The sequence below is a fragment of the Salinicola sp. CPA57 genome (assembly GCF_003206035.1).
Taxonomy (GTDB): Bacteria; Pseudomonadota; Gammaproteobacteria; order Pseudomonadales; family Halomonadaceae; genus Salinicola; species Salinicola socius.
The window spans coordinates 110,067-210,092 of the sequence record NZ_PZJR01000005.1 but is presented as its reverse complement, the minus strand read 5'-3'; the positions used below and the strand labels follow the sequence as shown (position 1 = coordinate 210,092).

Annotated in this window: 98 protein-coding genes (1 of these 98 cut by a window edge); 43 read left to right on the top strand and 55 right to left on the bottom strand. The window is 61.3% G+C overall.

Going from position 1 to position 100,026, the window contains the following annotated elements; all coding sequences use genetic code 11:
* Nucleotides 1-245: 245 nt before the first annotated feature.
* The gene (locus DOM36_RS07485; protein WP_110642305.1) at nucleotides 246-539 is read left to right on the top strand and encodes an XRE family transcriptional regulator; all 294 of its coding nucleotides are present in this window, start codon (nucleotides 246-248) and stop codon (nucleotides 537-539) included.
* Between the two features lie 233 nt (nucleotides 540-772).
* On the opposite strand, the gene DOM36_RS07480 is transcribed toward DOM36_RS07485, so the two are convergent.
* The 3 genes from DOM36_RS07480 to DOM36_RS07470 form a co-directional block, all read right to left on the bottom strand.
* Nucleotides 773-2,878 (bottom strand): TonB-dependent siderophore receptor, encoded by a 2,106-nt coding sequence (locus DOM36_RS07480; RefSeq protein ID WP_110642303.1) that lies wholly within the window; start codon nucleotides 2,876-2,878, stop codon nucleotides 773-775.
* A 74-nt stretch (nucleotides 2,879-2,952) separates the two neighbouring features.
* The gene (locus DOM36_RS07475; protein WP_157958591.1) at nucleotides 2,953-4,029 is read right to left on the bottom strand and encodes an ABC transporter substrate-binding protein; all 1,077 of its coding nucleotides are present in this window, start codon (nucleotides 4,027-4,029) and stop codon (nucleotides 2,953-2,955) included.
* A gap of 197 nt (nucleotides 4,030-4,226) precedes the next feature.
* Entirely contained in the window at nucleotides 4,227-4,796 is a 570-nt protein-coding gene (locus DOM36_RS07470; RefSeq protein WP_110642299.1) for a histidine phosphatase family protein, read from the bottom strand.
* Nucleotides 4,797-4,968: 172 nt separating this feature from the next.
* Here DOM36_RS07470 and DOM36_RS07465 point away from each other — a divergent pair, with 172 nt between their 5' ends.
* Nucleotides 4,969-5,958 carry a D-2-hydroxyacid dehydrogenase gene (locus DOM36_RS07465; RefSeq protein ID WP_075569437.1) on the top strand — a complete coding sequence of 330 codons (990 nt, stop codon included), beginning with the start codon at nucleotides 4,969-4,971 and terminating at the stop codon, nucleotides 5,956-5,958.
* A gap of 1 nt (nucleotide 5,959) precedes the next feature.
* Here DOM36_RS07465 and DOM36_RS07460 read toward each other — a convergent pair whose 3' ends face one another.
* Nucleotides 5,960-7,357: a PLP-dependent aminotransferase family protein gene (locus DOM36_RS07460; protein WP_110642297.1), complete on the bottom strand. Its 1,398-nt coding sequence runs from the start codon at nucleotides 7,355-7,357 to the stop codon at nucleotides 5,960-5,962.
* 145 nt (nucleotides 7,358-7,502) lie between these two features.
* On the opposite strand from DOM36_RS07460, the gene DOM36_RS07455 reads away from it, so the two are divergent.
* Nucleotides 7,503-8,279 carry an alanyl-tRNA editing protein gene (locus DOM36_RS07455; protein ID WP_110642295.1) on the top strand — a complete coding sequence of 259 codons (777 nt, stop codon included), beginning with the start codon at nucleotides 7,503-7,505 and terminating at the stop codon, nucleotides 8,277-8,279.
* A complete protein-coding gene (locus tag DOM36_RS07450; RefSeq protein ID WP_075569434.1) occupies nucleotides 8,279-8,878 on the top strand; it encodes a LysE family translocator in 600 nt (199 codons plus the stop codon). The genes DOM36_RS07455 and DOM36_RS07450 overlap by 1 nt, the downstream gene beginning before the upstream one ends.
* A 13-nt stretch (nucleotides 8,879-8,891) precedes the next feature.
* Here the strand turns inward: DOM36_RS07450 and DOM36_RS07445 are convergent, their stop codons facing one another.
* From DOM36_RS07445 to DOM36_RS07435, 3 genes are all read right to left on the bottom strand, one after another.
* Complete coding sequence (locus DOM36_RS07445) at nucleotides 8,892-9,185, bottom strand: NAD(P)H nitroreductase (RefSeq protein ID WP_075569433.1); 294 nt, start codon at nucleotides 9,183-9,185, stop codon at nucleotides 8,892-8,894.
* A gap of 80 nt (nucleotides 9,186-9,265) precedes the next feature.
* A complete protein-coding gene (locus DOM36_RS07440; RefSeq protein ID WP_110642327.1) occupies nucleotides 9,266-9,820 on the bottom strand; it encodes a DUF924 family protein in 555 nt (184 codons plus the stop codon).
* Between the two features lie 5 nt (nucleotides 9,821-9,825).
* Nucleotides 9,826-11,055, bottom strand: a complete 1,230-nt coding sequence (locus tag DOM36_RS07435; RefSeq protein ID WP_157958590.1) for an MFS transporter — start codon at nucleotides 11,053-11,055, stop codon at nucleotides 9,826-9,828.
* A gap of 242 nt (nucleotides 11,056-11,297) precedes the next feature.
* Between DOM36_RS07435 and DOM36_RS07430 the strand changes: the two genes are divergently transcribed.
* Nucleotides 11,298-11,681, top strand: coding sequence for an RcnB family protein (locus DOM36_RS07430; protein WP_110642291.1), 384 nt, complete (start codon nucleotides 11,298-11,300; stop codon nucleotides 11,679-11,681).
* Between the two features lie 189 nt (nucleotides 11,682-11,870).
* The gene (locus DOM36_RS07420) at nucleotides 11,871-12,818 is read left to right on the top strand and encodes a LysR family transcriptional regulator (RefSeq protein WP_110642289.1); all 948 of its coding nucleotides are present in this window, start codon (nucleotides 11,871-11,873) and stop codon (nucleotides 12,816-12,818) included.
* A 39-nt stretch (nucleotides 12,819-12,857) separates the two neighbouring features.
* Here the strand turns inward: DOM36_RS07420 and DOM36_RS07415 are convergent, their stop codons facing one another.
* The 9 genes from DOM36_RS07415 to DOM36_RS07375 form a co-directional block, all read right to left on the bottom strand.
* Entirely contained in the window at nucleotides 12,858-14,069 is a 1,212-nt protein-coding gene (locus DOM36_RS07415) for an OprD family porin (protein WP_198651229.1), read from the bottom strand.
* 303 nt (nucleotides 14,070-14,372) lie between these two features.
* Nucleotides 14,373-15,353: a hypothetical protein gene (locus DOM36_RS07410; RefSeq protein ID WP_198651228.1), complete on the bottom strand. Its 981-nt coding sequence runs from the start codon at nucleotides 15,351-15,353 to the stop codon at nucleotides 14,373-14,375.
* Nucleotides 15,344-16,747: a lyase family protein gene (locus tag DOM36_RS07405; protein ID WP_110642283.1), complete on the bottom strand. Its 1,404-nt coding sequence runs from the start codon at nucleotides 16,745-16,747 to the stop codon at nucleotides 15,344-15,346. The genes DOM36_RS07410 and DOM36_RS07405 overlap by 10 nt, the downstream gene beginning before the upstream one ends.
* Before the next feature lie 37 nt (nucleotides 16,748-16,784).
* The gene (gene dcuC, locus DOM36_RS07400; RefSeq protein ID WP_110642281.1) at nucleotides 16,785-18,176 is read right to left on the bottom strand and encodes a C4-dicarboxylate transporter DcuC; all 1,392 of its coding nucleotides are present in this window, start codon (nucleotides 18,174-18,176) and stop codon (nucleotides 16,785-16,787) included.
* Nucleotides 18,177-18,412: 236 nt separating this feature from the next.
* The gene (locus DOM36_RS07395; protein ID WP_110642279.1) at nucleotides 18,413-18,841 is read right to left on the bottom strand and encodes an organic hydroperoxide resistance protein; all 429 of its coding nucleotides are present in this window, start codon (nucleotides 18,839-18,841) and stop codon (nucleotides 18,413-18,415) included.
* Nucleotides 18,842-18,947: 106 nt separating this feature from the next.
* Nucleotides 18,948-19,397, bottom strand: coding sequence for a MarR family transcriptional regulator (locus DOM36_RS07390; RefSeq protein ID WP_110642277.1), 450 nt, complete (start codon nucleotides 19,395-19,397; stop codon nucleotides 18,948-18,950).
* 58 nt (nucleotides 19,398-19,455) lie between these two features.
* Nucleotides 19,456-19,764 carry a transcriptional regulator gene (locus DOM36_RS07385; protein ID WP_110642275.1) on the bottom strand — a complete coding sequence of 103 codons (309 nt, stop codon included), beginning with the start codon at nucleotides 19,762-19,764 and terminating at the stop codon, nucleotides 19,456-19,458.
* Nucleotides 19,761-21,107: a HipA domain-containing protein gene (locus DOM36_RS07380; RefSeq protein WP_110642273.1), complete on the bottom strand. Its 1,347-nt coding sequence runs from the start codon at nucleotides 21,105-21,107 to the stop codon at nucleotides 19,761-19,763. Before DOM36_RS07380 ends, DOM36_RS07385 begins: the two co-directional genes overlap by 4 nt.
* A gap of 122 nt (nucleotides 21,108-21,229) precedes the next feature.
* Nucleotides 21,230-22,153 (bottom strand): LysR family transcriptional regulator, encoded by a 924-nt coding sequence (locus DOM36_RS07375; protein ID WP_110642325.1) that lies wholly within the window; start codon nucleotides 22,151-22,153, stop codon nucleotides 21,230-21,232.
* A gap of 186 nt (nucleotides 22,154-22,339) precedes the next feature.
* Between DOM36_RS07375 and DOM36_RS07370 the strand changes: the two genes are divergently transcribed.
* Nucleotides 22,340-23,413 (top strand): SDR family oxidoreductase, encoded by a 1,074-nt coding sequence (locus DOM36_RS07370; protein WP_110642271.1) that lies wholly within the window; start codon nucleotides 22,340-22,342, stop codon nucleotides 23,411-23,413.
* A 594-nt stretch (nucleotides 23,414-24,007) separates the two neighbouring features.
* Here DOM36_RS07370 and DOM36_RS07360 read toward each other — a convergent pair.
* Nucleotides 24,008-24,619 (bottom strand): glutathione S-transferase N-terminal domain-containing protein, encoded by a 612-nt coding sequence (locus DOM36_RS07360; protein ID WP_110642267.1) that lies wholly within the window; start codon nucleotides 24,617-24,619, stop codon nucleotides 24,008-24,010.
* 125 nt (nucleotides 24,620-24,744) lie between these two features.
* Between DOM36_RS07360 and DOM36_RS07355 the strand changes: the two genes are divergently transcribed.
* Nucleotides 24,745-25,539 carry a helix-turn-helix domain-containing protein gene (locus tag DOM36_RS07355; RefSeq protein ID WP_110642265.1) on the top strand — a complete coding sequence of 265 codons (795 nt, stop codon included), beginning with the start codon at nucleotides 24,745-24,747 and terminating at the stop codon, nucleotides 25,537-25,539.
* Between the two features lie 202 nt (nucleotides 25,540-25,741).
* Here the strand turns inward: DOM36_RS07355 and DOM36_RS07350 are convergent, their stop codons facing one another.
* The 9 genes from DOM36_RS07350 to DOM36_RS07310 all read right to left on the bottom strand — a co-directional run bounded on the left by DOM36_RS07350 (nucleotide 25,742) and on the right by DOM36_RS07310 (nucleotide 32,785).
* Entirely contained in the window at nucleotides 25,742-26,581 is an 840-nt protein-coding gene (locus DOM36_RS07350; RefSeq protein ID WP_110642263.1) for an inositol monophosphatase, read from the bottom strand.
* 112 nt (nucleotides 26,582-26,693) lie between these two features.
* Complete coding sequence (locus DOM36_RS07345) at nucleotides 26,694-27,941, bottom strand: MFS transporter (RefSeq protein ID WP_110642261.1); 1,248 nt, start codon at nucleotides 27,939-27,941, stop codon at nucleotides 26,694-26,696.
* A gap of 467 nt (nucleotides 27,942-28,408) precedes the next feature.
* A complete protein-coding gene (locus DOM36_RS07340) occupies nucleotides 28,409-28,735 on the bottom strand; it encodes a hypothetical protein (protein ID WP_110642259.1) in 327 nt (108 codons plus the stop codon).
* A 15-nt stretch (nucleotides 28,736-28,750) separates the two neighbouring features.
* Nucleotides 28,751-29,089: a hypothetical protein gene (locus DOM36_RS07335; RefSeq protein WP_157958589.1), complete on the bottom strand. Its 339-nt coding sequence runs from the start codon at nucleotides 29,087-29,089 to the stop codon at nucleotides 28,751-28,753.
* Between the two features lie 62 nt (nucleotides 29,090-29,151).
* A complete protein-coding gene (locus tag DOM36_RS07330; RefSeq protein WP_110642255.1) occupies nucleotides 29,152-29,544 on the bottom strand; it encodes a hypothetical protein in 393 nt (130 codons plus the stop codon).
* Nucleotides 29,545-29,547: 3 nt separating this feature from the next.
* Nucleotides 29,548-31,002 carry a PAAR domain-containing protein gene (locus DOM36_RS07325; RefSeq protein WP_110642253.1) on the bottom strand — a complete coding sequence of 485 codons (1,455 nt, stop codon included), beginning with the start codon at nucleotides 31,000-31,002 and terminating at the stop codon, nucleotides 29,548-29,550.
* A gap of 214 nt (nucleotides 31,003-31,216) precedes the next feature.
* Nucleotides 31,217-32,068, bottom strand: coding sequence for a DUF3883 domain-containing protein (locus tag DOM36_RS07320; protein WP_110642251.1), 852 nt, complete (start codon nucleotides 32,066-32,068; stop codon nucleotides 31,217-31,219).
* A gap of 83 nt (nucleotides 32,069-32,151) precedes the next feature.
* Nucleotides 32,152-32,544: a type II toxin-antitoxin system VapC family toxin gene (locus DOM36_RS07315; RefSeq protein WP_110642249.1), complete on the bottom strand. Its 393-nt coding sequence runs from the start codon at nucleotides 32,542-32,544 to the stop codon at nucleotides 32,152-32,154.
* 1 nt (nucleotide 32,545) lies between these two features.
* A complete protein-coding gene (locus DOM36_RS07310; protein WP_110642248.1) occupies nucleotides 32,546-32,785 on the bottom strand; it encodes a type II toxin-antitoxin system prevent-host-death family antitoxin in 240 nt (79 codons plus the stop codon).
* Nucleotides 32,786-33,331: 546 nt separating this feature from the next.
* On the opposite strand from DOM36_RS07310, the gene DOM36_RS07305 reads away from it, so the two are divergent.
* The 5 genes from DOM36_RS07305 (at nucleotide 33,332) to DOM36_RS07285 (ending at nucleotide 44,309) form a co-directional block, all read left to right on the top strand.
* On the top strand, nucleotides 33,332-37,288 hold the full coding sequence (locus tag DOM36_RS07305; protein WP_110642246.1) for an RNA-directed DNA polymerase: 3,957 nt from the start codon (nucleotides 33,332-33,334) through the stop codon (nucleotides 37,286-37,288).
* Nucleotides 37,289-37,385: 97 nt separating this feature from the next.
* A complete protein-coding gene (locus DOM36_RS07300; protein ID WP_157958588.1) occupies nucleotides 37,386-39,740 on the top strand; it encodes a TerB N-terminal domain-containing protein in 2,355 nt (784 codons plus the stop codon).
* Nucleotides 39,737-41,101: an ATP-binding protein gene (locus tag DOM36_RS07295; RefSeq protein ID WP_110642242.1), complete on the top strand. Its 1,365-nt coding sequence runs from the start codon at nucleotides 39,737-39,739 to the stop codon at nucleotides 41,099-41,101. The genes DOM36_RS07300 and DOM36_RS07295 overlap by 4 nt, the downstream gene beginning before the upstream one ends.
* Nucleotides 41,102-41,114: 13 nt before the next feature.
* Nucleotides 41,115-43,364, top strand: a complete 2,250-nt coding sequence (locus DOM36_RS07290) for a DEAD/DEAH box helicase (RefSeq protein WP_110642240.1) — start codon at nucleotides 41,115-41,117, stop codon at nucleotides 43,362-43,364.
* A 282-nt stretch (nucleotides 43,365-43,646) separates the two neighbouring features.
* Nucleotides 43,647-44,309 carry an SOS response-associated peptidase gene (locus tag DOM36_RS07285; RefSeq protein ID WP_110642238.1) on the top strand — a complete coding sequence of 221 codons (663 nt, stop codon included), beginning with the start codon at nucleotides 43,647-43,649 and terminating at the stop codon, nucleotides 44,307-44,309.
* Between the two features lie 19 nt (nucleotides 44,310-44,328).
* Here DOM36_RS07285 and DOM36_RS20030 read toward each other — a convergent pair whose 3' ends face one another.
* The 3 genes from DOM36_RS20030 to umuD form a co-directional block, all read right to left on the bottom strand.
* Nucleotides 44,329-44,634, bottom strand: a complete 306-nt coding sequence (locus tag DOM36_RS20030) for a hypothetical protein (protein ID WP_157958587.1) — start codon at nucleotides 44,632-44,634, stop codon at nucleotides 44,329-44,331.
* A gap of 66 nt (nucleotides 44,635-44,700) precedes the next feature.
* Entirely contained in the window at nucleotides 44,701-45,981 is a 1,281-nt protein-coding gene (locus DOM36_RS07280; protein ID WP_110642236.1) for a Y-family DNA polymerase, read from the bottom strand.
* A complete protein-coding gene (umuD, locus tag DOM36_RS07275; RefSeq protein WP_110642234.1) occupies nucleotides 45,978-46,421 on the bottom strand; it encodes a translesion error-prone DNA polymerase V autoproteolytic subunit in 444 nt (147 codons plus the stop codon). The genes DOM36_RS07280 and umuD overlap by 4 nt, the downstream gene beginning before the upstream one ends.
* A gap of 164 nt (nucleotides 46,422-46,585) precedes the next feature.
* Here umuD and DOM36_RS20025 point away from each other — a divergent pair, with 164 nt between their 5' ends.
* The gene (locus DOM36_RS20025; protein ID WP_157958586.1) at nucleotides 46,586-47,065 is read left to right on the top strand and encodes a hypothetical protein; all 480 of its coding nucleotides are present in this window, start codon (nucleotides 46,586-46,588) and stop codon (nucleotides 47,063-47,065) included.
* Here DOM36_RS20025 and DOM36_RS07270 read toward each other — a convergent pair.
* The gene (locus DOM36_RS07270; protein ID WP_110642232.1) at nucleotides 46,959-47,705 is read right to left on the bottom strand and encodes a GIY-YIG nuclease family protein; all 747 of its coding nucleotides are present in this window, start codon (nucleotides 47,703-47,705) and stop codon (nucleotides 46,959-46,961) included. The two genes, DOM36_RS20025 and DOM36_RS07270, sit on opposite strands and share 107 nt — an antisense overlap.
* Before the next feature lie 88 nt (nucleotides 47,706-47,793).
* Between DOM36_RS07270 and DOM36_RS07265 the strand changes: the two genes are divergently transcribed.
* The 4 genes from DOM36_RS07265 (at nucleotide 47,794) to DOM36_RS07250 (ending at nucleotide 50,873) form a co-directional block, all read left to right on the top strand.
* The gene (locus DOM36_RS07265) at nucleotides 47,794-48,243 is read left to right on the top strand and encodes a very short patch repair endonuclease (protein WP_110642230.1); all 450 of its coding nucleotides are present in this window, start codon (nucleotides 47,794-47,796) and stop codon (nucleotides 48,241-48,243) included.
* Nucleotides 48,227-49,444: a DNA cytosine methyltransferase gene (locus tag DOM36_RS07260; protein ID WP_232823762.1), complete on the top strand. Its 1,218-nt coding sequence runs from the start codon at nucleotides 48,227-48,229 to the stop codon at nucleotides 49,442-49,444. The genes DOM36_RS07265 and DOM36_RS07260 overlap by 17 nt, the downstream gene beginning before the upstream one ends.
* Nucleotides 49,441-50,079 (top strand): Eco29kI family restriction endonuclease, encoded by a 639-nt coding sequence (locus DOM36_RS07255; protein ID WP_110642228.1) that lies wholly within the window; start codon nucleotides 49,441-49,443, stop codon nucleotides 50,077-50,079. The genes DOM36_RS07260 and DOM36_RS07255 overlap by 4 nt, the downstream gene beginning before the upstream one ends.
* Before the next feature lie 89 nt (nucleotides 50,080-50,168).
* Nucleotides 50,169-50,873 (top strand): hypothetical protein, encoded by a 705-nt coding sequence (locus tag DOM36_RS07250; protein WP_110642226.1) that lies wholly within the window; start codon nucleotides 50,169-50,171, stop codon nucleotides 50,871-50,873.
* Between the two features lie 750 nt (nucleotides 50,874-51,623).
* Here DOM36_RS07250 and DOM36_RS07240 read toward each other — a convergent pair.
* Entirely contained in the window at nucleotides 51,624-52,310 is a 687-nt protein-coding gene (locus tag DOM36_RS07240; RefSeq protein WP_110642222.1) for an inovirus-type Gp2 protein, read from the bottom strand.
* An 856-nt stretch (nucleotides 52,311-53,166) separates the two neighbouring features.
* Between DOM36_RS07240 and DOM36_RS07230 the strand changes: the two genes are divergently transcribed.
* Nucleotides 53,167-54,135: a DUF932 domain-containing protein gene (locus tag DOM36_RS07230; protein WP_110642218.1), complete on the top strand. Its 969-nt coding sequence runs from the start codon at nucleotides 53,167-53,169 to the stop codon at nucleotides 54,133-54,135.
* A 453-nt stretch (nucleotides 54,136-54,588) separates the two neighbouring features.
* Here DOM36_RS07230 and DOM36_RS07225 read toward each other — a convergent pair whose 3' ends face one another.
* The gene (locus DOM36_RS07225; protein WP_110642216.1) at nucleotides 54,589-54,954 is read right to left on the bottom strand and encodes a helix-turn-helix transcriptional regulator; all 366 of its coding nucleotides are present in this window, start codon (nucleotides 54,952-54,954) and stop codon (nucleotides 54,589-54,591) included.
* A 145-nt stretch (nucleotides 54,955-55,099) separates the two neighbouring features.
* Here DOM36_RS07225 and DOM36_RS07220 point away from each other — a divergent pair, with 145 nt between their 5' ends.
* The 5 genes from DOM36_RS07220 to DOM36_RS20445 all read left to right on the top strand — a co-directional run bounded on the left by DOM36_RS07220 (nucleotide 55,100) and on the right by DOM36_RS20445 (nucleotide 57,884).
* Nucleotides 55,100-55,576: a hypothetical protein gene (locus DOM36_RS07220; RefSeq protein ID WP_110642214.1), complete on the top strand. Its 477-nt coding sequence runs from the start codon at nucleotides 55,100-55,102 to the stop codon at nucleotides 55,574-55,576.
* Nucleotides 55,577-55,621: 45 nt separating this feature from the next.
* The gene (locus DOM36_RS07215; RefSeq protein ID WP_110642212.1) at nucleotides 55,622-55,816 is read left to right on the top strand and encodes a hypothetical protein; all 195 of its coding nucleotides are present in this window, start codon (nucleotides 55,622-55,624) and stop codon (nucleotides 55,814-55,816) included.
* A 126-nt stretch (nucleotides 55,817-55,942) separates the two neighbouring features.
* The gene (locus DOM36_RS07210) at nucleotides 55,943-56,131 is read left to right on the top strand and encodes a hypothetical protein (protein WP_110642210.1); all 189 of its coding nucleotides are present in this window, start codon (nucleotides 55,943-55,945) and stop codon (nucleotides 56,129-56,131) included.
* Between the two features lie 12 nt (nucleotides 56,132-56,143).
* Complete coding sequence (locus tag DOM36_RS07205; protein ID WP_110642208.1) at nucleotides 56,144-56,875, top strand: ERF family protein; 732 nt, start codon at nucleotides 56,144-56,146, stop codon at nucleotides 56,873-56,875.
* A 55-nt stretch (nucleotides 56,876-56,930) separates the two neighbouring features.
* Nucleotides 56,931-57,884, top strand: a complete 954-nt coding sequence (locus tag DOM36_RS20445) for a hypothetical protein (RefSeq protein ID WP_232823761.1) — start codon at nucleotides 56,931-56,933, stop codon at nucleotides 57,882-57,884.
* Between the two features lie 114 nt (nucleotides 57,885-57,998).
* On the opposite strand, the gene DOM36_RS07195 is transcribed toward DOM36_RS20445, so the two are convergent.
* Together DOM36_RS07195 and DOM36_RS07190 are read right to left on the bottom strand one after the other, a co-directional pair.
* The gene (locus tag DOM36_RS07195; protein ID WP_348626388.1) at nucleotides 57,999-59,255 is read right to left on the bottom strand and encodes an integrase arm-type DNA-binding domain-containing protein; all 1,257 of its coding nucleotides are present in this window, start codon (nucleotides 59,253-59,255) and stop codon (nucleotides 57,999-58,001) included.
* A 253-nt stretch (nucleotides 59,256-59,508) separates the two neighbouring features.
* The gene (locus tag DOM36_RS07190) at nucleotides 59,509-60,372 is read right to left on the bottom strand and encodes a YicC/YloC family endoribonuclease (protein ID WP_110642206.1); all 864 of its coding nucleotides are present in this window, start codon (nucleotides 60,370-60,372) and stop codon (nucleotides 59,509-59,511) included.
* Nucleotides 60,373-60,546: 174 nt separating this feature from the next.
* On the opposite strand from DOM36_RS07190, the gene rph reads away from it, so the two are divergent.
* Complete coding sequence (gene rph, locus DOM36_RS07185) at nucleotides 60,547-61,269, top strand: ribonuclease PH (RefSeq protein WP_075569386.1); 723 nt, start codon at nucleotides 60,547-60,549, stop codon at nucleotides 61,267-61,269.
* 28 nt (nucleotides 61,270-61,297) lie between these two features.
* On the opposite strand, the gene DOM36_RS07180 is transcribed toward rph, so the two are convergent.
* Nucleotides 61,298-61,891: a TetR/AcrR family transcriptional regulator gene (locus tag DOM36_RS07180; RefSeq protein ID WP_075569385.1), complete on the bottom strand. Its 594-nt coding sequence runs from the start codon at nucleotides 61,889-61,891 to the stop codon at nucleotides 61,298-61,300.
* 181 nt (nucleotides 61,892-62,072) lie between these two features.
* Here DOM36_RS07180 and DOM36_RS07175 point away from each other — a divergent pair, with 181 nt between their 5' ends.
* A complete protein-coding gene (locus DOM36_RS07175; protein ID WP_075569384.1) occupies nucleotides 62,073-62,489 on the top strand; it encodes a RidA family protein in 417 nt (138 codons plus the stop codon).
* Nucleotides 62,490-62,597: 108 nt separating this feature from the next.
* Here the strand turns inward: DOM36_RS07175 and DOM36_RS07170 are convergent, their stop codons facing one another.
* The 3 genes from DOM36_RS07170 to DOM36_RS07160 form a co-directional block, all read right to left on the bottom strand.
* Nucleotides 62,598-63,731: an alkene reductase gene (locus DOM36_RS07170; RefSeq protein WP_075569383.1), complete on the bottom strand. Its 1,134-nt coding sequence runs from the start codon at nucleotides 63,729-63,731 to the stop codon at nucleotides 62,598-62,600.
* Between the two features lie 257 nt (nucleotides 63,732-63,988).
* Nucleotides 63,989-64,756 (bottom strand): glucose 1-dehydrogenase, encoded by a 768-nt coding sequence (locus DOM36_RS07165; protein WP_075569382.1) that lies wholly within the window; start codon nucleotides 64,754-64,756, stop codon nucleotides 63,989-63,991.
* Nucleotides 64,757-64,781: 25 nt separating this feature from the next.
* A complete protein-coding gene (locus DOM36_RS07160) occupies nucleotides 64,782-66,161 on the bottom strand; it encodes a GntP family permease (protein ID WP_110642204.1) in 1,380 nt (459 codons plus the stop codon).
* Nucleotides 66,162-66,356: 195 nt separating this feature from the next.
* Between DOM36_RS07160 and DOM36_RS07155 the strand changes: the two genes are divergently transcribed.
* Nucleotides 66,357-68,612 carry a prolyl oligopeptidase family serine peptidase gene (locus tag DOM36_RS07155; protein WP_110642202.1) on the top strand — a complete coding sequence of 752 codons (2,256 nt, stop codon included), beginning with the start codon at nucleotides 66,357-66,359 and terminating at the stop codon, nucleotides 68,610-68,612.
* A gap of 20 nt (nucleotides 68,613-68,632) precedes the next feature.
* Here the strand turns inward: DOM36_RS07155 and DOM36_RS07150 are convergent, their stop codons facing one another.
* The 4 genes from DOM36_RS07150 to DOM36_RS07135 form a co-directional block, all read right to left on the bottom strand.
* Complete coding sequence (locus DOM36_RS07150; RefSeq protein ID WP_110642200.1) at nucleotides 68,633-69,571, bottom strand: amidohydrolase family protein; 939 nt, start codon at nucleotides 69,569-69,571, stop codon at nucleotides 68,633-68,635.
* 10 nt (nucleotides 69,572-69,581) lie between these two features.
* The gene (locus tag DOM36_RS07145) at nucleotides 69,582-70,862 is read right to left on the bottom strand and encodes a TRAP transporter large permease subunit (RefSeq protein WP_075569379.1); all 1,281 of its coding nucleotides are present in this window, start codon (nucleotides 70,860-70,862) and stop codon (nucleotides 69,582-69,584) included.
* A complete protein-coding gene (locus tag DOM36_RS07140; RefSeq protein WP_157958585.1) occupies nucleotides 70,859-71,410 on the bottom strand; it encodes a TRAP transporter small permease in 552 nt (183 codons plus the stop codon). The genes DOM36_RS07145 and DOM36_RS07140 overlap by 4 nt, the downstream gene beginning before the upstream one ends.
* A gap of 197 nt (nucleotides 71,411-71,607) precedes the next feature.
* Nucleotides 71,608-72,615 carry a TRAP transporter substrate-binding protein gene (locus DOM36_RS07135; protein WP_110642196.1) on the bottom strand — a complete coding sequence of 336 codons (1,008 nt, stop codon included), beginning with the start codon at nucleotides 72,613-72,615 and terminating at the stop codon, nucleotides 71,608-71,610.
* 424 nt (nucleotides 72,616-73,039) lie between these two features.
* On the opposite strand from DOM36_RS07135, the gene gshB reads away from it, so the two are divergent.
* The 3 genes from gshB (at nucleotide 73,040) to ruvX (ending at nucleotide 75,188) form a co-directional block, all read left to right on the top strand.
* Nucleotides 73,040-74,035, top strand: a complete 996-nt coding sequence (gshB, locus tag DOM36_RS07130; RefSeq protein WP_110642194.1) for a glutathione synthase — start codon at nucleotides 73,040-73,042, stop codon at nucleotides 74,033-74,035.
* Nucleotides 74,036-74,187: 152 nt separating this feature from the next.
* A complete protein-coding gene (locus DOM36_RS07125; RefSeq protein WP_075569474.1) occupies nucleotides 74,188-74,745 on the top strand; it encodes a YqgE/AlgH family protein in 558 nt (185 codons plus the stop codon).
* Nucleotides 74,745-75,188, top strand: coding sequence for a Holliday junction resolvase RuvX (gene ruvX / locus DOM36_RS07120; RefSeq protein WP_110642192.1), 444 nt, complete (start codon nucleotides 74,745-74,747; stop codon nucleotides 75,186-75,188). The genes DOM36_RS07125 and ruvX overlap by 1 nt, the downstream gene beginning before the upstream one ends.
* 24 nt (nucleotides 75,189-75,212) lie before the next feature.
* Here the strand turns inward: ruvX and DOM36_RS07115 are convergent, their stop codons facing one another.
* Nucleotides 75,213-76,523 (bottom strand): APC family permease, encoded by a 1,311-nt coding sequence (locus DOM36_RS07115; protein WP_232823760.1) that lies wholly within the window; start codon nucleotides 76,521-76,523, stop codon nucleotides 75,213-75,215.
* Between the two features lie 98 nt (nucleotides 76,524-76,621).
* Nucleotides 76,622-77,434, bottom strand: coding sequence for a carbon-nitrogen hydrolase family protein (locus DOM36_RS07110; RefSeq protein ID WP_110642188.1), 813 nt, complete (start codon nucleotides 77,432-77,434; stop codon nucleotides 76,622-76,624).
* A gap of 155 nt (nucleotides 77,435-77,589) precedes the next feature.
* Here DOM36_RS07110 and DOM36_RS07105 point away from each other — a divergent pair, with 155 nt between their 5' ends.
* Nucleotides 77,590-78,411, top strand: a complete 822-nt coding sequence (locus DOM36_RS07105; protein WP_198651227.1) for a helix-turn-helix transcriptional regulator — start codon at nucleotides 77,590-77,592, stop codon at nucleotides 78,409-78,411.
* A gap of 145 nt (nucleotides 78,412-78,556) precedes the next feature.
* Here the strand turns inward: DOM36_RS07105 and DOM36_RS07100 are convergent, their stop codons facing one another.
* Nucleotides 78,557-79,588 carry an aspartate carbamoyltransferase gene (locus DOM36_RS07100; protein ID WP_110642186.1) on the bottom strand — a complete coding sequence of 344 codons (1,032 nt, stop codon included), beginning with the start codon at nucleotides 79,586-79,588 and terminating at the stop codon, nucleotides 78,557-78,559.
* 399 nt (nucleotides 79,589-79,987) lie between these two features.
* Between DOM36_RS07100 and DOM36_RS07095 the strand changes: the two genes are divergently transcribed.
* On the top strand, nucleotides 79,988-80,842 hold the full coding sequence (locus DOM36_RS07095) for an SDR family oxidoreductase (protein ID WP_110642184.1): 855 nt from the start codon (nucleotides 79,988-79,990) through the stop codon (nucleotides 80,840-80,842).
* A gap of 187 nt (nucleotides 80,843-81,029) precedes the next feature.
* On the opposite strand, the gene DOM36_RS07090 is transcribed toward DOM36_RS07095, so the two are convergent.
* Complete coding sequence (locus tag DOM36_RS07090; RefSeq protein WP_110642182.1) at nucleotides 81,030-81,911, bottom strand: IclR family transcriptional regulator; 882 nt, start codon at nucleotides 81,909-81,911, stop codon at nucleotides 81,030-81,032.
* Between the two features lie 69 nt (nucleotides 81,912-81,980).
* Nucleotides 81,981-82,520 (bottom strand): 2-oxo-4-hydroxy-4-carboxy-5-ureidoimidazoline decarboxylase, encoded by a 540-nt coding sequence (gene uraD / locus DOM36_RS07085; protein ID WP_075569370.1) that lies wholly within the window; start codon nucleotides 82,518-82,520, stop codon nucleotides 81,981-81,983.
* Between the two features lie 113 nt (nucleotides 82,521-82,633).
* Here uraD and uraH point away from each other — a divergent pair, with 113 nt between their 5' ends.
* The 3 genes from uraH to DOM36_RS07070 all read left to right on the top strand — a co-directional run bounded on the left by uraH (nucleotide 82,634) and on the right by DOM36_RS07070 (nucleotide 85,235).
* Nucleotides 82,634-83,020 carry a hydroxyisourate hydrolase gene (uraH, locus tag DOM36_RS07080; protein WP_075569472.1) on the top strand — a complete coding sequence of 129 codons (387 nt, stop codon included), beginning with the start codon at nucleotides 82,634-82,636 and terminating at the stop codon, nucleotides 83,018-83,020.
* Nucleotides 83,020-84,387, top strand: coding sequence for an 8-oxoguanine deaminase (locus DOM36_RS07075; RefSeq protein WP_110642180.1), 1,368 nt, complete (start codon nucleotides 83,020-83,022; stop codon nucleotides 84,385-84,387). Before uraH ends, DOM36_RS07075 begins: the two co-directional genes overlap by 1 nt.
* 128 nt (nucleotides 84,388-84,515) lie before the next feature.
* Entirely contained in the window at nucleotides 84,516-85,235 is a 720-nt protein-coding gene (locus DOM36_RS07070) for a GntR family transcriptional regulator (RefSeq protein WP_110642178.1), read from the top strand.
* A gap of 18 nt (nucleotides 85,236-85,253) precedes the next feature.
* On the opposite strand, the gene DOM36_RS07065 is transcribed toward DOM36_RS07070, so the two are convergent.
* Nucleotides 85,254-85,985, bottom strand: a complete 732-nt coding sequence (locus DOM36_RS07065; protein ID WP_075569367.1) for an aspartate/glutamate racemase family protein — start codon at nucleotides 85,983-85,985, stop codon at nucleotides 85,254-85,256.
* Complete coding sequence (locus DOM36_RS20020; RefSeq protein WP_157958584.1) at nucleotides 85,943-86,167, bottom strand: hypothetical protein; 225 nt, start codon at nucleotides 86,165-86,167, stop codon at nucleotides 85,943-85,945. Before DOM36_RS20020 ends, DOM36_RS07065 begins: the two co-directional genes overlap by 43 nt.
* Between DOM36_RS20020 and puuE the strand changes: the two genes are divergently transcribed.
* The 7 genes from puuE to DOM36_RS07030 all read left to right on the top strand — a co-directional run bounded on the left by puuE (nucleotide 86,166) and on the right by DOM36_RS07030 (nucleotide 92,068).
* Nucleotides 86,166-87,089, top strand: coding sequence for an allantoinase PuuE (gene puuE / locus DOM36_RS07060; protein ID WP_075569471.1), 924 nt, complete (start codon nucleotides 86,166-86,168; stop codon nucleotides 87,087-87,089). The genes DOM36_RS20020 and puuE overlap by 2 nt on opposite strands.
* A 303-nt stretch (nucleotides 87,090-87,392) precedes the next feature.
* Nucleotides 87,393-88,208 carry a transporter substrate-binding domain-containing protein gene (locus DOM36_RS07055; RefSeq protein WP_110642176.1) on the top strand — a complete coding sequence of 272 codons (816 nt, stop codon included), beginning with the start codon at nucleotides 87,393-87,395 and terminating at the stop codon, nucleotides 88,206-88,208.
* A 14-nt stretch (nucleotides 88,209-88,222) separates the two neighbouring features.
* Nucleotides 88,223-88,906: an amino acid ABC transporter permease gene (locus DOM36_RS07050; protein WP_075569365.1), complete on the top strand. Its 684-nt coding sequence runs from the start codon at nucleotides 88,223-88,225 to the stop codon at nucleotides 88,904-88,906.
* A complete protein-coding gene (locus DOM36_RS07045; protein ID WP_075569364.1) occupies nucleotides 88,903-89,559 on the top strand; it encodes an amino acid ABC transporter permease in 657 nt (218 codons plus the stop codon). Before DOM36_RS07050 ends, DOM36_RS07045 begins: the two co-directional genes overlap by 4 nt.
* Nucleotides 89,540-90,268 (top strand): amino acid ABC transporter ATP-binding protein, encoded by a 729-nt coding sequence (locus tag DOM36_RS07040; protein WP_075569363.1) that lies wholly within the window; start codon nucleotides 89,540-89,542, stop codon nucleotides 90,266-90,268. Before DOM36_RS07045 ends, DOM36_RS07040 begins: the two co-directional genes overlap by 20 nt.
* A 13-nt stretch (nucleotides 90,269-90,281) precedes the next feature.
* Entirely contained in the window at nucleotides 90,282-91,139 is an 858-nt protein-coding gene (locus tag DOM36_RS07035) for a MurR/RpiR family transcriptional regulator (protein ID WP_232823759.1), read from the top strand.
* A gap of 80 nt (nucleotides 91,140-91,219) precedes the next feature.
* The gene (locus DOM36_RS07030; RefSeq protein ID WP_110642172.1) at nucleotides 91,220-92,068 is read left to right on the top strand and encodes a bifunctional allantoicase/(S)-ureidoglycine aminohydrolase; all 849 of its coding nucleotides are present in this window, start codon (nucleotides 91,220-91,222) and stop codon (nucleotides 92,066-92,068) included.
* Nucleotides 92,069-92,084: 16 nt separating this feature from the next.
* Here the strand turns inward: DOM36_RS07030 and DOM36_RS07025 are convergent, their stop codons facing one another.
* From DOM36_RS07025 to DOM36_RS07005, 5 genes are all read right to left on the bottom strand, one after another.
* Complete coding sequence (locus tag DOM36_RS07025) at nucleotides 92,085-93,398, bottom strand: FAD-dependent oxidoreductase (protein ID WP_110642170.1); 1,314 nt, start codon at nucleotides 93,396-93,398, stop codon at nucleotides 92,085-92,087.
* Between the two features lie 40 nt (nucleotides 93,399-93,438).
* A complete protein-coding gene (locus tag DOM36_RS07020) occupies nucleotides 93,439-94,101 on the bottom strand; it encodes a GntR family transcriptional regulator (protein WP_075569359.1) in 663 nt (220 codons plus the stop codon).
* Between the two features lie 161 nt (nucleotides 94,102-94,262).
* Complete coding sequence (locus DOM36_RS07015; RefSeq protein ID WP_075569358.1) at nucleotides 94,263-95,210, bottom strand: dihydrodipicolinate synthase family protein; 948 nt, start codon at nucleotides 95,208-95,210, stop codon at nucleotides 94,263-94,265.
* Nucleotides 95,211-95,302: 92 nt separating this feature from the next.
* On the bottom strand, nucleotides 95,303-96,259 hold the full coding sequence (locus tag DOM36_RS07010; RefSeq protein WP_110642168.1) for a 4-hydroxyproline epimerase: 957 nt from the start codon (nucleotides 96,257-96,259) through the stop codon (nucleotides 95,303-95,305).
* A gap of 249 nt (nucleotides 96,260-96,508) precedes the next feature.
* Nucleotides 96,509-97,936: an NCS1 family nucleobase:cation symporter-1 gene (locus tag DOM36_RS07005; RefSeq protein WP_075569356.1), complete on the bottom strand. Its 1,428-nt coding sequence runs from the start codon at nucleotides 97,934-97,936 to the stop codon at nucleotides 96,509-96,511.
* A gap of 400 nt (nucleotides 97,937-98,336) precedes the next feature.
* Here DOM36_RS07005 and DOM36_RS07000 point away from each other — a divergent pair, with 400 nt between their 5' ends.
* Nucleotides 98,337-98,822 (top strand): ureidoglycolate lyase, encoded by a 486-nt coding sequence (locus DOM36_RS07000; protein ID WP_110642166.1) that lies wholly within the window; start codon nucleotides 98,337-98,339, stop codon nucleotides 98,820-98,822.
* A 60-nt stretch (nucleotides 98,823-98,882) separates the two neighbouring features.
* Here the strand turns inward: DOM36_RS07000 and DOM36_RS06995 are convergent, their stop codons facing one another.
* Nucleotides 98,883-100,026, bottom strand: the 3' portion of a protein-coding gene (locus DOM36_RS06995) for a sodium:solute symporter family protein (RefSeq protein ID WP_110642164.1). The gene runs 350 nt beyond the window's last position; only the last 1,144 of its 1,494 coding nucleotides appear in the window; the start codon falls outside the window, past its right edge — the gene reads right to left on this strand; the stop codon is at nucleotides 98,883-98,885.

Below are 100,026 nucleotides of genomic sequence, written 5' to 3'. Positions count from 1 at the left end.
ATCTTGAATTCTTCGGTGTATCGTTGACGGCTCATGGAACCTCCTGCTGCCTTCAGTATAAGGCCTGGAGGTGTCTACGAAACTAGGGGCGATTCAAGAAGACGGCTCCCAAGGATCTGGCGCTAGGCAAGCAGCGATTCAAAGAGCTGCCGCCCGAGCCCTCGAAAAGCCGAAAGTAGAGATCACGTCTTCCGATGTGCCTTTCTCCAACCGGCATACAGCAGTATGAAAGTGAGGATAGAGAGATGGCTAACGAGCGTTTCGCAAGCATCTGGGACGCTGTCGAGGATACCCCTGAGGAAGCGGCAAACATGCGTCTGCGGTCCAAGCTGATGATGATTCTTGGCGAGCGGGTAAAAAGCTGGAACGTGAGTCAGGCTGAAGCTGGCCGTCGCCTGGGGCTGACTCAGCCTCGCGTCAATGATTTGCTGAAGGGTCGAGTCAGCAAGTTCAGTCTTGATGCGCTGGTTAACCTTTCCACGCATGCGCATTACCGGATCGATATCAGCGTCTTAGAAGACAAAACCGCACCAGCTTGAGACGAACGACAGGCTCATGGCTGGCGCTGGAATGACTCGAAAGTCCCTGAGTCGAGCATCGGACAGGGATTCCATTGAGCTCCTGGACTCCGTGCAATCAGGCGCGCTTCAAACGCTGCTAGACGATGGGGCAGCACGACGTCGCGGGTCAGCGCGGCAAGTCTAAGGCTCTAGCTTGTTTCAAGGTCGCCCAGCGGATCTCCCCAATCGTGCCGCTGCCGCGACCTCGCCGATTAGAACGACACGCTGGCCTGCAGCGTGACCTCCAACGGTTCGCCGACCACCACCCGGGTATCGCCGCCGCTGGAAGGGTAGTAAGTGGTGTCGAACAGGTTGTGGACGTTGAGCTGGAGATGGGTGTTGTCGCCAAGCCAGCGGTTGTCCCAGGCGACGAAGGCGTCCGCCACGGTGTAGTCGTCGAGGCTGAAGCTGTTGTCGCTGTCGCCCTCGCGGCCGCCGACGTAGCGCACGCCGCCGCCGATTCGCCAACGACCGTAATCGGGGTTTACTGCGAGCGCCTGCGATAGCAGCAACGACGCGGTGTGACGCGCGACGTTGGGCAGCGCGTTGCCTTCGGTGCCGCCGCCTGTATTCTCCGAGCCATCGTCGAGCACTTCGGCATCGGTGTAGGCATAGTTGGCGAGGACCGATAGCCGCTCGGTCAATTCCCCCTGGGCGGAGAGCTCGATCCCTTTCGAACCGCTCTTGCCCACCGCCCGCGACACGCCGTTGTCGCTGACGACGACGTTCTCCTTGGTGATCTCGAAATAGGCCAGTGAAGCCTGCAGCCGATCCCCGAGGAGACGTTGCTTGATCCCGGCTTCCCAGCCATGACCCGTTTCCGGATCGAAGCGCTGACCGGTGTCGGCATCCGGCTGGTTGGGAACGAACGATTCGCTGTAACTGGCGTAGAGCGAGGTCTGCGGCGTCAGCTTGTAGAGCAGGCTGGCGTGGGGCAGGAAGACGTCATCCTGGGTGTCGGTTTCGACCACGAACGGCCGACCCTGACCGCCATACTGCTCGGTATGCTGAAAACGTCCACCCAGGCCGAGAATCCAGCGTTCGCCTAAGTGCAGATTGTCGTCGACATAGGCGCCGGTGGTGTCGATCTCGTCGAGACGATGGCTGGTGCTGTCGAGATAGGTGGCGCCGTCCAGGGTCAGGTCGCCGTCGTCGGGGTCGTAGATCGAGATCGTATCGGTAGCGCCGCGATAGCGGTCGGCCAGATAGTCGCGGCGTCGCTCATGATCGATGCCGACGGTCATTTCGTGGCGAATGCCGGCCAGGGTCACGTCGCCGAGCAGCTCGGCGGCGGTATAGATCACCCGCCGGTCGAAGCCGTGATTGGCATCGGCGCGCCGGGTGGCAGTGCCATCCTCGGCAACGCTGAGCACCCGCGGCTGGCCGTCGTCGTACTGGCGTCGGTTCCAGCCGTAGATCAGGCGACTGGTCCAGTCCGGGTTCAGATCCTGCTCCCAGCGCGCCGTGAACGACTGATCGTGGCCGGTCACCCGCGACCAGTTCTCGTCGAATCGGCGCTTGCGTGGCACGTCGACCGCCTTGCCATCGACGAAGGCGGTGCCCCGATCCAGGGTCAGGTCGTAATCACGATATTCATAGGCGAACCACAGTCGGGTATCGTCGTCTTCCCAGCTCAGCGACGGCGCCACCACGGTCTGACGATGGCTGCCGAAGTCGCGCCAGTACTCCTCGTCCTGCTGCCCGACGATGAAGCGAAACGCCGCACCGCTGTCGCCCAGCGGCCCGGTGACGTCGACGCTGGCATTGCCGCCGCCGAAAGAGGTGCCCTTGCCGCTGATGGTGCGCTGCCACTCGTACTGCGGCTTCTTGCTGACGAGATTGATCACCCCGCCAGGCTCCTGAATGCCGTAGCGAAACGAACTCGGGCCCTTGAGCACTTCGACCCGCTCGGTGGTGAAGGTGGCAAACGTATTGCGCGGCTGGCGGATGCCGTCGCGCAGAATCGAGCCGTCGCTGTTACTGCCGAAGCCGCGTTTGATGAACCCGGCTTCCGTTCCACCCATGGTATTGCCCAGAGTCACGCCGTTGATGTAGGCCATGGCATCGGTCAACGAATCGGCGCCGATATCCTCGAGCATCTGTGAGCTGATCTGGTCGACCGTTCGCGCCTGGCTCAGGAAGTCGGTTGGGCGGCCATTGACCAGGTTCGAGCGCGTCGCTTGATAGCCTTCCGCTTGCGATGGGACGGTGGCGGCGGTCACCACCATCGGTGCAAGAGCGTCATCCGCGTTACTGGCTCGGGCGGCTATCAGCAGTACCGCCAAGGTGGCGGCGCTGGAGAGGCGGCGTGGGGGCATGGCGTGGGTTCCCTGGTTTGAATTGTCGTTTTCTGACTGACGTTTTGGCCGTGGCCCGTGACGAAGGCGAGCGTTCAATGTGGCGATGAATTTGGCGATGAGTGTGGTGATGAAGGAACCGCGCGATAGGTCGTCTCGAACGTGCCGTCGACGGTGATCGGCATGAAGTCTCGATAGAGTTCGCGTCGTGTCGCTGCCGGATCGAGGGCGCCGCACTGCTGCGGATGCAGCCAGCCGGCGATGGCCTGCAGGGCGACCACCGAGAACGGCCCCTGGTGGTAGCCATGCCAGATCGCGTGGAAGCCGCCGTCGTTGACCGCCGATAGCGCCGACCAACCCGGTCGGCGGGCCACGACATCGGCCATGTCGCCCTGGGTATCGCTTTCCGCGACACCGAAGCCGGCCCGAATCGAGCCGCTTTTGGCCCACTGGGCGGCGGTGGCGATGATCACGTCGGGGTCGCGCGCGAGGATGGTCTCGGGGTTGAGCACGTTTTCGGTGCCCGGGCTCATGCCGGCGGCGATGTTGTCGCCCCGGGCATGGTCCACCAGGTCGGCGAGACCCGAATCGAAGTTGCTGCGACAGCAGTCGACCTTGAGCCCCGGGGCGATATCGATCAGCACGCTGGGCCGCCGGGTGACGGCATCGAGACAGTCGTCGACAGCGGCGGTCGCCGATTGCAGTCGCGTGATCAGGGCGGAGGCGCGCGATTCTGCATCCAGCGCCTGGCCCAGCAGCTCGAGCGAGGGCTGCGTGTCGTCGAGAGGATGCTCGCGGAAATCGATGAACAGGATCGGAATCTGCAGCGCCGCCAGTTGATCCAGCAGCGGTGTCTGGCGCAGCTCGGCATGGCGCGAGATATCGGCGACGATCAGATCCGGATCGAGGGTGATCAGCGCTTCGGCGCTGGGCATGGCATTGCCGTTGTTGCCCAGCGTCGGCAAATCGGACAGGGCGGGAAAGGCCGCAGCGAAACGCGCCTGCGCCACGGGGTCGAAGCTCTCCAGCGAACCGCGCCAGCCGCTCATGCGTGATACGGGATCGGGCAACAGTGCCGCGAGGGCAAAGAGGTGGCGCGGATTATCGAGAAAGAGGCGCTCGGGGGCGACGGCAAGGGTCACCTCGCGCCCGGCGAGATCGGTCACTGTCACCGGATACTCTGTCGCCTGCGCCGTGCTTGTCAGCCAGCCGATACCGAGCCCGATTCCGAGCCAGATTCTGAGCCAGATCCTGAGTGTGTCCCTCGCGTTTCGGCGGCCCGGTGATAATCCCATGATCCCTTTTCTTCTAGTTGATTAAAGCGAATCATTATCATTTGTGTCGAGTCAGGGGTCAATGCCAATGGCCGTCAGCGGCAAGCCGATAACCGGTCGGTCGGCTCGAAGGGGCGGATGACCCAGTTTTCTATGCCTTCCGGTGCAATCCACAGCGGGATCGCATTGGCCGAGCGAGGTCCGGCCGGGCTGCCGTGGGTCAGGCCACGCACGGCGCGAACCAGCCCCGAATGGCCGACGATCAGCGGCGTCTCGGCTTCGTCGAGCAGCGCATTGAGCGTGGTGGCGATGCGCTCGACGAATGTCTGCCAGGATTCGCCACCAGGCGGCGTACTCGTATACGGGATCGTCTCGGGAATCGGCTGGCCTTCGAGGTCTCCCCAGTGGCGTTCCATCAGCCCATCGACGATCCGGTCCGGTGCGCGGCCCAGCGCCAGTTCGGCGGTGCGGTAGGCCCGCTGCAGCGGGCTCGACACCGCCAGCGACCAGTCGATGTCCCCCAGCAGCTCGCCTGCGCGCTTCGCTTCGCCTTCGCCCTGCGGCGTCAGCGCCACGTCATGCTGGCCGCCGATGCGGCGTTCGAGGTTGCGGGTGCTCTGGCCGTGACGAAGGAAGACGAAGGGGCGGCGGATCAGGGCAGGCATGGCAGGTCCTTGGCAAGAAGTCGGGCGTGAACGCAGTGATCCGATTCTAATCGATTCGGCGAGTGACGATTTGCCGGCTAGGGGATTTTGCGGTAACCCTTGGTGATGATCCGGCGATCTGCCTGATTGTCATGCCATGCCCGACCCGACGTGAACCGCATAAGGAATGCCCATGTCCACCACGCTCGATATCCATATCTACACCGACCCCGATTTTCGCCAGTCGAAGGACTTCGCCGATCAGCGCGTACTCGACATTCTGGGCGAGTTCGAGGGTCTGGGATCGCGTATCACGCTAAGTTTCAGCCACGACGAGACTGCGCTGAATGCGGCGCTGGCCGATGCCGAGGTGCTGATTCTGGTGGGCAAGCTGGATATCGCCGACGTGGCGGCACGGGCGCCCAGGTTGCGCTGGATCCATATCACCAGTGCCGGGGTCGATCGAATTCCCCTGGACCGCCTGCCCGCCGAGGTACTGGTGACCAACGCCAAGGGCAATCACGAGGTGCGGGCCCGGGAGTTCTCGATGACGGCACTGTTGATGCTCAACAACCGGCTGCCGGATTTCGTGACCCAACAGCGCGAGAAACACTGGGCGCAGACTGCGATCGAGCCCATCGACGGCAAGACGGTGGTGATCCTGGGCATGGGTGCGCTGGGCAGCGCCGCGGCCGAGGCGGCAAAGCGGCTGAACCTGAGAGTGATCGGCATCAGCCGTTCGGGCCGGGATCACGCCCTCGCCGATGTCAGTCTGCCGCAAAGCCGGCTGAAGGAAGCGCTGGCGGGCGCCGATTTTCTGCTGATCACGCTGCCGTTGACCGCCGATACTCGCGATATCGTCGGCGAGGCGGAACTGGCGGCCATGCCGGCGCGCGCGGGGGTGATCAATATCGGCCGCGGCCCGGTGCTGGATGTGGCCGCGCTGGCGAAACGGCTGGAAGCGGGTCAACTGCGCGGTGCGGTGCTCGACGTGTTCCCGGAGGAGCCGCTGGCGGCGGATTCGCCCTACTGGACCACGCGCAACCTGATCGTCACGCCGCACAGCGGACTCTACGACGCCGATTACGTACCGCGCTGCCTGCGCTTCTTCTTCGCCAACGTCGAACGTTATCTCGACGACCGGCCGCTCGAGAACCGAGTCGATACGAGCTTGGGCTATTGATCTACACGGTCTGCCATAGCATCGGATCCGGGTCACCCAACGTCGAGGCGATCGTCTCCAGCGCTCGCATCAGCGCCTCGCGGCTTTCGGCGGCGCTGATACAGACGCGGATTGCCTGCGGCGCGGCAACACTGCCCAGGCAGAAGCTTTCGGCGCTGCTGACGTTGACCTGCTGCGCCTGGAGTTGAGCGACCACATGGCTGGTGCGCAGCTCGCCCGGCAGCGGCAGCCATAGATAGAACCCACCGCGGCGACCGCGCGGGGAGAACTCCCCCAGCCTCTCCATGGCATGATCGAAACGCCACTCGAGCTCGTCGCGCTGCCAGCGCAGCAGCGTCTCGGCATCGCCGCTTTCGATCCAGCGACAGACCAGTGACGCCATCAGCGGTGGCGGCATCCAGCTCTGGGCCCGCAACGCCGCCGTCAGCCGTCCGTGCAGCGCCAGTGGCGCACGCATGGCACCGACGCGCAGCCCCCCGCCAAGCACCTTGGCGACCGAGAACAGTGTCACCGTGCATTCGGGCGCCAGCCGGTAGAGCGGTGTCACCGGCTCGGCATCGAGCTGAGGATGAATGTCGTCCTCGATCAGCCAGAACTGACGCTCCCGCGCCAGCGCCACCAGCGCCCGCCGGCGTGCCTCGCTAAGACGCGCGGTGGTCGGATTGTGGCAGTCGGGCATGACGTAGAGTGCGCGGAACGGCTGCTGCTCGAAGGCGCGGGCCAACGCGTCGATATCGATGCCTTCCTCGTCGTGGGCGACCGCCACGCTCTTGAGCGAGAGTTGCTGCAGGCCGCTGATCAGGCCCGGATAGGTCAGGCGCTCGGCTGCCAGCCGTTCGCCGGGCGACAACAGGGCGCTCAGACTCAGGTAGATACCGTGCATGCCGCCCTGATTGATCAACAGCTCATCCGCCGGGACGGCGCGTCCCAGCGTTGCGAGCCAGCCGGCGATCACCTCTCGCTGCCAGTGCTGGCCCGCTTCGGGTTGATAATCGATGGCTGCCCTCAGCAGCTCGGGGTCGTGCTGAATCGAGCGCATCGCATTGGCCAGCGATGCCTCGCGTTGTGGGTGGGGCGGCGGCAGCGACAGGCTGAGATCGACGATGCCGCTGTCCGGCGCGGCGCGACGGACGTGGTCGAACGCCTGGTGGGGCGCACCGGCGTCGCGCACGTAGGTACCGCTGCCGACGCGTGCACTGACCACGCCGCGCTGTTCGGCGAGCGCGTAGGCACGGGTGATCGTACCGACGGTGACGCCGAGGGCGTCTGCCAGGCGTCGTTGCGGTGGCAGCTTGGCGCCCGCCGGCAGTTCTCCGCTGGCAGCGGCGGCGGCAATGGCGTCGGCCAGCTCGCGATAGCGGGGGCCATGTCCGGGGAGTCGAGGGATCCAGATTGTCATGGTGACAATAATCGAGTTGACCGAATAAATAAGGCGGTTATGCTCGAATTGTTCGGCTTTAAAGCCACAAAGTCAACAAATTGTACCCATACGATTTATGAAAAATGATTCCCGGGTATCGATTGATTCTCTGAAGAGGTGTCCGATGTCTACCGTCTTGACGTTCCGCGAACTGCCCTACGCTCGGGAAAGCCTGGCGACCGTGCTGTCAACGACAGGGTCAACGACAGGGGCAATTGGGGATGACGGTGTCGTGGTAACCGACGCCACGCTGTTCTACCCCCACGGTGGCGGACAGCCGGGGGACCGGGGCGTGTTCATCACCGCCGATGGCCGCACCTTGACGGTTCATGACACGCGCAAGGGCGACAATGGACAGGTCCACCACCTGCTCGACCCGAACCATGGGCTGGAGGCAGGGCAGAGCGTCACCCAGCAGATCGACTGGGCGCATCGCCATGCCCACATGCGCATGCACACCGCGCTGCATCTGCTCTCCGTGATCGTTCCCCATGGCGTCACCGGCGGCAGCATCGGTGCCGATCGTGGCCGGCTCGATTTCGATCTCGGCGAGGCCAGCTTCGACAAGGAGGAGCTGAGCGAGCGGCTCAATGCGCTGATCGCAGCCGACTATCCGGTGACCAGCGAGTGGATCAGCGAAGCCGAGCTCGACGCGCATCCCGAGCTGGTGAAGACGATGTCGGTGGCCCCTCCGCGCGGCGCCGGCGAGATTCGCATGGTGCGTATCGGCGACATCGACTATCAACCCTGCGGCGGCACCCACGTCGCCTCGACCGCCGAGATCGGCCCGATCCAGGTCGCCAGCATCAAGAATCGGGGCGCGCGCAATCGTCGCTTCACGCTCACCTGGGCGGCGTCGGATAGGCTCAAGCCGGGCGGCAATGCCGGAGGTGGCCAGTGATGTCGCTTGGCTGGTGGTTCTCGGTGGCGCTGTTTTCGGTCTCGATGTGCGGTACGCCCGGCCCCAACAATGTGATGCTGACCGCCTCCGGTGCGCTCTACGGCTATCGCCGCACGTTGCCGCACATTTTCGGCATCATGGCGGGTTGCTTCGTGCTGTTCATGGCCGTGGCGCTGGGGCTGGGCGTGCTGTTCGAACGTTTCCCGCTGCTGCAGCAAGGTCTCAAGATCATCGGCGCCGTCTATCTGCTCTATCTGGCGTGGAAGATCGCCATCGCACCGCCGCCGGACCTGACCGCTAAGGAAGGGGCGCGCCCGCTGACCGCCTGGCAGGCGGCGGTGTTCCAGTTCGTCAATCCCAAGGCGTGGGTGATGGGGATCGCGCTGATTGCCGGTTTCATGCCTGCCAGCGGCTCACTGCTCGCCAACGCCCTGGTACTGTCGGCGTTCATGGAGATCGTCGGCTTCTTCTGCATCTCATGCTGGGCCGGGTTTGGCATGGCGATCGGCAAGCTGCTGAAGACGCCCCGAGCGTGGCGCATTTTCAACGGCGTGATGGGGCTGGCGACCGCCGCCTGCGTGGGCTTCATCGTGAGTTGACGTCTGGCCGGGGCTAACGCGTCGCCCAGCCCTGTTGGTGCAGATAGTCGAGAATGAAAGGCCGCGTTTCCTTGATGATCAGGCGCTGGATCATCGCGCTCCAGATCTCGGCTCGCTGATGGCTGCCGCGCTGCTGGTAGTAGCGCGTGATCTGACCATCGTAATCGGCCAGTACGGCGGGATCGACCGGCTGGTAGCGGTTCTCGTGGACCAGCATCGCCTGCGGCATGCGCGGTTTGAGATCGGGCTCGGCATCCGGCCAGCCGACGCAGAAGCCGAACAGCGGCAGCATGAACTTCGGCGTCATGGATTGGCGCCTGATGAATGGCAGGGCCGCATGAGCGCGCGTTTAAAGACCGAAAAGAAAGTTCGCCTGCTCAAGGCCCGTTAAAAGGCCGATCCCGGCTGGCTCAGAAACTCGGTCTCGTCCGGTGTCGACGCTCGACCCAGGATCGCGTTGCGATGCGGGTAGCGCCCGAAGCGCTCGATGATCTCGCGGTGGCGTCGCTCGAAACGAATCTGCTCCTCCATGCCGGGCTGGTCGAACAGCGCGGTCGCCCGGTCGTGAATGATCGATGATTCGCTGTGCATGAATGGCATGTAGACGAAGATTCGCTGCCGTGTGGGCAGCCTGACGTCATCGCCGGCGGCGATCGCTTCCTGCGCCAGAGCGAGCGCCAGCGGGTCCTGGGCGAAAGCTTGCGGGGTATCGCGATGCACGTTGCGCGAAAACTGGTCGAGCACCAGGATCTCCGCCAGTCTGCCGGAAGGCGTCTCGCGCCACGGCCAGCATTCGCAACGCGCGGCGGCCGCTAGCGTGCCGCCGAATCGGGCGGCGATGGCGCGATCCAGATCGCCGTCCTTGCGAAACCAGTCCTTGGGGGTCAATTCCTCGAACCAGAAGTCGAGAACCTGTTGAGGATGAACAAGAGTCGCGGTCACGGCAGTCACCTGATCGTCGGGTCGGCAGAGGCAGCATAGTCGGTCAGCGCGCGGTCACGGCGACGGAGCTGCCGGGCGAAGCCGAAGCCGACCGGCAGCACCGCGACCGCGGCGAGCGCCAGGGTCGGTGTAGTGCCGGACAGCGCAATGATACCGCCGCCGATGGCGGTGCCCAGCGACTGCCCGGTGAAGAAGGCGGTGGCGAATAGCGACACCGCCGCACCACGCCGCTCCGGCGCCATCTGGGTGGCGGTGGTCTGCAGCGTATTGTGCAGCATGTAGAATCCCAGCCCGAACAGATAGCAGCCGACGATAGCGACGTTGGGCGTCGGCCTCAGGCAAATGGCGGCCAGCGCGATCGCGATCAGCACGCAGCCCGATTGGCACAGCCCGCTCTCGCCCAGTTTCGGCACCAGCCGTCGCGCCAGCAGCGCGAAACTCAACCCCCCGAGAGCGAACACCGCCAGGATCAGCCCGGCTTCGGTCAACGGCAATCCACCGGCGACGTGCAGATGGCTGGCCACGAACGCGAACCCGCAAAAGACCGCCGCACCTTCGAAGAACACGGTGATCAATACCACCCGCGGCCATGGCTTCTGCAGCACGTAACGCAGGCTTACGCCGAGCGATTCCCGTTCCCGTTTCCGGGGCCGTTCGTGACGGCCGGCGCGGTACCACAGCAGCCCGCTGGCGGCGGCGAACATCAGCGTGTAGGCCAGGAACGGCCACTGCCACCAATCCTGTTCCGCGGCCAGTCCGCCGAATGTCTGGCCGCAGGCGAGGCCGCCGATCTGCCCGATCAGGAAGCGCGCCAGCACTGCCTGGCGCTGCTCGTAGGGCACGTTGTCGCCGATCCAGGCCATCGCCAGCGGGATCACCGCGGCGCACCCCACGCCGGCCAGCATGCGCGCCGCGATCAAGGTCGCCAGGCTGCCCGACAGTGCACACAGCAGACTGGCCACGGCGGCGAGCAGGGAAAACAGCGAGATTACGCGCAGCTTGCCGTAGCGGTCCCCGCTCGGCCCCAGCACCAGCTGCAGACAGCCGTAGACGATGGCGAAGGCGGTGATCGCCCAGGACGCGGCGCTCAGCGTAGTGGTGTAGACCTCGGCGAGACGCGGCAGGATCGGATCGAGAATTCGTTGCGTGGCGGCGGCGCAGAACGCGGTCATCGCCAGCAGCACGATGGTGGGCCAAGGCGTGGGTGCTGCGGCTCGAGGGGCGGTCACTGACACGTCGGCAAGTCCGGGCGGAGGAGGAGGATTTCGCGATCTTAGCACGCTAAGTGCGAGCCGCTGCGGTCCATGGGCCGACTTTTTCGGCGGACACCGCTCATCGGCGAGGGACAGGCGCGAGTTGCACAATTCGTGAACGCTGTTTTCTTATTGCCGCGTCAAGCTTGGTGCATTCTCTGACTCACTCGCTGTTCGTTTCGTTTCTTTCCGTTTCGTGGGGACGGCGACATAAGGAGGTTTCCATGAAACATCGTGCACTGACGATTGGCGTCATGATTGCCGCCTTGGGCACCGCCGGAATCGCCCAGGCCAATCCGGGCCATGGCAATGGACACGGTCATGGCAATGGTCGTGGCAACGACCACGACCACGGTCATCATGATAGACATCACCATGACCGACATGGCGGCGGTCGCGACCGTGATCGCGACGATCATCGCGGCTGGTACAAGGGCGGCCACCTTGCCGATCACTACTATCGGGACGATCGCTACTGGGTCCGCGACTGGCACGCTCGCCACCTGCGGGAGCCGCCGCGAGGACACCGCTGGCTGAACATCGACGGCGATTACGTGTTGGCGGCTGTTGCCACCGGCGTGATCACGGCGATCATTCTGAATCGTTGATCACGTCGATCGTGCTGGGCGCTGATCGGAGACGATGCTTCGTGCTTCGTGCTTCGTGCTTCGTGCTTCGTGCTTCGTGCTTCGTGCTTCGTGCCTCGGCGTCACGCCGCTTGCCACCAAAGCGGCAGTGTCTCTCTCCCGGCTTCTGGTAGGCTCTTCGCTTCGCTCCATTGGCGCCGTTGACCTCCCATGAATCTCAAGGCTCTCAGACTTTTCCGGTTGACCGTATTGCACGGTTCGCTGTCGGCGGCCTCGCAGGCGGCCAACCTGAGCCAGCCCGCCGCCAGCCGGTTGATCGCCTCGCTGGAGGCGGAGCTCAAGCTGACGCTGTTCGAGCGTACCCATCAGAAACTGCTGCTGACCCTGGAAGGCGAGCGCTTCTATCGAGAAGCCGAGCACATTCTCAACGCCGTCGAGGAGATCCCTACCATCGCCGGCGAGATCCGCCAGCAGACGGTCGAGAGCCTGCGCATCATCACTTCCGCGCCCATCGGCGCCACGCTGCTGCCGGCGGCGATCGCCCGGCTGCGCGAGAGCTGCCGCGAGCTCAACTGCAAGATCGATATCGGCAGTCGCTTCGACGTCGAGCGCCAGGTCGGATCGCGGCGCTACAACGTCGGCCTGCTCTCGTTGCCGGTGGAGAACGCCATCGTCGAGCTGGCAGTGGAGCCTTTGCTGCAGGCGACCACCCAGGTGCTGATGTCGGCGACCCATCCGCTGGCGGCGCTCGAACGCGTGCCGGTCGAGGCACTGGTCGATTCGCCCTTCGTCACGCTCAAGCCGCAGCAGATCTGGCGCCAGCGGCTGGATCGACTGTTCGACGGGATCGGACGCAAGCCCCGAATCGCACTGGAGGTCGGCTCGACGCAACTGGTGCCGCGCTTCGTCGAAGCGGGATTCGGGCTGGGGCTGCTCGATCTGGCCTGCTGCGGTGCCACTGCGGGAGCTGACAACGAGGGCGGCGGCACCGTGATGCGCCCGATCACCCCCGCCACCGAGCTGACCTACGCCTGTATCCTGCCGCCGGCGGGTCAGCGCCCCATCGCGCGGCGCTTCATCGATACACTGCGCGAAACGCTCGAGGCACGCGGCCAGCAGGACCGCGCGTTCCATGACGGTGTGACGCTGCTCCCCTGAGTCGGACAGGGCCGCCTGGCGGTGCCGGGGCCGACCGTATTACAGCTTCAGGGTATAGCCGAGCAGGATGCGGTTCTCGTTGACGTCGCGGGTGAAGTTGGCGCGGCGTGAGGCGTTGCGCCAGCGCAGTGACAACCCTTCGAGCCAGCCGCCCTGAACGATGTACTCGATATCGACATCCCGTTCCCACTCCCGCGCCTCGCCGTCGAAGCCGTTGACGCTGGCCTGGTCGCCCATGGCGTAGCGAACCATGAAGGTCAGTCCCGGCAGCCCGAATCGTGAGAACTCATAGTCGTAGCGGGCGTGCCAGACCCGCTCGTCGGTCTCGGTGAAGTTGCTGATCTGATACTGGGAAAACAGGTAGACGTTGGTACCGCTCAGGTAGGTGAAAGGGGTGTCGCCGAACTGGGACTGATAGCCACCACTGAAGGTGTGTCCGTTCAGCCGATAGCGCAGCCGCGTGGTGACGGCGCGGTTGTCCACCTCGCCGGCCTCGGCAGCGCCCTGTTCGCTGGCGTCGAAATAACGGATATCGGCGCCCAGCCGACCCGAACCGAGATTGATGCCGTCGCTCACTCCAACGTAATGCTGGCGGTAGATATCTTCCAGCTGCGCGTAGTGATAGCCGAGCCGCCCGCGCTTACCGAGATGATACTCCCCACCGACGAACTGGAAGCGGGTACTGGTGGCCTTGCCATAGGCGCCGCTCTTGCGATTCAGCGCCATCGGCTCGTAGTCGGTCTCGTCGCGCTGGCGTGTGCGGTTGAGCTGGCCCGCGGTCAGCTCCAGCCCGTCGATGTCGGTCGAGGTGATCTGGGTGCCGAGAAACGACTGCGTGAACAGCCGGCTGGCATTCGGTCGCAGCGACGGCAGACGCGGTTCGAGGTAGCCGTAGCGCAGTATGCTGTCGCCGGCGCGGATCTTGGCGGTGGCGCCGAACTTGGTGTAATCGTCCTCGGCGCGGTCATCGTCGTCGATCTTGAGCAGGCCGGTGCCGGAACGGGATAGGCTCGAGTCGAGTTTCACCCCCAGCATGCTGATGGTATCGACGCCGAACCCGACCGGGCCTTCGGTAAAGCCGGAGTCCGCCCGGAACAGGAAGCCCTGCGCCCACTCCTCGCGCTTGTTGTCGTCCCTGTCGCCCTCGAGATAGTCGCGGGTGATGAAGTAGTTCTTGAGCTCCAGAGAAGCGGTACTGTCCGCCAGGAAATCGGCCTGGGCTGGCGCGGCGAGCGCCAGAGTCAATGCCAAAGTGCAGGTGCCCGCGACAGGCGTTGCTATCGAGAGCAGGGTTGTTGTCGATAGAAGCGTTGTTGTCGATAGAAGCGTTGTTGTTGAAAGGGCCGGGAGCGCGCGTGCGAGTCGGGATCGCCGGGGTGTAGTGCGGTGGCATGGCGTGTTCATGGTGAACTCCTGTTCGTTTTTCATGTTGTGGGGAGTTGCTGGTGGAGCGCGTCCTCGCGCGGCGATGACCGTCACACGGACGCAGGTTCCCTGCCTCGCCCGCCGAGCGGACGAGGGGCAGTAATAGACAATGCGATGCGAAGGCGAGTGCTAGCGCTGAGGTGTGCTATCCGGCGGTGTCACCGGAGTGACGACATCGAAGGCGCCGTCGCGCTCGAAGGCGGCGAACTGCTCGGCGGCGAAGGGGGCGATGCCGGCGTTGTCGTGGCCGACGTCGGGCACGGTCTGGAACGCCCAATGGAAGTCGAAGCCGTAGCGGTTGGCCTTCTGCTCGGCGGTCTTGTAGTAGATCCAGGCGCGCTCGACCCGGTTGTTGCCCTGGGCCATCGCCTGGTAGCTGCGGCGCAGGTACTTGTGCCAGGGGTCGGTATCCTCGGCGCCGACGGTCACCAGCAGATTGAGGCCGGCGAGCTGGCGCTGGGCGTCACGGTCGACCTCGACCGGCGCACCCTTGAGTCCGTAGGGCCATTCGTTGTCGGTGTCGGGCAGTGTCCACCAGCCCGCCGCCGAGCAGATCGCCGCCTGGACCCGCGACTGCGGCACGAAGGTCAGCATGCGGTGGACGAACTGGCAGCCCGCGCTGTGACCGAACAGGTAGTAGCGTTGGCGTTCGGTCTGACCGGCCTGCTCGAAATCGGTGAAGAGGCCGTCGATGACGCTGTACGACCATGCCTCGGGCGGGTTGGATTGGCCGTCGGCACTGACCAGGTTGCCCAGGTTGTAGCCCGCGACGCCGGGATAGTCCTGCTTGGAAAAGCGTGGCACGACGATGGTAAAGCCGTACTCGTCGGCGGCGTCAATCCAGGCGTCGCGATAATCCTCGGCGTTGCGCTTGAGGCCGGTCAGCACGAACACGATCGGTGTCCGGGCATCGGCGCCCTCGGGCACGTAGCTTGCGACTTCGATCTGGCGCTGGCTGTCCGGCAGCGTGAAGGTCGATTCATGACTGCCCGTGGCCAGGGTCTGAGAAGTATTTGATACCTGAGACGTCTGCGAGTGCGCCAGCGGCGACAGAGCGAGGCCGCCCAGCGCCAGCATGAGGCGAAGAGAGCGTCTTGATGTTATTGGCATGATCCTTCCTCTTCTTTTTCTTCTTCGAAAGCGCGTGCAAGACGCGTGGCGAGATGCCGGGCCGAGGCCGCCATCGCCAGGGCGATCTGGCGGCTCTGTCCGGTGTAGTGCCCGGGGGCGAGGGCCTGGTCGAGCGCGGCCCGGTCGCCGTAGTGGCGGCGCACGGTATCGTTTTCGAACAGCGCCTCGGCAAAGGAGAGATCGCCGTCACGACTGGCGACGATGGCCTCATGGACGAGATCGTGGGCGCGCTGGCGGCCGATCTCGTCGCTCAGTTCGAGCATGATGTGTTCGGACATCAGCGGCGCGGCGTTGGCCATCAGGATCTCGCGCATCCGCTCGGGGCGGGGAGCCAGCCGGGTCAGCAGCGTGTGTTGGGTGGCAGCGACCCGATAGGCGAGCGCGCCAGCCTGATCCAGCAGCTTGTAGAGGCGGAAATTGCACGACGCATCGCCCTCGTGGGAGGGGCGCGCGGTTTCCAGCGCCGGCGCCACCAGGCTGCGCAGCTCGCCGGCCTCGGCCAGCAGGTTGACGGCATACTTGGGGTTGAACTTGTGCGGCATGGTGCTGCTGCCGACCACTTCATCCCCCTGGTTTTCGCTGACTTCCTCGAACTCGTTGGCCATCAGCGTGTAGAGCTCCTGGCCGAGGCGCTCGCAGCCGGCGGCGTAGAGTCCCAGCGTGGTGATGTACTCGACCAGGCCGTCGATGGCGGCGCGGGAATGAACGCGCGACACGCCGAGGCCCAGCCGCGTCGCCAGCGCTTCCGCCAGCGGCTGGCCTTCGTCGGCGTAGCTGTGCATGGCGCCGCTGGCGCCGCCGAAGGTGAGCACGAAGGCGCGGGATTCCACCGCTTCCAGCCGCTCGACGTTGCGCTCCAGCTCCTCCATCCAGCCGGCGACCTTGTAGCCGAAGGTGATCGGCAGGGCGTGGCGACGGTTGGTGCGCGAGACGCACGGCCATTCGGCACCGCGCTCGGCGAGATCCGCCAGACACTTGAGCTGCGCGGCGAGCTGCGCCTTGAGCCAGCGATGCGAACGCTTCAGCTGCAGCATCTTGCCGGTGAGGATGATGTTCTGCGTCGTGGCGCCGAGGTGGACGTAGCCGCCGGCGTCGCCGTCGCAGCGTTCGGCCAGCGCCCGCACCAGCGACATTACCGGCGACATGGTGCGTTCGATGTCCGTGGCCAGCGCCTCGCGATCGAGCTGATCGAGGGTCGCGCAGCGCTCGATTTCCGCCGCGGCGGCAGCGGGAATCATGCCGCGTTCGGCCTGGGTCAGCGCCAGCGCCCGTTCGACCTCCAGCCAAGCCTGCCAGGTGGCATCGCGACAAAAGAGGTGGTCGGTCGAATCAGGCAGCGCATCGGCCGAATCGGAGAGCAGCTCAGCGTTCATAGTGGGTTCTCATGGTCGATTCGCAGGAGATCGAGGATCAATTGACGCCGACGAACAGCGCGGTATAGACGAACAGCACGATCAGGCCGCCGATCAGCGGGACTGCGGTGCGCTTGACGATATCGATGGGCGAGCAGCCGGCGGCTTCGCTGACCGCGATGATCACCCCGGAAACCGGCGACAGTGACCGCGCGATCCCGGCGGTGAACTGCAGTGGCAGCAACAACGCTACCGGGCCGGCGGCCGTGGCGGCGGCGACGTTGGGTGCCAGGCCGGCGAAAGAGAAAAACGCCGCGTTGCCGGAACCGGTGAGGATGGCGGTCACCGCGACCAGCAGACAGGTGACCAGGGTCATCCCGAACAGACCGAATCCCGCGCCCTGCGCCGCGCCGATCATGAAGTCGATGGCCCCGATCGCGGTGAGGCCGGCGGCGAAGAACTCGGCGCAGATGATCAGCGAAATGATCGAGGAGAACATCTGGCCCATGCCCTGGAAGAAGGTCATGAAGCCCTTGAACACCGCCTGTAGCTCACGGCGCTTGCGCACCATCTCGCAGAACAGGCCCAGCACGGCGCCGATGATCATCGCCGTCACCACGCCGATTTCGATCTGATGGATCAGCAGCTTGCTGAAGATCAGGATCAGCGTCAGCGGCAGGATCGGCAGCAGCGCGTACAAACCGGGGACACGCGGAGCCTCCGTCTCGCCATCGGCGATGGCGTGGGCGGTCGGGTCGGGATCGACCACGTGTCCGCTGCGGCGATCGAAATACTTGGCGCTGAAGTAGGTCAGCACGCAGATGATCGGCACGATGAACAGCGACGCCGGAATCTGGTACTGGGCGAAGTAGATCGCCACGTCCATGTTCGCGGTATGCGCGGCCAGGTTGGCGGTGCCGGAGGCCGGCCCCAGGTCGAGGACCGAGGTCATGCCGATCATCGCGGCGGCGGACGCCTTGCTGACGCCCAGGCGTACCAGCGTCGGGTAGAGCGTGACCAGCAGCAGCATGGCGAGCCCCGCTGCGCTGGGGATGAAGATGTTCAACACCTGTCCCACGGCATAGCCGAGCGCCAGAACCAGATAGGGCGCGCGCATCCGCGCCAGCGGGCGGGTGCCTATGTTGACCATCGCCTGGGTGGCGCCGATATGGTCCATGTACTTGGCGAAGCCGCCGGCGGCCATGATGATCAGCCCCAGCCCGGCCAGGCGGTAGGACATGATCTGGTGGATGAACTCGAAGATATCGAAGCCGGCCCAGCCGCTGGTTTCGGTCTCCTTGAACAGCACCGATTGCGCGGGGAAGAACAGCGCGGTGGCGACGAACAGCGCAAGCCCGGCGAGCAGCAGCACGGTCTGCGGTTGGTATTTCTTGATGACCAGCGTGCCGGCGAACGCTGTCACCGCCATGGCTATGAGAAACGCGACCATGATCGAATCCCTTGATTGTTGGAGTCGACACGGTAGTCAGCGCCGGCGGCGCGAGGCTATTGCGTTATCGCTATGCCCGCATCGCGTTTTTGCATGTCACGATAACTTTTTGAAATTAAATCGATAAATATCCGGTGAAAGTCTTATTTCGACCCGTGTTGCGACCAAAGATGTAACGGCCCGAGCCATCTTTCGATGACCCGGGCCGTCAATTTTCAGCCAAAGATGGGCGATGCCTACACTTCGACGTTCAGGGTCACATCGATGTTGCCGCGAGTGGCGTTGGAGTAGGGGCAGACCTGATGGGCCTTCTCGACCAGGGCTTCGGCCTGTTCCCGATCCATGCCCGGCAGCTTCACCGTCAGCGTCGCTTCGATGCCGAAACCCTCGCCCTTGGGTCCGATGCCGACTTCGCCCTGGATCCGGGTATCGTCGGGCAGCTTGGCCTTCTCTTTCGAGGCGACCAGTTTCAGTGCGCCGATGAAGCAGGCGGAATAACCGGCCGCGAACAGCTGCTCCGGGTTGGTGCCGTCACCGCCGGCGCCGCCCAATTCCTTGGGCGTCGACAGTTTGAGATCGATGGCACCGTCGGCGGCGGTGGCCCGGCCGTCGCGGCCGCCAGTGACAGTCGCCTCGGCACGGTAGAGGACTTTATCGAGTGACATGGTGAATCTCCTTGCGGGTTAAAGATCGCTGTCTATTTAATCGCGCGCGATCTATTGGGGTAAAAAAGCTGGTTGAAAATAGTCTTCTATTAAACGCGCCAACGCTTCACTGAGTGTCGAGTCGCTGACGCAGCCCATGCAACGCGTCGCGCAGCTGGGCGGCTTCCTCGGGCGTGCACTGGGCCGCACAGCCGGCGGCATGGGGGATCGCCTTGGCCTGCTCGCGCAGCGAACGGCCCTTCTCGGTCAAGGCGATCTCGACCTGGCGTTCATCCTGGCGCGAGCGCTGCCGGGTGATGAGCGCCGCCGCTTCCAGCCGTTTCAACAGCGGTGTCAGCGTGGCCGAATCCAGGTACAGCTGTTCGCCGATCTCCGATACCGTCTGCCGGTCCCGCTGCCACAGCACCAGCATGGTCAGGTACTGGGGATAGGTCAGATCGAGCTCGCGCAGCAGGCCGCGGTAGAGCTTGTTCATCGCCAGCTGCGTCGAATAGAGCGCGAAGCAGAGCTGCGATTCGAGAGCCAAGGCGTCGTCGGTGTCGTTGCGTGTCGTCATGTAGCCAATCTATATCGCGCACGACTCAATCGCTAATTAGGTTTTGCTATGAAGGTGATCACGTGGAGGATCGCGTCAACAGACGCTGGCGGGTCGATCGATCACGCGGGAGCAACCCCACGCTGAGCCCGAAAGGGCGAAAGGCGCGATTGAGAGAACCCAGTGATTGGGTGCCGCTGTCGTTCTCGATGGCCGAGAGCGTCCGGCGGCTCACCGACGCCAGTGCGGCATAGCGGGTCTGGTTCATCTCCAGAACCTCCCGGCGCAGTCGTTTCAACAGCGCTCCCGTGGTGATTTTTTCCTCGAACAGCTGGTCGAGCAGATCGAACAGCAGCGCTTCGCGTTCCTGGGGAGAAAGACGGCTCATGTCAGCCCCCAGGCATCGAGTTTTTCGTCGAGATAGTCGAACCCTAGCGTGGGCAGATCGAGAATCGAATTCGGCACGCCTCGCTGCCGCAGGCGAGCCTTCAGGCCTTTCAATCGTCTTCCCAGCTGGCGAAGCTCGGCGAGCAGGTCGTCGGCGGGAACCAGCGGATCGAGCCGTTGAGCGATCCCTTGCCAGTCGAAACGGCCGCCTTCTTCGTAGGGCGCGCCCCATTGCGTGGTGCGCATGATGCCTTCGGGGTCCGCCTTCATGGGCGCGAAATCATAGACCGGCGCCAGCCACAGGCCATCGGGACGCTTGATCATCGCGGTATTGCGGCCATGATTGTCCGAGTTGCCGAAAACGACGTTGAGGAGATCCCGCTTGACCCACTCCGCAACGAAACAGGAAACGTCGAAGGGTTCGCCCATTTCTCTGACGCGATATTGCTGCTGACACTTGGCAACCAGCGTGTCGATCGCTTCGAAATGATTGAGGAAAGTGCCCGGAGGCTTCTCCAGCAGCGAATAAAGCGACTCCAGACCGAAGAGTGTGCGTTCTCCTTCGATGAAATCGACATCGAATCGAGGCAGCCAGAGGCTGGGGTAGCGTGCCCCTTCGATGAGTTCCATACCGCGGATATCGATGGTATCGACGCCCAGCGCCTGCAGCTCGTGATAGTAGTAATACTCCGCGCGCAGGATGTCGCAATCGATGTCCGAGCGGCGGCCGCGGGGGAATTTCACCAGGTAATGCGCATCGGTATTGCGGGAGTCGTCCTGCCAGGTATCGATCCAGATCTCATCCTGCGGGCTGCGACGCAGCAGTAGTTTGGGTGCTTCGCCGCCAGCGCCGGTCGCACCACCGCCGGCAGCGCCCACCTGCTGGGCATATTCCAGAAAGTCGGTATGGCGTTCCACGACATCGTCCAGCGTGAATCGATGGTGTTTCAGCTGGCTACCCGCCGGCAGTTGGGACAGCGCCTGCTTGATTCGCAGATTGCCGACGGGCGCTATCGTGCCTTGGGCCAGCAAGGCGTGATCCTGCTCATGCGGGGGAAGTGACTGAAGCCCCAGTTGATTGACCCAGTAACGACGGCTGGCCCCCGACGGCATGATGTCGTCGAGCATGGCGAACCAGTTCGTCCGGCGATACAGGAGCATCAGCTCGACCGGCAAGTTCAGACTGCAGGCGTGCTCGTCATCCCGGCCCATCCAGTCGATGGCGTAATCGGTCGAGTAGCCCAGCGCAATCGTGCCGCGTCGACCCGCCTTCGGATCGTCGATCTGAAGTTCTGCGGCATCGTGCCATTGGCCATGATGGAACAACTGTATCGTCAGTGACATATCGAGTGTGCTGGGTAAATTATTGCTCAAATTTAACATGTCCGACTGTGGGTGAGCTATTTTTTGCTCATCAAATGTTTTTCTCGCCATTGGTGAGAAATAAATTGCTCAAAATAGCGACATCATCGCCACCGATCCCAGGCCGGCTGTGGCTCCAGCGATTCCCGCAGATAGTCTAGAAACGCCCGCACCTTGCGCGTTCGCAGGCGGCGTTCGGTGGTCAATACGTGAATGTCGCGGCGGCCGGGCATGACCTCGCCGCGCCACGCTTCGAGCAGCGGGACCAAATCGCCCCGCGAAAGCGCATCGCCGATCAGCCAAGTTGGAAACAGCACCAGACCCTGGCCCAGCAGCGCGGCGCGTAGCAGGCTCTCGGCATCGTTGCTGTAGAGGTTGCCGGCGACCTCGAACGGGGTCGAACCGCTCTGGTTCGGCGCCTGGAAATACCAGCGCTGGCGGCCCATCTCACCCTGATAGAGCAGGCAGTTGTGATCGCTCAGCGCCTCGGGCGTCCGCGGCTCGCCGTTCGCGGTCAGGTAGCTCGGTGCCGCGGCCACCACGTAATTCATCGGTGCCAGGCGGCGTGCCACCAGCGAGGAGTCGGCCAGATCGCCGACGCGAAAGGTGATGTCGTGACCCTCGCGCACCGGGTCGACGACGTGATCGTTCAGCTGCAGTTCGGCGGTGATACCGGCATGCTGACGCTGGAAAGCATGCAGCAGCGGCACGATCTGGCGCTGGCCGAAGGCGACCGGCGCATTGATCCGTAGCACGCCGCTCGGCTCGGGGTCGGGGTAGGTCAGCGCTTCGGTGGCAAGATCGAGCCGCTCCAGAATCTCGCGCACTTCCTCGTAGTAGCGCTCTCCCGCCTCGGTCAGGGTGACCGCACGGGTATGTCGGTACAGCAGCGGCTGCCCGACCGCCTCTTCCAGCCCGCGAATCTGACGGGACACGGAGGAGACCGCACGGTGGAAGTGATGCGCGGCCGCGGTGAAGCTGCCGGTGGCCGCGACCCGTTCGAACACGCGCAGGGCGTTGAGATCCAGCGAATTGAGATTCACGACGTTGAAACCCATGGCTTTGAAATGTCTGAGGTTGCGTCTGGCGCAATAAAGATTTGCGACGCTTTCGATTGTAGCAACGATCGGAGCCTACCAGACTGCGTCCATCGATCCGGCGAGATACCGGATCTTCCTGACTCGACTCCCTGACTCGAAAGGAGGTCATCGATCATGCGTAAAGGGACTGCACTCGTCGTCGGCGCGACCGGCATTACCGGCGGCAATCTGGCGTCTTACCTGGTGGCCAGCGGCTGGACCGTCTACGGCCTTTCTCGTCGGCCCACTGAGCAGAGCGGCGTGATTCCCGTCGCCGCCGACCTGCTGGACAAGCCCGCCACCGAACAGGCGCTGGCCGGCCTGCCGATCACCCACGTCTTCTACTGCACCTGGATTCGCCGCGACAACGAGAAGGCCAACGTCGAAGCCAACAGCCAGATGATGCGCAATCTGTTCGAAGCGCTCGACAGCGACAAGCTCGATCACGCTTCACTGGTCACCGGCACCAAGCAATATCTGGGCTCGTTCGAGGCTTATGGCAGCGGGCGCATCGAGACGCCGTTCCGCGAATCCGAGCCGCGTGTGCCGGGCGACAACTTCTACTACGCACTGGAAGACGTGCTGTTCGAAGCCGCTGAGCGTCACGGTTTCGCCTGGAACGTGCACCGCCCGCACACCGTGATCGGCTACGCCCGCGGCAATGCCATGAACATGGGCACGACGATCGCCGTCTACGCCTCGATCTGCCAGGCGACCGGCCAGCCGTTCGTCTATCCCGGTTCGCAGACGCAGTGGAACGCGCTCACCGACATGACCGATGCGCTGGTGCTGGCGCGCCAGATGGAGTGGGCCGCCACCACGCCGGGCGCCGCCAATCAGGCCTTCAACACGGTCAATGGCGATGTCTTCCGCTGGCGCCGGATGTGGCGCGAGATCGGCGAGTACTTTGGTCTGGAAAGTCAGGGGCCCGAAGCCTCGGACGACCCGGAGACGATGCAGCCGCTGGAAACGCAGATGGCCGGTGCCGAATCGACCTGGCGCGAGATCGCCGAAAAGCACGACCTGGTCGAGCCGGATGTCAGCAAGCTCGCTTCCTGGTGGCACACCGATGCCGATTTGGGCCGCGATCAGGAGTGCGTCAACGACACCACCAAGTCCCGCGACTTCGGCTTCGACCACTTCCGCGAAACGCGAGCGGCGTTCTTCGACCTGTTCGATCGCCTGCGCGCCGAGAAGATCATCCCCTGATCCGGTCTCGGTGATCGTTTTTTGATCGACGGTAGTTCTTGTCGACGACAGCAAGAAAACCGGCGCCTTCTCGGCGCCGGTTTTCGTCGTCATGAACTCGCGGAAACCTGGATCGCGTTTAGACCAGAAACGCGAACTTCTCGCTGGTCGCTGTCCTTGTCGCCTGTTCCAGAATCTGGATGCGGTTTCATGAGTCCGCATCCTGGTCCTGGTCGCCGCCACGATATGGATGCTTCACTCTTTTATCAGGACCTAAGCTTGCCTTAGGATCTCCTTCGAGATAACCAATCAGGTTTACGAGTTAGGTTGTAGAAACCAGTCAAAGTATTTTGTTATCAACGGTCTCACAATAAATACAATAAGTCCTACCGTGATCGGCGTCAGAACCAGTGTCCGATGCCACAAGGCCCAACTTTCGGCCAGAGAACCCAAAGCATAGAGTGAGAGCGTCACAATGGGATAAACGAAAATAATCATGACGATTGCCACTCTGATTTTGGATGGCCTTATGGGAACAACGGCGGCAACGTTGTGTGTCCTTAGAGTTTCCGAATCGCAGGTCATAGCTCTCGATTTTTTCAAATGACTAACTTCCTAGTATTCGGCACTCGGCCGTTGGCGAAAATTCTTATACCAGAGGTCAAGGCGCGGATGAGCGGAGCCGAAGGGTAGTTCGAACCGCTCTCGGCAGGTTTGAAAAATCGGAAATACTGTGCAGTCTGCTACTGTAGGCCTGTCTCCTGCCAAGAATTCGTTATCCCCGATCGTTGCCTCCAGAACATCCAATATTTCTGTGACGTATACCAAGATTTTGGAAGCGACCTTCAATGAAGGCGACGGCTCCATGGCAGGAAATGATCGGGTGATATTCCAGAGCCAAAGTTGAGACCGGGCCACCAGATCGGTTCCCAGACGTTCAAGCGAACGTATTTTTGCGCGAGAAATAGCGTCTACCCCAATCATCGATTTTTCGGGATGGAGATCCTCGAGATATTCGACAATCGCGGCCGAGTCTGTAATCGACATACCTTCATCCGTGACGAGGGTTGGAGCTCGTCCGCTGGGATTGATCGCGAGGTATTCGGGCGACTTGTGCTCTCCTCCCGCGTAGTCGAGTTCATATCGTGGAACGTCGATTCCTTTTTCGTTCAGGTAGATGATGACGCGCCGCGGATTCGTCCCCTTTTGAAACTGGTAGAGTAGCATTCCATTCATCCTCCCAATGTTTTGCATTTCAGCCACTAGCCATGTCCACGACATCCTACCCACAATTTTTAGTGTTACAATATAGTTTTTATGCTATTACCCGGGTAATGCTTTGAGGGGTGAGAATGGCATCCGATCGTTTAACACGCGTACCGTCCAGAGAAGCACTTGCGGATTTCATTCGTAAATGTCGCGAACGTACATCTCCAGAATCGCTTGGCTTGCCGCAAGCGCGCCGCCGCCGAACCAGTGGCCTTCGTCGCGAGGAAGTCGCCGCTTTGGCTGGTATCGGTTTGACATGGTATACCTGGTTTGAACAGGGGCGAGACATAGCGGTGTCGGATGATTTTCTGCATCGATTGGCACGTGGGCTTCGACTCGATCGAGCCGAAAGAGAGCATCTTTTTGCACTGGCTGGTCGCGATAAATTTGCGGATGGATTTGAAAGTGATGAGCTTCCTCAGTCGTTCATAAGAATGATCGATTCTCTTGATCAACCCGCCTATATCATGAACAGTTCCTGGGATATTCTCGCGCATAATGAGGCGGCCAGTCTTCTGTTCGAAGACTTCAAGTTGCCGCGACCGAACATGCTTCGTATTGTATTTTTTTCCGATCATTACCGGAGGATAATTCAAGACTGGCAGCTTGCGGCAAGACTGGTCCTGCTCAAGGCACGCCACGATTATCTGACGGGCGGAAAGAACCCGATTTTGGGCTCTATCCTCAACGAGGTTCTGCAAGCCGTTCAGCAAGCTAAGGAATGGTGGGATGATTCCGAAATTTATCGGATCGGCGATACGGACATTACGCTTCGCGATGCTCGGGGCAGTTGGCAAAGCTATCGCATCAGTATTCTTGTTTCTGAGGACAGGCCAGGACTACGAGTTGCCTTCTACGATGCAAAAGGCACAGCTTGAGCGGGCAACTCGGACATGTAGATTTTTCCTTCGGTGTGATCACCGGTAAAGAGGCACCCGTGCGCCGAGAAGATCATTCCCTGATCCGGCCGAAGTGATCATTTTTTGATCGACAGCAGTTCTTGTCGACGACAGAAGGAAACCGGCGCCTTCTCGGCGCCGGTTTTCGTCGTCTTGGGTGTTGAAAACGCCCGGATCGTGTTCAGACCAGAAAGCTGAACTTCTCGCGCAGCTGCTCCCAATGCGCCCGTGAGCTGGCCGCCAGTACTGTGCCCTGATGGATCGTCGGCTGGTAGGGCGTGCCGTCGAGTAGCGCCGAGTAGCCGCCGGCCTCGGCGTGAATCATTAGCCCCGCGGCGTGATCCCATGGCATTAGCTTGCCGGTGAGCATGAAGTCGACGAAGCCGAACGCCATGGTGCGATATTCGTGGCAGGCGCAGCCGAAGGCCATCATGCGCTGGAAGTCGGGGAAGGTCGCCGCCAGCTGATACTGCTGCGGCTTGGCGAAAAGCCGGATCGAGGTCGAGCCGACCATCTCGTCGAACTTGTCAGTGTCCGACACCTGCAGCTGGCGCTGGGTGCCGTCGGGGCGGCCGAACCAGGCACCCTCGCCATGGCGCGCGACGATCCAGTCATCCGCCAGCGGATCGTAGAGCAGGCCGAAGATGGTCTCGCCGAAACTGGTCGCCGCCAGAATCACCCCGAACTGATTGAGCCCTCGGGCGAAGTTCCAGGTGCCATCGACCGGGTCGATGATCAGTGCCAGCTCGGCACCGGCGATGTCGTCGAGATTGGCGCTGCCATCGGCGACCGCTTCCTCGCCAATCACCGTCGCCTCCGGCATTAACCCGCGGATCGCCGCCGTCATCATCCGCTCTGCGCCTTGGTCGGCGTCGGTCACCAGATCGTCCGGCGCACTCTTCGAGCGGATGTCGTCTTCGGAGAGATTGCGAAAGCGCGGCAGAATTTCGGTCTTGGCGGCATCGCGCACGATCTCGATCAGGCGCTGCTGTTGCTCGAGGCTGATGGCTCTGGCTGGCATGCGAATCTCCTGGTTCGTTGGGTCTCGTTTCTAGGGTAACCGATTCCGGCGATCCGGTTCGTCGGCTTGAGTATCAGTCTGCGTCTTCAGTCCACGCCATCAATCTGCGCCGTCAGTCCACACCAGAGGTCGACGCCACCTGACGGTCGCGACCGGCGCCGAGCGCCATGACCAGCGCGGCCAGGGCAATCGCGCTCACCAGAAAACCCACCACGTTCCAGCCGCCGCTCCAGTCGTGCAGCACGCCAACCAGCAGCGGCCCCATCGCCGCCAGGGTGTAACCGATGCCCTGGGCCATCGCCGAGAGGCTGGCTGCGGTGGTGGCATCCGGCGCGCGCAGCGCCAGCAGCGTCAACGCCATGCTGAAGGTACCGCCCTGGCCCAGACCCAGCACTACGATCCACAGCCATATGCTCGCGATCGGTGCATAGAGACAGCCCAGCAGCCCGATCAGGGTGAGCGTCATCACCCCGATCAGCACCGCCCGCTGGTCGCGCATGCGGCTGCCGATCCACGGTGCCAGGATCGCCGTGATCACCTGCAGCAGAATCGACACCGACAGCGCCAGCCCCGCGGTGACCGCCGCCAGGCCGCGATCCTGCAGGATCGTCGGTAGCCAGCCGAACACGATGTACGCCAGCGACGACTGCAGCCCCATGAACAGAGATACCTGCCACGCCAGCGGATCGTGACGCAGACGCGCGCCGCGACGGACGGGCACGCGAACGGGCTTGGTGCCCTTGAGCTGCGGCAGCCAGAACAGGGCGGCGATCACCGCCGGCAGCAGCCAGAACGCCAGCGCACCCTGCCAGGGGCCGGTTGAAGCCCCCTGGGAAGCGTTCTGCCACAGCCCGCCTAACTCCTGACGCAGCGGCTCCGTGGTGCCCGCGGCGGCGGAAGCGCCGAGGTTGAGCGCCACGGTGTAGAGCCCCGTCATGATGCTGACGCGCCGGGGGAAGTCCCGCTTGACGATGCCCGGCAGCAACACCCCGATGACTCCGATACAACCACCGGCGACCGCCGTACCCAGAAACAGCCCCGCCGTGCCGACCGTTGTAACAACATAGGGCCGCGCCAGCAGCGCCACCGCCAATACCACAAGCGCGGCGAACACGCTCCGCTCCGGCCCGATACGACGCACCAGCTGCGGCGCCAGCGGCGCCGCCAAACCCAGGAACAGCACCGGCAGCGTGGTCAGAATGCCTTGCCAGCTAGGGGATAGCGCCAGCGCCTCGGCGATGCTGCCGAGCACCGGAGACACGCTAGTCAGCGCCGGGCGTAGGTTGAGCGCCACCAGCAGCAGCGCCACAAGAGTCAGAACGCCCCGGCGGGGCATCGCGGAAGTCGACAAGAGAGCCATCCTTGGAGATCGAAAGATATTGCTTCACGGCGGCAAGCCAAGGACGCAAGGGTAGCCGATCACGGTCAATATCGGGATGGTTCTACGTCGATAGTCTAGGGTGGGTAGTGGTTTTGACTTCAGTAACGGGCTTTGGGCGTCGTGATGTGCTGTTGGTCCCATGGCGATGCGAGCAGGGCGGCGCTGATGCGATGGCGCAAAGTTAAAATTGCGGGCAGCGCTATTTCAACTTCGCTTCAAAGATGAAATAGCGGTCAGGCGCTTTTGTGTCGACCTGTAACGTGATTCACCGCGATTCGCTCATCATATCGGTGAACTTCGCGACGACGATTCCGCTCAAATTTCACGCCGTGGGATGGGTTGGTCTATGAAGTGGACCAGCTATCACTTGTAGTTGATCACTTCCCTGCAAGGCTCATCGCGAAATCGAACAGCACGGCGAAGATCGCAACAACGCCGAAGCCTCCTTAGATCCACATCAGTACCATGCGCAGCCATCGAGGGGAGTGTTCGATCGCCTGGCGTCGATCGGGGCTGTCATTGAAGTTCCGAGCCGCCGCACGGGGAAACGCTCTCGACATCAGCGTCGGACCGTAGCGTCCCATGCGCGCGAACGAGACCGGGTAGCCCTTGAAAAGGATCTCGTTTTTCTGTGTGAAGCAAGAGAAGTGCTCATCGGCTTTATTGATCAGCAGAGGGGCGAGAATGATGCTGGTTAGGCCGAGCAGGAAAGCCTGCCCGCCGAACAAGGCGAAGCCCAGGGCGAAAATGGTTTCCCAGGGATAATTACTCATCTTGGCCTGTTCGCATCATCCAGAGTCGTGAATCCTGATCACGACAAAGGCCAGCAGAAAGGCGATCGGAGCGACGATCACGAAGCTGGCATAGATCCACGTCACCGCGTTGAGGACCCACGGAGGGGCACTTTCGACGGCGTGAATTCGATCGGGGCGCTCGAGATAGATCCGACGCTGGCCCCATTTGGTATTGCGGTATAGCACCTTGAGGCCATAGCTACTCATTCGATGGGCTGACAGTGGCAGCCCCTTGAAAAACTGCTCCTTCTCCGAGGCCAGCGGCCCCAGCGCTCGATCGACTTTCTCGATGATGAATGGTGCGAGGATCATGCCCACGATGACCAGCAGCAAGGCCAGTATCCCAAGCCCTACCGCTGTGAAAAGCAGAGCTCCGAAGGCCACCGAGCCGTTCATTAGCCCAGGTACATCAGAAGCCAGCCGAAGATGAAAAATAGAAAGCCCGTGAACGTTAGAGGGGCGTGAACCCATACGAGCCACAGCCGTAACCCACGAGGCATTGTTTCCACTGCGTTCACGAGATCGGGCCGCCCTTCGAAGATTTTGCGCTGATACCGGCGCGTGTTACGAAACAGAATGACGCGTCCATACGTGCCCAACCGCGTGAACGAGAGGGGGTAGCCCTTGAACAGGATCTCATCCTCGGGATACATGCCTCCCAGTATTCGATCCACTCTATCGATGATAATCGGGGCGGCCAGTATCCCCAGAATCGCTATGACGAAGGTCCAGAGACCGAAGAAAACTCCGGCTAACGTCACCAGGGTTTCAGTCGTTGTCAGGCTCACCTGTTACTCCTCATCATTGCCATAAACGACCTCGTAAATAGTACTGCCTAACCGACGCCCGGGTGCGTCGCCAGCTTTCATGCCTGCGTAGCCTCCGGTTCCACTAAACAAAGCGGCACAAACTAGTTTACCACCCGGGCTCAAGCCAACTCCCAACATACAGATGCGAGCTCCTGTCGTGGTTCCCATGGCGGTACCCATGGCACCACCGCCGGTGCGGCCGACAAATCCTCCATATTCTTCGAACTGAACTTGGCGACATGTCTGAATATCTACCGCATCGTTACAGGCGTTTTCGACGGCCAGATCCGTCGCTGTATAGTCGAGCGCAATGGCGAGGTAGTTCGTCACATCAAGTGTTTTGGCCCATCTCCCCGCCAATCTGATGCCATCACCGACGGTCGGGACGCGGAACTCCGGCATGCCCTCGATGGCCTGGCGCACGCTGTGAAGTGGATGCTCGGCTGCCACGCCGATCTTAACCTTGAGGTCCCGGGCTTCTTCCGCGAGCTGGAACGAGCGATCCATGAAGTGATGGGCCGCGTTATTCATCTGGCTCATCTTGCCGTCGAGGTAGCTCGAAACCTTGGCAGTCCCCGCCTCCCACTGTCGTGCCAATTGATCGAGAGCTTCAGCTGTCGCGCTTTTGAGAGGGTCCAGGGTAGCTGTCGTGACGCCGATTCTGGTCGACGCATCACTGATGTCTTGAGCCAATTCATCATTCGCACCCGCGGCTGAAGCCCGATCTTGCGAGCCGTTGGCGGCATTCTCCAACTCTATCATCGCGCCCCAGTTGTCCATCATGACCCGCGCTTGCTCCGGCTTGAGCTTCTGTACCGTCTGCTGTGCCAGTCGTGCCTGATCCTGCAGCGTTTTCTCTTCTGCCATGCACATCTGGTTCTCGGGGTCGCTGAGCACGATCAGGGAGCCGGGCAGCACGTAGTCCGGCAAGTGGGTATTGAGCCGCTCGAACATGGCATCGACATTAGGCGATGGGGAAGGCAGAAGGTCGCTCTTGATCTGATCGAGGTAGCCGGCCTTGCGAACGACATGGAACCCCGGCGCGACCTTTGGCTGGCTCTCTTTCTCTGCAGTCTCGTCGCTCATCACCCTGCCGGCTGCCGCCGCAGCGGGAGAGAAGACGGGCTTGGGAACCGGAGGACTTTTCGCCTCCTCGGAGCCGATCATGTGGGTTCCGCCCATCGAGGACACCAGCGCGGCCCCGCAGGAGGTGTGGCAGCCCTGAAAGGCGACCTGCTTGCCGTTGATCCGGAGTGTCGGATGGCCTTCCACAATGTTGCAGACACTGCCGTGGCCATCCTTCGGGCAGGTGACCTTGTCACCGACGACTGCCACCGGCTTACCGTGGACGATGTAGTTGCTTTGACCGGTGATCACCTTGCCGCCATGACTGCTGGCGTCCCCCAGGCGGATCATCCCGTCGCCGGGATTGAACATTAGACATCCCTTACTTCTTCTGTAGTTTCGGAGTCTATTGCAGGGGGGATGAAAATCACAAAGCGTATCCTGGTGTTTTGTGGCGTGATATCCGATCTCTTACAGAAGATTCATCGAATTGCGCCAACCTCGAAACGAGCGAACACGAGCTTGGTTGTTCTTTGGCTAGATAAACGACTTTTAGCCATCAAGAAGCTGTGGATCTTTACGAAGGCTAGCGAATATCCGCACGATAGCTATTGGCTTCGAGCCATAACTGATCGTGCAGATCACCTTGTAAACAGAACATGCGTGGTCGCTGCCGGAAGTCGAACAGGCGGAAAAGATGGTAGCGGTCGGCGTAGGAGCGCGAGCAGGCTAGTTCATTGGGCGAGATGAAGAAGGCGCTTTCTATGGCGAATGCCGTCGTTTTGACTTCGATCCATCGTTCCCGGCCATCCGCTTCGAAAGAGAGCACGTCAAAGCCCGCGCCGTCGCCTTGCGTCTCGGCGATGTGTTCGACTTTGTCGGCCAGCTTGGCATGGCCGGCCTGCGTTAAGCGATGTTGTTCGTAGCTGACCACGAAACGCTCACCGGCCAGACCGAGTTCTCGGTTTCGTGCCTCTCGAGCGAGATAGTCTCGTTTGAAAGGGCGCCGCTCGTACGGGGCAGGCTTCTCGTTGATTTCATGTCGCGGCCGCGACGGTTCGGGAGGCATGACAACAATGGCGTCGTTGGATGGCTCGGCTGAATCGACGGCCGGGCGCTCGGCGGCCGAGCGTGCGGCGCGATCGAAGAGTTCGCTACCCAACAATACCCGCTCCACGGCTTCGACGAGCATGCCCTGATAGTTGCTCAAGGGTTTGTAGCCGTTCACGTAGGGGCAGTCTGCATCGCGTAACACGGCGCTGATATTGCGGTGTTTGTATTCGATGGAAGACCTTGAGCGATCTTCGAGGCGCTCCATCAACGCTTGATTGAGTTGGCTCTTGTTGTAGCGCTGTCCGCTCAGTTCGGCGACGAGCATTTGCCGATACGTTGCAACGATGGCTTCAACTTCGATAACGCTCCAAGACGATTGGGGCATGATAATGACTCAGCGACGATTCGTTTGGTGTGTAGTGCGGGATTCCACATTCGATGAAGCAACAAGTGCGCTAGCCCAATCAGTCATTTATGGACCCGCCGAATCGGCCCCGGATAACGCGCGACTAATTCATCCGCCGTCAGCAGCAGAAAGCCCTCGGACTCGGCCTGGGCGACCAAAATTCGATCGAACGGATCCTTGTGAATATCCGGTAAATGGCTGACCGCCAAGGTGTGTTGAGACGTGATGGGTAGCTCGAGATAGCCGTTCTCGATCAGGCCACGGCGTAGGAGGTGCGGATCTACCTGGAAGTCGGGGCGATCAAGGGCGGCTTTGATCACGATCTCCCAAAGACTCGCGGCGCTGAAATAGACCTTGTTGTCCTGATTGTTGATGAGCCCGGCCGTCTCATCGGAGAGCCGGTCGGGCTCCGCCGCTGCCCACAGCAGCACATGGGTATCGAGAAGCAAGTTCATTTCAGGCTCCGAACATGTCGGCGATCTCTTCCTCGCCCATGCGATCGAAATCTTCGGGAACCTTGAACTGGCCTTTCATGAAGCCAAGTCGTTTTTGCTGCCCGGCATCCGGGCTATCGATGGCCATGACCCTGGCGATTGGCTTTCCGGCCTTGGCGATGACGAACCCTTCTCCTTCCGCGGCTTTGGCGAGAAGCTGAGAGAGTCGGGTCTTCGCTTCGTGAATGTTGACGGTTTCCATTGGGCAGGCCGATAACTTAGTTCGTTGGACTTAGTCTATTTGAAGTTGCTGATTCTGTCGCTACCGAGTTTGGCGTCTTCACTCCAGATTCTGAATCTTAATGTAGATTGATAAAAATAATTCAATAAAATCAGGTATTTAATAATTTATTTCTATGTTTTTTTGAAAATACTACCCGCTCTACTACCCAGAGAGCTGGTGTAAGATTTGGCACTGACCGACGGTGGAGGCAAGATGCTTTGGCAGGTCAGGCTGTGCAGCGATCAACGGCCTCGACATCGTGCATACGCTAATGTTCTCGCGATCCGAGCCGCTGGGCAAGGATGGCGCTGTACTGTTCCATTTCATCGTCACACCGATCTCGGCGCCGCCCGAGGAACTCGACGATGTGCCACTCGCCAGTGGTGCTGGAGTGGTTGCCTGCGCAAACGGGCACTGTTATCTAAGGGGTAGCTCACGCTTGAACTGCATGAATGTGCTTTGGCCTGATTCCTTGTGCAAACAGAAGCTCTGGGGCGAGGGCAATAACAACGAAAGGGGAGCTGGGTGTCTATTGTCAAAGAGGAATATCGAGAGCTCCCGCCACGAGGCGAGAAGCTCTGTGATGTAGTTGTACTCTCACAGGCCTGGAAGAAGTCGCACACCTATATCCGCCGGCACAACTGGTATGCGGATGTTCTAGAGCTGGATGCTTCGGCCATCGATCTAGAAAACCAACTGGTGTGTTGGGCGGAAGAGGTCTGCCATGTCGATTTTCTGCCGAGGGACTTGCTGCTCGTCCCCGCGCCCAAGAACTCACGCTGGTGGTTTCGCTCCACCGACGAGTTGTCGGCCCTTGACCTTGATGGCTCAGGCATTGAGCCGACGTTTGAGGACTGGGCACCCAGCGAATTAGATCAGGCAGAAGGAACTGCGAAGCAGGCAGAAGAGGAACAGCCGCGCCAGAAGCTGCGACCATTGGCCCACCTGTCCATTCGTGATCAGACCTTGGCAACGACGGTAATGATGTGTCTGGCGGAGGCTGTGGAGTCGGCTCAAGGCAATACGTCAGGGACTGATGTAGCGGAAATGCGCACAAGTGGCGTAGTGAGCTACGGCAACCGCCTACACTGCACCTGGGTCACAAATGCTGGCGTGCGGCCTCTGGCTCAGTTTTCCTGGGGCAACAGCAGAACTTATCGCCAGTATTTTCAGGACTACCGGACATTCCTCGCGCGACCTCGACGCGTCTGTGCTGAACTGGCACCTCAGCTGCGGCCACGGCGGGAGCTGTTTGTGGTATCTCTGGACATCAAGTCGTTCTTTGACCATGTCGATCGCGACGCGTTGCTCGCGGAGCTGAAGTTCCTAGAAGGCGAGCACCAGACGGAACACGGGCGGCCTGACTCGGCGGCAGCGGACGCGACGTTCTGGGAGCGAGCTGAACGAATCCTATCTTGGCAGTGGCGTTCCGAAGACCAGCGAGAAACAGAGCTGATCCGCGGCGGAGAACGTGGAGAGCTTGAGCTCGGGTTGCCCCAGGGACTAGTCGCCTCAGGATTCTTTGCTAACGCCTATCTTGTTAGATTCGACCGCGACATGCAGAAGTCTGCAGCCGAAGGTGCCGTGATTGGCGACGACGTCAAGCTGCTGGACTACTGTCGGTATGTCGATGACATGCGTCTTGTTGTCGAGGCCAAGAGCGGGACTGGTGGACTCTGCCAAGCCACGGTATTGAAGCATGTCAAATGCCATGTGGAATCGGCCTTGGCAACACATTGCGACCGCATCAGCGCGCAAAGGGTACTTAAGCTGTCGTTGGAAAAATGTGTGGCTACCCCATACTTGGCGATTTCATCGCAGAGCCATGTATCGGCCCTAATGGAGATGCTCAACGCACAGTTGAGCGGCACCTTCGATCTGGAGTCTCTGGCGCAGGCGGCGGGCGGCCTTGACGGGTTGCTGGGAATGTCTGAGCAGATTGAAAGCGGCGCAGCTCCCAAACCTTCTCGATTGTCGTTGGCGACGGTCGCTGTGCCTAACACTGACGTACGAGACGACACCGTGAAGCGGTTCGTCTCGACGCGCATTGCCCAACTGATGCGGCACCGGCTAGCTATGACAGACCTCGAAAGCCCAGCCGGTTCAACTGAGACCATTAGCGACCAAGTGACACAGGGCGTGGTGCTGTCGCATGAGTTCGAGTCAACAGCGCGCAAGCTCATCAAGTGCTGGGCCGAGAACCCCGCGCTAGTCTTGCTGCTGCGGTGTGGTCTGGACCTATTTCCGCACCCCCGTCTGTTGAGTCCAGTGACCGAAGCACTCAACATCAAATTGTTTGACGTGGTTGGGGGCTTGGACACCGCCCAGCGCAGGCAGGTGCGCGTGGCGGAGTACGTTCTGGCCGACCTCTTGCGAGCTGGCGCAGTGGAGACTGGCTTCCGTGACAAAGAAGAGTATCCGGATGGTGTGGATATTCAGGGCTACCGTGAGGATCTCGGCGGAATCGCTCGCCGCGTATTGACCGAACGGCTGTCATCGCCCTGGTACCTACGCCAGCAGGCTCGCCTTTATCTAGCGGCCATTGGTGATGCTTCGCTCGCCGCAGTGATCGAAGTTGCCCCCGAGCTGCAAACGTATGCGGCATTGCAACGCGCGGCGCTGTTCGAACCAGCAAAAGGTGACCAGCTAAAAGATGCTATACCTCTAGCCATCGTGGCTCAGCAATTGCAGCCTAATGTGCGACGCTTCGGTGTGTGGTTGTCGGAAGGGCTCCGGCGGACGGACGACGAAGGGATCCGAGAAGCAGTTGTGCATGCCGTAGCACTGAGCCGTCCGGACTTATTGATGGCCGCGCTGAAGGGGCGACGCGCATCGAACTGGCGCCAGTTTGTTCCAGCCGCACTGATCCAAACTCAAAAGCGTCCCGGCAGTTCGCGAAAACACCCGGCCAAGATGAAGGGCAAACAGTCTCTGTTGAGGTTAATCAACGAGCCAGACAACCTTTTCGGTCAAGAAAACCCTCTGCTCATGCTCGCTGATGCGTTGCTTCGCAACCCCGAAGTGAAGGAGCAGTTGTCCAAAGGGGCAAGCGCCGCTGACATTGAGCTTCAATGCAAGGATTGGTCGAGGCTATCGGAACTCCCCGAGCAGCCTGACTTCCTGGAAGTGGTGTCAATTAAGGTCAGTGATGTTACGAACCCGTTGTACGCTAGCCCTCCTTGGGTGGTACCTGAAAAAGCTTGGCTTTACGGGATGGGTCGCATCCTCCGCTCAGCTCTTACCGGCGAATTTGACTTCACGAGCCGTCGCTACCTTGTCACAGAAGAGATTGGCCGTTACAGGGGGCTGCATAGCACCTGGTTGAAGCGCCGTTTCGGCCTTTTGAATTCTGGGCGCGGGCTGTTGGAAGAGCCAGGGCCAGTATCACCGTGGCTTTCCAGTCTGCTTTCGACGCTCCTGCAATGGCCTGGAGTTGAGTTCCGCGCTAATGCTGCATCGGCAGCGGGCGATGCTCAGACCACTACCGAACTGCTGGCGCTTGTTCAAGAGCGCATGGAAGTGCAGAGGGGGCTGTTTGGCCGCCGAAGCAAGACCCCGATGTACGTGGTGCCTGTCGATGACCATGAGCCCTTGCAAGACCGGCCGCTACGCGTGGCCATCGTTCAGCCGATGCGCCCGCGCCGAGAGGAGTTTAATGACAAGGATCCAACGCACTGGACGCCGGGCGTTATGTCCGAGCATCGCCGCCATCTCGCCGAGGTTTGCAGGCTGACCCATCAGAAGCTCAAGACCTGGGCATCGGCAAGTTCCGCGACAGTATCCAACGATACCGATGATCCCGTAGTCGACGTCATTCTGTTCCCCGAGCTGGCGGTTCATCCGGAGCACGTCTTCCTGCTGAGACGGCTTTCAGACAAGGTGCGAGCCAATATTTTCACCGGCTTGACGTTTCTTCATTCAGACAAAGCGGGCGGTACCGTCAATCAAGGCCTTTGGCTGATTCGAACTGAATCCCCGGGCCACGGCCGGGCGTTCCAGTACGTGTGGCAGGGCAAGCATCATCCGACGAAGGATGAGGTGAAGATGGGGGTGAAAGGTTACAGGCCTCATGTGACGTTGGTTGAGCTACCAGTTGGGGCTAAGTCGCACACGCGCATCGCAGCGGCTATTTGCTATGACTCTACAGACTTGGACCTCGTCGCCGACCTTCGCGACAGGTCAGACATATTCTTGGTCGCAGCGCTAAACCAAGATGTTCAGACGTTCGACAACATGGTGGCGGCGCTGCACTTCCATATGTACCAGCCGGTGGTCCTCGCCAACTCGGGTGAGTTCGGTGGCTCAACCGCACAGGTACCTCTACCCAAGCACGATCGACTCATTGCACATGTACATGGAAATCAACAGGTCGCCGTCAGCGTGTTTGAAGTTGATCCCTCTCTGTTCAAATCCACATCCATAGCTAAGGCTCCAAAAGCTTTAAAGGCGCCGCCGGCAGGGTACAAGGGGCGAATCCGATGATTGGGGACCGAAGGGTTAAATAGAGGAAATCAATGAGAGTAAAGTAATGTTACTCTGGAGGTATGAAGGTTTGTCAAAATTCTAGCTAGGGGGTCACGTGTCTATCTGGCTCTGGATCATGGTAGGAATCGGGCTTCTTTGGGCGTGGAAAGCGAGACAGAGAAAACGTGAGCGTATTCAAGAGAATAGAGTCAATCAGCAGCTCTCAGTTTATCTCCGCGAAACATCAGAAGCCGAAGCGTCGCCAGGCATCCGGGCCGGAGGCCTTGACCGCTATAGCTGGGCTGAGCCAGACATTGATTACAATGTGACACCAGATAAGTGCTGGATTCCCGCTGGGCACTCAACAACTATCGCTGGCGTCCAAATCGAAGGAGGGTGGCTGTACGTTGGGCGTGGACTGGCCGCCAGCAACACGAGGAGCCTGGAACCCGCCCTCATTGATCCAAGCGCCAAGGTCGTAAAAAGTTGGTCGGACAGCCCAGGTGATTCGCTTGGTTATTGGCCCAGCTATCAACGTATTAGTCCTGCAGCAAGAGCAGAATATCTCTCGTTTTTAGCGTCCGGCAAAGACGACCCAGACGTAGCGCTTGGGTACGTTTTCCTTTACTTCTATGGCCTTGAACGTCGCTTGCTGGTGGACTTTTCGGCGGGTTGCGTCTCCGATGAAGAATACGAGGCACTGGTTGTTGAGGTCGAGCGGCTTCTCGTACGTTACGGCCGTCATGGCAGCTTCAGCGGTTACGCGACTCGCTTAATCGACTACGTGTCCGTTCTTCGGGGTACGCTGGACGAACCTAGCGATGAACCTTCTTTCACTGGTATGCGTACAGGCCTACCCAGTCGGCTGGTCGTCGATCTTGGTATTTTTTCTTCCCAAGGAAAGCCGATTCCTGCTCCTTGGGCATACGCCTGGGCGATACAAGACCCGCAGTTCCGTTTGAGAGCGCCAGCAGAGCGTTGCCCCGAGGAGTTCAAAGCATTGTTTTCGGCGCTATACGCAGAGCGGTATGGTTCGGGTATCACTATTAAACCCAACAAAACGCTTTTAACTCCATCTTATCGACCCGCAAGCTCAGGCATCCCCGCGCAAAGTATCACGACTCAGTTGCCCGACGTCACTATCTTGAAGCGGCCGTCAACGGCAATCGCAGCCCTAGTGGATGAGTGTTGTAGCCAATTGGATGCCTACAGCCGATTTGTCGGCAAATATCCTGATCGACGTGATTCTGTGGAGGGGCTGACCAAATTGCCGGCCATGCTCGCGGGCGATCGTAAGAGTGAAGCCGTCATGACTCTGGAAGCGACTCTCAAGGAAGAGCTGGCTACTCTGAAGTACCCGAGAATTGCGCTGGGGGACTTGATTGAAGACCTTTCCATCGAGATGAATACCAAGCCTACCGCTAAGGGAATGATAGCGCTGGCAGGCATACTCGAAACGGCTGGTATCGGGTTAGAGCCAGATTATCGGTATACCCGTGTATTACCCTATCAGGATAGTCGCTGCATCATCTTCGCGATCGATCATCGAGACCACTTGCCTCCTTCAGACAATTTTTCGCAGGCCTCTTTGGTCCTCCGGCTCGCTGGCTTTGTACTGCATGGTCAGGGCAACAGCCTCACCGAGCGTCATCACGCTATCGTCGATGACTATCTGGACCAGCTCCCCGCAGTGAGCGAGCACGAACGTCGACACCTCCTGGCTTATTTCCAATGGGAGATCGAGCGAAAATCGACTCTGGGCGGTATGCGCCGTCATGTTGATGAGATGAACGAACTTCAGCGTGAACAGTTGGAGCATTTGCTCATCCGCTTGGCGAGTGCCGATGGTGTAGTAGACACGGATGAGATCAAGAAGCTACGTCGTGCGTCAACACTGCTCGGACGTGACCCCGATGCGCTCTATGCCAGAATCCATAGCGCCATGGCTGAACCAGTGACTGTCCGCCGAGCGAATAAGGCCACGCGGAGTTTCAGTATTCCGGCCCCTGCAGCAGCCTCGGGTACTGAATCTGCGAGAAATGCTGATATGCGTCAGCCTCTCGACCGTGACGCGATTGATCGAAAACGGGCAGAAAGCGAAGAGCTTTCTGGAGTACTGAGCAACATCTTCAGCGATAAGACAGAGTCGACCGGTAGATATCAGTCCAGACCTAGCACACCCGAAGTCATGCCTGTTGCGCCAGATACGCAGATAGTCTCTGAGCCACAAAATATTATTTCGGGGCTTGATGATGCCCATTTATCTCTTCTAGATACCATCGCAGATTGTGAACAAGGGCTGACAACTATAGAAGCACAGCGTCTCGCAGGAAAGCTGGGCGTCTTGTTGGCGGGCGCTATCGATACGATTAATGAAGTAGCTTATGAAAAGACCGATGCGCCGGTACTTGAGGAAGAAGATGGTGTATTGGTCGTAGACAGCGAGATACTTGAGGAGATGAAAGGATGAGCCGATTACGGGACCGAGAACGCAACGCCATCCTGAACTCCCTGCGTGCGGGGGTTGTGCCGCGTGTCGGCCAGCAGCATATCCAGGTTGGTCGAAGAGACGAAATTACCGCGCTGATTTCCGATATCGACGCATTGGCCGACGGAGGGTCTGCCGTAAGGTTCGTTATCGGAGAGTACGGTTCCGGCAAAACGTTCTTCCTCAATCTGGTTGGTTCAATTGCGAGAGAAAAAAAGCTGGTGACGGTGTCGGCTGATCTCACGCCGGATCGGCGCATTCACGCCACGGGAGGACAAGCTCGCGCGCTTTACGCAGAGTTGATGCGCAATATGGCGACTCGCGCCAAACCTGATGGCGGTGCGCTGGCCAGTGTGACTGAGCGGTTTGTTACACAGGCTCTACAGCAGGCTGAAGCGAACGGCACGACGCCTGAAAACGCCATCCAGGCTGGGCTCAACAGCTTGATGGAGATGCACGGAGGATACGACTTCGCAGCTGTCATCAAGGCCTATTGGCGTGGGCACGACAACGACGATACCGAGCTTCAACAGGCGGCAGTTCGATGGCTTCGCGGTGAATACAGCACGAAAACTGAAGCCCGTGCGCTTTTGGGCGTGAGAATCATCATTGATGACTCGAACGTCTATCAGAGCCTCAAACTAATGGCGCGCTTCGTGCGATTGGCCGGGTTCGATGGCCTGCTGGTGACGCTCGATGAAATGGTCAATCTCTACAAGCTTTCCAACAGCCAAGCCAGGAACGCCAACTACGAGCAAATCCTTGGCATCGTCAACGATGCCCTACAGGGTAGTGCCGATGGTCTGGGTGTGCTTTTTGGTGGCACGCCCGAGTTTTTGATGGACCCCCGTCGTGGGCTCTATAGCTACGAGGCACTTCAATCGCGGTTGGTCGAGAACCGTTTCGCGCGGGAGGGGTTGGTTGACCTGTCGGGACCAGTGATTCGCCTAACAAATCTGAGCCAGGAAGATCTATACCTACTGTTGCAAAAAGTCCGCCGAGTATTTGCTCGAGGAGATTTAGGCGAGGATCTCCTACCCGATGCTGGCATAGAAGCTTTCCTGGATCACTGTCATCGCCAGGTTGGGGATGCCTACTTCAAGACGCCACGGAATTCAGTGAAGGAATTCACGCAATTTTTGTCGCTACTGGAGCAGAACCCGACTCTGCAGTGGGATCGCTTGATTGACCGCGTACAGATCGCTCCCGAGACGGCCGATCAAATCCCCGATATGCCTGATCCCGCTATTGCTGAGACTGGAGAGAGGACTCTGGCATCAGGGGAGAGACCGGGCAGGGCTGATCAGGACGATGATGACTCGTTGACATCTTTCAAGCTCTGAAAGCGAGGCTTGGATGAGCGATAATGCTTCAAGTGCTTTTCATCGCCTCGATCGCCGAATTCAGCGCTGGATATGGCGTCAAGGCTGGACCGAGTTACGCGATGTGCAAGAACAGGCCGTCGCTCCCATGCTGGACGGTGGGCGGGATATCCTTCTAAGTGCCGCCACAGCTTCTGGCAAGACCGAAGCCGCTTTCATGCCGGCGCTTACCGAGTTGCTCACAGCAAGCGATGCAGGTGCTACGCCTGCGCCACTACTGCTATACGTGGCGCCGCTAAAAGCGCTGATCAATGATCAGTTTCAGCGGCTCGAACTGATGACCGAAGCCACCGACGTGAGCCTGACGCCTTGGCATGGAGACATCTCCGCGTCCTACAAGAAACGCTTCCGTAAATCACCGGGAGGCATCCTGCTGATTACTCCCGAGTCTCTTGAAGCGTTGTTCGTTCGCACGGGAACAGAAATTCCGAGGCTTTTTGCAGGGCTGGGTCGCGTAATTATAGATGAATGGCATGCCTTCATCGGTACTGAGCGGGGTATTCAACTTCAATCGCAATTGGCTCGACTCGAAATTACTCTCCAACGGCGTATACCTCGTATAGGCCTGAGCGCCACTCTTGGTGACTTGCCACTAGCGGCAGAAGAGTTACGGCCGGGTGATGGCGCGTCGTGCGTCACGATCGTCTCGCGCAGTGACCACCAGGAATTGCAGGTTCAATTACGAGGCTATGAACGCCAAGCGCCTAAACTGAATCGCAAAGAAGCCGATGCCCAAGCTAGCCGGGGAAGAGAGGTAGCGATCGAGGATATCACCCATGGCGACCAGCTAGAGATACGAGACCACCTGTTTGACAACCTTCGCGGGCAGTCAAACCTCATTTTTGCCAACAGCAAGAGAAACGTGGAGTTATATGCTGAGCTTCTGCGGCGCAAGTGTGAGGATCTGCGGCTACCGGAAGAGTTCTTCGTGCACCATGGCTCACTGTCCAAGGATCTTCGTCATCATGTGGAGTCGAGCCTGAAGGGAGGTAACAAACCTCTGACGGCTGTGTGTACCTCCACGCTGGAGATGGGAGTCGACATTGGCAGCGTGACTAGCATTGCTCAGATCGATGTTCCTCATGAAGTGGCTAGCCTACGTCAGCGCCTGGGGCGTTCTGGTCGACGTGGGGAACCTGCGGTACTGCGGATTTACCAGATCGAAGCCGAGCTTACCCCACAGACGGCTTATCTCGATCGACTGCGTTCTGGTGTGTTCCAAAGTGCGGCAATGGTGCAGTTGCTCGTTGAAGGATGGTGCGAACCACCGAAAACAGGATATTTGCACCTATCGACGCTGGTGCAGCAGATTCTTAGTCTCGTCGCTCAATATGGCGGTGCTACAGCTGCTGACATTTGGCGCGTACTGATCAAAACCGGCACCTTCCGCCACGTCAGCCAAGTACAGTTCACGACTTTGCTCAAAGCGATGGGGCAAGCGGAATTGCTAGTTCAGGCTAAAAGCGGGTTGCTATTGCACGGCCCTATTGGTGAGCGAATAGTTAATCATTACGAATTTTACGCCGCGTTCACTGCTCCAGAAGAATTTACTCTATTTCATGGTAGCAAGATGATTGGGATGTTGCCGATCGATAGCCCCATCGAGACCGGGGGGATGTTGGTATTCGCCGGTCGTCGTTGGGTGATCGTCGATATCGATGATGATCGCAAGGTTATTGCTCTCAAACCGTCCGCTGGTGGGGCTCCGCCCATCTTCGGAGGGTCAGGCGGAATGGTTAGACGTGAGATTCGCCAGCGAATGCGTCAGCTTTATAGCGACGGTAAAGCGCCGGGTTTTCTCAATCGAGGCGGCCAAAGGCTATTTGCTCAAGGGTCCGCGTTCTTCCGTGAGATGGATCTCGATCGGCAGCCGATTCTCCAAGAGGGACCACAGACGCTCATCCTGCCCTGGGAGAGCGACCAGGTCCTCAATACGATTGCCCTGCTACTTAGTCAGCAAGGTCTCAAAGCTGAACGGGAAGGGGTTGGGGTATCAGTGCAGGAGTGTCCTGCTGACGAACTTGTCGGCGTCCTGACAACAATATTGAAGTCGGCCCCCATCCCAGCCGATGAGCTCGCTATGCTCGCGGAGAACAAGCAGTTTGAAAAATACGATGGATTCTTGCCGGATTCGCTTCTTTGCAGTGAGTTTGCTGCGCGGATGCTGGACATGGAGGGTGCACTGGAGACGATTGACGCGCTAGTAACTATTAACGCTCGGTAAGTATGGACACTCAGAACGCGAATCTTGCAATCAATATTGCAGCCCATCAGATCACCATCGGGAGGTTGGTTCACATTCGCCTAAATCATTACCCCCAATCACTTAGCGATCGGGGGCCTTGAAGTCGCCGAGCTCTTCAGGGATGTTCGACTACGGCTAGGATGTCGATGATCTACTTTTCGGTAAACCTCGCGCATTTCGTGGTTCATCCTCTAGTTAGGTCGGACTTTAGTAGACGCTGGAGATAAAATCCCGTGGCAGGCCCCTGGACATCAAAACGTTATGTGCTCCCGCTTCTCTTTCTACAGTACCTACCCGCGCTTCGCTCACCGCATCGGTGAGCTTCGCGTCGACGACCCGCCGGCCCCTCGCTACAACGTGGCGCCGGGGACTTGGATCTCCTCGATTCGTCGGCAGGCGGACGACCCGCAGCTGACGTTCGATAGCGTGTGGTGGGGCTACAAGCCGAAGTGGGCGGGGGAGACAGCGCCGCAGCCGATCAACGCCCGCGTCGAGACGGTAGCCACCTCGAAGTTCTATCAGGCGGCGTTCCAGCGGTACCGGTGCCTGATCCCGGCGGACGGCTGGTTCGAGTGGCTACCCGGGCCAAGCCCCAAGCAGCCGCATTTTTTGTGCCGGGAGGATCGGGAGCCGTTCTTCTTCGCCGCTATCTGGACCGAGCGCGCCGATGGCAAGCCGGGCGTCGCGATTATCACCGAACCTGCCCGCGGCTCCGCGGCAGATGTTCATGACCGCATGCCGTTGATACTCACCGACGGGAGCCTCGAGCCCTGGCTCGATCCGGATCTCACCGACCGCGAGACCATCCGCCGGTTCGTGCGCCACGTGCCGGCCGAGGCGTTCACGCATTGGGCCGTCTCGACCCGCATGAACAAGCCGGGCGAGGGTGAACATTCACTGATTCATATCGCTGATGGCGTATAATAAATTTTTCACCGATTACTCATGCTAGGGCGTCCAGTTCTTTTATTTTCTGCTCTATATCATGCTCTTTACTGTCGAACCTGAAGTTATCATTTTGGTAGGTGGTGATATAGAGATGTCTTTTTGTAGGGGGCGCTAATCCTTCCATCGCACCTTTTTTGAAATGCCCCCACAAAGTCGTTGGGTTTTTTTCCACTTCGAAGTTAGATGCAATTCTTCCAATAAAAGTTTTCGCTTCGTCAGGGACTTCTTCAGAAATTCCGTAATTTTTTATATTTGACACTTTTATTCTTGTTTCGCCAATTTGGAAAAATTTTTCACTCATGACAGATATCTCAGTTTGGTTTGTATTGAGAGTTATCGGCCAGAGTGACGCATACCTTTAGACGTGTTATAGCTCCTTTAGCCTTGGTATCTCCTCCCACCTCGTCGTATACCTCGGGGACCGATTCGCACAACGCAGATGCCAGGCGGCGCCAGCGCTGGGTGTGCCGATCCTGACGGTGCCGCGCCCCATCTTCTGGTTCAGCTCGTCCATCACGCCCATCAGCTTTTCGCTGCGTTCCCGATCGAAATCGCTTTGTGGCGCGTTGAGCAGTGATAGCTGCTCCGTCGCGCGATCGCAGATTTCCATCAGCATCACGCCGCCTTTCATGTAGCGCTTGTTCGGCGCGTGCAGGCATTCGAGTACTTGAATGGCGGCGCCGACGATGGTGCGGCCATCGTCGGTGGGGTTATCCAGTTCGATGATCATGCTGGGGTTGTGCTGGGCGAGATCCTGCCGGTGGGGGTTGGTGCGCAGGAAAACGAGCACGGCGCGGCAGAGCGAGCCTTGTTTGCGCAGCTTTTCGGCGCTGCGCTGGGCGTGCTGCCGGATCGCCTCGCGTATCTCGCCCTTGTCGTTGGTGAGTCGGCCAAAGCTGCGGCTGGTCATGATCCGCTCGCGGGCGAAGTCCATCCCCATCATCTCGATGGCGTCGACTTCCTGCAGCTCGAGCACGGTGCGTTCGAGGGTGACGGAGAAACGCCGACGGATATCTTTGGCGTTCTGGTTGCGCAGATCCCAGGCGGTGATGATGCCCAGGTTGCCGAGCTTTTCGGCGAGACGGCGGCCGACGCCCCAGATGTCGCCCAGTTCGCAGCGCTGCAGCAGGCCTTGGGTCTGGGGGCTATCGGGGTAGAGCACGCAGACACCGCCGAAGCCTGCGATCTTCTTCGAGGCGCGGTTGGCGACTTTCGCCAGCGTGCGGGTGGGGGCGACGCCGATCGACACGGGAATGCCGGTGTATTGCTTCACCTGGCGCCGGAGTTCGCGGGCGTGGTCTTCGAGCTGGCCGGGGGCGAAGCCTGAGAAGTCGACCCAGCACTCGTCGATCGAATACGGGTCGATGCCGGCGCTGAATTCCTCGAGCACCGCTTGTACGCGGCTACTAATATCGCCGTAGAGCTCGTAGTTGCTCGAGAACAGGGTGATCTCACCGCGGGCGACCTGTTCCTTCAGGTAGTGGGCCGGTGTGCCCATCTTGACGCCGAGCGCCTTCAGCTCGTTGCTGAGCGCGATAACACAGCCGTCGTTGTTGCTCATGACGCCGACGGGCTTGCCGTTCAGGTGGGGCTGGAACAGCCGTTCACAGCTGACGTAGAACGAGTTGCAGTCGACGATGGCGATCATACCGGGAACTCGATGTGGTTGGAGCGCACGACGCCCCAGATCTGCGACTCGACGCCGTTCAGGGGGATTGGCGGGTAGCGGTTGCCGCCGGAGCAGAGCAGTTGCCATTGGCCTCGCTCGATCCATTTTTTGACCATGAATTCGCCTTCCACCAACGCCAGCACGATGTGACCGGCGCGGGCGGTCACCGAGCGATCGACGATCAGGTAGTCGCCTTCCTGGATGCGGTATTCCTCCATTGAGTCGCCCACGGCCTGGAACAGGAACGTCGCGGCCTTGTGCTTGATGTAGCGCTCATTGAGATCGAACGACCGGCCGGCGTAGTCCTCCGCCGGGCTGGCGAACCCGGCGATGCCGCAGCGGGCGAGCACGTCGGGGCAGGGAATCTCAAGGCGGGGTGAATCCGGCCGCAGGGTGCCGAGCAGTTTGACGTTGGACATAGCGCATTCGCCTTCCTTTGAAATGCTGTATGGGTATACAGTATTTATTGAAAAGCGAGCGCCGGGCAAATGATTCTTTGGTAGCCCGGTGGACGAAAACGGAACGAGGCCGGCCACGGCGCGGCTCGGGCCGATAATGAAAATTTTGCATACGTGGGGACGTCATGCAGGTGCAATATCTGGGACCGCTGATGATGGGGCTGGGGCATCCGGCGTTGATGGGCTATGACCTGGGGAGCTTCCCGCCGAGCTGTTTCGCGGTTGAGCTGAAAGCGGGCGCCGGCTTCGACGGCCCGCTGATCGAGGGTGATGTGCTGATCGCGGACGAGGACCGGATGATCGGCAACGAGGATCTGACGATCGCGAGAGTGGAGGGGGAGCATCTGCTGGCGCGAGCCTGGCGCATCGGCGGCCGCGTGCGGCTGATACCGCTACACGGCCGTGAGTCGTTATTCGTGCGAGAGGAGATGCTGCTGGGCGTGGTGGTCGGTCAGGCGCGAAGGTATGTGGCTAAGACCAGCAACCAGCTTCAGAAAATTAAATTGGAATGCCATGGGGGTAGTTTTTATTGTTTTTATAAACTATCACATGCCCTGGGAAAGTTGTTATTTGCCATGTTGTGCTTAACGATTGTTTTAGAATAATTAGGCAGTCTTTGATGCTGTAGATGCTAGCGTTCAACTTTGTTTTTGCTTGCTTTAAATCCGGGTGAGGAGTTTTTTTGCCTTTTTCTTTTTCGTATCTAATTAGATACGAGGTGTTGCTGGCCAAGTGCTTTAGAAGATCTTCGGCGCTTGTGATTTTTACGCCGGAGAAGTCTATCCGCTTATTCAGGTCGATGGGGAATTGCATGTCAAAATGGTCATCCTTCAACGCTGTTGTATCCCGCTCTTTGCCGGGATCATTGGACCCAAATCCCTTATTTTGCCATGTCGTTTCACTAGGCTTTTTATAATGGGATATAAGCAGTCTCTCCAAATCTACGGCAGTAAAAACATAAACTCGAATAGCTTTGAATTGAACATCCTTAATGGCTAGATTTTCTCGATCCGTAATTTTTTTAGCATGCCTTTGCAAACGTGACTTTAACCCTTTGCTCGAAGAGGTTTTACCAATGTATACCAGATTGCCTTTGTGAAAAATCTGATAGACGCCCTGCGCTTCTTGGGCCGTGGAGGCATTTTTTAGAGTCAGGGGGCCACTCGGCATTTCGTCGAAGTTAGTGACTAGTTCTTCAAGGAGGTGTTTTGGCAAATCAAACTCTAGCTCTCTTACGCAGTCCATCTCAATGCTCCACAACCGTGAATTGGGCTAGTGTGACATAGCGTGATGCTAATCGAAGCGCGGAGATGGCGGTGGGACGCATGGCTATATGGAGGATCGTTTGGCGGATACATTGACTCGTAGCCAACGGAGCGAGCGCATGTCCCGTGTGCGGGGCAAGGACACCAAGCCGGAGATGCAGCTACGGCGAATGGTGCACGCCATGGGGTTTCGGTATCGGTTGCATGCCAAGCACTTGCCCGGCAAGCCGGATTTGGTCTTCCCCTCGCGACGGGCCGTGGTGTTCATGCATGGTTGTTTCTGGCATCGTCACGAGGGCTGCAAGCTGGCCCGACTACCCAAGAGCCGGGTATCCTTCTGGAGCGAGAAATTAGAGGCGAACCGGCAGCGCGATCGGCGCAACCAGCTTCGCCTCCAGGAGATGGGTTGGCGAGTGTTGATCGTTTGGGAATGCCAGCTATCCACCCCGGAAGACACGGCGCGGCGCGTGCGTGATTTCCTCAACGAAGCGGAAGTAGATCATGATGAAATCGGTTGAGCTCTTCGCGGGCGCCGGAGGCCTGGCAATGGGGGTATCCCTGGCGGGCTTCGAGTCCTTGGCCGTGGTCGAGTGGGACCGTTGGGCTTGCGATACCATTCGCGAGAACAGTAACAATGGCTTTCCCCTCGTCCAGGGTTGGCCTCTTTGGTCGGGCGACGTGCGGGAGTTCGATTGGTCGGGAGTGCCGGAGGATATCGACCTTCTTGCCGGTGGGCCGCCTTGCCAGCCCTTTTCCATGGGCGGACGGCACAAGGCTTTCGGGGATTCCCGCGATATGTTCCCGGCCACGGTCGACGTCGTGCGCCGGTTGAAACCGAAGGCATTCATCATCGAAAACGTGAAGGGGCTGACACGCTCAAGCTTCGCGAACTACTACCAGTACATCTTGCTTCAGCTCGAGTTCCCCGAGGTGGCACGCCGCGAGGGCGAGACGTGGGCCGATCACCTGAAGCGACTTCAGGAAGAGAAGACCTCCGGGGCGCAACATTTCAACGGGCTGACCTACAACGTGGTGCCCACGCTGGTGAACGCCGCCGATTATGGCGTGCCCCAGAAGCGCGAGCGTGTCTTCATCGTTGGTTTTCGCGCCGACCTGGGCGCGGAGTGGTCGTTCCCCACTCCGACGCACTCGCAGGATGCGCTTCTTCACTCCCAATGGGTCACGGGCGAGTACTGGAACCGGCACGGAATCTCGCTGAAAAAACGGCCGGCACGCCCGGCGCGTTCCGAGTCCCGTATTCGCAAGTTGTCGGATAGCCTTATCCCGCTAGATCGCAAGCCATGGCGGACCGTTCGCGATGCACTTCAGGACGTGCCCGATCCGCGCAAGCGCGGAGCCAAGAGTTTTTGGAATCACAAGTTCCAGGATGGGGCCCGTGTCTATCCTGGCCACACGGGCAGCCCGCTCGATCTGCCATCGAAGACGTTGAAAGCCGGAGATCATGGCGTGCCGGGTGGCGAGAACATGATGGTGCGAGACGATGGCAGCGTGCGCTATTTCACCGTGCGTGAGTCGGCCCGGCTGCAGACCTTCCCCGATAGCTATGTGTTTCATGGCGCGTGGGGAGAAACGATGCGCCAGCTAGGCAATGCGGTTCCCGTTGCCCTGGGGCGGGCGGTGGCTTGCTCCGTCGCGGAGCAACTCGCGCTCACTCAACTGCGGCAACTGGCGAACCAGCGTTATAGGAAGCTGGCATGACCGATAACATCGTTCCGTTCAATCCCCTCGATAAAAAGCATCTGGGCGAGAGTGTCGGGCAGGCCATGCTTCGTCAGCCGGTGCGTCCCCTGGGGGAGCTGTCGAAGTTCAGCGGCGCCGGCGTCTACGCGATCTACTACACGGGGGATTTTCCCGCTTACGACGAGATCGCCTCGCGCAATCGGGGCGACACCTTCAGCGCTCCGATCTACGTGGGAAAGGCCGTGCCGGAGGGGGCTCGAAAGGGCAAACTTTCACCGGACTCGACCGAGACGCTCTACCGGCGCTTGAACGATCATAAGAAAAGCATCGCCAAGGTCGACAATCTCGACATGGATGATTTCTTCTATCGGTTTCTGGTGGTCGACGACATCTGGATTCCATTGGGGGAGTCGTTGTTGATCGCCAAGTTTTCTCCGGTCTGGAACCACCTGATCGATGGCTTTGGCAACCATGATCCGGGCAAGGGCCGCCACGCTGGCCTGCGTCCAAAATGGGATGTTCTGCACCCTGGTAGGCCGTGGGCGGATAAGTGCCAGCCTCGAATGGAGAATCAAGACCAGATTATTCGAGAAGCCCAGGATCACCTGCGGAATAATCCGCCGCCCGATGACAACTCCATGATTAGCGCGTGATTTATTCCTGCGCGTCCACATCTTATCCACAATTACTTAACTCAATGTCCCTGGAAACTTGCAAGCAGCTTCTGTCCGAGCTCGATCGGATGGAGATCTACCGTCCGTACAAACATCGCCAACCGTTCGAGCAGTGTGTCTCCACCTTCTCTAATTTCACTCTCGGGCTGGGTCTATTTCTGTTCTCGATCCTGGCGGGGCTGGCCGCCTATCAGGAATGGTTGGGAGAGCTCGATGCTGGCACGGTTGGTTTCGCCTTGTGGGTTGGGCTCGCAAGCATGGCGATCACGACGCTGTCCCTATTGTCGCCCTTGGTATTGTTCATTTGGTACTGTCGGCGATGGAATCACATTGTTTACAGGGACTTGGAAAACGCGTTCGAACACGATTTAGACATCGTGGAGTCCATTGGGCAATTCCCCTCCGAGGTTCTCTCCTACACGAAGCTCTGGCTGCAGACACGGGTATCGAGAATGGAGCGACGCATGAGCTTTCTGTTCGGATCCCAAACCGCCGCGTTCTCGCTTCTGTTTCTCTCTCTGAATCTCGTGGATAGAGTAGGGGGCTTCAATATCTTCTCAAGAACCTTCAGCCATGAAATCACTGCGGCGAACTTCGTTGACTGGTTGGCCGTTTGGGGGCTGTCGTTTGTATTGGGTCTTTCCCTGGCCACTTTGGTCATGAGACGGCTGACGGTGAGGTACAGCTACCAGGTCGAGATCATTGGCCTCGCGCTGGAGACTCAGTTGCCTGAACCCGCAAAATCAGGCTCACGGCCTCATCTCGAACCGTAGCTCGCTGGAGTACCCTCCATCGCCGACATCGTGGCGTACTTCGGTGAGTAGCCACTCGGTTTCCTCGACCTCGCGTTTCCAGCCCACGCATCGCGCCGGCGTCTCCGGGTAGATGCCCGGGCGTCCCTCGGCGAGCGTTAGGCCGAATTCAGCGTTACCACGTTGCAGGCGTTGCCATTCGGCCTTGGCAGCTGCGAGGGCGTCTTCCTCGCTCGCATGGATGGGCCGCAGGCGCTTGGGGTTGTCATCGGATCCGGCGATGACATCGCGGCGCGTGGCGCCGTCGGTGTCGTGCTACGCGGCGACCACGCCCGAATAGCTATCGCGATCGGTCACGTTGTAGCGGTGGTGGTCTACATCTTGCCGGCGGATGATGATCGGCGGGATCTCGAGGCCGCTTGCTGTCGTCGACTGGCCAGCGCGGATGAATAGCAGATTCCCCGCTTTCACCGTTGCGATGGCGTCATAACGCTCCGCCAGGCGGGTCAGGAAGTTGATATCGCTCTCTTCGCTCTCTTCGCTCTCGTCGGTCTGGTCGATATGCGCGATGCCGAGCTCGCGCGAGATGCTGGGATTGAGCCCGTGGCGCGATGCCAGCTCTGCGTCTGCTTGACGGGGAACTGGCCGCCAAAGTCGGCGCTACTGGTACGGATGGAAGCCGATCCGGCGCGCCGGAATGCTCGACCTCGTCGATCATGATGGAACTATCTCGTGGCAGGCTAATATTCCAGGGAATTTGAGACTGCGTGATCAGACACGGCTGGTGCCGAAAAAGTGAATGCCTTGGCCGAAAGGCTTCGTGTGTGCTTTGCATAGATAGCTGACTCGAACAAACGCATCATTTTGGGACATCCAATCATCACGATGCAGGCAGGCCTCGAAGAAGTCGCCACCGAATTCCGACCTACCGGGCTCTACCAATCCCAAAACATCGCAAGACATGTAATTGAGTGCTTTGGCCCATGCTCTGGAAATACGGTGGTACATGTTGTTGCTCTCGTATCCGCCTCCCCGTGTAGGCTGGACACTGCCCATTCTGCTGAACGCGTTGTAATTCAGGTAAATCATGAAGTGGTAATGGGGTTTATCACTACTCCCTTGCTCTCTACACCAGACGTATCTCAAGACCGTACTATATTTGGTATTGGCCGCATTGATTTCTTGGTTAAGATGGCGAAGAAATAAGCTGATTTTCTGGTTGTCGTTACCTAATTCGCTCTCAGGCATCCAGTAGGGAAATCTTAGATCGAAACGTAGCGCCAGCACACGGTCGTAGTCGTTGATAGCGCGCCATTGCGTCAGATAGGCTCGTTCCAGATAATTCAGGATAAGAGGGGTTTTACCGCTGCCGCTTAGATCGAAATTTCGGTAGTAAGCTTCATGAGTGAATCTCAGGTTTTTTTGCTCTTGATGTCGCTTGAACTTTGTGTGAAACATCGTGATTAAATCCTTTTGTCTATCCCGTGCCTTATTGAGAATGTGTTTTCTGAATAGTGTTGTTCTATCGTAAGGTGATTAGCTATATATTACTGTATCCGTAATTTAGTTACCTTTATGAGCAAAGCGATGATTGCGAAGCGTCCCATTTTTTGGGGTGTTTTACATGGCTCTGGAAAATCTGGGTTTCATAAAAACTTATTATTCCTCGGGCTTCTAAAGTTGTGCGCTGTTTTCTCTCATTTCATTTGTCTTTTACCTAAAAAAATACGTATTCAGGCCTTCGGGTCCTCGCAGCTCGACTTTTCGTGAAAATGCATAGGTCAGGTTACGATTTAAACTTTTTTTAGCTCTGTACTATCTCCATGAAGTCGGGAAGCCATCGCTTCCTTATCAGATGAAGTTCAATGTCAGGAGGTACGCATGGCAGTCATTTGCCCGAGTTGCGGCTCGGCCGAAGTTTTGCTTCGCCATCAGGGGCGAAAAGTCTGTAGTAGCGCGGGTATCGCCGCGGGGTCCGCTGGCGGAGCGGCAGGGGCTTGGAGTGGAGCCCAAACTGGTGCGCTGCTGTCGGCTTGGGCCGGCCCCGTAGGAATCACTGTTGGCAGCGTAGCGGGTGCCGTGTTCGGCGCGCTGGCCGGAGGTGCAGCGGGTGGTATGACCGGTGCGCGCATTGGCAGCGAGCTCGACGAGCGGGTACTCGATAACCGCGAGTGCCTCGATTGTGGGCATACCTTCCGCAACGAGGTTGTCCCCCCGAATTTATCGCTGTAACTCACTCAACGCTTTCTCACATAGGGCCCGCCANNTGGCGGGCCCTATGTCGCTTATACCTTCTCAAAACAGGAGTCATCCCATGGCACACGAACTCGAAACCATGGCCTATGTGGGCGACACGCCCTGGCACGGGTTGGGCAATCGCCTTTCACCCGCTCAACCGTTGGAAGTGTGGCGCCGCGAGGCCGGACTCGACTGGCGCATCCAGGAAGCACCGGTTCGCTACGTCGACGGCGAAGAAGAGCGACTCGGCACCATCCACGCTTTCCCCGAGCAGAAAGTGCTCTACCGATCCGATACCCGCGCGCCACTGTCCGTGGTGTCGCAACGTTATCGGGTGGTCCAGCCGGAGGAGATTCTGGAGTTCTATCGTGACCTGACCGAACACGCCGGCTACGAACTTGAGACGGCCGGTGTGCTGAAGGGTGGGCGGAAGTTCTGGGCGCTCGCGCGTAGCGGGCTGACGACCTCACTCAAAGGCGTGGACGCGATCGGCGATTACCTACTGCTGGCGACTTCCTGCGACGGGTCACTGGCCACCGTGGCCACGCCCACTACCGTCCGCGTGGTCTGCAACAACACGCTGAGCATCGCGGTAGATGGCGCCAGCCAAAGCGTGAAGGTGCCGCACAGCACTCGCTTTAATGCCCGCCAGGTTAAACGGCAGCTGGGGATTTCGGTCTCGCGTTGGGACGACTTCATGGTGCGGCTTAAGACGCTGGCCGAGCGACGGGTCACCCAGCGCGAAGCGGAAGGCTGGTTCCAATCGGTGCTGTGTGACATCTCGACGCCGATCAGTGATACCGCAACGCTTTCCAATCGGCGGGCACTGGAGCGAGTGACGGCGCTGTACAACGGCAAGGGCCGGGGTTCCGAGCTATGCACGGCTCGGGATACCGCCTGGGGGTTGGTCAACGCCGTTACCGAGTACGTCGATCACGAGAAGCGCGCGCGGAGCAACGACTATCGCATAGACTCGGCGTGGTTCGGCCATGGCGCACAGCTGAAGCAGAAGGCATTGAGTGCCGCGTTAGAGCTGGTGACATGAGTTTCTGTCAACGTGCGAATACGCCATCACGAAGCAAGAGCGATGGCGTATTCGCCCTGAAGGGCGTCGCCGGTGCCAGCTTTCACCTTGGGGACAACCACCATTCTTGGAGACCCGTTCATGACGACAGTGACAAGGCACTGCTTGCTTTGTGGTTCACGGGTATTGATATCGCGAGAGGAGGCAGGTGGCGTGGTGGTGGTGCTTGGCATCTTCGCTGGTCTGGCTCGGGGCATTCGGCGGGCGGCCAGAAACCAGTCCAAGGAAACATGCTCGGCTAGGAGCGATGCCGGACTTCCCGAGTTGGGGGTGTGTCTGGCCGGCGTGAACGAAGTATCTGCGTCGAAAGAAAGCGTGGCGTCGTTTCGATATGACGTGATCCGACATCACTTCATGGGGCAGCAATACCTCTGCCTGCGTTGCGGCTCGCGACAGAATCGAACGAACTGACCCTCACTTGGCCTCGCGATTCTTCGGGTACTGAAGGCGCGTGCTTAACTGCTCTATGAGACCGGTCACCAACTCGCGGTCTTCCGCGCTGAGCGGCTCCAGCAGGTTGGCCAGATGCTTGGCACGATCCTGGGCGAGCGGGCTAGTTTCGCTCAGCAGGTCGCTGACCTCGCAGTCAAAGACCTCGGCGAACTGGAATAGCCGATCCAGTCCCGGAAGCACGATGCCACGTTCGATGCGGGAGACGGCCTCGTTGCCCAATCTCATCCGTTCGGCGACATCGCTCTGCTTGAGATCGCAGCGCAAGCGCTCTCGGGCAATGGCACGGCCAATTCGCTTGGCCAGTGCTATTGAATCCTCGTCCGTCATGAAGCCCTCCATTCAACCTGAATGGTTGGGTATCATCGCCTTGACATGAACACCCTGTTGGGTTGTCATCCAACTCGTAAGGATGTGTAACGTTGTCAGGGATCAGGCTTTCAAACGAAAAATCTCATTCAGGGAACCATCAACCATGAAAAACCCATGGCTTTGGGTGCCGCTACTTTGTGGCGCCCTGGGCAGCCCCGCATTTGCCGATAACTACGAGTGGAATAGTGGTTTCGGCATGGGGGCCAGCGAATACTGGGTCGACGATGGCAACAACAATGCACTGCTCGTCTCATGTCCGAAGCTTTATGAAGGAGAGCCCTCGACGGAGGGCTACGTGAGCGCTGAAGCCACGATCAATGGTCAGCACTACGGCTCCGATACGCTTTCGGGCGATCCAGGTTTCGACGTCATCGTCGATGGTGAGCGCTGGTCCAACCCCTTCTTCACCGATTGCCGCGCCTGCGGTTCCAACTTCCCGGCGTTTTGGGAGGCGCTGCGTCAAGCCAACAATCTGTACATCAGCGCAGACGGCGTCCGCTCGAAACTGCCCACGGCGGGAATGGAGCGTGCGCTACCGCCGCTCGATAGCCCCGAAAACAACTGCCGTAGCGCCTGGTAACGAACTGGGCGCCTTCACACTAAAAAAGCGCAATAAGGAACTCGTATGAAAACCGTCAAAGTCATGTCCATCATCGGGATGGTGTTCTTCCCGCTATGTCTCCTGATCGTGCTGGCTTGCCTGGAGAGCGATCTTGAGGCCGCCGCCGGGTGGGGCATGTTCGCCACGTTCTACGGTATCGGCTTCGCCATCACGGCGTTCGTTCAGGCCAACAAACGCGTCAAGGCAGGCGTGGAGTAACCTCGAACCACCTGACTGCTGCTGGCGACCACTAGGTATCGAATTTAACGACTGCTTGCTGCGTGCGCCTCTCATCATGACCCGGCTCCTTCTGGCCGGGTTTTTTTATGCCCGGAGGAAGGACCGATGAACCAATCATCGCTGACACTCGATCTCTGCCAATCGCTGACGCGCCTGACGCGACAAATGCTCGAGACCGATCAGTGCAAGACCCAAACCCACGTGTTGGGCCGGGGCCGCATCTACCGCATCACCGTCGAGCTCACCCCGGTTCCGCCGGAGCAGATCGACGACGTGATCAAAGCCTACCAATAGAGGAGTCTCATCATGCCGAGACAGTCATCCACGACGGCTGCCAAACCCGTCGCCGTGAGCAAGAGCGAGGCCCATTCCGCCATTATCCAGGTCATCGAGCGCGCGTCGCTCAACCCGGATGTCGATATCGACAAGATGGAGCGGCTCCTGCAGATGCAGGAGCGGGTGCTCGATCGCCAGGCGCTGATGTCTTATAGCGCCGCCATGGCGGCCATGCAGACCGAGCTACCCAGTATTGAAGAGCGGGGTAGAACCAACAACGGCCAATACGCCACGCTCGAGGATATCGTCGACACGGTGCGGCCCATCCTTCAGCGCCACGGTTTCGCGGTGAGCTTCCGGATCCAGACGCAGGAGCGGGGGATTCAGGTGACGGGGGTGCTGATGCATCGCGAGGGGCATCGTGAAGAGACCAGCATGCTGTTGCCGGCGGACGTGAGCGGCAGCAAGAATGCCGTGCAGGCCTTCGGTTCTTCGACCAGCTACGGCAAGCGCTACGTGCTCTGCGCCTTGCTCAACATTACCACTCGGGGCCAGGACGACAACGGCCTCTCCGCAGCGACGGTGAAACTCGTCACCACCTTCCAGGCCGCTCAGATCAAGAAGCTCATCGCTGACTGCCCGGCCGCCACGCAGGAGTGGTTCGCCGGCAAATATGGCGACGCGGGCCGAGTCCCGCGGAACGACTTCGACAAGCTGCGTGCCTCCCTACAGAAGCGCACGCAGTCCAGTTCACATCACTGATCAGTCGGCGGGCACTGCCTCGCCGAATAGCCTGTATTTCGAGGAGGAAAAGATCATGCAGATACTGACAGTAGAGCAGGGCACGCCGGAGTGGCATGCCGCGCGTCTCGGCATCGTCACCATGTCCGAGCTCAAGACACTCTTGGTCAAGGGTAAGGGCCCTGATGGATTCGGTGCCGGAGCCATCAGCTATATGCATCAGCTGATTGGCGAGCGTATCAAAAGCTACCTCGATAGATTTCCCGTAGACCAAGCAGCTTCAATGATTAAATGGCTTCAAAAAGATCGAGATAGGTCTCTTTTGGAACATGAAGAATTTAACTGGATCGAAAATTCGGATTTGGTTTCTGACCTTGTGTGGATTGTTCTAAATGATCTTAGTGATAAGGAGATTAATGATGAGTGCGGTTTGAAATTGGGCGGCTTCGATGAGCATGCTACGCTCGCTTTTAGCAGAGTGGAGGTGGCATTTCCTGGTTCTAGCTTTGTCAAGTTTGATGATAGGCTTAATGAGATTTTGGCTTTTTTCGACATTTGGAATGTAGACATTTTTTATAAAAGAAAATTGATGGGAAGTTTGAAAGAGGTTTGTTCAGGCCTGTTGGCGAAAAAGCTTAAACTATCGTGGCTAGATAACCGGTATACAAATCAGTGCGATTGGGCATGGGAGCATTTAAAAAAGGCATCATCAAAGCAACGTATTCCTGTGCTTCCATACGAAATAGATCCGCTGGGTAATAAGCAAAAATATCGGTCCATTGTTGCTTTTTTGACTTTCTGGGATGTTGATTCAGACGCTAAAGAATATTTCATTTTGAAATTTAAGAAAGCATGGGACCAAAAGGTATATCGTGAAAAACAAAAAGGTAGGTCGCCGCTAAATACTTATATTGCGGCGGATGTCAAGAAAATGCTGAACCGGTTGGCCAGCGAAAATGATGAAAAGCTCTATAAAACTCTAGAGAGGGCAATTAAAAAAGCCTATCAGGAAGAGTTTGGTCTCATGTGAAGGCGTTTTGGCTTCGCCGCCGTTGAACTGCTCGTGGCTATACGGCTCTGTGAAGCTCCTATGGTGCGGCGGCGAGACAATTTGATGAGTCTCAACTCTTAATAAAAAACGAGACTAACTATCAATGGCTGATTTGATTAGTGACGCAACTCGAGAAGTCGCAACTCTACGCTCTTCGAAATAGTCGTAGCGGTCGTAGATTCCCTCGACACCTTTCATTTTGTGATTGAGGCATCGCTCTGCAACATGCGCGGGAGTGCCCACCGACGCAAGCAGGCTTCGGCACGTGCGGCGTAGGTCATGGACCGTGAATACGGGTATGTCGCCCATTCGGTTCTTCGGCTGCTGCTTGCCCGGTTCTCGACCGAAAAGCTTGGCAATAGCGTGATTCAACGTGTCTTTACCCATGTGAGGAAGCTTGCTGCTGCGCCGGTTCGGAAACACGAACTCAGAGCCGCAGGCGCGAACTTGAAGCTCCTGAAGCCAGTCGACGGCTTGAGGCGGCAAAGGTACGATCATGCCGACGCCCGATTTACTGCGTTCCCCGGGCAACTCCCATCGGCAGCGTACCAAATCGAATTCGTCCCACTTGGCTTCGGTCAGCTCGGTTTTCCTTGTTCCCAACACGATCAGTAGAGCGCAGGCGAGATAGTTCTCCCGAGTGAAGCTCGAGCGATTTTCGCGAAATATCGCAAAGACTTTGCTTATCTCATCCAGCGTCAGCGCACGGTCACGGCTCTTCTCTACGCCTCCAGCATCATTGACGTTGAACGCTGAGGCCGGGTTGTAAGTGATCAGCCCCAGCTTAACGGCATGATTGAAGAGCTGCTTCAGATACATCAGCGTGTCGTTGGCAGTGGTGGGCCGTCCACTGGCTGAGACTTTCCTGATGATGTCTCGAACATCCATCGGAGTGACCGCGTCGATCTCCCGCTCTCCGATGCTGGGCTCCACCTCCTTACGGTACACGCGCTTTGGGATGTGGGGATGCTTGAGACGTTTCTCCAAATCGGGATACCAGTCAGCGAACAGGTCGTTCACGGTTCTGATCGAGACCTGTTGCTCCTGCTTACGTGATTCGATGGGATCGACACCTGCATGAAGAGATCTCTGATGCTCCAGTGCCTTGGACCGAGCTTCTGCCAAGGAGAGGTGCGCCTGCTTGCCTAAAGACATTTCTCGACGCTTACCGAGCAGGGAGTAGCGCAGCATCCAGTAAGGCGCTCCCTTCTTCGGAACCATCAGATACAACCCCCCACCGTCACTATGTCTCCCTGAAGACCCGTCTTTGACGAGTGACTGCACTTTCTTGGCGTTGAGGCTTCCCACGATCGTTATCCCTTCCCGGTGAAGTATTTGAGCTCTACCCATCACCTCTCCGAATACAGTCCGGGGCCAACTGGATCCACGTCCTGCGAGCTTGGCGAGTGTCAGCATGCTAGGAGGGTGGGTAGTACATTCGATATTGACGGAGATGGGCTGAGGAGGCAACGGGTTTACTACCCACATTACCCCCCAGTTGGAGATGGATTTTACGGGACCTTGATAGACGTCTGTGGACGGTGTGGCATAAAGAAAATAGAAAATTCAGCGATTTAAGGATTGCTCCAGATGTCGGTGGATTTTACTCTATATTCTGAATCTGCTCCCGCATCTGTTCGATCAGCACCTTCAGCTCCACCGCGCAGCGGGTGGTGTCGGTGACGATGGCCTTGGAGGAAAGCGTGTTGGCTTCGCGGTTGAGTTCCTGCATCAGGAAGTCGAGGCGCCGGCCGATCGGGCCCTTTTGCTTCAACTGACGCTCCACTTCGGTGACGTGGGTTTCGAGCCGGTCGAGTTCTTCGGCGACGTCGGCCTTGTGCGCCATCATCACCATTTCCGCTTCCAGGCGCTGCGGGTCGAGTTCGGTCTTGGCGGTTTCGAGACGTTCCAGTAGCTGCGCGCGCTGGCGCTCGAGAATCAATGGCAGGTGCTCGCGCACCAGGTTGACCTGTTGGCGAATTCCGCTCAGGCGCTCGCGAATCAGTTCCGCCAGGCGCTCGCCTTCGCGGGCGCGGCCGGTTTCCAGATCCTTCAGCGCGGCGTCGAACAGTTCGAGGCCGGCGGTTTTGACCTGATCGATATCCAGGCGCTGGGTGGCCATCACGCCGGGGTGGGCGAGCAGCTCCAGGGCGTTGGGCATCGGCGCTTCCGGCAGCTGGGCGCGGACCTGCTCCAGCGCCCGGGAAAGCGCGGTGAGCTGATCGGCGTTGATCCCGGGCGCGGCGTTGCCTTCGGCCGGGTCGAAGCGCAGCGAGCACTCCACCTTGCCGCGGGCGAGACGCTGGCGCATCGCTTCGCGGAAATGCGGTTCGAGATCGCGCAGGGCGTCGGGCAGGCGGAAGTGGGGCTCCAGGTAGCGCTGGTTCACCGAGCGCAGTTCGAGCTGCAGGCTGCCCCAGTCGGCATCACGGGTCTGGCGGGAGAACGCGGTCATGCTATGGGGCATGGGGAATTCCTTGAATCGTCGAGCTGATCGGTCGAGTGTAACCCATCCGTGACGGCGTTGGCCGCCGCCCGTTGGCCGTGAATGTACGGCTGACCCGTGTAGAATGGCCGGCCTGCTGTGGAGCGCCGAAAGTGTGGCGCTTCTGTCATTGATGTTTTGGATCGAGAGGCTTTCATGCGCCCGAGTGGACGACAACCCGATCAGCCCCGTGAGGTCACGCTGACCCGCGGTTTTACCCGTCACGCCGAAGGCTCGGTGCTGGTGAGCTTCGGGGATACCCAGGTGCTGTGCAACGCCAGCGTCGAGGCCGGCGTGCCGCGCTGGCTGCGCGGCAAGAACCAGGGTTGGGTGACGGCGGAGTACGGCATGCTGCCGCGCGCGACCCACACCCGCGGCGGCCGTGAAGCGACGCGAGGCAAGCAGGGCGGGCGCACGCTGGAAATCCAGCGTCTGATCGGCCGTAGCCTGCGTGCGGCGGTGGATCTGAAGAAGCTCGGCGAATACACCATCACCGTCGACTGCGACGTGCTGCAGGCCGATGGTGGCACCCGCACGGCGTCGATCACCGGGGCCTGCGTGGCGCTGATCGAGGCGCTGCAGTACATGCAGCGCAAGAAGATGATCAAGACCGATCCGTTCCGTCAGCTGGTCAGCTCGATCTCGGTGGGCGTCTACAAGGGCACCCCGGTGCTCGATCTGGATTACCCGGAAGACAGCGCCGCCGGCACCGACATGAACGTGGTGATGACCGAAGACGGCAAGCTGATCGAGGTGCAGGGCACGGCGGAAACCCAGGCGTTCTCCCGCGCCGAGCTCAACACCATGCTCGATCTGGCCGAGAGCGGCTGTCAGACCCTGTTCGCCAAGCAGCACGAAGCGCTGGGCATTCGTCGCTAGGCGCTGTCAACGATCGCCAAGCCTGCCGTCAGTCGCGCGTCACCAGTAGCCCGGACGCCAGCTGGCGGAAGGCGTCGGTGGCTCTGTCCATCACGTCTGGGTCGTCGCTGGCGGCAACCCAGAGCGCGGCGTTGAGCGCCGCGCCATTGATCAGCCGGGCGGCGGCTTCCACGTCGACCGGTTTGACGATTCCCGCCTTGGTCAACGCCTCCAGCGTCGTCATCGTCGCCAGCAGGCAGCGGTTCTGGCTCGGCCACTGGGAGGGATCTCCCAGTACCGCCGGGCCATCCAGCAGCACGATGCGCTGGATCTCGGGATCGCGCGCCAGCTCGATGTAGGCGCCACCCTCTGCCAGCAACCCCTCCCAGGCGTTCGTATGGCGCTGCCCGATCTCGTGGGCGCGAGCGGCCATCTCGCTGTCGAGTCGATCGACCACGGCGGCGAGCAGGCCGCGCTTGTCACCGAAATGATGATATAGCGCGCCACGGGTCAGGCCGGCGCGGGCAGTGAGCTCGTCCATTGAGGCGCCGGCGTAGCCCTTCTCGGCAAAGGCCGCTCGCGCGGCATCGATCAACTTGGCGCGCGTCTCTTCCAGCATTTCGGCGCGACTGCGTCGGGTCATGATCCCTCCTGTGTTCAAGATAGCTTCCTCCACGCCGCCGGAAGAGTATCGCGAGACGACGGACATTGGCATACGGAGCGTATATTAATTTGACATACACGAGGTATGCGTAATTAATATACGTGTCGTATGTCAATTTCCCGACGCTTTCATGCGTCGCGCCCTCGCGAGGAGTCATTCCATGTTGCAAGCTCAGTCTGCCCAGTCGCCGCAGCCGGTCTTTCCTGCCAGCCGCAGCGCCCTTTACGAGAAGCACGGCTATTCGGCCGCGATTCGCTCCGGTGATCTGCTGTTCGTCTCCGGCCAGGTCGGAAGCCGCGAGGACGGTTCGCCGGAGCCCGATTTCGAACGCCAGGTCGCGCTCGCCTTCGACAATCTCAAGGCGGTGCTGGCCGCCGCCGGCTGCGGGCTGGCGGATCTCGTCGATGTCACCACCTTCCACACCGACCCGGAAACTCAGTTCGAGACGATCCTGGCGGTCAAGTCGCGTCACTTCCCGGCGCCGCCCTATCCCAACTGGACGGCGGTGGGCGTGACCTGGCTGGCCGGGTTCGATTTCGAGATCAAGGTGGTGGCGCGAATTCCGAACGGCGGTTGATGCCGGATCGCCTCTCAACGAAGAAGGCCCCGCGATTGCGGGGCCTTCGTCATCTGACCGACACCAAACGGACAGCGCACTGTCGGCGTGTCTGGCCACATCCGGCGATCAGGACTTCTCTGCGAGCATCTTTTCCCGCGCCAGACGCGCCTGCTCTTCCTCGTAGGTGGGGAAGTCGACGTAGCCGCGGGCATCTCCGCCATAGAAAGTGTCCGGATCGAACTCGGCCAGCGGCCAGTCGTTCTGCAGGCGCTCGACCAGATCCGGGTTGGAGGTGAACGGGCGACCGAACACCGGCAGATCGATGACGCCGTCGTCGACCAGCTTGTGCGCTTCCGCCTTGTCGAGATTGCCGGCGAACAGCAGCGTACCGTGATAGGCATCGCGGAACCGACGCAGGAACTCGCGCGGCAGACCGTCCTGCCCCTGAGCACCCTGATCCATCAGGTGGACGTAGGCCAGATCGCGCTTGCTCAGCTCGGCGGCGAGATAGAGATAGGTGCCTTCGATATCGTCGTAGATCGGCATGTCGAACAGCGTGCCATACGGCGTCAGTCGCACACCGACGCGATGCGCGCCGATCAGCGCGATGGAGGCGTCGATCGCTTCGAGCAGCAGCCGGCAGCGATTCTCGCGCGAGCCGCCGTACTCGTCGGTGCGATCGTTGAGGCCGGCGTTGATGAACTGCTCCAGCAGGTAGCCGTTGGCGCCGTGCAGCTCGACGCCGTCGAAACCGGCGTTACGCGCATTCAGCGCCGCCTGGGCGAAATCGTTGACGAGCCGGCGGCACTCTTCGGTGGTGGCAGCGCGCGGCGTGGTCGCAGCCATCATGTCGGGCTGGCCGTCTTCGTTGTAGCCGAACGCCATGCCACCCTGCTTGGCGGCGCTGCTGATCGGCGCGGCGCCATTCTGCTGGATCGAAGTGTGCGAGACACGGCCGACGTGCCAGGTCTGGCAGAAGATCACGCCACCGCGCTCGTGCACGGCCTGGGTCGCTTTCTTCCACCCGGCGATCTGATCCGGACCGTAGATGCCCGGGTTGAACAGGTAGCCCTGGCCCTCACGAGAGATCGGGCTGCCTTCGGAGATGATCAGCCCGGCGCTGGCACGCTGGCGATAATAGAGCGCGCCCATTTCGTCGGGCACGTCGCCCTTGGCGCGGGCACGGGTCATTGGCGCCATGACGATGCGATTGTTCAAGCGGGTGCCGGCGAGATCGAACGGTTCGAACAGTGCTGCCATATCGTGGATTCCTTTCTGACTTGGCTTGCTTGCCTGACTTGGCTTGCTTGCCTGACTTGGCTTGCTTGCCTGACTTGGCCTGCTTCGGCCAGAGGTGGCTAAAGAGATAGACCAAAGTCTAGGAAATGATTAGCCAGCCAACAATGAATCCTGACGACTGTATCGATGCAGGAAAGCTATCGCCTGCCGGAACCCGCCGTGAAACCCCGCTGTGGCGCTATGGTCGCTGTGGCGCTGTGGCGCTGTGGCGAATGTATTCAGACCACCGAGGTCATGCCGCCGTCGACGAAAATGTTCTGCCCGGAGACGAAGTTCGAGGCGTCGGCGCAGAGATAGATCAGCGTGCCGACCAGTTCCTCGACCTGGCCCCAGCGCTGCGCCGGCGTGCGCTTTTCGATCCAGGCGTTGAAGTCGGCGTCCTGCCATAGCGCCTGGTTCATGTCGGTCTGGAAGTAGCCGGGGGAGAGGCAGTTGACCTGGATCCCGTAGCGCGCCAGATCCGCTGCCATGCCCTGGGTCAGCAGCGCCACGCCGCCCTTGGAAGCCGCATAGGGCACGATGGTTTCCCGGGCGAGCTTCGACTGCACCGAGCCGATATTGACGATCTTGCCGCTGCCGCGCTCGGACATCGCCGGGCTCAGCGCCTTGGCAACGTAGAAGGCACTGGAGAGATTGGTGGCGATCACCGCATCCCAGTCGGCGGGGTCGAAGTCGTTGAACGGCGCGCGTTTCTGCAGCCCGGCGTTGTTGACCAGAATGTCCGGCACGCCGAGACGTTCGATCAACGGATCGACGGCGGCTTTCACGGCATCGGCGTCGGTGACGTCGAAGGCCACGGCCTCGACCTCGGCGCCGGTTTCTGACGCCAGTTTGCGGGCCGCTTCCTCGGCCGCATGCTGCTGTCGCCCGTGAAGAATCACCCGGGCGCCCCGTTCGGCCAACCCGCGGGCCAGCGCGTTGCCGAGCCCGCGGGTGGAGCCGGTGACCAGCGCCAGGCGACCTTGAATATCGAATAGATTGGTCATCGTTGTCCTCGTATCGGTGAGTGCTCTAGAAGATCAGATAGACCGCGCAGGCCAATATGAACCCGATCACCGATTCCAGCGCCTGCTGCACGGTCCAGGTCATCAGCGTGGTCTTGACGTCCATGCCCAGCAGGCGACCCACCAGCCAGAAGCCGGAATCGTTGACGTGGCCGGCGAATACCGAGCCGGCGGCGGTGGCCAGCGTGATCGCGACGATCTGCATGGCGGAAAAATCGCCGCCGGAAACGGCCGGTGCCATCAGCCCGGCGGCGGTGACCAGTGCCACGGTGGCGGAGCCCTGCGCCAGTCGCATGACCACCGCGACGAGATACGCAGCGCCGATCACCGGCAGGCCCAGGTCGCTCATCGAATCCGACAGCGCATCGCCGATCCCTGACGCCTGCAGCACGCCGCCGAACATGCCGCCGGCGCCGGTGATCAGGATCACCGAGCAGATCGGCCCCAGCGAGGAGTCGACGATCTTCTCCAGCGCGCTACCGCCTTCGCCGCGACGGCTGCCCAGCACGTAGATCGCCACCAGCACCGAGATCAGCAGTGCGATCGGGGTCTCGCCCAGCGAGGAGAGAAACTGGAACCAGGTGGCGTCGCTGTCGGCCACGCCAGCGGCGCGGGCGAAGTCGAGCCCGGTATTGAGGAAGATCAGTGCCAGCGGCAGCAGCAGCAGCCCGATGACCGTGCCCACGCTGGGCGGATTCTCGATTTCGTCGTCGTCCTGGCCGCCGAACAGGCTCACTTCCAGCTTGAAGTCGAAGCGGCTGGCGGCGAAGCGCCCCCACAGATAGCCGGAGAGATACCACATCGGAAAGGCGATGATGATCCCCACCAGCAGCACCAGACCCAGATTGGCGCCGTAGAGCTCGGTGGCGGTGACCGGGCCGGGGTGCGGCGGCACGAACACGTGCATCACCGAGAACGCCGCTGCCGCCGGCAGCGCATAGAGCAGCACCGGGCCGCCCAGGCGCTTGGCCACGGCGAAGATGATCGGCAGCATCACGATCAGGCCGGCATCGAAGAAGATCGGGAAACCCATGATCAGCGACGCGATGCCCAGCGCGAACGGTGCCCGGGCCTCGCCGAACAGCGACACCATCTTCTCGGACAGTACCTGAGCGCCGCCGGAGTGCTCCACCAGCTTGCCCAGCATCGCACCGAAACCGACCAGCAGCGCCACCGAACCCAGCGTGCCGGCGAAACTGTCGGTCATGGTATCGACGATGGCGCCGGCGGGAATGCCGGTGGCGAATGCGGTCAGCAGGCTGACCAGGACCAGCGTCGGAAAGGCGTGTAGATGAAAGCGGATGATCAAGATCAGCAGCAGCGCGATCGCCGCCGCGGCAATGCCCAGCAGCGGTGCTGCCGTCAGGGTCTGCGTCCAGTCGTCCATGAGGCTTTCTCCGGGAGTGAGTGGTGCGCTCCCACGGTTGCACGAACGGCTGTCATGAAAAATACGACGTTGGTTTGCATGTCGGACCAAGCGTTGGAAATGTTCGACAAAGATGTCGAGCAGCCTCGGCCTTTCCGCCGTTCGAGGACGCGCGTGCTAACCTCGATGGCAGTTACCCTGTCATCGAGGCATCGCATGTTTCATTTTCCTCTCCATCGTTATCAATCCGCCGATTCCGCCTCCGGTGAAACCGGCGACGGTCGCACAGGCATCGACCACTCAGGCGTCGATCATACAGGCGTCGATCATACAGACAGCGACCCTCATCGCTGGCTGGAAGCGGTCGACAGCGCCGAGGCGCTGGCCTGGGTCGAGGCGCAGAACCGCCGGACGTTGGAGCGCTTCGAAAACGCCGAGTTCGAGTCGCTGGAGAGCGGCCTGCGGGAGATTCTCGACGCCGACGATCGGATCCCGTTCGTGGTCAAGCGCGGCGAGCATTACTACAACTTCTGGCAGGACGCCGAACATCCGCGCGGGCTGTGGCGTCGCACCACCTGGGAATCCTACCGCCAGCCGCGGCCGGAGTGGGACGTGCTGATCGACGTCGATGCGCTCAACACCGCCGAGGGCGAGAACTGGGTCTGGCACGGTGCCAGTTGTCTGGAGCCGGCGCAGCCGGGTGGACCGTGGGAGCGCGCGCTGGTCTCGCTTTCCCGCGGCGGCGCGGATGCCGATGTGACCCGCGAGTTCGATCTGATCAGGAGGCGCTGGGTCGGGCGTGACGACCATGGCGAGGCCGGTTTCGAGCGCCCGGAGGCCAAGGGCGGCATGAGTTGGATCGACCGCGACACGGTGTTCGTCTACACCGATTTCGGTACATCGAGCTCGGGTGAAAGCGCTTTGACCAGTTCTGGCTACCCCCGCCTGGTCAAGCGCTGGCGCCGGGGCGAGCCGATGGCGGCGGCGGAGACGATCTTCGAGGCCGCCGAACAGGACCTGATGGCGCTGGCGTTCCACGACAGCTCTCGCGGTTTCGAACGCGACTTCATTCACCATGCGCTGGCATTCTACGAGCAGCGACTGATCGAGCTGATGCCGGACGGCGAGGCGTTCCCCATCGAGGTACCGCTGTCGGCGCAGGCGGTGGTGCATCGTGAATGGTTGCTGGTCCATCTGCGCGACGACTGGCGGATCGAGGAAAACGACCTGAATTTCCAAAGCGGCGCGCTGCTGGCGATCGACTACGAGAGTTTCAAGCGCGGTGGCCGTGATTTCACCACGCTGTTCACGCCGGATGCGCACCGCTCGCTGGAAGGGTTCGAGTGGACGCGCCATTACCTGGTGCTGGATATCCTCGAGGACGTCAAACACCGGCTGCAGGTGCTGACGCCGGGGCAGGGCGCCGACTGGTCGCCGCGTCCGCTGGACGGCTTGCCCGCCACCGGCGAGATCGGGATTGCGGCGGTGGACGATGAAGAGAGCGACGAGGTTTTCCTGATCGTCACCGACTATCTCACGCCGACATCGCTATTGAAGATGGATCTGGCACAGACCCAATCGACGGGCAAAGCGCGCGCCGCGGAAACGATCAAGCGGGCGCCGGGCTTCTTCGAGACCGACGGCATGCAGGTGACGCAGCGTTTCGCCACCAGCCTGGACGGCACGTCGATTCCCTACTTTCTGGTATTGCCGGCCGGCGGTGAAGGCTCGACGAACGGCAATGATGGGCCGGCGGCGCCTATGCCGACGCTGCTCTACGGCTACGGCGGCTTCGAGATATCACTGACACCGCACTACATTGCCGGGGCCGGGCGCAGTTGGCTTTCGCGTGGCGGCGCCTACGTGGTCGCCAACATTCGCGGCGGCGGCGAGTATGGCCCGCGCTGGCATCGTGCCGCGCTCCAGGGCGAACGCCACAAGGCGTTCGAGGATTTCGCCGCCGTCGCCCAGGATCTTGTCGCCACTGGCATCACCACCCCGGCACAGCTCGGCATTCAGGGCGGCTCCAACGGCGGGCTGCTGGTGGGCAACATGATCACCCGCTATCCGGATCTGTTCGCAGCCGCAGTCTGCGAAGTGCCGCTGCTGGACATGCAGCGCTATCACCAGCTGCTGGCGGGTGCCTCGTGGATGGCGGAATACGGCGACCCGGACAGCGCCGACTGGGACGACTTCCTCAAGGAGTCTTCGCCCTACCACAACCTGCGCGAAGGCGTGGACTACCCGGCGGTGCTGTTCACCACCTCGACCCGCGACGATCGCGTCCATCCCGGCCATGCCCGCAAGATGATGGCGAAAATGGCGGCGATGGGTGCGAACGACGTCCACTATTTCGAGAATACCGAAGGCGGCCACGGCGGCGCGGCGGACAACGCCCAGCGGGCGAAGCTGAGCGCATTGGCGTGGCGCTTTCTGTGGGACCGGCTTAGCGACAGCCCGAGCGTTCGCTAAGCGGGTCTGTAGCGCGGGTCCTAGCCCGTGATCCGCGGGTCGGGAAGCCGATACCAGTGGACGGCGCTGTCGTGCAGGACCGCCTGGCGGGCGCCGGGGCCGGCATCGGCGTCGGCGATGGCCTGCTCGACCATGGCGAGCCAGGTCACGTAGCTGACGTTGAGTCCGGTGACCGGGAAGTTGCTGGCAAAGAGGCAGCGCTCGGCGCCGAAGATGTCGATGGTCTCGGCGAGCAGTGCAATATTTTGCTGCTCGTCCCAAGCGGCCATGGGGCTTCCCAGCTCCGAAAGCTTGACCGCGACATTGGGGTTGGCGGCCAGCGCCCGCATTCCCTCGCGCCAGTGTTCCAGCCCTGCTTCACTGCGGTCCCAGGGCAGGCCGGTATGGTTGAGAATCACGCGCAGGCTGGGGGTCTCTTCCAGCGCCCTGGCGGCATCCGCAAGGTGCCAGGCCGGCACCCGCAGATCCCAGGACAGCTCGCGTTCCTCCAGCAGACGCAGCCCGCGGGTCCAGCCCGAATCCTGCAGCGAGCCCGGCGCGCCAAGCGTGGCGGCGTACTGATCCGGTCTCGCCGCCGTCACCGGCTTGGCGCGCACGCCACGAAACAGCGGCGACTCCCTCTGGCGATCGAGCTGCGTTTCACAGCCCGGGTCGGCAAAGGCGGCCCAGCCGACCAGTGCCACCGGCAGCCCCTGTTGCTCGGCCAGCTGCGTCAGCCAGCGGGTTTCCACTTCCGGCTCGCGGCGCGCGGCTTCGGCCTCGCAGTGCACGGTGCCCGCCAGGCGATAGCCGGGCGGAACCAGCGCCCGGAGGTCCGCCGGCAGGAACGGCCGGCGGATCGGGGCGTAATCGCCGAGGAAGAAGTGATCGTCGATCTCATCCTCGAGCCACGGATAGTGCACGCTGCCATCCAGCGCCCAGAAGTGGTGATGGCTGTCGATCAGGAGCTGTTCGCTCATGGGAGGGGCCTCAGTTTGCCAGCCAGTACAGCGGCACGGTGATGATTTGCGGGAACGCCACGAACAGCAGCAACAGCACGACATAGGCCATGACGAAGGGCAGCACGCCCATCACGGCCTTCTCGAACTTGAGCTGCCCCACGCTGGTGATGACGTTGAGCACGTTGCCCACCGGCGGCGTGATCAGGCCGATGGCGCAATTGAGCACGAACATGATGCCGAAGTAGACCGGGTCGATGCCGGCGATCTTGACGATCGGCATCAGGATCGGGGTCAGCACCAGAATGGTCGGGGTCAGGTCCATCACCATGCCGACGATCAGCACGATGGCCATGATGGCCAGCATCAATAGGCGTGGACTGTCGGCCAGCGGCGCCAGCAGATCCGCCACCATCATCGGCAGTTGGGCAATGCTGATCAGCCACGAGGCGACGCTGGCCGCCGCCACCAGGAACATCACCACGGCCGTGTTGCGCGCGGCCTGCACCAGCACCTGGTACAGCCCGCCGAGATCGAGTTCCCGATAGATCAGGGTGGACACCAGCATGGCGTAGACCGCCGCCACGACACCGGCCTCGGTGGGGGTGAAAATGCCGGTCTTGATGCCGCCGATGATGATCACCGGCAGCAATATGGCCCAGAAGCTCTGGCGCAGCGCGGTCAACCGCTCGGCACCGGTGGCCTTCTTCGCCACCACCAGATCCTCCTTGCGGGTGATGAACATCCACATCAATACCAGGGTCACCCCCATGATCAGCCCTGGCACGATACCGGCCAGGAACAGCTTGCTGATCGAGATGCTGCCGGCCACCCCGATGATGATCAGCGGAATCGACGGCGGGATGATCGGCGCGATGATCCCGCCAGCCGCCATCAGCCCGGCCGAGCGGCCTTGGGGATAACCCGCCTGACGCATCATCGGCAGCAGCATGGAACCCAGCGCCGCGGTATCGGCGACGGCCGAACCGGACAGGCTGGCCATGACGATGGCAGCGAAGATGGCAACGAAGCCGAGCCCGCCCTTGCGATGCCCGACCATGCTCATCGCCAGCAGCACGATGCGCTTCGACAGCCCACCCTGCGCCATGACCTCGCCGGCCACCAGGAAGAAGGGAATCGCCAGCAGCGTGTAGCTGTCGGCGCCGTTGACCAGGTTCTGAGCCAGAATCTGCGAATCGAACAGCCCCAGATGCAGCATCAGCACGATGGCGCTGACCAGCAGGGCGAACGCGATCGGCAGGCTGAGGCCGATCGATGCCAACAGCGAGGCGAGGAACAGTCCGATCGTCATGGCGCCATCTCCGTGTTTTTCGGCAGCGACTGCAGGTGCCTCGGCGTCAGCAACCGGAATATCAGGATCAGCGACATCAGCACGCCGGCGATCAGCGCGGCAAGATAGAAGACGCCGACCGGGATACCGCTGATCGGCGACCGGTCGCTCCAGTTGAGCAGCGTCTGCGCATAGCTGCCCTTGACCAGCATCAGGCAGCAACCCAGCATCGCCAGTGTCACCAGACGCCGCAGTACACCCTGAACCTTCTGCGGCAGGCGATCGGAGAACGTCGTCACGCTGAGATGCTCATGGCGCATCAGGCCCACGACCGTGCCGAGAAAGATGACCCACACGAACAGAAACCGGGATAGCTCGACACTGATCGAAATGCCGCTGTTGAAGCCGTAGCGCAGCACGACATTGGTGAACACCAGCGCAATCATCGCGACCAGCGCCACCACCATGAGCAGATTGAGCATCCACTCGGTAACACGCGACAGACGAATCAGCGTCGTCCGGAGCGAGCCCGAGCCCGGTTGAGCCGTGATTTTCGGCGTTCTGGACATGAACATTCTCTCCGGGGAGACGAAAACGATGTCTTTGGCCTGCGGGGATTCGAAGGCATCCGACTGACATTGGCTGACCGCAGGACTGGGTCGTCGACGACCGGCCGCAGGCGCTCGCGCATCGATCGAGGCTTTCTCGGCCTCGTGACATCGATGGCCAGTTGGCGCTGCAACCGGGTCGACCGGGCAGCGTCGCCCTATTCGCCAGCAGGGCGCGCGGCCTTGATCGCCTCGATCAACTCGGGGCCGTATTTTTCCGTGAAGCTGGCCTCCACCGGGCCTTCGACGATGTCGCGCATCGAGGCACGATCAGGATCCTCGACGATCTGCATGCCCTGCTGCTTGAGAAATTCCAGATCTCCGGTCAGGCGCTTGGCCAGTTCCTCACGCTCGAACGTCGCGGAATCGATGGACGCCTGCACCAGAAGCTTTTGATATTCCGGACTCAGGCCCTCGAACTTGGCCTTGTTCATCACCAGTGGCGCCGCGGTATAGGCATGAGCCGTCAGCGACAGGTAGTCCTGAACTTCATAGAGGTTGGCCGAGCGGATCAGGCTGACCGGGTTTTCCTGACCGTCCACGGTGCGCGTTTCCAGCGCCGTGAACAGTTCGGTGAACGGCATCGGCGTCGGGTTGGCCCCCAGCGCTTCGAATGCGGCGATATGCGCGGGATTGGGCGTGGTACGCAGCTTCAGCCCCTGGATATCGGCGGCAGTCTTGACCGGATGCCGGGAGTTGGTCAGGTTGCGAAAGCCGATCTCCCAGAACGCCAGGCCCTTGAGGTCGTGATCCCCCAGCTTGGCCAGCAGCGATTGACCGATCTCGCCATCCAGTACGGCATACGCTTGCGCGTAGTTGTCGAACAGAAACGGCAGATCGAGAACGTTCAGTTCACCGACCAGCCCGGTGTAGTAAGGATTGCCGGTCAGCACGATATCGACCTGGCCGCCGCGGGCACTGGCGACTAGGGCGGTATCGCTGCCCAGTTGGCCGCTGGGAAAGACGCGAATCTGCAGCTCACCGCCGCTGCGCTCGTCGACGAGTTCGGCGAAGTGCTCCGCTGCGAGATGCTGAGCGTCTTCCACCGGATGAGTGTGGGCGAAATTGAGCGTGGTGGCGGCCAGGGCATTGGCGGAGGGCACAATGAGTACCGCCGTCAGCAGGCTGGCGAGAAGGGGGTGCGACGTCGAGCTCTGGGCAGTCATGCGGGCGATCTCCGAGTAGGGGCATCCGTTGGCGCATCACTTCGCTGAGCGATGCGCCGAGACACTGGCGTCAGGTGCAGTGCCTGTTGAAGAGACCGGCGCCGAATCCTCAAGCGCCGTCGGAAGACGGCGACCCAGGGTTAGCGACGGCGCCGAGGCAGAGAGACGAAGCGTCCCTATTCCGTCCATCGTCCGATGCTCTTCATTACGGAGATTGCGCTCAAACAGTCAATGTATACATTATACGTTGGTCGTTTCGGTGCCCTTTTCCTGCTGGCCATGAGTCCCGCAAGAGTGCGATGGCGGATCGAGGAGATCGGTCGCCTCGATCCGCCCACCTCGATCGCCCCTGCAATCCCCCTGTAGATGAGAGGTGAGCTGCGTCATACTGCGGCCCATTCAAGTCTTTTGGGGAATCCGATCAATGAGCCAAGGCACGTCGACATCGAGCGCGTTGAAATCCGACACGGTAAAACTCGGCGTGGTGATGGATCCCATCGCCGACATCACCTACAAGAAGGACACCACCCTGGCCCTGCTGTGGGCGGCGGAGGCGCTGGGCTGGTCGCTCCACTATCTCGAGCAGGAAGACCTCTACCTCTACGAAGGGCGGGCGATGGGCAGCGTGCGTCCGCTCAAGGTGTATCGCGATCCGCAGCACTGGTTTGAACTGGGCGAGCGCGAGTCCATGGCGCTTGCCGAGCTCGACGTGATCCTGATGCGCAAGGATCCGCCGGTGGACAGCCACTTTCTCAACGCGGTGCACCTGCTGGCGTTCGCCGAGCGGGAAGGCACGCTGGTGGTCAACCCGACCCGAGCGCTGTTCGAGTGCAACGAGAAACTATTCGCGCAGCAGTTCGCCCACTGCATTCCGCCGACGGTGGTCTCCTGCCGCGATGCCGTGCTGCGCGCCTTCCAGGCCGAACATGGCGATACCATCTTCAAGCCGCTGGACGGCATGGGCGGTACCGGCATCTTCCATATCGGCCCCGAGGGCCGCAATCTCGGCGCGGTGATCGAGCAGCTCACCGAGCGCGGTCAGCGCCAGATCATGGCCCAGCGCTACCTGCCGGAGATCAAGGATGGCGATACCCGGATTCTGCTGATCGACGGTGAACCGGTGCCCTACGGTCTGGCGCGCATTCCCAGCGCCGGCGAGACGCGTGGCAATCTGGCCGCCGGCGGCCGCGGCGTCTCCCGCGAGCTGACCGACCGCGACTACTGGCTGGTCGAACAGGTGCAGCCGATGATTCGCGAGAAGGGGCTGCTGTTCGTCGGTCTCGACGTGATCGGCGACTACATCACCGAGATCAACGTCACCAGCCCGACCTGCGTGCGCGAGATCGACGATCAGCGCGGCACCGATATTGCCGCCCAGCTGATGACGGCGATCGCCCAGCGGCTGGCAAAACGGGGCTGATCCGACCGCGCCCGACAGAGGGGATTCGGCAGAGGTGGTACAATGGCCCATTTCCTCTACGACTGACGGCTCCCGGCAAGATCGCCGGGCCGTCGCGCGAAGCCCGATGGAGTCCTATGTCAACGATCAGGCCAACATCCATGCCGACGCCGATGCAGAGCCTCAAGCACTATTTCCTGATGGCGATGCCGCACCTGGAAGATCCCAACTTCGCGGGTACGCTGACGTATCTGTGCGATCACGACGATGACGGCACCCTGGGGGTCATCGTCAATCGTCCTTCCGATCTGACCCTGGACGGACTGTTCGAGCAGCTCGATATCGAATCCGAGTCGGGGCCGCACAACGACGTGCTGGTCTACAACGGCGGACCGACCTATCGCGATCGCGGCTTCATCCTTCATCGCGGCAACGCGGATGCGTGGGATTCCAGTATTCAGGTCGCAGACGGCCTGGCGCTGACCACGTCGGTGGATATCCTGCAGGCGATCGCCCAGCGCCGCGGCCCTGAACAGTTTCTGGTGATGCTGGGCTGCGCCGGATGGAAGTCCGGGCAGCTCGAGGATGAGCTCAAGGAGAACTCTTGGCTGATCTCCGAGGGCGACGCCGGCATTCTGTTCGATCGCCCCCCGGAGCAGCGCCTGAGCGCGGCTGCCGGCATCCTCGGGGTCGATCTCAACCTGATGACCCGCCACGTCGGGCACGCCTGATGGCGTCGGCAACGGTCGATAGAACTGGTCAGCGCCTGGTCATGGCGTTCGACTACGGCACGCGACGCATCGGTGTCTCGGTGGGCAACGAGATGTTGCGCTCCGCCAGTGGCCTGGAGCCGTTGATCGCGCGAGACGGGATCCCCGATTGGGTCGCCGTCGAAAAGCTGCTGAAGGAGTGGCAGCCGGATCTGCTGGTGGTCGGACTGCCGATTCACGATGACGGCAGCGAATCCGACATGAGCGTGCGCGCGCGCAAGTTCGGTAACCGTCTCCACGGGCGCTTCGGCAAGCCGGTGGAGATGGTCGACGAGCGCGGCACCACCCGCGCCGCCAAGCTGATCGCCCAGGGTCAGGGGCACAAGGGCAACTACCGTGACCGCGGGGTCGACGGCATCGCCGCCCAACTGATCCTGGAAGGCTGGTTCAACCGCGAGGGCTGACCCCGCCTTCCCGAATACGCCTTCTCAAGCGTCGATATGCAGTTCCGGCGTCGGACGGCGGAAGCCACGAGTCAGCCACACCAGCCAGCCCAATCCCGCCAGTAGCCATATCGAGCCAAGCATGATCGCTCTGTGATCGAGGCTGAACAGCAGCCACACGATCGCGCCGAGCCCGATCGCCGGGCATACCAGAAAGCGCAGGGTATCGCCCGGGCCACGGCGGCCCTCCTTGAGATAGTAGTGGAAGACCACCGCCAGGTTGACCAGGGCAAAGGCCAGAAACGCGCCGAAGTTGATGAACGAGGCCGCTGACAGCACGTCCATCGTCAGTGCCAGCAGCGCCACCAGGGCGCTCAGAATCAGTCCCCCCAGCGGTGTTCCATAGCGACCCAGCGTCCCCAGCCAGCGTCGCGGCAGCACGTCGTCCCGGCCCATCGCGTAGATCAGTCGAGCGCCGCTGGCCTGGGCGGCAATACCTGAGGCGAACTGGCCCACGACCAATCCGATCAGAAAGATCGAGACGAAAAGATCGCCGCCGATGTTACGGGCGATGGTGTAGGCGGCGGCGTCCGGGTTGGCGAAGTCGAAGCCCGGCGCCGCGAGCTGTACGCAGTAGGAGACGACGATGAAGATCAGCCCGCCCAGCAGCGTGATCAGCAGGATCGCCCGCGGCAGCGTGCGCTGCGGGTCGCGAGTCTCCTCCGTCAGCGTGGTCACAGCATCGAAGCCGAGAAACGAATAGCAGGCGACGGCGGCACCAGCCATCAGCACCGGCAGTGAACCGTTGTCGGTACCCAGAAACGGCGCCAGGCTGAACAGTGGCTGAGTGGGATCGCCGAGAATGTAGTGCACGCTGAGACCCACGAAGGCCACCAGAACCAGCATCTGGATCAGCATCATGGCACTGTTGATCAGGCTGGCCAGCTTCAGGCCGAGCACGTTGATCACCGTGGTGACACCAATGAACGCCAGCAGCCACAGCGCCGTTGGAATGCTCGGGAAGGCTGAGTTCAGATAGGCCGCCCCGATCAGCCAGATCACCATCGGCAGGAACAGATAGTCGAGCAGAATGGCCCAACCGGCGAGAAAGCCCAGCCGATCGTCGATGGCGTGACGAACGTAGGCATAGGCGGAGCCGGCGACGGGGTAGGCCGCGGCCATGCGGCCATAGCTGTGGGCGGTGAACAGCATCGCTACCAGCGCGGCGAGATACGCACCCGCCACCGCGCCCTGGGTGACCACCGCCAGTACCCCGAAAGTGCCGAGCACGATGATCGGGGTCATGTAGGCCAGGCCGAACAGCACGACCTGGGAGAGGGTAAGGGTCTTCTTCATTTCCGACATCGTCGTTTCCTGTTGTGGTTATTGTGTGAATCGTGTTTTTTGCGGCTAACAGCGGTCGTCGTGATGAACACGGGAAGCCGTCACCGTGTTCAGCCGAAATGCCAACTGCGCCGCGAGCCCTGGGTTTCGAGCTGACCCTGCAGACTCAGACGGCGATCTCCTTGGTAGTCGTAGTCCTGCCTGGCGCTGGACAGGCGCGCCGGATCGACATGCAGCGGCTGGATCGTCTCCTCGCGACCGGCCCGAAACAGCGCCTCGCCGTCGGGGCCGATCAGCGCGCTCTCGCCGGCGAAGATGAGCCCGGCGCCCTGACCGACCCGGTTGCTCATGGCCAGAAAACACTGATTTTCCTGGGCTCTGACCTGGGCGGCGCGAGCGTGTATGGGGCCGTAGGGGTCCATGTTGCCGTTGGTCACCACCAGCAGATCGGCACCCATGGCAGCCAGCGCGCGCGCCGGTTCGGGGAATTCCAGGTCGTAGCAGATCAGCAGCCCGATGCATCGGCCGCGCCATTCGAGGCAGTGAAGCGCATCGCCGGGCTCAACCAGCGTGCGTTCGTCCGGCCACAAGTGGGTCTTGCGGTAGCGCAGCGCGATCCCGCTTTCGGGCGTGATCAGCACGGTGGTGTTGAACACGATCTCGCCATCCCGCTCCAACAGACCGATGGCGATCGCCAGATCGCGCTCGCGACTGGCCTCGATCAATGCCTCGAGTTCCGGTCCGTCGAGCGTCAGGGCGCGGTCGAGCACATGCTCAGGTTCGGCAAAGCCGCTCAGATGCGTTTCGGGGAAGACGATCAGCGCAGTGCCGTCGTCGGCGGCATGCACGACCTCGAGCGCGCGACCGAGGTTATGCGCGACGTCGCCTTCGCGGCTGGCGAGTTGTGCCAGGACAAGCTGCATGGAACACTCCGGGAGTTGTGATTGGGACGGAAGCCGCTGACCTCCAGTATCCCCAATCCCGCGCCACTGCCTATCCCGCGAGCGGGGTAACCCGATCGGGGGACGCAAAAGCTCGACGGTGGCTTCGATAAGGTGTGGCTTGAAAGAGAAAAACGATGACCCATCGACCCCGGCTGAAGACAAGTACCGATGACATGACGCCGCTGGAGAGCCTGGAGTGGCATCGCGCCTTCGGCCAGTTGGCGGAAAACGTCGATCGTGCCGGCTTCTGGCTGGCGCTGGTTCGGCGATTGGCGGGGGAAGTGCATTTCGATACCTGGGTGGCGCTGGTCTTCGACCGCCAGCAGCCGCCCCGTATTCTCGCCGAGAGCGACGAAGACGATGGCGCCGACGACGCGCTGTTTCAGGACTATCAGCGCGGCCTGTATCTGCTCGATCCGTTCTATATCGATGCCTGCGAGCGCGATCGCTGCGGGCTATTCACACTGGCGGAAGTGGCGCCGCAACACTTCACCCGCACCGAGTACTATCAGCGCTATTTTCGACGCAACATCGTCGCCGACGAGATTCACTTCAATCAGACGCTGGATGCGGGCCGAACCCTGTGCCTGTCGCTGGGCTCGACCCGTTCCTTTTCCCGTCAGGCATTGGGCAGCCTCACGTTGATGCAGCCGTGGTTGCTGGCGCTGATGCGCTTGCGCATGCATTTCGAACCGCAAGACGACGGAGAGGCTGGCCCCCATCCCTGGCATCCGCTGCCGGACAGAGCACTTGAATTCGATTCCCGCTATGCGCTGACCGAACGCGAGCGCGAAGTGAGTCAACTGATGCTGGGAGGCAGCTCGACCAAGGAGATCGCCCGCCGACTGGCGATCTCGGTCGAAACGGTGCGCGCCCACAAGAAGCATCTCTACGCCAAGCTGGGAGTCAATTCCCAGTCGGAGCTGTTTTCGCTGTTCTGGCAGGCGCGCCGTTAGGCTTGCCTCAAAAGTGCTGCGCTCGTCCATGCGGGGTCAAAAAATGAGCTCAAAGTACTCATTTACACCCCGTAAACTCCGCCTTCTCGCTCATTTTCGCCTTGTCTGACCATCGCTCGCCAACTTTTCAGGCGCAGCCTAAGCCCTAGAAGCTGGCGTCGTCGACACCGAAGCTGGGCGGCACGAACCAACCCACGTCGCGCAGATCCTTCTCGATCAGATCCTCCACCTGCAGCAAATGGGCGAAGATCGCCATGCGCATCGGGATGCCGTTGTCGGTCTGGCGGAAGATCGCCAGGCGCGGATCGCCGTTGAGGTCGGTGCTGAGATCGTTGGCGCCGGGGCGGCTGTCCCGCGGCAGCGGGTGCATGACGAGGGTCGTCGGCGAGCAGCGGCGGTCGAGAAAGCCACGATCGACGACGAAATCCGAGGTCAGTTCGGCAAAGCTTTCCGACATCTCCGCGGTGAAGCGCTCGCGCTGGATGCGGGTGGCGTAGATCACGTCCACGTCGTCGAACGACTCCGCCAGATTGGATCGTGTCTCGATGCGATGTCCCCGCGACGCCACCAGATCGACCAGATGCGGGGGCATCTCCAGCCCCGGCGGCGAGACCAGCGTGATCCGCAGCGGTTCGTAGAGCGACAGCAGCTTGATCAGCGAGTGCACCGTGCGGCCGTACTTGAGATCCCCGGTCAGCAGCAGATGCGCGCCCGCCAGCGGCTTGCCCAGCCGGGCGAACTCCTTGGTGATGGTGTAGACGTCCAGCAGCGCCTGGCTCGGGTGCTCGCCGGGGCCGTCACCACCGTTGATCACCGGCACCTGGGTCGCTTCGGCAAACTCCGCCACCGACCCCTGCTCGGGGTGGCGCATGACGATGGCGTCGACGTAGCCGCCCATCACCCGGCTGGTGTCGTAGAGCGATTCGCCCTTGGCCATCGATGAAAACGTGAAGCCGGTGGTATCGCAGACGCTGCCGCCGAGCCGACAGAAGGCGGCGTTGAAGCTGATCCGGGTTCGGGTGCTGGCTTCGAAGAACAGATTGCCGAGCACGGCGCCTTCGAGCACGCGGGTCACCTTGCGACGCTGGGCGATCGGCTCCATGCGTTCGGCGATGCGGATCAGATGGTCGACGGCATCGCGAGAGAGCGAATCGACGGAGAGCAGGTGCGAAGGCATCGGGAAACCTCTTTGGCGGCAGGTGGCGAAAGCGAACTGGCCGAGTCTGGCGACCTCGGTCGGGCGATAGTGTAGCGCCGTGCGTCACCGGCTTCACGCGTGGCGGCGACATCGCCCTGACGACCGGCCATACACCTCTGCATCTGTCTGTCCCAATCTGTCCGTATCAACGACTTTTTCATACCCACCACCTTTCTGGCGCATTTTCCGCGGCGTCAGCGCTATCGTTAACCTGGCTTAACGTTCGCCATCGAGATTTGAATGATTCCGGTCAGGCTCTCTATGCTCAGGGGGCGTCGTGGCAATCCATTGGAGGAGGCCGCGACGAGCCGGCCTGTCGATCGCGCATCTGGTTTCACAGGCACCGTTTCATTCGATTCCATTCAGGAGGGAGCCGGAATGTCAGAATCGCATTTTCCCCCGCAGCACCAGACCCATCAGCCGGGCGACGAGCACAGCATGCAGCCCGAGCCGGAGTTCATTCGTGACGACTATCGCGGCACCGACAAGCTCAAGGGCAAGGTGGCGCTGATTACCGGCGGCGACAGCGGCATCGGCCGCGCCGTGGCAGTGCACTACGCCCGCGAAGGGGCCGACTGCGCCGTGGTCTACCTCGATGAAGACCGCGATGCGGAAGACACCAAAGCCTTGGTCGAAGCCGAAGGCCAGCGTTGTCTGCTGCTCAAGGGCGACGTGGTCGACTCCACTTTTTGCCGGGAAGCCGTCGAGCGCACGCGCAGCGAACTGGGTGGGCTCAACATTCTGGTCAACAACGCGGCCGAGCAGCATGACTGGGACGACGTGACACAGATCACCGACGAGCAGCTGCAGCGCACCTTCGCCACCAACATCTTCAGCCACTTCTATTTCGTGCGTGAAGCGCTGCCTCACATGGGCGCTGGCGACACCATCATCGCGACCTCGTCGGTCAACGCCTTCAAGGGCAACGCCACGCTGATCGATTACTCATCGACCAAGGGTGCGATTCAAGGGCTGGTGCGCTCGCTGGCGCAGTCACTGGTAGATCGCGATATTCGTGTCAATGCGGTGGCGCCGGGACCGGTGTGGACGCCGTTGATTCCGGCCAGCTTCGATGACGAGAAGGTCGAGGGTTTCGGCGGACAGGTGCCGATGAAGCGGGCCGGTCAGCCCAGCGAGATGGGGCCGGCCTACGTCTATCTGGCCAGCAAGGAGTCTTCCTACATGACCGGTCAGACTATCCATCTCAATGGCGGGGTGATCCTGAATACCTGAGGAAACACTGCATAAATGTCTGCGCAGGCGAATCGGCTTCGTTGCGCGGTGCTCGCAATCCTCACATATACCCCAATATGCTCCGGTTGCTGCGCTCCGTGCGCCTTGCGCTTCATCCTGCTCGACAATTTATTCAGCGTTCCCAAACGAAACATGCCTGCGCTCGGCGACTTTTCGGACCAAGCACCTACGCTGGCGGTTCGGTGGGGGTCTTGCCGCCGATCTTGGCGGTGATCTCGCGGGCGGTCTCCGCGACCAGGGCGGCGAGTTCGGGCAGGCGGGAATCGTCGATCCGGGCCACCGGGCCGGAGACCGAGATCGCCGCCAGCGGCAGGCCGCTTTCGTCGTGCAGTGTGGCGGCGACGCAGTTGAGCCCGATGGCGTGCTCTTCGCGATCGACGGCGTAGCCCTGGCGGCGAATCTCGACCAGCTGCTCGCGTAGCCTGTCGACGTCGGTCAGGGTGTTGGGTGTCTCGCCTTCCAGCGTGCGTCCTGCGACGATCTGCTCGAACTCCTGTGGCGGCATCCACGCCAGCAACGCCTTGCCGACGCCGGAGGCATGCAGCGGTGCCCGCGAGCCTAGCCGGGTGATCATGCGCATCATCTGCTTGGATTCGCTCTGGGCGAGATAGACCACCATGCCGTCGTCGCGGATACCGAGATTGGCCGTTTCCCCGCTGGTGGCGGTCAGCCGACGCAGGAAGGGGCGGGCGGTGGCGACGAAGTCCCGCGCTTCGAGAAAGCTGTTGCCGATGCGGAAGGTCTTGACGTCGATCTTCCACAGCCCGCTCTCGATGTCCTGGGTGATGAAGCCCTGCTGGAACAACGCCTGCAGCAGGCGGTGGGTGGTCGAGGGCGCCAGCTCGACGTCTTCGGCGATATCGGAGAGTGCCAGCCCATCCGGCGCCGCGGCCAGCCCCTCCAGAATGGTCAGACCCCGAACCAGCGACTGGCTGTGCCCGCCGCTGCTCTTGGCGCCGCCCGCCGGTCGACCGACGGATCGCCGCTTGGGTTCTGTTTGCTGATCCTGCTGCCGTTCAGTCGCCCGGTTCCGCTCTCTGTCCGTCACTCGCGCCGCTCTCGTGTCCGCCCGTATCAGGCGCTCAGGATAACCGCTCGATCCGGTGGTGTCTGTGCGCTATCGGCTACGACTTTCGGCCGCTCGCTGTTCCAGCCGTAGCCGCGCGATCCGGTGGATCTGTTCGATGGCGGTACGGCGCTCCTGTTGCGGCCGGTGGTGCAGTCGCGTCTCGAACGCCTCGAGGATCGCGTGACGATCAAGGCCGCGCACGGCGATGACGAAGGGGAATTCGAAGCGTTCACGGTAAGCGTGATTGAGCCGTTCGAAGCGCGCGAACTCGGCCGGCGTGCATTGATCGAGCCCGGCTCCGGCCTGTTCCGAACGGGAGTCGTCGGTCAGCTCGCCGGCGACCGCCGCCTTGCCGGCCAGGTCGGGGTGGGCGCGGATCAGCGCCAGTTGGGCATCGGCCGAGGCCGCATCCACCTGCTGGCGTAGCCGCTCGGCCAGCCCGGCGGGCGTATCCTGCGTCTCGCCGAGGCCGCGATCCCAGCTCTGCGCCGCGATCCACGGTGAATGTTCGTAGATTTCGCCGTAACTTTCGATGAATGCATCGCGGCCCAGCTGGCTGGGTCTGGGGGAAAGAAGCGCTAGGGTCATGAGGACTCCGGTTGACCTTTGTATACGAAGGCAATTGAATGAGGCTAACGCCTGGCGCGCTCGGCAATCCACTGTTTCGAGCCGTTCGCGCCCATCATCCCATTGAGGCCATCATGAGCGATTCCCCTCGAGGTTATCTGACCACGCACGTGCTGGACACGGCGCTTGGCCGTCCCGCCAGCGATCTGCGTATCGAACTCTATCGGTTGGAGGGCGGCACTCGCCTTCGCCTGGCCGATGTCACCACCAATGCCGATGGCCGCTGCGAGGCGCCGCTGCTGGAGGGCAAGGATTTCATCGCCGGCGTCTACGAGTTGCTGTTCCATGCCGGCGACTATTTACGGGCCGGCCACACATCCGGCTTACCTGCCAGCCAGTCGGGCGCGGGGCATTTCCTAGACCGCATACCGCTGCAGTTCACGGTCGATGCGCCAGCTGAGCACTATCACGTCCCGCTTCTTCTCTCTCCCTACAGTTATTCGACGTACCGGGGTAGCTGATGACCACGACCCTGATCCGCGATGCCGAGCTGATCGCGACCTTCGACGACGACGCCCGTGAGCTGCGCGATGCCAGTATTCTCGTCCGAGACGATCACATCGTTGCGATCGGTCCGACGCCGGACGTCACGGCCAGGCTCGTCGGTCCTGCCGACAATGTTATCGATGCGCGCGGTCAGGTCATCCTGCCGGGACTGGTGAACACGCACCACCACTTCTATCAGACGCTGACGCGGAACTTGCCGGCGGGGCAGAATGCCGAGCTGTTCGACTGGCTGGTGACCCATTACCCGATCTGGGCAAGGCTCGATCCGGAGTCGATGTTCGCCAGCAGCCAGATCGCGGCGGCGGAACTGCTGCTGTCGGGCTGCACCACGGCGGCGGATCACACCTACCTGTGGCCCAACGGGGCGCGTATCGACGATCAGATCGCGGCGGTTTCCGAACTCGGCCTGCGCTTTCACGCCTCGCGGGGCTCGATGTCGGTGGGAGAGTCCCAGGGCGGGCTGCCACCGGACAGCGTGGTCGAGTCCGAGCCGTCGATTCTCGCCGACACCCAGCGCGCCATCGAGCGCTATCACGACACCGCCGAGCGGGCGATGACCCGCATCGTGGTGGCGCCATGCTCGCCGTTCTCGGTCTCCCGCGAGCTGATGATCGCAAGTGCCGAACTGGCCCGTCATTACGGCGTGCATCTGCACACGCACTTGGCCGAGACCCGCGACGAGGAGGCCTATTGCCGCGAGCGCTTCGGCTGCACACCAGTGGAGTACGCCGAGCAGGTGGGCTGGGTCGGCAGTGATGTCTGGTTCGCCCACATGGTGCATCCGCACGCCGACGAGATCACGCGCCTCGGTGGCCACTGCTGCGGTGCGGCGCACTGCCCCAGCTCCAACATGCGCCTCGGCTCCGGCATCGCGCCGGTGATGGCGATGCACCAGGCCGGCATGCGTGTCGGTCTTGGCGTCGATGGCAGCGCTTCCAACGATGGCTCGCACCTGCTGGCGGAGGCGCGCCAGGCGATGCTGCTGGGCCGACTTCAGGGTGATATGAGCGAATTCACCGCGCGCCGGATGCTGTGGTTCGCCACGCGCGGCGGCGCATCCACGCTCGGGCGTGACGATATCGGCCAGCTCGCGGTGGGCAAGGCCGCCGATATCATCGGCTTCCGGCTGGACTCGCTGGCCCTGGCCGGTGGCGCGCTGCACGACCCGCTGGCATCGCTGGTGTTCTGCCAGCCGCCGCAGGTCGATCTGTCGATCGTTAACGGCGTACGCCGCGTCGAGCACGGCCAACTGCTCGGCCACGATCTCGATCGCATGGTGGCGAGACACAACGCCAGTGCCAGGCGGCTGGTGGAGGGCTGAGCACCTGCCTCCGGGCGGCTGTCATCCGACGGCGGGGCGTATACAATCGTTAACGACGTGAATCATCGATGTGACCGGCGCTGGATGGGCGAACGACAATGGCAAGAAGCGCGAACGCGGCTAATCACATGGAAGAGCCCGCAAAGGCGAAACGCAGCCGGGGTGCCGGCAAAGCGGGTGACGGGGCCGAGCGTCACGAAACGATCTATCAGCAGATTCGTGAGGCGATCGTCGAACATCGCCTCAAGCCGGGGGCGCGTCTGCGCGAGGATGCGCTGGCGGACGTGTTCGATGTCAGTCGCACCGGCGTTCGCAAGATTCTTCAGCGCCTGGCACTGGAATACCTGGTGACGCTGACCCCCCGGCGTGGTGCCAGTGTCAGCCGGCCCAGCATCGAGGAGGCGCGAGACGTCTTCGCCGCGCGCCAGTTGGTCGAGTGCCAGTTGATGCCATGGGTGGCGCGGCGCCTCAAACCGGCGGACGCCAAGGCGTTGCGCGAGCTGGCATCGAGCGAACGTCAGGCCTTGCGGACCGGCGAACAGAGTCGTGCGATCCAGCTCTCGGCCCAGTTCCATCAACGCCTGGCCGAGCTTTCCGGCAACACCCCGCTGGCGGAGTTCATCGAACGGCTCTGCTCGCGGTCCTCGCTGATCCTGGCGGTGTATGGATCCTCCGGCCATCTGGGCTGTGAATCCCACGATCACGACGAGCTGATCACGCTGCTGGAAACCGGCAAGGAGGAGCGCGCGATCGCCTTCATGCAGCGTCACCTCAAGGCGATCGAGGCGTCGCTGTCGATTGAAGAAAGCACCGATGACGCGCCGGACTTGAGAGCCATCTTCGGTTAATGCTCCGGCTGGATTCGATTACTCGCCCCAGTCGGCGAAACGGCCCAAGAACGGCTTCGGCCGTGGAAAGGCGAGATCGCCATGCTTGCTGGTCCCCAGGCCCAGCGATACCAGCGATTCCGCCAGTTTCACCGCGGCGCTGACGCCTTCGATCACCGGCATGCCGAGGTCATGCGTCAACCGCTCGGTGAGATCGGCCATGCCGCCGCAGCCGAGCACGATGGCACCGATGCCATCTTCCGCCTTGGCCCGCAGGCACTCGTCGAGTAGCGCCTGATAAGCGTTGCCCGCCGGGTTTTCCAGCTCCAGCACCGGCAGGTCGGTGGCTCGTACGCGGCGGCAATGATGGCGGAACCCATACTGGTCGAGCAGATGCTCGGCGATGATCGCGGTGCGCGTGAGTGTGGTGACGACCGAGAAACGCGTGCTGATCAGCGTCGCCAGGTGAAAGCCCGCTTCGGCGATACCGATCACCGGCGCACGGGTCAGTTCACGGGCGGCGAGCAGACCGGGGTCGCCGAAGCAGGCGATGACATAGGCGTCCATGCCCATCGCCTCGCCACGGCGAACTTCTTCGAGCACGCCAACCGCGCCGATCGCCTCGTCGAAGTGGCTTTCGATCGACACCGGGCCGCTATCCGGCTGGCTGACGTGGATCTGCGTGCTCTCCGCGGCTACGTGGTTGGCACAGGCACCGATCTTGTCGGTCATGCTGGCGGTCGTATTGGGATTGATGACGTGGATCTGCATGGCATGGCACCTTGGCGATTCGAGCGAATCGCGATAGGGTTATTTTGTCCACAAAAATAGCCGATTTTGAATACAATATCGATGCCGCCGGTATCGATGTCATTGGCGTCGGTAGCGATAGGCTCGATGACGACCCTTGCGACGACGGCCATCTCGACAAAAGACAAAAAGGCGCTGCGCATGATCTCTCCAGACTATCCTCGCGACCTGATCGGCTACGGCCGTACGCCACCGCACGCCAACTGGCCGGGCGGGGCCCGCGTGGCGGTGCAGTTCGTGCTCAATTACGAAGAGGGCGGCGAGAACAGCGTTCTGCATGGCGATAGCCATTCCGAACAGTTTCTGTCCGAAATCGCCGGCGCCGACGCCTATCCCGACCGCCACCTGAGCATGGAGTCGATCTACGAATATGGCTCCCGGGCCGGGGTGTGGCGGGTATTGCGCGAATTCGAGCGCCGCGGCCTGCCGCTGACGATCTTCGGCGTGGCGATGGCGCTGCAGCGCAACCCGGAGGTGGCCCAGGCGTTCAAGGCGCTTGGCCACGAGATCGCCTGTCACGGCTATCGCTGGATCCATTATCAGAACGTGCCCGAAGCGGTCGAGCGCGAACATCTCGAGCGCGCGCTGGCGATCTTTCGGTCACTCTTTGGCGAGCTGCCGCTGGGCTGGTACACCGGTCGCGACAGTCCCAACACCCGGCGTCTGCTGCTCGACCAGGGCGGTTTCCTCTACGACAGCGACTACTACGGCGACGACCTGCCGTTCTGGATGTCGGCCGAGGACAGTCAGGGCCAGACGCATCAGCATCTTGTCGTCCCCTACACGCTGGATACCAACGACATGCGCTTCGCCTCGCCGACCGGTTTCGATCACGGCGAACCGTTTTTCCAGTACCTGCGCGATGCCTTCGACGTACTTTACGAAGAAGGCGCGGAGACGCCGAAGATGCTGTCGATCGGGCTGCACTGTCGGCTGATCGGGCGTCCCGGGCGCTTCCGGGCGTTGCAGCGCTTTCTCGATCATCTCGAAGCCCATGACCGGGTGTGGATAACCCGGCGTGTGGATATCGCCCGCCACTGGGCGACGGTGCACCCGGCCGCATAGCGGATCGATCGCTTCGCGCCAATCCAGAGACCGAATCTGGCGCCAATCGTGCTTCTTCATGGTGCGAACGAGAGGATTCGTGCCTCTGGTTCGATCATCGTCCCCTCTGCCCGAGTCGTCGAGAAGAGGCACTGGGCCCTTCGATCGTTGGCTAACCCCCTGAATCGTCGACGCTGAAACCCAGGTTGGCGCCAAGCTTGCTACGTAGCAGTGTGAAACAAACGTTTCTCACCCGGCAGAGAAGTCGCCAATCGTTTCTTTGCCGGCATAACGACGTACAAAGCTCCCCTCAGGAGGTATGGCATGTTCGCTTTCGCCAAGAATCGATTCTCGCGCCAGCTCGTGCTGGCACTCTGCTGCACCGTGGCCGCCGGCCTTGCCGCCCTGTCGGCACAGGCCAGCGATCTGGAAACCATCGAGCAGCGCGGCACGCTGCGTGTCGCGGTGCCGCAGGACTTCCCGCCGTTCGGCTCGGTCGGCACCGATCTGCAGCCACAGGGCTACGACATCGACATGGCGCATTACCTGGCCGACCAGATGGATGTCGACCTGAAACTGGTGACCGTCACCAGTGCGAATCGCATCCCGTTCCTGCAGACCGACAAGGTCGATCTGGTGATCTCGAGCCTGGGCAAGAACCCTGAGCGTGCCGCGGTGATCGACTTCACCGACGCCTACGCGCCGTTCTTCCTCGGCGTGTTCGGTACGCCAGAAGCGGAGGCGATCGACGATGCCTCGGGTCTCTCCGGCAAGACCATCGGCGTGACCCGTGGTTCGGTCGAGGACATGGAGCTTTCCGATCTGGCGCCGAGCGATACCACCATCCAGCGTTTCGAGGACAACGCGACCACGATCTCCGCGTTTCTTTCCGGCCAGGTCTCCTATATCGCCACCGGTAACGTGGTCGCGGCCCAGATCGCCGAGCGTAACGCCGAGCGGGCGCCGACCATGGTCTTCCAGATCAAGAACTCGCCCTGCTATATCGGTCTGGCGCAGGACAACGGTGCGTTGAAGGATCGCGTCAATGCGCTGATCGAGCAGGCCAAGCAGGATGGCACGCTGGAATCGATGTCGCAGAAGTGGTTCCACACCGCGCTGCCCGACGACCTTTCCTCCTGAGCGGGTGATCGTCCATGACGCTGGATTTCTCCACGCTGCTGCCATACACGGACGTGATCCTCGAAGGCCTGGTGACGACGCTGTGGCTCACCGTCGTCACCACCGCCGCCGGGATTGCGCTGGCGATTCTCGTCGCCTATGTCCGCGATGGTTCGCCGACCGGTACCAGAGCGGTCATCAGTCGCCTGCTGGGCGGCTACGTTGAAATCGTCCGCAACACGCCGTTCATCGTGCAGCTGTTCTTTCTCTATTTCGGTCTGCCGGCGCTGGGCGTGCCGATCAGCGCGACGGCCGCGGCGCTGCTGGCGATGATTCTGAATCTTGGCGCCTACACCGCCGAAATTCTGCGCGCAGGTATCGATTCGACGCTGAAAGGCCAGCATGAAGCCGCCCGCGCACTGGGGCTTTCGCGCCGGCAGAGCTTTCGCCACGTGGTGCTGGTGCCGGCGTTCTCGCGGGTTTATCCGTCGCTGATCAGCCAGTGCATCATCGTCATGCTGGGCTCGGCGGTGGTGTCCCAGATTTCGGTGTTCGATCTGACCTACGCCGCCAACTTCATCCAGTCCCGCAACTTCCGTGGCTTCGAAGTCTATCTGGTGGTGACGCTGATCTATCTGCTGCTGGCCGTGGGTCTGCGGCTGGCGTTCGAATTCGTCGGGCGACGACTGTTCGCGTTTCGCCAGGGAGGGTCGTCATGACCGATTTCACGCTGTGGGACATCGTTCGCAACCTGCTGCTGGCCGGGCGCTGGACCGTGGTGCTGTCGCTGATCGCCTTTACCGGAGGCGCGATCGTCGGGCTGCTACTGACCCTGCTGCGGATGGGCGGGTTGACGCCGATTCGCTGGCTGATTCGGCTCTATGTCGATGTGTTCCAGGGCACGCCGCTGCTGATGCAGCTGTTTTTGGCCTATTTCGGCGCCGCCGTGCTGGGCTTCGATGTTTCCGCCTGGACCGCGGCCAGCGTGGCGCTGACGCTGTTCACCAGCGCCTTCCTCTGCGACATCTGGCGGGGCTGCGTGGAAGCCGTCCCCAGCGGCCAGTGGCAGGCGTCCCGTGTGCTCGGGCTGAACTACCTGCAGTCGATGCGCCACGTCATTCTGCCCCAGGCGCTTCGACTCGCGGTGCCGCCGACCGTGGGTTTCTCGGTCCAGGTCATCAAGGGCACCGCGCTGGCCTCGGTGATCGGCTTCGTCGAACTGACCAAGGCCGGCACCATGCTCAACAATGCGGCGTTTGCCCCCTTCACCATCTTCGCGCTGGTGGCGCTCGGATACTTCATCCTCTGCTATCCGCTGTCGCGCTACGCCCGTCACCTGGAGAAAAAGCTCTATGGCGCTGGTATCCGTTAAAGACCTGCATAAATCCTTCGGTGAGCTGGAGGTGCTCAAGGGCATCGATCTGGAGATCGAGGCCGGCGAGGTGGTGTCGATCATCGGTCGCAGCGGCTCGGGCAAGAGCACGCTTTTGCGCTGCCTCAACCAGCTCGAGCGTCACGACTGGGGCACGATTCATCTGGCCGATCAGCGCCTCGACGGCGGGGCAATGTCGCCAGGCGAGCTGAGCCAGAACGTCGGCATGGTGTTCCAGAGCTTCAATCTGTTCCCGCACAAGACGGTGATCGAGAACGTGATGCTGGCACCGCTGGTGGTCAAGCAGACACCGCGAGACGAGGCACGCCGGATCGCCGAGCAGGTGCTCGACAAGGTGGGGATGCTGGAAAAGATCGACGCCTATCCGGCTCAGCTCTCCGGTGGCCAGCAGCAGCGCGTGGCGATTGCCCGTGCGCTGGCGATGAACCCCAAGGTGCTGCTGTGCGACGAGGTGACCTCGGCACTCGACCCCGAGCTGGTCGGCGAGGTGCTGCGGGTGCTCGAGGACCTGGCCCGGGAGGGGATGACGCTGATTCTGGTCACCCACGAGATGAAGTTCGCTCGTGACGTCAGTCACCGGGTGGTCTTCATGCACCAGGGGCGGATTCACGAGTCGGGCGATCCGCAGACGCTGTTCACGCGTCCCGAAACGCCGGAACTGAGCCAGTTCATCGCCTCCGTACTCTAGAGTGACCATGATCATGTCGGAAACGAGCCCACAGACGCATATCGGTCGTCGTCTGCAGCACCATTTCCCGGATCTGGGGCCGCAGGAGCGTCGGGTGGCGGATTTCATTCTGGCCCATCTCGAGGATCTGGCGGTCTACAGCGCGACCGATTTGTCGCGGCTGAGCGGGGTATCGAAGGCAACCGTGACCCGTCTTTTCAGGCGCCTGGGCTATGACGACTTCAAGGCGGTCAAGGCGCATGCGCGGCAACTGCGCCATTACGGTGTGCCGCTGGCGTCCCGATCCGATGCCCTGGACGACGGCGTCGAACGCTTCCGCCGGCACGCCGAGCGCGAGCAGGAGAATCTGCGTCAGTGTCTCGACGGGCTGACGCCGGTGCTGTTCGACGAGGTCGTCCGCGCGCTCGACAAGGCACCCGCCGTTGCCGTGATAGGCTATCGCAACAGCTATCCGGTGGCTCTGCACCTGCGCCAGCAGTTGCTGCAGGCGCGCGCCAATGTGCGTCTGCTGCCGGCGCCCAATCAGTCGCTGGCCGAGGAACTGGTCGAGCTCGAGCCCGGCGCGCTGGTCGTGCTGATCGGCTTTCGCCGTCGCCCCAGGCTGTTCGAGACGCTGGTGGAAGCGCTTGCCGCTCGTGAACAGCGGGTGCTGCTGATCGGCGACCCGACCACGGCCAAGTATGCGGATCGGGTCACCTGGCGGCTGGAGTGCGCCCTGGAAACGATCTCGGCGTTCGACAGCTATGCCAGCGCCATGAGCCTGGTCAGTCTGCTCGCCAACGCTATGCTGCATCGAAGACTGGCCCAGGGGAGGGCCAGGATCGGCGAAGTGGCCGAGCTGTATGAGGCGCTGGACGAACTGGCCCCTTAGCGTTACAAGGCCTGGAGACCTTCCCGTCAATGCTCCGCTGGAGAGGACGGAAGAGGGTTGCCCCCGAACAAGGAGAGAGCATGCCGCAGCGCAGCCACGACACGCCCGACAGAACCTACTACGCCCCCCACGGCGGTCTGCCGCCTCAGAGTCAGCTGATTCATGGCCGGGCGGTCTTCACCGAGGCCTATGCGGTGATTCCCAAGGGCGTGATGAGCGACATCGTCACCAGTTTCCTGCCGCATTGGGAAAAGACCCGGCTATGGGTGCTGTCGAGGCCGCTCTCCGGCTTCGCCGAGACCTTTTCCCAGTACATCATGGAAGTCTCGCCCGGTGGCGGCAGTGAGCGCCCGGAGCCGGATGCGGGCGCCGAGGGCGTGCTGTTCGTGGTCGAGGGCGAGATGACGCTGACCCTCGCGGGAGAAACGCACGAGATGGCACCGGGCGGCTACGCCTATCTGCCGCCGGGCTGCGATTGGCAGCTACGCAACAGGAGCGAGGCGCCGGTGCGCTTCCACTGGATTCGCAAGGCGTACGAATTCGTCGGTGGGCTGGAGGTGCCGAAGGCGTTCGTGACCAACGAGCAGACGATCGCGCCGACGCCCATGCCGGATACCGACGGGCGCTGGGCGACCACGCGCTTCGTCGATCCCGCAGACCTGCGCCACGACATGCACGTGACCATCGTCACCTTCCAGCCGGGCGGCGTGATCCCGTTCGACGAGACCCACGTGATGGAGCACGGCCTCTACGTGCTCGAGGGCCGTGCGGTCTATCATCTCAACCAGGATTGGGTAGAGGTCGAGGCCGGCGACTACATGTGGCTGCGTGCCTTCTGCCCGCAGTCCTGCTATGCCGCCGGTTCGACGCCGTTCCGCTATCTGCTCTACAAGGACGTCAACCGGCACATGAAGCTCAGCCTGTCCTGACGGCGATCAACGCTGTTCAGCCAAAGCGGGAAAGCCGATAGGGCTCAAGCGACGGCAGGTCGTCGCGGTAGGGCGGCGTGACGGACGCGGCGTGTTCGCCGGGGCCGGCCAGCTCGGCGATCAGCTCGGCGGTGATCGCCGACTGGGTCAGCCCCAGGTGGTGGTGGCCGAACGCCAGCAGCACGCGGCCGTCGCACACGCGATCGATGATCGGCAGCGAGTCCGGCAGCGACGGGCGAAAGCCCATCCACGGCGTCGCCCCCTCGGCGTCGAGATCGGCCTTGAACAGGCCCTGGCTCAGGCGATGCAACTGCCACGCTCGCCCCATATTGGGTGGTGCCTCCAGTCCCGCGAACTCCACGGTGCCAGCGAGCCTCAGGCCGGTTTCCATCGGCGTCATGATGAAGCGGCGCTCCAATGATGTGACCGCGAAGGGCAGGCGGTCGGACTCGCGGGGCAGCATCAGGTGATAGCCGCGCTCGGTATCCAGCGGCACGCGCTTGCCGGTGAGCTGGGCGGTCAGATCTGCCGAATGGGCGCCACAGGCGACGAGCACCTGCCCGGCCTCGCGTTCGCCGGCATGGGTCGTCACGGCGACGCCTTTCGCGGTCAACCGAGTCGACTGCACGGTTTCCTGCTCGAAACGAACGCCTTCGTGCCGGGCGGCTTCCACCAGCGTCGTGACCACCCGCCACGGATCCAGCACGTGGCCCGTGGCGGGAAAGAACAGCCCGCCCAGCAGCGCGTCCGAGAGCTGCGGCGCCGCGCGTTGGATCGCTTCCCTATCCCAAAGCTCGACCGGCACCTGTTGTTCTCGCATGCGCGACTCGAGCGCTTCGAGCTTCGAGTGCGACTCCGGCTTCTCGTAGACCAGCAGCGAGCCGTCGGCCTTCAGCAGGTGGCTGCTGTCGACCGATGCCAGCAGGCGTTGCCACGCCGCCAGACTGCGCTCGTTGAGGGCGCGGATACCGGCAACGCTTTGGCGAAAAGGCGCCGGGCGCAGGTTCAGCACCAGCCGGGTCAGCCACGGCAGCGCGCGGGGCAGGTATTTCCAGTCCAGCCGCAGCGGGCCCATCGGATCCATCAGCATGCCGGGCAGAGACCTGAGAATCGAGGCATCGGCGATCGGGAAGACCTGCTCCGTTGCCATGTGTCCGGCGTTACCGTAGGAAGCGCCACGTCCCGGCTCCTGTTTGTCCAGCACCAGCACGCGGTGACCCCGGCGCGCCAGTGCCAGGGCGCTGGTGACACCGACGAGACCGGCCCCGACAATGATGATGTCGGCATTGCTCTCTGTCTCGGGCGGAACAGGATGAGATGGGTCCGACATGCGCTACCTCACGACCAGATCGATGGGGGGCGGGCAGCGCTCACGCGCTGCGCAGACTCTTTTCCAGCACCGCCGCGATACCTTCCGCGGCGTCCTTGATGTGGGTTTCCAGCAACTGGCAGGTTCTGTCGACATCGCCCTGGCGGGCCAGCTCCAGAAGCTGGCGATGCTCGACTTCCGCCTTCTCGATCTCGCGGGTGTAGACCAGCTGCATGCGGATATAACGCCCGGACTTGGTATTCAACTGACCGATCATGGCCAGCGTCTCGGGCAGCCCGGAGGGCGCGTACAGGGCGTGATGAAACGCGAAGTTGTAGTCGCTCCAGTTGTCGATCTGGCTGCCGGAATCGAGCGCCGCATCATACTGACGGAGAATGCTCGCGGCGTGATCGAGATCCGCCGCCGTCAGATTGGGGATCGCGTGGCGCAGCACGTAGGTCTCGAGCAGTACGCGCAGATCGAAAAGCTCGCGAATCGCCGCCACCGAGAGCTCGGTGGTGAAAGCGCCACGATGGGCGTGAAATTCCACCAGTCCCTCGGATTCCAGGGTCAGCAGTGCCTCACGGACGGGGATTCTGCTGACCTCGTAATCCTTGGCCAGCGCATCCTGACGCAGCTGTGAGCCGCCCTTGAACTCGCCGCCGAGAATGCGTTCGCGCAGATCGTCCGCTACGTACTGGGCTCGGGTCTTGAAAGTCGCCATGAAGTCTCGTCGTGTCGCAGAATCTGGATATTGTATGCAATCCCTATGGCTCCCGCCGACTTTTCAGGCCCGTGCTTTCTTCAAGATCAGCGTTGCAAGATCGGTATGGCAAGATCGGTATGGCAAGACCGGTGTGGAAAGACCGGCGTTGCAAGACCGGCTCACGCCGCGTCGAGCTGCGCCGACCACTGCGCGTACCACTCTCGGAACAGCGCGTACTGGGTGTCGACGTAGCGGCGCTGCGCATCGCTCAGGACGTCGCTTTCGTTGAAGTGGCGTTCGTAGGCGCTGTCGCCGTTGAGCACCATCAGCTGCTTGTAGTAGAGCACCAGATCCACGCCTTCATCGAAGGAGGAAAGCACCGCCAGCGCGGACTCCAGCTCCTGGGCCAGGCGCCGGGCTTGGGGATCGCCCTTGGCGGCTTTCTGGCTCAGCGCGACCAGCTGCAGCACCTCCCGCGGCAGCGCATTGCCGACCCCGGTGATGGCGCCGGTGGCGTTGCAGTTGACGAAACCGTGGAATACCTGGGTATCGACACCCACCATCAGGCTGACCCCGTCATCCTGAGAGGTGATGTGCTCGGCCGCGTAGCGCAGGTCGTCTGCACCGCCGAACTCCTTGAACCCGATCAGGTTCGGGTGCTCGCGACGCAGCGCGAAGAACAGCTCGGCGCGGGTGGCAAAGCCGTAATAGGGGCTGTTGTAGATCACCGCCGGCAGCTCGGGGGCGGCTTTCAGAATCGCCGAGAAGTGCGCCTTCTGCGCCGCGGGCGCGGTACCGCGGGAGAGCACGCGAGGAATGACCATCAGCCCCTGGGCGCCGACCCTGGCCGCATGCGCGGCGTGGGAGACGGCTTCCTTCGAGTTGACCGCGCCGGTACCGACGATCACCGGCACGCCGGCGGCGACAAGTCGCGCCACGCCTTCCTGGCGCTCGGCCTCGCTCAGCAAGGGCCAGTCGCCCATCGAACCGCAGTAGACCACCGCGCGCATGCCGAGATCGACCAGCTCGCGACCCTTGGCGACCAGCGCGTCGTAGTCGGGCGTGCGGTCGGCGGTGCAGGGGGTCATCAGGGCGGGAATGCAGCCGGTAAAGATGGAGTCGTTCATGGTTGTCCTCTGGAATCCGTGAATGTCTTTCGGAATGGCTTTTCGGGAATGAACTTTCGGAAATGAACTTTCGGAAATGACTTATCGAACGGCTATGACGCGGTGATGCCCCAGGCAAACGGATCGCTTTCATCGATCAGCAAGTTGGCATCGGCGGTCATGCAGGCGCTGCCGGTAATGAACGGGCGCACCATGCCCTGCGCCTGGTCTTCCCATGCATAGCGTCCCTCGAAGCGACTGCCGGTGATGCTGGCCTGGACCCAGGTTTCGCCGGGCGCCAGCTTGCCGTCGGCGGCGAGACAGGCCAGCTTGGCGCTGGTGCCGGTGCCACAGGGGGAGCGGTCGTAGGCCTTGCCGGGGCAGAGCACGAAGTTGCGGCTATCGGCCGGGTTTTCCGTGCCAGCGTCGTCGGCGAACAGCTCGACATGATCGATATGGCCGCCGTTTTCACCGGTGATTGCCTGTGTGTCCAGGGCCTGGCGGATCGCCCAGGTAAAGGCCGTCAGCGCCTCCTCGTTGGCCAGGGTCACCGTCTGATCATGCTCGCCGACCAGAAAGAACCAGTTGCCGCCCCAGGCGATATCGCCATGCACCACGCCGTAGCCCGGCACCTCCACCGGCACGCGCTGGCGATAGCGATAGGCGGGTACGTTGCGCACCGTCACCGTGCCGTCCTGGTGCAGCGTGGCGCTGACCGGACCGACGGTGGTGTCGATCTTGTGTTCGCCGGGCTGGATCATCCCGAGATGATGCAGCGATGCGACCAGGCCGATCGTGCCGTGGCCGCACATGCCCAGATAGCCCGAGTTGTTGAAGAAGATCACGCCGCAGGTCGCGCCTGGCGTAACCGGTGCGCAGTAGAGCGCGCCGACCAGTACGTCATTGCCGCGTGGCTCCAGCAGGCAGGCGCGCCGCCAGTGATCGTGAGTGTCCCGCAGCGCGTCGCGCTTCTCGACCAGGGTGTCGCCCGGCAAGGTCGGAAAGCCGTCCATGACCAGGCGCGTCGGCTCTCCACCGGTGTGGGAATCGATGACGTGGATGCGCTTCATGCTGATTGTCCCCTGATCTGAGCGAACCTGCGAAACGTCCGGCGGGCGTCGAACGTGTGAATTTTCCAATATTGTAGATTTTATACAATCTTCGTGGCGCAATGTGAAGCCATACCGTGCGGCAACGGAAAAAGGAAAAAAGCCGGCGTCGAAGGCGCCGGCAAGAGGGAGAGAACGTCGAGATATTCAATGAGGCCATGAAGCGCTTGACGAGCTCGTGAAGCGTTCACGGAGAGCATGGTCTTGGAATCAAGACGCCACGGCCGCTGCGGCGGTGGCGCGGCGCATCGCCATCGAGTAGAAGGTCGCGCCGAGCGCGCCGCCGATGAAGACCGAGAAGTGGCCGAGATCGCCCAGCGGCAGGAAGTTGATCACGATGCCGATCAGCGATGCGGCGACCACCGCCTTCACCGCCGCCGGATTGAAGCCGTTGCGATACCAGTAGGGGCCGTCGGGATCGACGCTGAACAGGGCATCGACATCGATATGCCCGCGGCGGATGCGGTAGTAGTCCATGATCAGGATGCCGTAGAGCGGTCCGATGGCCGCCGCGAGAAGATCGACGGTGTAGTGGATGATCTCCGGATTGCTGAACAGGTTCCACGGGGTCAGGAAGATCGAGCCGACGGCGGCGATGAAGCCGCCGGTGCGAAAGCTGATCCTGCTCGGCGCCATGTTGGAGAAGTCGAACGCCGGGGCGACGAAGTTGGCGACGATGTTGATGCCGATCGTCGTCGTCACGAAGGTGGCGGCGCCCAGGACGGCGATAAAGGTGTTGTCGAGGCGCGAGACGGTCTCGATGGGGTCGTCGATCATTTCGCCGAAGACCGGAAGCGTCGCCGAGACCATCATCACCGTGGTCGCCGAGAACACCAGGAAGTTGACCGGCAGGCCCCAGAAGTTGCCGCGCTTGACGTCGTCGAAGGTGCGCGCGTAGCGGGTGAAGTCGCCGAAGTTGAGCGTCGGGCCGGCGAAGTAGCCGGCGACGATGGCGGCGGCGATCACCATCTGCCACAGCTGTTCGCCGGGGGAGAGCTGGATATCGCTCAGGGTGAAGCTGATGTTGGCCCAGCCCGCCTGCCACACCAGCCAGGCCGCCAGCGCGAACATCACCAGATAGACCGCCGGGCCGCTCCAGTCGATGAAGCGCCGGATCGAATCCATGCCGCGCCAGAATACGATCGCCTGCAGACACCACAGCAGCATGAAGCTGATCCAGCCCAGGTAGGAGAGCCCCAGGAAGCTGGGTCCGGCCAGCGATTCCATGCCGGGGAACAGCCGCAGGATCACGATGGTCAGGGCGTTGGAGGCGAGAAACGTCTGAATGCCGTACCACACCACCGCGATCAGACCGCGAATCATCGCCGGAATGTTGGCGCCCAGTACACCGAACGAGAGCCGACAGATCACCGGGAACGGCACTGCGGCTTTCTGACTCGGTCTGGCCATCAGGTTGGCGAAGATCTGCACGATGCAGATACCCACCAGTAGCGAAATCAGCACCTGCCAGCCCGCCAGGCCGAGCGCGAACAGGCTGGCGGCGACCACGTAGCCGCCGACGCTGTGGACGTCGGAGAGCCAGAAAGCGAGGATGTTGTACCAGTTCCAGTTCTGCGTGGTTGGCGCCAGGTCGGCGTTGTAGAGCCGATCGCTGTAGCCGGGAGGATGCTGCGACATGGCGTGTGCCCTCCGCGGGGCCGTCTTGTGATTGTGATTCCATTTTTTGTATACAAGATGCGTGCCATGTCTGCCATCCACGAATGGTAGAAGGTCGTCGTTGTGGTACCGGAATCCGTCGCGCGTGGATAATTAGGGCATTCATCAAGCGTCTGGATCGCGAGGGCCGGTGAAAACCAGGATCGATCGCGTGTCGCCGAAGCCCGTTTTCGATCTCTCATGAGGGCGGGAATTGCACGATGGGCGGGCAGAGCGACGACGCTCGCACGGTTGGGGTGCATGGTTGAACCCGAGTATCCGCGGGACGGAACGCGAGCCGTCGTGATGCCTGCGCTGAAACTCTTTTTTGTATACGATTAGGGCAAAATACGATGACAACAGGGACAAGAGGATATGGATCATGCTGGAACTCAAGGCTGAGACGCTGACTGCGGAAGCCTTCGCGCCCTTCGGCGACGTGATCGACGCCCGGACCAGTGGGTCATTCCCGATCAACAACGGTCACACCCAGCGCCATCATGACCTGGCCCGGATCGAGATCGTCGATACGCCATCGCGGCCGCTGATCAGCCTGTTTGTCAGCCAGCCGGTCACATTGCCGTTGGAACTGGAATTGCTCGAACGCCACCCGCTGGGCAGCCAGGCGTTCATGCCGCTGCACGAGGAGCGCTTCATCGTCGTGGTGGCGCCGCCGGGAGAGTCGATCGACCCTGCCGCCATTCGCGCCTTCGTGACCGACGGTCGCCAGGGCGTCAACTACCGCGCCGGTACCTGGCATGCGATTCATTCGGTGCTGGAAAGAGAGGGGGAATTTCTGGTCGTCGACCGCGGCGGCTTGGACAATCTCGACGAGCGACCGATGGCGATCCGGGTGTTGATGGCATGACGTAGAACGACAATGCCCCGCCAGAGCGGGGCATCGAAAGCGTCAGATGAAGCGATAGGCTCAGACCAATTTGCTGCCGCTGATCGCCGCAGCCGGATCTTCATCCAGCTCCATGCGCTCGCGTTCGTCGTCGATGATCTTGAGCGCCTGCTCCGGAGTCACTTTGGAGGCCGGCGTGACCAGGCTGACCACGATGCCGGCCACGAGCGCGACCAGCACCGCCGGAATGCTGGGGTTGCCCCAGAAGGCCGTCCAGCTGTCCACGTTGATCACTGCCAGCGACGTCGCTGACGCGGCGATCAGGGTGGCGATGGCCCCCTGCCAATTGTAGCGCGGCCAGAAACGCCCCAGTACGCCACACACGAACATGCCGGCCATGACGGTCGCGATCATGCTGGTGATATAGCTGATCACGTTGTTGGAGGTCAGCGCGAACAGCAGCGCCAGGCCGATGGTGGCGACCAGCGCCAGCCGCGACAGCCCGACGACCTTGCGGGCCGACGGGGTGTGACCGGTGAACAGCACGTAGACATCGCGCAGCAGAATGGAAACGCCAGCGATGGCATCCGAACTCGCGCTGGACATGGTCGCCGACAGCCCCGCGACCAGCAGCAGCAGGCCGAGCCACAGCGGCAGGATCTCGGTGGCCAGGAACGGGAAGGCGAAGTTGCTGTTGTCGAGACCGGGATTCAGCGCATGGGTCGCCATGCCGATGATCGCCGGAATGATCGAGAAGAACAGATAGAGAACGCCGGTGATGATGAACGACTTGCGCACCGAGCCGACCGAATTGCCGGAGTAGATCCGCTGGCGGTAGGAGGGCGTTGCCAGCACGCCGACGGCGATGACGGCGGCAAGGGAGATGGCCGGTACTACCCCGATCTTGTCGACACCCAGGAAGCTGGTGGAGGCGATGTCCATGTTGGTGCCGAGACCGGAAAAGCCACCGACCTCGACCAGCGCGATGATCGCCATCGCAATGAAGCCGACGAACAGGATCACTGCCTGCACGGTATCGGTCCAGATCACCGCCATGTAGCCGCCGATCACGCAGTAGATGCCGAAGCCCAGCGCCACCAGAATGCGAGCGGTGGTCAGATCGATACCCGCCATCCACGACAGATAGAGCCCGCCGCCGAGGATATGCGCGCCCAGCCAGCCGATACAGGCGATATAGATCAGCACGGCGACGATATTGCGCACC

What these genes read in the sequence shown, in the direction of transcription:
- DOM36_RS07290 (WP_110642240.1), top strand. Translation starts at nt 41,115, where the DNA reads ATGAGCGATAATGCTTCAAGTGCTTTTCATCGCCTCGATCGCCGAATT.
- DOM36_RS07355 (WP_110642265.1), top strand. Translation starts at nt 24,745, where the DNA reads ATGGCATCCGATCGTTTAACACGCGTACCGTCCAGAGAAGCACTTGCG.
- DOM36_RS07325 (WP_110642253.1), bottom strand. Translation starts at nt 31,002, where the DNA reads ATGTTCAATCCCGGCGACGGGATGATCCGCCTGGGGGACGCCAGCAGT.
- umuD (WP_110642234.1), bottom strand. Translation starts at nt 46,421, where the DNA reads ATGTCCAACGTCAAACTGCTCGGCACCCTGCGGCCGGATTCACCCCGC.
- DOM36_RS07070 (WP_110642178.1), top strand. Translation starts at nt 84,516, where the DNA reads ATGGAAGAGCCCGCAAAGGCGAAACGCAGCCGGGGTGCCGGCAAAGCG.
- DOM36_RS07025 (WP_110642170.1), bottom strand. Translation starts at nt 93,398, where the DNA reads ATGTCGGACCCATCTCATCCTGTTCCGCCCGAGACAGAGAGCAATGCC.
- DOM36_RS07315 (WP_110642249.1), bottom strand. Translation starts at nt 32,544, where the DNA reads ATGAACTTGCTTCTCGATACCCATGTGCTGCTGTGGGCAGCGGCGGAG.
- DOM36_RS07050 (WP_075569365.1), top strand. Translation starts at nt 88,223, where the DNA reads ATGACGCTGGATTTCTCCACGCTGCTGCCATACACGGACGTGATCCTC.
- DOM36_RS07125 (WP_075569474.1), top strand. Translation starts at nt 74,188, where the DNA reads ATGCAGAGCCTCAAGCACTATTTCCTGATGGCGATGCCGCACCTGGAA.
- rph (WP_075569386.1), top strand. Translation starts at nt 60,547, where the DNA reads ATGCGCCCGAGTGGACGACAACCCGATCAGCCCCGTGAGGTCACGCTG.
- DOM36_RS07040 (WP_075569363.1), top strand. Translation starts at nt 89,540, where the DNA reads ATGGCGCTGGTATCCGTTAAAGACCTGCATAAATCCTTCGGTGAGCTG.
- DOM36_RS07270 (WP_110642232.1), bottom strand. Translation starts at nt 47,705, where the DNA reads ATGGACTGCGTAAGAGAGCTAGAGTTTGATTTGCCAAAACACCTCCTT.
- DOM36_RS07175 (WP_075569384.1), top strand. Translation starts at nt 62,073, where the DNA reads ATGTTGCAAGCTCAGTCTGCCCAGTCGCCGCAGCCGGTCTTTCCTGCC.
- DOM36_RS20445 (WP_232823761.1), top strand. Translation starts at nt 56,931, where the DNA reads ATGCAGATACTGACAGTAGAGCAGGGCACGCCGGAGTGGCATGCCGCG.
- DOM36_RS07115 (WP_232823760.1), bottom strand. Translation starts at nt 76,523, where the DNA reads ATGAAGAAGACCCTTACCCTCTCCCAGGTCGTGCTGTTCGGCCTGGCC.
- DOM36_RS07055 (WP_110642176.1), top strand. Translation starts at nt 87,393, where the DNA reads ATGTTCGCTTTCGCCAAGAATCGATTCTCGCGCCAGCTCGTGCTGGCA.
- DOM36_RS07110 (WP_110642188.1), bottom strand. Translation starts at nt 77,434, where the DNA reads ATGCAGCTTGTCCTGGCACAACTCGCCAGCCGCGAAGGCGACGTCGCG.
- DOM36_RS07240 (WP_110642222.1), bottom strand. Translation starts at nt 52,310, where the DNA reads ATGTTTCACACAAAGTTCAAGCGACATCAAGAGCAAAAAAACCTGAGA.
- DOM36_RS07145 (WP_075569379.1), bottom strand. Translation starts at nt 70,862, where the DNA reads ATGACGATCGGACTGTTCCTCGCCTCGCTGTTGGCATCGATCGGCCTC.
- DOM36_RS07345 (WP_110642261.1), bottom strand. Translation starts at nt 27,941, where the DNA reads ATGGCTCTCTTGTCGACTTCCGCGATGCCCCGCCGGGGCGTTCTGACT.
- DOM36_RS07135 (WP_110642196.1), bottom strand. Translation starts at nt 72,615, where the DNA reads ATGACTGCCCAGAGCTCGACGTCGCACCCCCTTCTCGCCAGCCTGCTG.
- uraH (WP_075569472.1), top strand. Translation starts at nt 82,634, where the DNA reads ATGAGCGATTCCCCTCGAGGTTATCTGACCACGCACGTGCTGGACACG.
- DOM36_RS07340 (WP_110642259.1), bottom strand. Translation starts at nt 28,735, where the DNA reads ATGAGTAATTATCCCTGGGAAACCATTTTCGCCCTGGGCTTCGCCTTG.
- DOM36_RS07260 (WP_232823762.1), top strand. Translation starts at nt 48,227, where the DNA reads ATGATGAAATCGGTTGAGCTCTTCGCGGGCGCCGGAGGCCTGGCAATG.
- DOM36_RS07460 (WP_110642297.1), bottom strand. Translation starts at nt 7,357, where the DNA reads ATGACAATCTGGATCCCTCGACTCCCCGGACATGGCCCCCGCTATCGC.
- DOM36_RS07280 (WP_110642236.1), bottom strand. Translation starts at nt 45,981, where the DNA reads ATGATCGCCATCGTCGACTGCAACTCGTTCTACGTCAGCTGTGAACGG.
- DOM36_RS20025 (WP_157958586.1), top strand. Translation starts at nt 46,586, where the DNA reads ATGCAGGTGCAATATCTGGGACCGCTGATGATGGGGCTGGGGCATCCG.
- gshB (WP_110642194.1), top strand. Translation starts at nt 73,040, where the DNA reads ATGAGCCAAGGCACGTCGACATCGAGCGCGTTGAAATCCGACACGGTA.
- DOM36_RS07410 (WP_198651228.1), bottom strand. Translation starts at nt 15,353, where the DNA reads ATGCCAATAACATCAAGACGCTCTCTTCGCCTCATGCTGGCGCTGGGC.
- DOM36_RS07045 (WP_075569364.1), top strand. Translation starts at nt 88,903, where the DNA reads ATGACCGATTTCACGCTGTGGGACATCGTTCGCAACCTGCTGCTGGCC.
- DOM36_RS07205 (WP_110642208.1), top strand. Translation starts at nt 56,144, where the DNA reads ATGCCGAGACAGTCATCCACGACGGCTGCCAAACCCGTCGCCGTGAGC.
- DOM36_RS07195 (WP_348626388.1), bottom strand. Translation starts at nt 59,255, where the DNA reads ATGGGTAGAGCTCAAATACTTCACCGGGAAGGGATAACGATCGTGGGA.
- DOM36_RS07405 (WP_110642283.1), bottom strand. Translation starts at nt 16,747, where the DNA reads ATGAACGCTGAGCTGCTCTCCGATTCGGCCGATGCGCTGCCTGATTCG.
- DOM36_RS07215 (WP_110642212.1), top strand. Translation starts at nt 55,622, where the DNA reads ATGAAAACCGTCAAAGTCATGTCCATCATCGGGATGGTGTTCTTCCCG.
- DOM36_RS07350 (WP_110642263.1), bottom strand. Translation starts at nt 26,581, where the DNA reads ATGCCAGCCAGAGCCATCAGCCTCGAGCAACAGCAGCGCCTGATCGAG.
- DOM36_RS07285 (WP_110642238.1), top strand. Translation starts at nt 43,647, where the DNA reads ATGTGCTCCCGCTTCTCTTTCTACAGTACCTACCCGCGCTTCGCTCAC.
- DOM36_RS07465 (WP_075569437.1), top strand. Translation starts at nt 4,969, where the DNA reads ATGTCCACCACGCTCGATATCCATATCTACACCGACCCCGATTTTCGC.
- uraD (WP_075569370.1), bottom strand. Translation starts at nt 82,520, where the DNA reads ATGACCCTAGCGCTTCTTTCCCCCAGACCCAGCCAGCTGGGCCGCGAT.
- DOM36_RS07210 (WP_110642210.1), top strand. Translation starts at nt 55,943, where the DNA reads ATGAACCAATCATCGCTGACACTCGATCTCTGCCAATCGCTGACGCGC.
- DOM36_RS07000 (WP_110642166.1), top strand. Translation starts at nt 98,337, where the DNA reads ATGCTGGAACTCAAGGCTGAGACGCTGACTGCGGAAGCCTTCGCGCCC.
- DOM36_RS07485 (WP_110642305.1), top strand. Translation starts at nt 246, where the DNA reads ATGGCTAACGAGCGTTTCGCAAGCATCTGGGACGCTGTCGAGGATACC.
- DOM36_RS07140 (WP_157958585.1), bottom strand. Translation starts at nt 71,410, where the DNA reads ATGTCCAGAACGCCGAAAATCACGGCTCAACCGGGCTCGGGCTCGCTC.
- DOM36_RS07310 (WP_110642248.1), bottom strand. Translation starts at nt 32,785, where the DNA reads ATGGAAACCGTCAACATTCACGAAGCGAAGACCCGACTCTCTCAGCTT.
- DOM36_RS07450 (WP_075569434.1), top strand. Translation starts at nt 8,279, where the DNA reads ATGTCGCTTGGCTGGTGGTTCTCGGTGGCGCTGTTTTCGGTCTCGATG.
- DOM36_RS07220 (WP_110642214.1), top strand. Translation starts at nt 55,100, where the DNA reads ATGAAAAACCCATGGCTTTGGGTGCCGCTACTTTGTGGCGCCCTGGGC.
- DOM36_RS07165 (WP_075569382.1), bottom strand. Translation starts at nt 64,756, where the DNA reads ATGACCAATCTATTCGATATTCAAGGTCGCCTGGCGCTGGTCACCGGC.
- DOM36_RS07230 (WP_110642218.1), top strand. Translation starts at nt 53,167, where the DNA reads ATGGCACACGAACTCGAAACCATGGCCTATGTGGGCGACACGCCCTGG.
- DOM36_RS07150 (WP_110642200.1), bottom strand. Translation starts at nt 69,571, where the DNA reads ATGAGCGAACAGCTCCTGATCGACAGCCATCACCACTTCTGGGCGCTG.
- DOM36_RS07225 (WP_110642216.1), bottom strand. Translation starts at nt 54,954, where the DNA reads ATGACGGACGAGGATTCAATAGCACTGGCCAAGCGAATTGGCCGTGCC.
- dcuC (WP_110642281.1), bottom strand. Translation starts at nt 18,176, where the DNA reads ATGGTCGCGTTTCTCATAGCCATGGCGGTGACAGCGTTCGCCGGCACG.
- DOM36_RS07015 (WP_075569358.1), bottom strand. Translation starts at nt 95,210, where the DNA reads ATGAACGACTCCATCTTTACCGGCTGCATTCCCGCCCTGATGACCCCC.
- DOM36_RS07455 (WP_110642295.1), top strand. Translation starts at nt 7,503, where the DNA reads ATGTCTACCGTCTTGACGTTCCGCGAACTGCCCTACGCTCGGGAAAGC.
- DOM36_RS07370 (WP_110642271.1), top strand. Translation starts at nt 22,340, where the DNA reads ATGCGTAAAGGGACTGCACTCGTCGTCGGCGCGACCGGCATTACCGGC.
- DOM36_RS07075 (WP_110642180.1), top strand. Translation starts at nt 83,020, where the DNA reads ATGACCACGACCCTGATCCGCGATGCCGAGCTGATCGCGACCTTCGAC.
- DOM36_RS07395 (WP_110642279.1), bottom strand. Translation starts at nt 18,841, where the DNA reads ATGTCACTCGATAAAGTCCTCTACCGTGCCGAGGCGACTGTCACTGGC.
- DOM36_RS07295 (WP_110642242.1), top strand. Translation starts at nt 39,737, where the DNA reads ATGAGCCGATTACGGGACCGAGAACGCAACGCCATCCTGAACTCCCTG.
- DOM36_RS07320 (WP_110642251.1), bottom strand. Translation starts at nt 32,068, where the DNA reads ATGCCCCAATCGTCTTGGAGCGTTATCGAAGTTGAAGCCATCGTTGCA.
- DOM36_RS07035 (WP_232823759.1), top strand. Translation starts at nt 90,282, where the DNA reads ATGTCGGAAACGAGCCCACAGACGCATATCGGTCGTCGTCTGCAGCAC.
- DOM36_RS20020 (WP_157958584.1), bottom strand. Translation starts at nt 86,167, where the DNA reads ATGCGCAGCGCCTTTTTGTCTTTTGTCGAGATGGCCGTCGTCGCAAGG.
- DOM36_RS07430 (WP_110642291.1), top strand. Translation starts at nt 11,298, where the DNA reads ATGAAACATCGTGCACTGACGATTGGCGTCATGATTGCCGCCTTGGGC.
- DOM36_RS07030 (WP_110642172.1), top strand. Translation starts at nt 91,220, where the DNA reads ATGCCGCAGCGCAGCCACGACACGCCCGACAGAACCTACTACGCCCCC.
- DOM36_RS07010 (WP_110642168.1), bottom strand. Translation starts at nt 96,259, where the DNA reads ATGAAGCGCATCCACGTCATCGATTCCCACACCGGTGGAGAGCCGACG.
- DOM36_RS07265 (WP_110642230.1), top strand. Translation starts at nt 47,794, where the DNA reads ATGGAGGATCGTTTGGCGGATACATTGACTCGTAGCCAACGGAGCGAG.
- DOM36_RS07170 (WP_075569383.1), bottom strand. Translation starts at nt 63,731, where the DNA reads ATGGCAGCACTGTTCGAACCGTTCGATCTCGCCGGCACCCGCTTGAAC.
- DOM36_RS07020 (WP_075569359.1), bottom strand. Translation starts at nt 94,101, where the DNA reads ATGGCGACTTTCAAGACCCGAGCCCAGTACGTAGCGGACGATCTGCGC.
- DOM36_RS07005 (WP_075569356.1), bottom strand. Translation starts at nt 97,936, where the DNA reads ATGTCGCAGCATCCTCCCGGCTACAGCGATCGGCTCTACAACGCCGAC.
- DOM36_RS07160 (WP_110642204.1), bottom strand. Translation starts at nt 66,161, where the DNA reads ATGGACGACTGGACGCAGACCCTGACGGCAGCACCGCTGCTGGGCATT.
- DOM36_RS07250 (WP_110642226.1), top strand. Translation starts at nt 50,169, where the DNA reads ATGGAGATCTACCGTCCGTACAAACATCGCCAACCGTTCGAGCAGTGT.
- DOM36_RS07095 (WP_110642184.1), top strand. Translation starts at nt 79,988, where the DNA reads ATGTCAGAATCGCATTTTCCCCCGCAGCACCAGACCCATCAGCCGGGC.
- DOM36_RS07470 (WP_110642299.1), bottom strand. Translation starts at nt 4,796, where the DNA reads ATGCCTGCCCTGATCCGCCGCCCCTTCGTCTTCCTTCGTCACGGCCAG.
- DOM36_RS07360 (WP_110642267.1), bottom strand. Translation starts at nt 24,619, where the DNA reads ATGCTACTCTACCAGTTTCAAAAGGGGACGAATCCGCGGCGCGTCATC.
- DOM36_RS07155 (WP_110642202.1), top strand. Translation starts at nt 66,357, where the DNA reads ATGTTTCATTTTCCTCTCCATCGTTATCAATCCGCCGATTCCGCCTCC.
- DOM36_RS07390 (WP_110642277.1), bottom strand. Translation starts at nt 19,397, where the DNA reads ATGACGACACGCAACGACACCGACGACGCCTTGGCTCTCGAATCGCAG.
- DOM36_RS07445 (WP_075569433.1), bottom strand. Translation starts at nt 9,185, where the DNA reads ATGACGCCGAAGTTCATGCTGCCGCTGTTCGGCTTCTGCGTCGGCTGG.
- DOM36_RS07380 (WP_110642273.1), bottom strand. Translation starts at nt 21,107, where the DNA reads ATGTCACTGACGATACAGTTGTTCCATCATGGCCAATGGCACGATGCC.
- DOM36_RS07480 (WP_110642303.1), bottom strand. Translation starts at nt 2,878, where the DNA reads ATGCCCCCACGCCGCCTCTCCAGCGCCGCCACCTTGGCGGTACTGCTG.
- DOM36_RS07190 (WP_110642206.1), bottom strand. Translation starts at nt 60,372, where the DNA reads ATGCCCCATAGCATGACCGCGTTCTCCCGCCAGACCCGTGATGCCGAC.
- DOM36_RS07105 (WP_198651227.1), top strand. Translation starts at nt 77,590, where the DNA reads ATGACCCATCGACCCCGGCTGAAGACAAGTACCGATGACATGACGCCG.
- DOM36_RS07065 (WP_075569367.1), bottom strand. Translation starts at nt 85,985, where the DNA reads ATGCAGATCCACGTCATCAATCCCAATACGACCGCCAGCATGACCGAC.
- puuE (WP_075569471.1), top strand. Translation starts at nt 86,166, where the DNA reads ATGATCTCTCCAGACTATCCTCGCGACCTGATCGGCTACGGCCGTACG.
- DOM36_RS07100 (WP_110642186.1), bottom strand. Translation starts at nt 79,588, where the DNA reads ATGCCTTCGCACCTGCTCTCCGTCGATTCGCTCTCTCGCGATGCCGTC.
- DOM36_RS07255 (WP_110642228.1), top strand. Translation starts at nt 49,441, where the DNA reads ATGACCGATAACATCGTTCCGTTCAATCCCCTCGATAAAAAGCATCTG.
- DOM36_RS07385 (WP_110642275.1), bottom strand. Translation starts at nt 19,764, where the DNA reads ATGAGCCGTCTTTCTCCCCAGGAACGCGAAGCGCTGCTGTTCGATCTG.
- DOM36_RS20030 (WP_157958587.1), bottom strand. Translation starts at nt 44,634, where the DNA reads ATGAGTGAAAAATTTTTCCAAATTGGCGAAACAAGAATAAAAGTGTCA.
- ruvX (WP_110642192.1), top strand. Translation starts at nt 74,745, where the DNA reads ATGGCGTCGGCAACGGTCGATAGAACTGGTCAGCGCCTGGTCATGGCG.
- DOM36_RS07180 (WP_075569385.1), bottom strand. Translation starts at nt 61,891, where the DNA reads ATGACCCGACGCAGTCGCGCCGAAATGCTGGAAGAGACGCGCGCCAAG.
- DOM36_RS07420 (WP_110642289.1), top strand. Translation starts at nt 11,871, where the DNA reads ATGAATCTCAAGGCTCTCAGACTTTTCCGGTTGACCGTATTGCACGGT.